The sequence below is a fragment of the Bacillus sp. 22-7 genome (genome assembly GCF_010628845.1).
Taxonomy (GTDB): Bacteria; Bacillota; Bacilli; order Bacillales; family Cytobacillaceae; genus Cytobacillus; species Cytobacillus firmus_B.
In genome coordinates this window covers 1-115,343 of record NZ_NJQY01000006.1, presented here as the reverse complement: position 1 = coordinate 115,343, position 115,343 = coordinate 1, and the positions used below count along the sequence as shown (strand labels likewise).

Genomic DNA, 115,343 nt, shown 5'->3' with positions numbered 1-115,343 from the left:
ATTTAAAAAGATCATTTTAATTTGGTGTTTTTTATATAATGCAGTGATATCGTCCGGATCAATTCCATCCTTATCTGTTTTTAAGTAATAGGTTTTGATGCCGGCAGATTTAAAGAGGGGGAGGCTATAGTGATAAGAAGGATCCTGGATCGCTACAGCATCACCCGGTTTCAGGAGACATTGAATCACAAGATGCAAGGCTTGCTGTGCCCCTGAGGTAATCAGGATAGAAGAAGATTCAGCCTCAATGTCCCGAAATGTTTTTACATGGGCAGCAAGAGTTTCTCTAAGAATTTCATTCCCTTGGGGATGGTCATATCCCAAAGGGCCAATAAAGGATCAGCTGGATGTAATTTCTCTTAGGGACGATAAGGGAAAAAGGTCTTGAGACAGTTCCCCGCTGGCTAAGTTAATCAGCTTGGTCCCAGTTAGTTCCCTATGGATTCTTTTTGTAACAGAGAAATTAGGCAAAAAGGGGCCCGCTTCAATGTATCTGTTCCAGCTTGGAATCCTTCTCTTTGTCATCCCCCAAATATCCTTGCTGATCGTTGTACCGCTTCCCTGATTGCGTTCGATGATTCCATTGGACTCCAGTTCATCATATGCCGCAACAACCGTGCTCCTGTTGATGTTAAACTGTTTGGCCAATCCTCTTTCAGAGGGAAGCGGCTTATCGGGGGAAAAGTGCCATCTGCAATCCCATTTTCAAGATAAAAAGCAAGCTGCTTATAAATAGGTGTTCTCGACTTTCTGTCAGGTATCCAATCCAATTGAAACAATCCTTTTCATAAAATAATGGCCTTTTTTGATATATAACACCTTTCTTTTAATGATGGATTGACTGGAGCTGCCAACTAGCTTTATCGAAAACACCATTATCCAAAAATTCTCGTCCAATGGGCAGACTGATGAGTTTTTGAGTGGAATTTTATGTTACTGGCTTTTAACCGGTGCAAGGTGAATTTTTCACTCTAATTCAGAAACTGTTCTTTCATTGAGAGGCTGAATTGACCTGCTATTATGAGGGAAAATAGAACCAAATGCATTAATTTGTTCTTTTGACAGCTCAATCGGCTGCTCTAAGACGAACCATTTTACTCCCTCAGAACAAGGCGGTGTTGTTAATGACCCGCTATAGCTGAAGAGTTTTCTCTCTTTTGGCAATAAGTTTTCAAGGTTTATAGACTTGTCCAAAATAACATCCTTTTCCGTTTTCTCTTTTGGAAGTGCGGCCCAGATTTCTTCAAGTACTTTATTTTCATTTCCAGTATGAATAAGAAATCCAAGAACAGCCAACTGTCCTTCTTTGTTTTGATGAACTAAATGTCCCTCCATTTCAAACTTATTTCCGTTAAGCTGGTGTTCACTGGGATTATGAAAGTGCATTTGCTTCAGTGTATACTCTTCATCATTTACTATTATGTTATTTCTGCCAGATGTATCATTAGCTTGTATAGTATGGCCATTGTTCATAAGTGTAAAAGCTGTAGGGCTATAGTTTATTTTAATATCACTTAATGCTTGATCGGTCTGTTCATTAGTTTGTTCAATGTCGATTGGTGACTGTTCTGTACCATCTGCGCACGCAGAAAATGCATCGATTTTTCCCCAATGTTCCGGACCGGTATCTCCATTGTAAGACCAATGAGTCTCACTTTTATCCGAATTCTTTTTCTCAGGTGAAGTTTGCGTAGCAGAAGTACAGGCAGTCATGAATAGTAAGACAGTTCCAAGAAATAATTTTGTAAATAAATTATTTTTCATATACTCTCCTTTCAAATTACAGGTCTTCGTCTAAAGGAAATTCTCCCCTTATTATTATTGTAAAATTTAGAATAAAATGGAACATGTCTTTTTACTTAATTTTTTCAGTATAAATTAAGTGAATAGTGAATAAGAATATGCCTGCTTGGTGCCTTTTTATATAATGTTAGTTGAATGATTCAATGATTATTGATATATATATAATTAGGTAGATAAGTAAGGCGGGATACTAACATATTGGTTTATGTTGTTCAACAATGCTATACTGAAAAATATCCATCGTTTAAGAAAAATATTTATTCTTATTAAATCATGCTACTTGTTTAATAAGTTTGAATAACATCTTGACCAATGATAAGGTAAATAATTATCTCCTGTGAGAAACGGTGGTTAAAAATATTTGAATACATATCGGGGGCTGGTGGAAACTGGCTGAGATTGCAACTATTCCGTTGCTGACCGTGATAACCTGTTGGATAATGCCAGCGTAGGGAATGTGATTAGGGGAACTATGAGCACTTTGCGCCTGCAGAGTGCTCTTTTTGTTTTCCTATAGTAAAGGGCCAGCAAATAAATATAGTAAGCTCTTATGTTCAGCTTTACATAATTTCAAAAAAGAGGGTATGACGAAATGAGAAATGAAATCGTAGACCGTGTTCTTCATTTTATGAGAAGTGAAGATTTTTCTGATGAAGCCTTTAATGACCTGGCATTAAATTTGTTTCGGTACCAATATTCGAATAACAAACCTTTTCAAATGTATTGTCGTCAGAAAGGGAAAACACCTAGGATGGTCAAAAGTTGGAAGGATATCCCTGCGGTGCCCATAAATGCATTCAAGGAGCTCACCCTAAGCTGTGAGGATACGGAAACTGCAGAGGATGTGTTTATGACAAGCGGAACAACGAAAGGGGTTAGAGGGAAGCATTACCACCCAACATTAGAGGTATACAATCAATCCATGTTAAAAAACTTTAAAGCTCGTTTTATGAAGGAGCATAAACAAATAAAAATGGGTATCCTATTTCCCGCTGAAAAGAATATGCCCAATTCTTCTCTGTCACATTATCTAGCATTGGCATATAAGGAATATGGGACACATGACAGCCAATATTTTGTCGATGGACGGGGCTTGAAGGTTGATTCCTTATTGCTCGCCTTAGAGCAAGCTGAGGAATTGGGTCAGTCAATAGCGCTTCTTGGTGCATCCTTTAGTTTTGTTCACTTGTTTGATGAGCTGCAAGCAAAGGGGAGATACTTCCGCCTTCCAGCTGGAAGTAGAATTCTAGATACTGGTGGCTTTAAGAATAAATCAAAGGAGCTGGATTTAGAGACGTTTTATACCCAGCTTTCGACATTGTTAGGGGTTGATAAGTCGGAATGTATCAATATGTATGGAATGACTGAATTGAGTACGCAATTTTATGATCATGGGAATAGTACAGTACCATCAGTAAAATCAGGTCCACATTGGATACGAACAAGGCTGATAAACCCATTAACAGGGGAAGAGGTTGTGAAGGGAGAAAAAGGAGTGCTGGTTCATTGTGATCTAGCAAACTTTAATTCAGTCACAACGATTTTAACGGAGGACCTCGGTGCAGAGAAAGAGGAAGGATTTATATTATTAGGGCGGGCACAAGGAGCAGAGGCAAAAGGATGCTCAATGGCTGTAGATGAATTCATACAGGCAGCAAAGGGGTCATTTCAATGATGGAAATCGCAGGCTATCTTCCAAGCACTCTCAAGGGGGAGCCAGAATATAAAACCTTAACCTTTGAAGGAAATGACAGGAAGCTAGACGTACAAGTTCCACTATTATCACAACAGCAGCTTGATCAGGTTATTAATGTGGTAAAAGCTTCAGCTGCCTCGGTACTTAAATCTTTGTCTGTGACAGAAATTATTGAAATCATTGATAGAGTTATTGAGCAATTGCTGGATCGATCTAACCCCTATCGGCAAAAGGCAGAAGAATTATTGCCAATTGTAACAGGTTATAACGAGGAAATAATTAGGCTTGGGTTAACAAATTATCTAAAAACTTTTCGCAAGCAAAATTTGCAGCGTTTTATTGCGGAGGATTTTGGAAACCCTTTGCTATTAGAAGACTTTCAGCCAAGAGTCAAAAAAGGATTTTCTAAGGCTGTAGGAGCAAATATTACGGTTCAAGTCTGGTCTGGGAATGTTCCTGCTCTTCCACTTTGGAGCCTCATATCAAGTTTAATCGTAAAATCTGGCACCATTGGCAAGCTGCCGAGTGCGGAACCCTTATTTGCAGGCTGGTTTGCAAAGATGATTGCCGAGGCTGAGCCAAAACTTGCAGATTGTTTAGCCGTCATTTGGTGGAAGGGCGGTGACGAAGAAAAGGAGAAGCGTGTATATCAGCATGCGGATATTGTTCTTGCTTATGGCGGCAATCAAGCACTGGATTCAATAAAAAGCCGTGTTCCCATTACCACCCGCTTCCTTCCATTTGGTCATAAAATTAGTTTTGGTATTGTTTCAAGGGTTAGCCTTGACTCTCGTAAAGTATGGAAAACAGTCCGGGATGCTGCATATGATGTAATTCGGTATGATCAACAAGGCTGTTACTCTCCGCATGTTTTTTATGTGCAAAATGGCGGGAATATTGAACCGAGAGAGTTTGCCAGATATTTAGCCCATGAATTAGAAAGCTTTGAAAAGAGGTACCCTCGCAGAAGTCTTTCATTAGAAGAAGCAGCAAAACTTGTTGAATGGAGACAAAAGGAAGAGTTCAGTTTATTTACTAACCAAGAAAAAGAAATCCTTGGTGAACAAAATAATTCCTGGGTGGTCGTTTTTGATAAAGCTGAAAATGAGTTAACACCAAGCTGTTTAAATCGAGTCATCAGAGTTGTTGAAGTGGACGAGTTAGTTGATATCCCGTCATATATCGAGAACTCAAGATCGTATCTGCAAACGGCTGGGATCGCAGCGTCACCAAAAGAACTCTTTGAAATCGCAGAGCTATTAGGAAGAGTGGGAGTAACACGTATAACAAGGTTGGGAAATATGACAGCCCCAGAAGCAGCATGGCATCATGATGGACGTTTTAATTTACTGGACTTAGTAAATATGGTGGATATTGAACACCTTGCGGAGGAATATTCAGAAAATCTTGCCTCTTATGTAGATTAGGAGATAATACTATGAGTTTTTTAATCATTGACAACGTAACCTATAGTTATGATGGAGAAAAAAATATAATAAATGATACATCGTGGGAGATTAAAAAGGGAGAATTTCACAGCCTATTAGGACGAAGCGGCTGCGGGAAGACAACTTTATTGAAAGTAGCAGCAGGACTTCTAGAGCCCACTACGGGGGCAGTTGCGTTAGGAAATAAGAAAATAACCGGACCTTCATCTGACATCGGCTTTGTTTTTCAGGCACCTACACTACTGGAGTGGAAGACGGTCCTTGAAAATATTCTTTTGCCCATTTCATTAAAAAGAAAGCGAACAGCGGAAGATTGCGAGAGAGCCAAGACATTATTAAGGATGATGAAGCTAACGGATTATGACGGCCATTATCCATCTGAACTATCAGGTGGCCAGCAAAGCCGTGTCGCTATAGCACGAGCCTTGATTAATCATCCTTCAATGTTATTTTTGGACGAGCCTTTTGCTGCACTTGATGCCATTACAAGGGAAGAGCTGCAGGATGATTTATTATCACTGTGTCATGATCAAAAAATGACAGTATTATTTATTACTCATGATATAACTGAGGCAGTGTATTTATCGGATCGGGTTGCAGTCATGAAGAACGGAGAAATTATTTTAGAATTAACCGTACCACTGCCAAAGCCGCGTCAAGCTTCTGATCGGTACAGTTCCTCGTTTAATGAGCATTGCTTAAAGATTCGAACTACCATGAATGGGTGGGAAGGATGAAAAACTACAGACTTTATTCATTCGTACTGTTCCTCTTGCTAATGATCATATGGGAGCTTATCGCAGGTACGATGTCAGAGCTTATTTTACCTGCTCCTTCAGTCGTCTTATCTGTACTTTGGGATGGAATGGTGTCCGGGTATCTCTTGCCGCATCTTTATAGGACATCCTTAGAAGTTATTTTAGGACTTTTCTTTGGAAGTCTAATAGGTTTAATAGCGGGTATGATCTTGGGAGAAATTGAATTCTTAAGAAGAATCATTCTTCCCTATGTCATTGCCAGTCAGGCTGTGCCAAAGCTTGCACTTGCCCCGTTATTTATCTTGTGGTTTGGCTTTGGGATGACATCAAAAGTAGTCATAACCGCCCTTATATGCTTCTTTCCGCTTCTGGAAAACACTATCGTGGCAATTAAGCAAACTGATTCAAATAAAAAAGAATTATTTCGAGTTTTAAATGCTACAAGATGGCAAACATTACTTCATCTAAAACTTCCCTCCGGGCTGCCTAGTATTTTGGCTGGATTTCGTGTCGCGGTAGTATTAGCGGTTGTTGGAGCCGTTGTTGGGGAGTTCATTGGAGGCAGTGAAGGATTAGGAGCCATGATTATTGCATCACAAGGGATGATGGATACACCCCTAATGTTTGCTGTCCTTATATTACTCACCCTGCTAGGGATGTTTTTTTATGAAGGTGTGCGACTGGTAGAGAAATGGCTTATAAAGCCCAAAAAGAAGGAGAAAATGAATAGAAAATGAAGACCATGATGAAGGCATTTATTATAGCAATTTTAACAATCTTAACAGCATGTAACCAAGATTCAACTAGTACAACACAAGAGAAAGCAACGCTGGAATTAATTCGAGTAGCAAGCTGGAGCAAACCGATTACAGAACAAACAAACCTGCTTGTAGAGGAGAAGAAAGGGTTTTTCAAAGAACAAGGATTAAACATGACCTTTATTCCTGGTGCAGGAGGGGGAGATGCAATTAAAAATATTCTCACAGGAAAAGCCGACATTGCTTTTACTGATCCAGGCTCATTATTTTTTGCCTTAGACAAAGGGGAAAAACTAAGAGTGATTTATAATATCTATCCTCAGAATGTGTTCAATATTGTTTCATTAAAAGATAAAGACATTACGAAGCCAGAAGACTTAAAAGGGAAAACGATTGGTGTTTACAGCCTTTCAAGTGGGACAAGACAAAATTTATTAGTTTTATTACATGAGGCAGGCTTAACAGAAGAAGACGTGAAGATTGTTGAAACAGGCATCTTAAACTTTGCTCCATTAATGCAAGGACAAGTGGACGCAACAGCTGCTACAGATACTGGTTTATTTAATGGCCAACAGAAGAGTCTGGGTGAAGTGAACGTCATGGAGGTTAAGAACTATCTAAACTTTCCAAGTGATGTATTTGTTGTAACAGAGGAAACATACCAGGAGAAAAAGGAGCTTTTACAAAGCTTTATCATTGGTTATAGAAATAGTGTTGAATGGATGATAAATAATCCGGATGAAGCAGCTTCTTTAGCGGCGGCCTATGCTATTGATGGGAAAAACGAAGCCAATAACCTGGAAATTATTAAGATTCGCAACGAATCAAGTGTATCGGCAACAACTGAGGAACGGGGCTTAGGCACTTTTGACATGGACATGTTACAAGCGGCAGCAGATACCTATAGAAGATTAGGATTGGTTGAAAACCCACTGAACATGAAGAATATTGTAACAGAGGAGCTTATTCCGAAAAAATAATAGGAGATATGGAATGAAATTTCAAAACAAAGTTGTGCTTGTCACAGGATCAAGTCGTGGAATCGGGGCATCCCTTGCAAAAGGTTTTGCCAAAGAAGGTGCTACTGTTGTCGTTAATTATGTAAAAAACCAATCAGCAGCTGAAGAGGTTGTTTCAGCTTGTATTGAACTTGGTGGAGATTCTTGGGCCATTCAAGCTGATGTAACGCAGGAGCACGCTGTAAAGGATATGGTTGATGAAATCTTATTAGAAACAGGAAAAATTGATGTGGTCGTAAATAACGCTTTTAGACCATACACTTTTAATCCAGATCAACGAAAATTAGCCTGGCAACTCACTTGGGAGGATTATCAGGAGCAAATGGATGGTACACTTCGTTCTACTCATTACCTTTGCCAGGCTGTTATTCCAGCTATGAAAAAGCGAGTTCAAGGAAGCATTATCAATATGGTTAGTAATTTAGTAGAAAGGCCGATTGTACCATACCCTGACTACACAACCGCTAAAAGTGCTGTTGTAGGTTATAGTAGAAATTTGGCTGCAGAACTGGGGTCTTTTGGAATTAGAGTCAACTGTGTAGCGCCAGGATTAGTCTATCCAACAGATGCAAGCCGTGATACAAAAGAGGAAGTAAAGGAGATGATTATTTCCCAAACACCATTAAGACGGCTTGCTTCACCAAGTGATATTGAGGGGCCGGTCTTATTTTTAGCTTCAGATTGGAGCAAATTTATGACAGGGCAGACACTTTATGTAGACGGTGGCCTTGTTATGCAGTAAAGAAAGTGGAAGGAGTTAGTTAAATTAGCTAAAGCATTTAGCTTATTAAGAAGTGGGTCATTTGGTAAGCAATAATGGCTTCAATAGTTCAATTTGCAATTTGGTTCTTTCTTTTACAAAAAGAAGATACAGGTAGGGTTAGTTCATTTTTATTCCAAGCACCATTTTTTGGCGTGCTTTCTGGTTGGCTCTTACCAATGGCCAATGAAAAATTAGATATATCAACTTTAATTGGAGGCAGTCACATTTTAGTAGGGATTTATTTGGTTAACAGACAAAAAATATGGAATAGAAAAACAATATTAGACGACGGTCTAAGCCGGGTTCCTCATTTTGGCCGCTTCCTCTACGCCAAATTCTGAGATGGCTCCTATTAATGGACCAATGTTAACAGGGCAAGTATGATTCCAACTAATACAACCCACCTTAATTTGAGTTTGTCTTTAAGATATGGAGTCAAAAATAAAATAGCAGTGATGTCAAACAGGCCTGAACATGAACAGAGTATTCCTTTAAATAAACCTTCAATGCCATTTTCATAGAGGGGAAACAGCAACTCGTAATTCTTGTTTGGAATATTCCCTACTGCGACAAAAAAGCCAAAGAATGAAACAATCGGAATGACAATCAAGGCAATGGCGCTAATCGTCCTGATTCCTTTGACAGATGCATAAAAACAAACAAGGGAGAAAAGAAAGACAATAATTAAATTCGGGACTTCAAAAGCGTAATTTCCTTTTGCCCAAAAAAAAGTGAATTTGAGGGTAATAAATGCTGATAACAGAAAATATAGTCCAAACAATAAAGCAATGATGGAAGTAATCCATGAAGGTAACCTTTTTCTTTTCAGTAAAGTGATCAGGTCATTTTGACGGTCCATTTTTTTATAGATGTAGAAAATAATCAGGCACCAAAGAATCATAGGCACTATACTAAAAAGAACACTTAACCAGGAATCCCTTTTTGCTGTTGAAAGCAGGATTGGAAGAATGAGCACATGCACAAGAAATCCTGTAGAAATGATTTGCAGAATATATATGTGCAAGGATTGAATTACTTTTTGATTCATTCGATCACCTTTGAATTCTTTAATGTCTGTTCTATAGTTTGAACTCCGCTTTGTTAATTTATGTACACTCTTTTTTGAAGACAGAGAAGATATACCGGCTAGAAAAATAATCAATTTCAAGGACTCCAGATACATGTATCTCTGTAACTATAAAGGGTTTTTAGAAAATACTAAGCCAGTGTGCACCTATTTGGAGCTGCAGCTCTCGATGCTGGCTTTGTCTGGTTCGTCACATTGGTCTGAACGATTTATCCGCTGATGGGATATCTTGGATTTAGGCTGATAGCGGCGAGTAAGAATGCGTGGTTTAGCATTAAGAGGAAGGCTATGGATGTCAAAACAACGATTCCTATTGAACAATAAGAGCAAGGAAGGTAAATGAACAGATTTAAGAAGCTCGATTCGCGGTGCGGAACTGCGAATCGAGCTTCTTTTTCTTGATTGATCCTTAAAAAATAATAATTTCTTAACATATTTTTTCTATATCCTTGTTTAACAACTATACACCTGTCCCTCCTTTTAAATAATCTATTATGAAGGAGGTGAGCTGTAATGTTAGGGGATGCGAAAGAGAATCAGTCAAGCTGTTCTTCTGGAAGAAAGCTTAAATCATTATTTCCACAAATAGAAATTGTGCCTAGAAGTAATCTGGTAGACACTCCAGACGACAACTGCGAGTATTATTGTATCGGCTATGTTTGTGTTAAAGTCTGCTATGGAGAATAACCAGCTTATTTTGACCATGAGTGTGTTTATGCGCTCAGGTGTACATAATAGTACTGTTCCTGGATTGATGATTTATAGCTTAACAGTCAGTTATTAGAATAACGCAAAAACCTATAGTATAGACACTATTTAACAGGCTGTTCTTTCCTTGAAAATTTTGCTTGGCAACCTAAATTTTCATCACAATAGCAAAGAAATAAAGAGAAAAAACCACTCGAAATGGTCTTCTAATCTCTCATTGCTCCTGCCTCTTTGGAAGTCATTGCACCTTGCCCCTGGCTTACATCTTTTTGGATTTCTTGTTTTACTTTTTGCGGATCAGTTCCGGCAGGTTTCGTCATTTTATTCTTCGCTTGTTGCTCCTGTTGCATACAGATCCCTCCTCAATTTTTTAACACAAACTTATAATTTACAATAAAACACTCATTTATCAGAGGATTTGAGAAAAAAGTGAGGAGAGCATTAAAGCCAAGAAGACCACTTTCTGCTTTAAGCATGAAAATCATGTATTAATGACTGTTGCGATAAGGGCACGATCATTTAAAAAGCTGCTATCATAAGCATTTATAGAATTACCACCTATAGAAAGAGAATATCGTAAACTCTCCTTAAGATGCCTGCGTTCCTTATCGTATGCTACAGGATTTATTCTATTTCTATTTCGTCATAGTAAAGATTCTTCCATTATTTAACTCGCACCAATCTAATCCGTCATATGTTTCCTTATTGCCATACTTATTAAAAAAAGCTTCCTTGTTATCGAATACTTCCATTAAGCCATTTTCCAGTAATGTGATCATTTGAAAAGTATTTAATTTAAAAACGCTGGAGACAGCTATTAATTCACCTATATGGACATTGTTGGCAACTTTTTTCAAAATTCACACTCCTTATTAGAAAAATTCTGCTCAGACACACCGTTCCTAATAGAAATATCCCGATACGTGCCTAACAATACATATATTTTTAATCTTAGCTGTACAGATGAATGTATGCGCCGACTCTACCAATACAAATTCAAAAGAAAAGAACTGACTGTTAGCTGACGAGTTTTCTCTGTTTAGAGATAATCGTTAGAAAACACTTTATTGTGTTATTATTTGGGTAAAGGATGCAGGCTTATACGAAGGTACTTGCAGCATTTGCTGATCATTCTGATTTAGTGACTGTATGGAACACTGCTAGAGAAGCGTTTGGACCATACCAGTACCTTAACTGGAGTCACCGTTTTGGGTTATGAAAATCAATTAGTTGAAATAAAAGCAGTCGCTGCAGTATCGAAAAAAGGCAGAGGGGGATAAATTTATGCAATTTATTATTACGGCTTATGACGGCACTGATGAGAAGGCCTTGGAAAGAAGATTACAGGCAAGGGAAGAACATCTGAGAGGTGTAGAGAAGAGATGTAAAGAAGGAGAGCATTTATATGCTGCAGCGATCCTTGATGATGAAGAAAAAATGATTGGCTCCATGATGGTGGTGGAGTATCCATCAAGAGAGGAACTGGACCTATGGCTTAATGAAGAACCTTATGTAACCGGAAAGGTATGGGAGAAAATTGAGGTTCATCCTTGTAAGGTGCCACCCATTTTTATGCAGCTGCATGGGGAAAGAAGCTCATAATACATCAATCTGAATTTGAAAACCGGTTAAACGATTGTTTTCTGCCGTCTGTATAAGTACTGGCGGCTTTTTAGTGTAAATGTAAATAACTGATGATCATCTTTTCCCTCTGGTGCTAATGTAGTTAATCCTGTGATTTATTTAAAGAACGATCGGTATTCTTATTTATTCTCCATATAAGATATTCGGTTTGTAACTTGGACCATACAAAGCCGCGGACCATTAAGGCGAAGTAGAGTTTCCTAACTTGTTTATTTTCTGATTTTCTTCCTGCAAATGCAGTAAGAAAGGCTGCCAGGACGTGCGCCAATACAGGGAGAAAATTTTTCATCTTTAACACTCATTTCTTTTTAATTATAATTCAGGAATTTATATATTCTTCCTTTAAACGCCCATGCAAAAACTTACTAGTGTTAATTAATCTTCCTGTTTAGCTAGACCAATATTCATCAGAGAACGTTCCCCGTTTTTCACCCGCTTTCGCAAGAGGAACCAGGTGATAGAGCTTAGGGAAATTAACACAATTTCCAATGTAAAGATAGATGGATAAGGACCCGGTAAATCAATTAAACTCGGGCTTTTCGGTTTGTGCCGCAAGTACCAATAATTTCAGTCTGGCTGGTTATTTACGAAAAAAATGATTGGCAAAAGTAAAGATCAATAGGTTCCTTGTCTTTTACAGAAAATAAGCTAAATTGGAACGAATGATTACTGCGGCTAAACCAACCCATGATTTTCCACCCCACTAATGAATAAGAGCAAACATAAGGGATGCTTATTCTATATGATTTATACACTTTTGGGCTCTAAATGGTTAAAGTCATAAAAAATTATTGCCCTTTGATTCTTATCAAGATTGGAAGTCCATTGAAATAGAATAAGATACATTTTTCTACCGATAATAAGGAATATTTTAAAAAAGAAAGAGGAGAGTATTCCATGCGAGATGTAACTTCTTCAAAACCGAAATCAGAGCCTAACGCTGTTCCTTTTGGGGTTAAGTTAACAGATAATGAAATTACAAATGGACTAGCATTTAAGCTCGTTACATCCTCTCAGCTTTGTGCAAAGAGAAAAGCAGATGCATTATGTAATGATGCAGTAAAAATGTGGATTGAATTCTTTCTTGAATGGGCTATGTTTGGTGGAACTCTAAAAACAATTATGCGAAAACGAGGGTGGATGAAGGTTCCGCCTTATTATTTTCCCCCTGGATTTATGAATAAGTAGAAAACGAACTCATATTTTTATTTTGGCTCTGTTAATCAAATGTAAATTAAGGGCCTTATAATAGGCCCTTAATTTTTTCATCTTCAACTAACGCTCCCCCCAATTGAAGATCACATCTATCTTTTTCCTAAAGAAAAACCATCAAACAACTTTCCCCCAAATGGCTGCAGGACATTATCAGCTAATTCTATAACTTGGCCTTTGTTGCCTGTCTTATAAAATATATCAAAAGCCTTTACAAATTGATTTGCGAACTCCTCATCATAATCTTTTAATGAACGATATACCCATTTAGATGCACCAATCCATTGACGGTTTGTTCTCAAAACGAATTCACTTAATAACTCAGCAAGTGTAGTGGCTATAAATAATTCTTCTGATCTATTAGAAGAACCTATAAAATCATCGAGTGCATCCGAAAGAAAATATCGCTTTGTATTTATCGTTTCTTCGGACCATTCTTGTGGACCGTTATGTAATAAATCATTTGCCTCTTTTCTTATAGACTCAATTACCCCATCATCTTTTAGGACGATCCCTTCTGAAACCATTCTTGGCATCGACGGTCTCGCTCTTTCATAATCCATTTTAAAAAATTGTTTATAAGAGGTTAAAGTATGTACAAACACTTCAATATACCAGCCATATTCTATTAATGACTCTCTGTAAGATGTTCTATTGTTTTTATCAAAAATAACAATATCAAGGTCAGACTTTTCTGTTGCTTCACCCCGTACAACACTTCCTGCTAATAAAGCTCCCTTACAATTCGGAAAATGGGCATTAACAAACTGGTGTGCTGCTTCGATAGGGGGTAATTTATTCAAATTTGTCACTGGTTTCACATCCGATTAATAAAATTTCATATACTTGTTCTATATTTTAGAGGAAAATACCTTTAAATTCTATGCCTTGCTTAACTATCCTGTCCTGTTGAAGAAGTGAAAATTAACTAAAACTTTATCAAAAAGTACTATTGGCATTTAAGAGTTTGTTAAAGTAAATGCATACTATTCCATCGTAAACACACCTAGGATACGGTAAGAAGAATTTTAGTTCCCTTTAAGCATTATATTGGAGAGTATGTATGGAACTGTCACATTCTTGAACACGAGGATCATGATATGATGAGACCGCTAATTATTACAGATAAGGATTGTGAGCAGGTAAATCTATTATAAAAAAATGGACCAAATTCGCCATAGACGAGTCAGAATTCAATAAAGCTATGTTCAAAAAAGCAGCCCTCAGGACGGATTTTTGCCTAGTGTATTTTAATGGTTATGTAAATAGATTATGATGTTTTTTAGTTGTTTGCTATTTTTCGGATACGATGATAGGTTCTCCAACAGAGTTTCAATCGTCATGGGAATGTATAGAAAAATCAAGCCTGTAATTGTGAACGTTGCTGCTGTGATTTTTAAGTTAATCTGCTAAAGTAATCAATGCGGAGGATACCTTTTTAAAAAAGATTTTGGTAAGGTACAGCGGCAGGTGAGATAGTTAGTCGTAACAGTGATCCCGGTAAGACTGTAATGAAAGCTGAAATATCGTGGAATAAATCTAATCTTACCAGCTGTACGATAGTTCCCACACGCACCTCTCTATAATTACTTCAACTATTCATATATAATATAAGCAATTCTAAATCCAAAAAGGTGAACATTTCATGAATACAACGATCAAAGATATAGCAAAGCTTGCCGGAGTTGCGAAGAGTACCGTTTCGAGGTATTTGAATGGCGGCCATGTAAGCGAACAGACAAAAGCCAAAATCAGAAAGGTGATTGAGGAAACGAAGTATGAACCTAATTCGTTTGCACAAAGCCTGAAGGCTAAGAAAACGAACTTTATCGGTGTCATTGCTCCTACGCTGGATTCTTATGTAACATCGACGGTGCTGATGTCAATTGATGAAGAGCTGAGAAAGCGGGAATATACCACCTTGATCATTAGTACAAGCAAGCATGTTGACCGTGAAATCGAAAGCCTGACCAACTTGTCCCGCCAAAAAGTGGACGGCATAATTCTGATTGCGACAGGCGTAACGGAAAAACATATCGAGACGATTAACTCCATTCAAATTCCGGTTCTGATCGTCGCCCAGGAGGTCGATCATTGCACCTGCATTATTAATGATGATTATCAGGCAGGGTTTAAAATGGGCCAGTATGTTGCACAAAAAGGGCATCGCGCTGTGGCATATATCGGAGTAGCGGAAAGTGATATAGCCGTAGGGCAGCGCCGGAAGCAGGGGATAATGGAGGGTTTAAAGTCTGCTGGAGTCTCTGATGTTAAAACCTTTGTATCCCAGTTTGATTTGCAGGATGCGGCCAGAGTTACACAGGAAGTGCTCGAGGAAAGCTCTCCGACAGCCATTATTTGTGCTACTGACACAATTGCATTTGGAGCGATGAAGACTATCACGAAACTGGGGAAAAAAGTGCCGGAGGATTTTTCAATCGCTGGGTTTGGCGGATACAACATCTCAGAAGTCATTCATCCTGCCCTAACGACCATTCGATTTAAAAATGAAGAGACAGGTGTCATGGCTGCCGAAACGATTATCAAATTGACAAATGGCGAAAAGGTCCCAAACTTGCAGGTCTCCGGTTTTGATTTTATTGAAGGTGAGAGCGTGAAAAGTATATAAAGCTGATAACGTTTTCAAAAATGGGTTGTTGAAAACTGAAAACTGTACTATAATCAAATTAATGGAACCGGTTCCCGCACGACGAACCCTTATATAGGGTGAGAAGCGGGTTGTTTTTTAAACTAAAAAGGAACCGGTTCCAAAAAGTTAATGAACAAACATGACTATTTTTTTATCCAGAAATGGAACCGGTTCCGTTTCTAGATAAAGGGGAGGAAATAGACAAATGGCAAACATAAAATCCAAATACCTGCCTACAGTCCAAGAATTACTAAAGTTAATTGGAGGGAAAGAAAACCTTCAGGGCGCAGCCCACTGTGCCACAAGGCTGCGGCTGGTTCTGAAAGATAATTCACTGGCAGACACGATGGCCATTGGAGAGCTTGATTTTGTGAAAGGTTCGTTCGTAGCTGGAGATCAGCTGCAGATTATCTTTGGGGCAGGTACAGTTAATGATGTATATGCTGTCTTCACAGAAGAAGCAGGCATTTCAGGAATGTCACTTGGCGACGTAAAAGAGCAATCTGCCCAGAAACAGAATGCTTTTCAAAAAGGGATCAAGGCTTTATCTGATGTGTTTGTTGAAATCATTCCAGGCTTATTAGCCGCTGCGCTTTTGATGGGGGTTACAGGACTTCTCAGCCAGGAAGGAATTTTCGGCGAACAGTCGGTGGTTGAAATGTATCCGGCCATTGCTGGCTTTAATCGCTTTATCAGTATCATGTCAACCGGGATCTTTACGATTCTGCCATTGCTTGTTGTGTATTCAGCGACAAAGCGTTTTGGCGGCAACCCGGTTCTAGGGTTAGTGCTTGGTGCGATTATGCTTCACCCCGATCTTGCAAACGCTTATTTAGTTGGAAACGGAACGGTCGAGCCGGAAGTCATCAGTTTATTCGGCTTAAAGGTTTCACTTGTTGCCTTCCAGGGCGGGATTATCATTGCATTGTTAATGGGACTTGTTGTGGCTAAGCTTGACCAATTTTTCAGCAGAAAAGTTCCGGATATTATCAAGCTTTTCCTTGCGCCTTTTCTAACGATTTTGGTTTCTGGTTTTCTATTATTCTCGGCTATTGGGCCATTTGGCCGTCTGTTATCAGATGGCATTACCGCGGGTTTGATGTGGAGTGTCGATAACTTAGGGATTGTCGGGTTCATGCTGTTTGCGGGAATCCAGCAGGTGATTGTTATTACCGGCCTTCATCACGTAATTGGAGCAGTTGAAGCACAGCTGATTGCTGACACAGGATCGAACTTCATTATGCCGCTGATGTCGGTTGCTTTAATGGGACAGGGTGGAGCAGTGCTTGGGTACACTTTGGCTCTATGGAAAAATGATAAAGCCAAACAGATTGGCATTTCAGCGTTTGGTTCGACTTTATTTGGAATCTCTGAACCTGCACTGTTTGGGGTTAACGTGAAATATAGATTTCCGCTCGTTATGGGCTGTATTGGCGGTGCCATTGGCGGAGCGTATGTATACATGACAGGAATTAAGGCATTAGGCTTTGGTGCGACTGCACTGCCTGGTTTCGCGATTGTGGCGGCACAAGGAAACGGACATATCAACTATATTATCGCCAATGTACTGGCCTTAGCAGTAGGAGCGATTCTGACGGTTGTGTACTTTAAAGTGAAAAAACCAAACTTAGATTAATAGAATGGGAGGGAGAAATTCCTCTCTTCTCTATTTTTACAGGAGAGGACTTAGTATGGAGAGATATACAGAAGAGAAGTATCGAACGTTATATGACGCAAAAGAGAATGAACTGGAGAGGCTCCGGGAAAAATCCGCAGAATCCGCATGGAAGCCGGCCTACCATATCCATCCGCAGTACGGTTTAATTAATGACCCTAATGGACTTGCTTATTTCAACGGAGAATTCCACGTGTTTTATCAGTGGTACCCGTTCGGTGCGATGCACGGCATGAAGCATTGGGCCCATGTGAAATCAGCGGACCTTGTGAACTGGGAGCGGCTTCCGGCTGCACTGGTGCCGGTGGAGGATTATGAGTCTCATGGTGCCTATTCCGGTGCTTCTCTTGAGGTGGACGGAATGCTCTATTTGTACTACACAGGCAATATCAAATACAGTGCAGAGGAAAGATCGGCGAATCAGTGCCTGGCGATCATGGACCAGGAAGGGAAAATTCAAAAATATGAAAACAACCCGATTATTGAAGGGGTTCCGCAGGGCTATACCGGGCATGTCCGCGATCCAAAGGTGTTTGAAAAGAACGGACGCTACTATATGCTGCTTGGTGCACAGCGTGAAAACCTGACTGGTGCCATCATTGTCTATGAATCTAATAATGCCATTGCCTGGTCCTTTAAAGGGGAGCTGGATCTGCAGATTGATTTTCCTGATTCGGTGTATATGCTGGAGTGTCCGGATTATTTTGAGCTAGGCGGCAAGGATGTGCTTATTTTCTCTCCGCAAGGGTTAAAGCCTGAAGGGCATGATTACCATAATCTATATAATGTCATGTATGCAGCGGGCCATTTGGATGTAGAAGCTCTTACATTTGAGCCTGAGCATTTCCAGGAGCTTGAAAAAGGATTTGATTTTTACGCTCCGCAAACCTTTGCCGGCAAACATAATGAGCGCCTGTTATTTTCTTGGGCCGGCATGGGTGAAATCGATTATCCGAGTGATAAAGAGGACTGGGCGCATTGCCTGTCCATTCCGCGTGAGCTGTCTCTTGTCGATGGGAAGCTTGCTCAAAGACCAGCAGAAATGCTGAAGCAGCTTCGCGTAAAGTCGGAAACGAGCAGCGTGACCATTGAGTCGGGAAGCCTGATGATTGATGAAGGAATCGGGCAGCACGAGCTCGAATTTAATTTTGATACAGTAGATGCTGATGTATTTGGGATTGAGCTGTTTGCTTCTGAAAAAGAGGGTTTAGTGCTCGAGTTTGACCGCAGCTCACAAGCTGTGAGTCTGAACCGGGAAAAATTTGCATCTTCATTTGGCGGGGAATACGGTTTTGTAAGGACCTCTGAACTGAAAATCGATTCTTCTGTAAGAGTTCAAGTGTTTGTTGACCACAGTATTGCTGAGATTTTTATCAATGATGGGGAAGCTGTGTTCACGGCAAGAGTGTTTCCTGAAAAAGGGTCTAACGGAATCAGATTGTTCAGTGACAAGAAAGTCAGCTGCACTTATACGAAGCATGAGTTAAAGCAAGGCATTACACGTTAAGGGTGAGAACATGACGAAATTATACTCGATTGGTGAAGTATTAATAGATTTTATCCCGCTCGAGAAGGGGGCTGCATTAAAAGATGTCACCGCTTTTGAGCGGGCCCCGGGCGGTGCACCGGCTAATGTTGCTGCGGCTGTGGCAAAGTTTGGACACAATGCATCGATGATTACAAAGCTCGGTTCTGATGCTTTTGGTGATTTTCTGATTGAACAGCTTCAAAACGCCGGGGTGGAGACAGACAAGATTCTCCGCACCAGCGAAGCGAACACAGGACTTGCGTTTGTATCGCTGAAAGAAAACGGTGAGCGTGATTTTTCTTTTTACCGGAAACCGTCTGCAGATCTGCTGTTTGAAGAATCGGAGCTGCAGGAAGAGTGGTTTGGTGAAGGAGATATCCTGCACTTCTGCTCGGTTGACCTGGTCGACAGCCCGATGAAAAAAGCCCATAAGAGAGCTTTGGAATTAATGAAGGAGAAGGGCGGCCTTGTCAGCTTTGATCCGAATGTCAGACTGCCGTTATGGGAGAGTCCAGAGGATTGCCGGGCTGCCATTCTCGAATTTTTGCCTCATGCTCATATTGTGAAGGTTTCGGATGAAGAACTGGAATTCATCACCGGAATCAGTGATGAGGATGAAGCAATTGCTTCTCTGTTCAAGGGAGATGTTCAGGCTGTGGTCTATACAAAGGGCGCTGATGGAGCCGAATTATATACACAAGCTGATAAATGGGAGTCTTCGGGATTCACAGTAGATGTCCAGGATACCACTGGTGCAGGAGATGCATTTATTGGCGGATTTTTATTCAAGCTTCTGGAAGTTAAAGCAAACCCTGAAAATGTGTTAAGCGTATTAAGAGAAAAGCATGCAGACATTTTGCTGTTTGCTAATGCAAGCGGAGCTCTCACTGCCGCCGGTAAGGGTGCGATTTCTGCTTTGCCGGATAAAGAGAAGGTTCTGGCACTTTCTAAGAAGGCAGTTAACATTGATGGTGATAATGCGCCTGGGATAGCAGAAAAATAAAAAATGAGTGGAAGCCGCTTGCTTCCACTCATTTTTTTCAAGCTTTTCAAAGCCCGGATTCGAGGACTCTATTTGCAGGATGGGCTGGTCTATTTGCAAGTTGGGCTGATCTATTTGCAGGATTAGCTGGTCTATTTGCAGGATTAGCTGGTCTATTTGCAGGTTTGTCGGGTCTATTTTGCAGGATGGGCTGGTCTATTTAGGTTTGACTGTCTATTGCAGGATGGGCTGATCTATTTGCAGCTTGGCTGGTCTATTTGCAGGATGGGCTGATCTATTTGCAGGTTTGCTGGTCTATTTGCAAGTTTCCTCATCTATTTGCAGCCATTAATTTTCCCTCCAAAACCATGAAGAAAGACTATCCATACATCTTAATGGCATGAAAAGCTTCCGCTGCTTTTTGCGCGAACGCTAAAGGAGGCTCAACTGATTGAAAGTGAATGTAAAGGATGTGGGGCTTAGCGAACAGCCAGTGGTTGTGCAGGGCACTAATGATGACTCCGTTTTTGACTAACATCTGTGTTAAAAGAGGAATTTCCTCTTCCAGAAGAACAGTTTCACCAAGGTTAAGTGCATTTCCTTGATGGTCCAAAGACTCAAACGAAAGCGCGGCCCCCAGTTCCCCTTTGCTTGGCCGTCCCTGAATGGCAACGTTTAGGTTCCGTTTTATCTCCACAGAGCATACTCCATTTTCAAGCGTCATTTTTCCCTTTAATATATGGGCGTACTGATGGCACAAAGTCTGGTATCCGTTCACGCTGAATGACCACCTTACCTTTTTATATAGAAACTATGAATATCTGCTTTTTTTATGACATAAAAGCTGGGTGGACTTCCTGAAAAATCATATTCAACTCCTGGAGAAATTAGGAATGAACAGCTCCATCTCTACAATATATTGATAAAGGGTGTTCCCGGGAGGTGGAATTTTATGAATATTATCGGAGAAAATGTAATTCGCAAGGAAGCAAACGACAAGGTGACGGGAAGGGCCAAGTATACGGCAGATGAACGTGGAGATCATGCGCTTCATGTGAAAATGGTCATCAGCAAGTATGCCCATGCCCGAATTGTTTCCATTGACCTTTCAAAAGCCAGAAAGGTTCCAGGAGTTAGAGCGATTATAATTGGGAGCAAAGATCTGCCTTTAACTGGTGAAGAAATCAGAGACCGGCCGCCCCTTGCGTTCGAAAAGGTCCGCTGCCACGGAGAGCCTGTCGCCCTGGTTGTCGCTGATCAGCCCTTCATTGCCCAACAAGCTGCCACTTTAATTGATGTTACATATGAGCTTCTCCCCGTTGTCCATTCTCCTTCCCAAGCCCTGAAAAAGAATGCCCCGCTATTGCATGAAAATTTAAGTTCATATGATAAGTTAGGTGCTGCATACCCAGTACCCAATTCGAATATTTCCCACATTACCAAAATCCGTAAAGGAAGTATAGAAGATGGCTGGATACAGAGTGAGGTCATAGTTGAGGAATCTTTCAGGTTTTCTCCTTCTGATCATGCAGCGATGGAGACACGAAGTGCTTCTGCAGAAATCAAGCCGGATGGGTATGTTCATATCATGAGTTCTTCTCAGGCACCCTTCATGGTCAAGAAATTGTTAAGTACCTTTCAGCTAGATACAGGCAAAGTCATCGTTGAGACCCCCTTTGTTGGCGGCGGATATGGAGGAAAGGCAGCCATTCAATGGGAAATTCTTGCCTTTATTGCATCTCGGGCAGTCGGAGGGAAGAAGGTGAAGCTTACCTACTCCAGAGAAGAAGATTTAATAACAGCACCATGCCATGTCGGTCTCGAGGCCAAAATCAAATTAGGCTGTACCAGGGAAGGAATTCTAAAAGCGGCAGAGATGATTTATCTTTTCGATGGAGGAGCTTATTCTGATAAAGCCATTGATGTCAGCCGTGCCGGAGGGGCAGACTGCACCGGGCCCTATCATATTGAACATGTGTGGTGCAATTCATTCTGTGTCTATACCAATCATCCATATGGCAGCCCTTACCGCGGATTTGGCCATTCCGAGGTGCTGTTTGCATTTGAGCGGACAATGGATATTCTTGCACGTAAGTTGCAGCTCGATCCGCTCAAATTCAGAGAAAGAAACGCCATATTGCCAGGGCATACAACACCGACACAGGTGCCATTAAATACTAGTAATCTCGGAAATTTGCCGGCATGCATCGAACGCCTGAAGGAGATTGTGAAGTGGGATGAGGGTGCAGTTCAGGTACTGGATAAGCGAAGGGTGCGTGTGAAGGGAATTTCCTGCAGCTGGAAGACCTCCACCATTGATACGAATGCAAGCTCCGGTGTTCTAGTAACCTTTAATTCTGACGGGAGCATGAATCTGATGTCCGGTGTGGTGGAAATCGGAACCGGCACCAAAACGGTCCTGGCGCAGATCCTGGCTGAGCGCATGAAAATGAACATGGATCAAATACATGTGAAAATGGAAATTGATACCCGTTCCACTCCGGAGCATTGGAAAACGGTCGCAAGCCGCGGAGTATTTATGGCCGGGAATGCTGTTTTGCGGGCAGCTGAAGATGTAATTCGGCAAATCAAAGCTGTTGCTTCATGTGTATTGCGTACTGCCCCAGAGGAGCTTGACGTGGCTAACGGAAGAGTGTTCCTTAGAGATGAACCTGAGACAGGACTAGATCTTAAGGACGTCGTTTACGGTTTTACTTTCCCGAATGGCAACACGATAGGGGGACAGATTATTGGGTATGGTTCCTACACTTTAAGGAGGATGACTTATCTGAATCCGGAAACCGGTGAGGGCAAGCCTGGTCCTGAGTGGACCGTCGCGGCACACCTTATAGAGGTAGAGTATGATAAACGGGATTATACTTATCGTCTAATAAAAGCGGTTTCTGTAGTGGATGTTGGAAAAGTTCTTCATCCTAAAATGGCGAAAGGGCAAGTAATGGGAGCTATGAGAATGGGGCTTGCCTATGCGGGGAGAGAAAGCTTCATCTTTGATGAACTGGGAAGAGTCATCAATCCGCAGCTGCGGACTTACAGGCCAATCCATTATGGGGAAAACCCCGAATATATTGCAGACTTCATTGAAACTCAGCAGAAGGATGCCCCTTATGGAGCAAGGGGTATTGGTGAACATGGCCTTCTGGGAATGCCCGGCGCGCTTGCTAATTGTTTAACCACTGCTTCAGGTATGGATTTAAATCAGCTGCCTTTAACTCCGGAATATATCTGGAAAGTAAAGGAGGCGAAACCGCTTTGATTCCTTTTGATTTTGAGTATTATAGACCAGAAGCCTTAAAAGAAGCGGCCAATTTATATAAGGAGCTGATTGAATCAGGGAAGGAACCTGTCATTTTTGCAGGAGGAACGGAAATCATTACACTTGGCCGGCTAAATGAGGTGAAAACAGGTGCCGTTATTGATATTAAAGGTATTCCTGAGTGCAATACTTTCGGTTTTAAAGGAGATCATTTGTTTACAGGAGCCTCCCTGCGCTTAACCGAAATAGAGGAAATCAATCTCTTCCCGCTCTTAAGCAAAACCGTGAGTGAAATAGCTGACCGGACAGCGAGAAATAAAATAACGGCAGGAGGAAATATCTGCGGGCAGACATTTTACCGTGAAGCCGTATTGCCATTCCTTTTAACCGACAGTGAAATGATGATAGCGCATAGTAGAGGCATTCGAAACGTTCCGATACATGATATTTTTAAAGGCCGTCTTATGTTAAAGCCCGGAGAATTCCTTGTGGGCATAAAAACACATAAAAAGTATCTTCATGTCCCGTTTGAAAGCATCAAAAGGAGGCGCCAGTGGGATACGGGCTATCCGCTGCTTACCGCTGCTGCTGTCAAGGCTGAAGGCAGGATCCGAATCGCAATCAGCGGCCTTACTGATTTTCCTTTCCGTGCTTTCCAGCTAGAAGAAGCTCTCGGGAGCAGGGGGGCTGGAATGGAAGAAAGATTGGCAGAGGCCGTCCGCAGCCTTAATGTGCAGGTTCTGGATGACTCCGAAGGTTCTTCGGAATACCGGTTATTTGTTCTGAGGAACATCCTTTCGGATATAGCTGAAAAATTAGGGGGAGAGACTGGTGAAGGAATCTAGCTCCTTGAACACAAATACTATATTGTCAGTAAATGGGGAGGAAAAAAGAGTTTCCTTTCGAAATGCAGAACTTCTGTTAGGAGTGCTGCGCAGCACGCTTGGTTTAACAGGCGCGAAACCAGGCTGCCTAAATGGAGACTGCGGTGCATGTACGGTCATTATTGACGGAATAGCCCAGAAGTCATGTCTGGTTCTGGCCATTGAAACAATCGGCAAAGACATCACCACCATTGAAGGGATACAGGAACCGATCCAGGGCGCCTTTATTGAACACTTTGCCTTTCAATGCGGATACTGCACTCCCGGCTTCATCATGAACTGCCATTCCCTATTGCTGAATCGCACCAATCCTTCTGATGAAGAAATAACCGAATGGCTGGAGTCGAATATTTGCAGGTGTACAGGATATCAGGAAATAAAGGAAGCTGTTAAAACAGCGATAGAGATTTCCAGAAAAAATAATTAATGTTTTATAGTGAGAATGAAAGCGTGCTAATGCCAGCTGTTTGTTATGAAACGATTACTACAGCTCCATTACTGAAGGCTAAAAAGAGAGCATTAAAAGTCACTAAGAATAACGATGCCTTTATCATCTATAAGATGTCTAAGACCAAAACAAGTTCAATGAAAGAATAAGGGGTTCCCTAAAAAAGAAGGGCACGCCTATTTTGTATGAACCTAAAACAAATTAATCTTATAAAAATTTATTCCGATATGGATAAAACTTACAATCAAACAAATAATAAAGTTTGGAGTTTACATAGTTGATTTGTGTAAACCATTTTTGAAAAAGGAGGAATTTCAAATGAAAAAATTAGCTGTCATTTCCATGGTTTTTATGATGGTGCTGTCCTTCTCTGGACTGGCATCAGCTGCAGAAAACACTGGTACTAAGAAAGACATCGTTGATACTGCTGTACAAGCTGGGGATTTTAAGATCCTGGCAGCTGCTTTGGAGAAAGCGGGACTGGTTGATACGCTTAAAGGTGAAGGGCCATTCACTGTATTTGCTCCAACAGATGCGGCTTTCAACAAGCTTCTGACGGAATTGAACATTACGGCAGAACAGTTATTGGCAAGAAAGGATCTGAAGGATATTTTGCTTTATCACGTTCTTCAGGGTAAAGTCGTGTCTTCAGATTTGAAAGATGGAATGAAGGCAAAAACACTCGCAGAAAAAGATGTGACAATCTCCCTTAACCCTGTTAAAGTCAATGATGCCACTGTGGTAACACCTGACATTGCTGCTTCCAATGGTGTAATCCATGTCATTGATCGCGTATTATTGCCGAAATAGATCTGAGAAGAGACTGAAATTCCCTCGGGGTTTCAGTCTTTTTTTTATGCTTTCTTTTCACGTAGTTTCAAGATGATCAAGCTGAGAACAGCCTGTCACAAAATGTTCGAAATTAGAGGAAAATTTGTTTTTTTTATATCTGTTTTTTTTTTAGAAAGGTTGAAAAGAGTGTTTCAAGAAGGTATTTGTGACATAAATCACAAATAAAAGTCACACGCAAGGTTCGAAAATTTAGCAGCGTATTTTATCTTGTCTTTCCGCTTCCGTCAATAGTATGAAAGCAGGCTGACTTATCAAAATCAGGCCTTAGAAAGAACGGAGCGAGTGTGATGGTGAAAAATGATTTTACAATAATCAGACAACATGCCTATAATGAATCTCGGGGTGAGAAATATGACAGATATTGGCGTATTAACCAGAATTATGGGTTCGGCATACAATCAATTTGGTAAAAAAGTACTGGCCACTCAGCTGCGATATGCGACTTTGGAAGCGATATTTGAAGTAGATGAGGAAGTTCAGAGAAAGCTGGATCCAAAAAGGCGGGTGGAGATTAGAGAGTTTATCATCCAATCGCTTGAAGAAGGCAGGGATTTTTACTTTTCCCCATTTGTGTTTTCGGCCAGAGGCGCGATTCGCCAAACGGAGGATGGATGGGAACTGACTCCCGGAAGCAAGCTTTATATCATCGATGGCCAGCATCGCAGCGCGAGTTTCTCATCTGCCATAAGCCATCTTAAATCCAGAAAAGAATCAGCGGAAGAAACAGGCAGGCTGGATGAGGCAATCAAACTGCAGACCTATATTGAAAGATTGAAAGAATATCCTGTTGCCATGCAGGTATTCCTGGATTTGACAACAACTCAGGAGAGGCAGCTTTTTACTGACATAAATACGGAAAGAAGAGATGCTCATATCGGGCAGGTTATGCTTTACGATCAGCGTGACCAATATACGGAGATGACAAGAACCGTTGCAGCAAAGCTTCAGCCTATCTTTGAAATAGAACAAAGCCTTTCCAGAATTTCCGTTCACAACTCCGCACTTACATCATTAGCCACCATGAAGAGATGCATCATTGCCTTATTTGAAGGCATTTTAACAGTAAAAAAAGGTACCCCGTATTATAGATGCAATCCGAAGGAAGCAGAAGAGATCGCAATCGAATTTTTTCAGATATGGCAGCAGATTTTCCCTAAGAGAAGCGCTAATAGACTTAAATTTGTAAGCGGTTACTCGGGTGTGCAAATAGCTCTTGCTTATTGTGCCAACCAGCTGACCAGGACTCATAACTTATCCTACAAAGAAGCTATACACGAACTCAAACACTTAAAATTTGAGTGCAGCTGGAAGCACGATGATCCTATGTTCCGGCACATGTTTGACAAGAAAAATTCGAAAATTAAAGGCCATTCTGCTACGAGGAAAATCCAGCAGACCTCATTGGAATTCAAAAAGAAAATTGTACAGGAAGGGCTGAAGCCGTGATTGTTCATGATATTTTCACTAAGCGGCAGACTTTTATAGCGCTGCCTGTTTCCGAACTGGTCAAAATGCATAAAGAAAAAAAGCTTATTCTGAGAGACACGAATCAGCTTCAGGTCAGACGGATTAAAAAGTATATCTTCTCGAATGCTGCAGGAGGAGAAATATATATGCCGCCGCTGGTTGCCGCAGCAGAAGAGGGGATGTTAGGAGGGCAACCGCCAGGCGGATTAAGAATTGTAGATGGGTCACACCGGATGAGAGCCATTCTTCAGCTTGAGGATCAAATTTTCATGAGTATGAAAAGTGAGAAGGATGAAGAAATTCGGAATGCTTATCATCTTCAATATCTGCTGGAGAAGACAGAGATCTCCATTCAGGTCCTTGAAGGACTTTCCAAAGATGAGGAAAACCAGCTTTTTATTGATTTAAACACAAAAGGGAAACAGGTGGCATTGTCCAAGCGAATCGCCTATGATTCGAGAGACCGTTTAAACGGGATGACGAACCGGATTCTCCAATCCAATGCCAAGCTGATAGAAGCAGGTGTGGAAACCGAAAAAAGAGCCATTATTCGGCCAGCTAATAAAAAATTCCTCTCACTTTCCCAGCTGCGCTTGCTTGTGGCCACTTTTTTGGCAGGCAAGCTGTTAAACAGATCGGATAATGGAAGGAGAATGCTGGGGGAGAGGATGAAGCTTATATGGATGTCGTAAATTCCTGGTTTGATAAACTTTTCTCCTTTGAATCTCCTGCAAGAATCGGAAACTATCACGAAACCATGCTGGCGAGCTTTCCGCTTATTCAGGCCATATCCATATACGCAATGAAAGACTGGGGATACCAATCACTGTCAGTCAAAAAACAAGGTCTGAGTGAACGAATGGATAGCCTAAAAGAAGTGAACTGGAGCAGCACGAATCCGGAGTGGAGAAGATTTGAGGGAGTTGCAAGAGGAGAATTCTTTTACCTTGATAAAAGCAAGAAAAATATAGAGGCGATTGCCTATTGGCTGGAGACGCAAAGGAGGTGAGCGTGATGTAACAGCATAAAAAACCCTCAGACGGGTCCGGGAAGACGATAGCCTGAGAGTCTAGTTGAGATGGAGTATACCAGCTCATAAGATAGTATACTCCTTAATTTACATTTTTTAAATAGTGAAATATAAGGGAGGATATTAATTACAATGAATGCATTACTAATACGGGAATATATAATCATACCGGAAACGAAATCAATTAGGGCCCATTATAACGAAGAAGGCGAATACTGCAGTTTGGTTTTGGAAGGGAATTATACGTTTATGGTAAAGAAGAGGCCGATTGAGATCATAGATGAAAGCATAAACTATTATGGCTTTGATCTGAATGGTGCATCGAGCGGTTCGAAAACCATACTTGGACCCTGCAGAGCTGCACCAGTAAGAATTCCGGGTGGAATGGACATGTATTGGTTTCCTCATACATCGCCTGGGCACGATGAATGTGTGTGGTTTGCGCTTCATCATGTAGATGCCATCATGCCTGAGGGCCATGATACCTCAAACGTTTATGTGAGCGGCGGGCATTGTTTTAAACTGAACGCTGCTGAAAAAGATGTTTCTATGCGATATGACCGGACAGAGAAGCTTGCATCAAGAATATCCAAGCGCAAGGTAAATAACTTCAGCTTTGTTATGGAAAGAACCACCGATACATACTCGGTTAAAAAAGGGAAGCGTAACTATATCATTGAAAGGAAGAAAAAGTAGCATCAGAGAGCGTCTTTTGTCAGCTTTGGGGTGCCTGTCCAGCATAGCAGTAATGGGGATAGGCACTTTCTAATATGGTAGATTGAAAAGCTAATAATAGCCATGCTAAGATCTCTTAGATGTTGTCTAATTCGATATAGTTCCTGATATAATGATACGAGAAGGAGGTGAGAAAGGTGGAAAAAGTACTGAATTTAATCCTAAACAAACTTGAATCATTAGATCATAAAGTGGGTTCCATGGATAAAAGGCTGGATACACTGGACCAAAAGGCCAGCTCGATGGATAAAAGGCTGGACGCTCTGGATCAAAAGGTCAGCTCGATGGATAAAAGACTGAACACTCTGGACCAAAAAGTAAACTCGATGGATAAGAGGCTGACAGCGGACCTAAAACGGCATGAGGACCTTATCCAGCAATTGATTCATAGTGTAGCTAACTCTAATGTTAAAATGAATGAAATGAATGAAAAATTGTCTGTTATTGATGTGAAAGCAGATCAGGCTATTGAACAAATTGCCGAGCTTAGAGAATCTGCGGCATCTAAGCATGATCTTGCTTATTATGATCAGAAGATTTCAGAGCACTCCCGGCAGATTTATAAGCTGAACAATCAGTAATCCTCCAAAAGAACACTTCGCATTATCTTCATCTTCACTATTGGATCCAAATCAGGCACCTGACCTCATGCATTGGACTGAGAGGACAGGTGTTTTCATTTTTCTGACCCACCCCACTGAAAATTTAACAGGGCAGCGTCGTACAATTAGGTAGAAAGAGGATGACATAACTCAGAGGGAGATATCATACATGAAAAACCTGACTATATTTACCGCCTCAGCTGTAAAGCCAAATATCATCGTGAATTCTGCTGATGATGCAGACCAAAATGAACCTCCGGCTGGCTGGAGCATTTCAGCCGAGAACCCTGAAGATATCATCAATGGATTCTCTCAATTAAAAATCATGAAAGAATACAAGCTAAGAGGCTATCAATATTTCAGCGGCAGAAACGGAAATGGAGTGGTGTGGGCGATTCCAGCAGCAGTGGAGCTTCCTGATCCTGATCTTTGCAGCCGGTTGGATGACTTTTTCCTCAGTCCGCCTAAACCTCAGTTCGCATTGGATGACTTTATGGGTGCGATTGATGGGGACAGGTCACCTTTATCTTATCTGCAGGCGGCGATTGCTTTGCATGAGCTTTATGAATTTGGGGCGATATGGCATGGCTGTTCATGGGGACAGGATCGGATTTTGCCTTATACGGATGATTACAGAGAAGAGATGCGTTCAGATATAGACGAGCGGAATCCGCGAATAGAAGACTACTTAAATTTTATTCACCCGTGGGATGAATTGAAGGAAATTCCAGATATCCTACATCCTCATTTTTTCTATAAAAATGGAAAACCGGTAATCATTTTTTATACGGTTAATGATATCGGCTATTACAAATTAAACCGGTACATCCATACCTTTGAAAACGAATCCTATATCCAGAAGGTAAAACGTGAAGAAATTGGGTCAGGTCCAGGGGGAATTATTTTCTGATTGAAATGAAACAAAGATGTCACGATTATAAGCCCCATTACCATGCAAATAATGTTAGAATCAACAGGGAGGACTAAGCGGCAGGCAAGGTTCTCTTTTCGTTTTGCAGAGAGTTCACCAGCATTGGGATTTTTCAGAAATCATTGAGTATCAACTCCTGTTATAATAGGTGTATAATGAGTTTTGGTGTTTAGAGAAAGAGAGAATAATTAAAAGGGGAAGAATTGATCATGAAAGAGGAAGAAACCCTGAAGACGCAGGGACGGCCTTTATCAAAGATCCTCGCACTGACAGTCAAAACAGGGATTATTAAATCCAATCTAATCCCGATGTTTGCAGGATTAACACTGGCCTTATATACGTATGACTTCGGCCTTCTGGAGAAGCTGCCAGAGATTCTTCTGGCCTTTATTGGCTCAAGCCTTGTAATGGGGGCAGCAGGGGCGTTTAATAATTTATATGACCGTGATATCGATTCGATCATGAAGCGGACTCAAAGCAGACCAACTGTTACAGGGGAAATCAAGCCAAAGCAGGTATTGTGGCTTGCAAGCCTCATGTCTGTGTTTGGAATTCTCGCTCTTGCCTTCACGACTCCGTTAGCGGGGCTGCTTGGATTTTTGGGGCTGTTTTTTTATGTGGTCCCTTACACGATGTGGAGCAAACGAAGAACCATTTATAACACGGAGGTCGGCAGCATTTCAGGTGCGATGCCGCCGCTTATCGGCTGGGCTGCCATCCATCCGGATATCACGCATCCTGCGATCCTCGGGCTGTTTATCATCACCATCATCTGGCAAATGCCGCACTTTTATGCGATTGCCATCCGGAAGCATGATGAATATAAAGCGGCGAATGTGCCGATGCTGCCTGTTGTTAAAGGCGTCAGAAGGACATATATCCAGACGAATGTTTATTTAGTTATTCTGATCGGCATCAGCTTTCTGTTAGGTTCTTTAAGCATTGGCCTTATGCTGGTTGCCCTTCTTTTGGGGATCATTTGGCTGGGCATAAGTGTCTATGGCTATAAACGGATGGATCCGGAGAAATGGGCGAAATCACTATTTATCTTTTCGCTTGTTCATATGACAGTACTGTTTTCAACGGTTATTATTTACTCGATTATGGGGATTATTTTTGATTTATAGGGTTATTGATTTTATGGGTAATATTATAAAAAATTGTCAATTGAATGGTATTTTAGAGTGCTGAAAGTGCGTTAATCCTTAAGATTAACGCTTTTTCTTGTGGTTTTATAAGGGTAGAAAGGGTTACTTATAAAGCAGGACTATCTTATGAAATCTAAGCTTAAGAAGGAATTGCACCCTTATTTTGACTGGGAAGGAAACTTCCAAATTATCCATTACTTAAATTAAGCGAAATACTAAAGATTTTAGGTTTAATACACCGGTGTACAATAGCTTAAATAATGGGGATTGTTTCCTCTAACTATATTTTCATAATGAAAGCGAATTTTTTTAGTCAATTCACCTTCAATCCCTTTTCCTATTTTCCTATGATCAATATTAATTATCGGCTTGATTTCTATTGCTGTGCCTGTAAAAAACACTTCATCAGCAGAGTATAATTCTGCTCTTGACAGACTCTGTTCAGAAACTGGGAGAAATAAGAGGTTTTTTGCAATTTGAATGACAGTATCACGCGTAATTCCTGCGAGTATATTATCGGATATTTGCGGGGTAATTAGCCTGTTATTTTTCACGATGAAAATATTTTCTCCTGGCCCCTCACTCACATTCCCTTCATCCGTTAAAAATATAGCTTCATCAAAACCATTTAAACTCGCCTCCGTAGTTGCTAATCCTGAATTTAAATAGTTTCCCGTTGATTTTGCCTGAGGCGGAATCATATTATTACCTGTACGGCTCCATGAAGAAACACAAACATTTAAGGCTGGCTTGGGTTTATACTCAAACGCTGTGCAATAAATAGTAACCCTATTAAAAGGATCTTTTAAATCAGGACGCAGCGTATTTGATCCCTTAAAGCACAAGGGCCGTATATATACATCCTCCCTGACATTATTTTGTCTTAATAATTGGATCGTCCATTGAATTAATTGTATTGGGGTATAAGGAATTTGTATATGTAGAGAACTTCCAGATTCATTGAACCGCTTATAATGGTCGTAGATTCGAAAAATGTATAATTGTTTTTGATATTCATTCCAGTAAGCCCTAATTCCCTCGAAGCATCCTAATCCATAATTTAGACCTTTATTTCTTATACTGACTGAAACGTTAAATTCATCTAGAATTTCCCCCTGATCAAAAACATACCTCATTTATTATCCCACCAATAATTATATATTTTATTCATTTGTATATTAGGTCAGTCAGAATTATTCCTAAATAAACCAATATGTAAAAGGGGATAAACAGAACCTATATCCAGAAGGAAGTTTATTTCATTATTATCATAGGGATAAGCTATTATTGAAGCTAATGTCCGTTTCCCAGATTTGTCAACAATGTTCCATTGAAAGTTATAACGGATCAAGCTTCAGTTCTTTCAGCAGCTCATGTTTCAATCTATTGGAGGGTGTGATTGGACATTCAGAATTGATATGGAAAGCTCTTGATTCTTTTGTATCATCCAGTTGTCAAGTCAATCATTGCTTCTGCTTTTGTTTAAGTCATCATTACGATGAAAATCAAAGCAAAACTGCACCAGATCACTTTACCTGGCAGACTTATTTACTTCTGATAATGTCAAAGTTCTGTAATCTTTCAATTATGCCTGTTCTCTATTTTTCGAGAACAGGCATACTGATTGGGGACATCACTTTATTGTATTCTGGATTTACGAAAGCCATCAAAGATACTCATTGCAGCATAAAAGATAAAGACGATCATGATGCCGCTAATCAGCCAGTTTTTAAATTGGGGGGCTGATATTGAAAATAAATCGGTCATGTATGCTATAAATTCTGCCTGGAGCAAATTCGGGTTCAGCAGGATGAAGATGAACACGATGGTGGCAAGCAGTTCAAGGATGGTATTGAAGATGGCCATTCTTTTCGTCCATTGGCCAATGATGAGTTTGTAGAGAGCGAGGCCCGCTTCTAGCGCAATGATGACCACAACGATTGGCCAGTATCCCAGCAGAACATCCTGGTTGACCGCGGGAATTTTAAACTCCAGTCCTTCACCTCCGCCTCTATAGACACCCATCAGCCGGTCGGCATAAAAGTAAAGGGTTGCCCAAATAGCAGTCCACATTAAGCTTCCGAACACCTCGAACTTGGAAATGGCTTTTTTCTTCGGAATATACGTAATGCTTTTCAAATCGTCCGGAGTCCACGGCTTTAAGCTGGGTGATAAAGGATGCTGCTCTTTTCCTTTATCCATCCTCTCAATAACGGCGAATACAATCGTCAGCCAGAAAAACACCTGCACAGCCACTTCCATGAGTCTCCAAATTCCGTAACCCATTAATTCGAGTATGGCATTGATGATGGTTTCGTCCCTGTTAAAATTAAAAATAAACTCCGCAGCAAGAGAAATCAATGAAATCGCTGCGGCAATCGGCAGGATCATTTTTAAAAGGGATACATATACATCGAAATAGCGCGGCCCGATCAGATGCATCGGCTGATCCCGGTATCCGGCGGCCAAGGCTGCAGGACTGCCCAATTTGCTGAGCACATCCTTAACATCTTCCTCATTGTAATCATCCGGAAGCATATCCCCGATCGTTGACTGCAGCTCGAGTGCGATATCCGCACGGCTCTTTTCAGGCAGCCTCCGGGTCACTTCCTGTATATATACTTCAATTAAATTCATCTTCCTCATCCCCCTTTAACAGCCCGAAAAGCTGTTTGGAATTCTTAATCCATTCTTCTCTCAGCTGCAGAAATGTCTCCAGACCCAGTTCGCTTAAAACATAATACTTGCGCGGCCGGCTCTCCGTATGATCCCAGCTGCTTGTGACAAGCTCTTGTTTTTCCAGACGCCGCAGCAATGGGTATAATGTGCTCTGATCAATATTGATGCCGGAGTCCTCCAATAACTGAACCAGTGAATACCCGTATTGCGGTGTCCGAAGCTGGCTCAGCACTGCCAGCGTCAATGTCCCTCTGCGCAGTTCAGTTGTTAACGAATTCAGCAGCGTGCTCATTCAATCACCTCGCTTGATATACTATATGTCATACACTATATGGTTTATACTATGTATCATACAGTATGAATGTGAAAATAATCAACTGCTTATTGTACATTTTTTGGCACTGTTTTGATAAGCAAATGTTCAGGACTACAACTTCCTTTTGTAATCCAGGTGGGCTATGTACTCATTTTTTAAACATCGGAACAATGGTCTGTCCAAATGAATTTTCAGAAATATGATAGTTATTAAGGAGGTGATTGTATGTTTAGTTTAGGAAAATGCTGGTGGTGTGAACTGCTGCCTTCAGCATGTTAGGGATGTGCCTGCAGTATTTTAAGGAATGCGAGAGAAGGGCAGGGGTTTTTGATTTTGCTGAAAGGTACTGCGGAATTTTTAGCTTTAGGTCCTGGTCAAAACCCTCAGCCCACTGAGTTTTCTTTTGTCCGGTTTAAAGAAGGGACGTGCTGTGCAATCTTTACCTTCTCCCAGCCGACGGATGCGGCACAAGTTCCGGCAGGAAGAGAATTCATCATTGATTGCCGAAGCATTGCTGCTCTTTCTCCATTGTCAACTCCTTGCTAAATTTAAGGTGTAAATTGTGATCATCAGTTTACCCTGTAATCTGCAAGTGGTCCACATTCTTTTTTCCAGGGGTGCATCAGCGTGAGAGTAAAAAAAACATTGGGTTATCCAATGTTTTTTTGCAATTTAACGCTGTTTATCCATCGCCAGCTTTAATCCGAAACCGATTAACACAACACCTGTAGCTTTATCCATAACTCTTTGAACCTTTGGGGACATTAGCCATTCCCGCAGATAATTGATGAAGAATACGTATAGGAAAAACCAGGATATGCTCATCAGTGTGTATATAATTCCCATAATGATCAGCTGCTGCTGCGCGTTTTCGCCTGCCTTCACAAATTGCGGCAGAAAGGTTAAGAAGAACATTGCAACTTTGGGATTGAGCACGTTTGAAAGGAGTCCCTGTTTAAAGGCAGACTTTTTCATATCTGATTTTACTTCAGTTTCTATCTCAGAATTCTTTTTCTTTTTCAAAGAGATGAATGATGATAACCCAAGGTAAATCAAATAAACCGCCCCGGCATATTTAATAACTTTAAATGCTGCAGCAGACTGCATTAAAACGGCTGATAGGCCAAAAGCAGCCGCAAAGGTATGCACTAAAGAACCTGCTGTAATCCCCAGCCCCATTTTATAGCCTTCTGTCCTTCCGTCTGAAATCGTCCTTTTTGTAATAAGGGCAGTATCGATTCCAGGGCTCATGACTACAAACAAAGAAAGAATTAAAAACGTAAAGAAATCATTCATTTTTACACTCCTTGCCCATGTGATAAAAGCGGATTAACAAATATTAAATATAATTTAACACATGGTAAATCTAATTTGTTCAAGAAATTAGAAAAGTTAGTGGGCTGGTCCTTACAGAAATTACTTGAACCTTATGTAACGTAATGTTTTATAGTGTTCTTAACAGTTAGAAAGAGGAAGGAAGCATGAAATAGAGAATATGATTGTTAAGACACTGATTTATGACAAACATGTCTTAGTTTTTATTGATAATACTGCTTTCAGAATGTTCATAGACTCACAATTTTTTATAAGGGGGAGAAGAGGGTAAAGGGATTCTTCATCTCCCTTGCACTGAACACACATTGAATCTTAACCGCTATTAATCTTCTGTAATCGTAATAATTACTTTTCCTTGAGCGTGACCTTCTTCAAAATATCTGAAAGCTTTGTCCACTTCACTTAATTTAAATGATCGATCAATGACCGGCTTTATTTTTCCGGCTTCAATAAGTTCGCTCATGTAAATCAGGTCTTCCTGATTTTGCCTCTGCAGCATGCTGCTCATTTTCTTATTCCCTGTGAATGAAATCCACGGCCCCATTACCATCGCCTGTGTGAATTGTGCTCCTGAACCTCCGGAAAGTACATAAGTTCCATTTGATTTTAAAGCCCGCTTATAAGCTGAAATGGGCTGATATCCGTTAACAGCCAGAATCAGGTCATACTTCTCTGTCCTTTTGGCGAAATCCTCCTTTTTATAATCGATGGCATGATCTGCTCCAATAGTACGCAAAATTTCTAAGTTCCTTGTACTGCATAAACCGGTAACCTCAGCACCGAATGATTTGGCGATTTGTACGGCGAAAGTTCCCACACCCCCTGACGCCCCATAAATCAAGACGTTCTGTCCTGCCTTAATGTTTCCTTTGTTCCTTAAGGCCTGAAGTGCTGTGACTCCCGCCATAGGAACTGCGGCTGCCTCCTTGAAAGTAAGATTGGCTGGTTTTATGGCCAGGGCCTTTTCAGGGACAGATACATATTCAGCAAAACCGCCCCAGCCGCAGCCTGAAAGGTCTCCGTACACATTATCGCCTGGCTGAAACTGTGTGACGTCTTTGCCGACTGCTTCCACCTGACCAGCGATGTCACCTCCTGGTACCGTGTGTTTTGGTTTGAGAAGACCGTAGGCAAAGCGTGCCAGGTATGGTTTTCCTTTTAAAAGAACAAGATTCTCATAATTCACAGATGCTGCGTGAACCTTGACGAGTACCTCTTGATCCCTGGGCACTGGTTTATCTAAATCTGTCAATCTAAGATTATCTGGCGATCCGTATTTTTGATACGCAATTGCTTTCAGAAAATATCCCTCCTAATTTTCCAGGTAACGCATAAGTTTAAAAGTATATCTTTTAATTCTATTCCGGGAAAAAATATTCAAGACTATAATCCTTCTTTTGCTGAAGAAGAAGGACTATATGGGATAATAAAGTCAGTTTTTTTAATGTTTAAAATATTCCTTTACAGGAATATTCCTTACGGTGTATATTATAAATAAGGAAAGTGAAAATTAAGGAATCGGGGGTGGGATCTGCATAGAAATGGAGAAAGTCATCAAAATCACGCTGGGAGATGATACAACATGAACGGGCAAATTTTCAGTGCACTGGCTGAGCCCAACCGCCTGGATATCATTGACCTGCTGCTGGAAGGAGCGCTTCCGGTAGGGGATATCGCAAAAAAACTTGAGTTGAACCAGCCTCAAACTTCCAAGCATCTTCGCGTTCTTTGTGACGCAGGCCTCGTCGAGGTTCAGCCGATCGCCAACCGCAGGATTTATAAAATCAGGCCTGAACCGTTTCAGGAACTGGATAGGTGGCTTGATTCCTATCGCCGATTATGGGAAGGCAGGATGGATAGGCTGGATGATTACCTTAACGTATTGCAGGGCAAAAAACCTTTGAATTGATGATTAAGCTCAGGTTAGGTCTGTCTCTAGAGTTGCAGACGGTTTTTCAAACGGTTTTTCAAATACAGCTTCTAATGGAGGAGTAACAATGTCAAATAATGCAATGCTTTCAAGAGTTGAAGATGAACGGGTGCTGGTATTGGAGCGCGTATTCGATGCACCGCGCGAGCTTGTCTTTAAAATGTTTAAAGAGCCGGAACACCTGAAACATTGGTGGGGTCCGAGAGGCTGGGAGCTCCCGGTTTGCAGCGTTGACTTCAGGCCTGGTGGAGTATGGCATTATTGCATGAAGTGTGTTGATCGGAATCAGGGACAATTCTATGGCATGGAATCCTGGGGCAAGGGGATATACAAGGAAATCAGCGAGCCGGAGAGCATCAGCTATACCGACTATTTTTCCGATGCTGAAGGGACTATTAACGAGGAAATGCCATCTACAGAAGTGACACTGGAATTTGTGGATGTGGACGGCAAAACAAAATTAATTAACCGTGGAAAATATGTATCCGCAGAGGCGCTCCAGTCCGTAATGGAAATGGGTATGCTGCAGGGCATTACAGATACTTGGAACCGTCTGGAAGAACATTTGAACGAGATCAAATAACATAATTGAACATTTAGAAGGCAAGATTGGCTGAAAATTTACATGGCGTTGATCCTAGAAGGATTAACGCTTATTTATGAATTACGCTTGTAAGTGCAACCGATAATCAAAGTTCCCTTTTGATGTGGATTTTTTTTATTCACTAAAGGGTGAGTAAAAAAATCGTCTTGACTATTTAGGAGGGAGGAACAATTGGTAATTCGAGATTGAGTCTTGATGAAGTCAATATATGATCTATTTGAAAACTAAAGACAAGGGCTTGTTTAGAATTATTTTTTATAACCTTTAGGTGTTGAAAACGATAAAGAATAGCGCGAAATGCAGCACGCTATTTATCTAAGATCAGATTTGATTTGGCATCGTTTCTATTTATGAGGCGTCCTCTAGATATAAATACTTCTTCTCGAAAACTGAAGTAAACGCCATCTGCATTGATAATTATATATTTTTGGTAGGTTTTGTACTATTTTCTTTTATTTTGGTTCCAAGTTATATCTTGGAAAATCTTTTTGTTTTTAAAAGGGCAAATATCCAGTGTAAGAGCTTATTTACACAAGCAATAACAGCTACTTTAAAAGGTTTTCCTTCTTCACTTTTTTTATCTTAGAACTCTCGTAATTTCTTATTTCGAGGAATAATCTCATCGCTTGTTTTGCTCTTACGACAGTCACGAATCGCACAACGAACAGCAATATATTAGGTGTGACAAAGCCTGCTAGACCTTCTTTTCGTGATTCGGTTTTGGGTGGCTGTAAACTTACTCTATTTCCCCAATTTCTGGAATGATCGTTGCAGAGATCTTTTCTCAGATACCTGAGATAGATTTGATAATATTATATTCTTCAACTTCTTTTGCGAGGGCATCTATCTCTGACTCTAACTTGGATAGGTGCTCTTTGTATTGAAGAATGATGGTTATATACATACCATGACTCAATAATATGACGCTGATACAAAGTCTTTTCAAACGGATTTCGGTTTGCGGCAGCTTTGAGTTGAATAGCTTTTTCATAATTACCTGATTCTACTCCTAAAAGTTGTCGCACGTACCTTTTAATAATCGTGAAATATCCGTATAGAATACGGTATATCAAAAAATATAATTAAGTTAGCATTTCTTATAACTTTTGCCTGCTCAGTGATGACTATGAACACCCTCGATAATCCATCTTTTCGTACTAACCTATTGATTTAAATATTTATCTCTGTCTTCATTAGTTCTTCTTAAAAAATATTCAATTTGCAAATAGTGTCACTAAATCTATTAATAGATATAAGTTGAGGAAGTATTGTTTAGATAATAGTTGCTTCTTTATAACTCGTGTATATTTCTATATTGCTTTGTCGGAAGGGTTTCCCCACATTTTAGCGAATTTTTATGTAGTTAAGCACTTTAAAGGAGGAATCTCTTTGGATCTTCGAACAGTATTTGAATATTCTATTGAAAGACATCCTCAAAAGGTTGCCATTATAGACGGGGATAGAAGGTATACATACCGGCAGCTGGGTTTAGAGGTTAACAGTGTAGCCTCTTCGTTACATAGACTCGGTGTTAATAAAAATGACCGAATAGCTGTGCTTTTGAAAAACCGTTTTGAAACAGTGGTTATATTCTGGGCCATTCAAAAACTTGGTGCTATATTTGCAGGAATAAATGTTAGACAATCCCAAGAAATCGTTCATTATTGTTTAAGTGATTTAGAGTCGAAATTTGTTATCTACGATGTTTCGACTGAGTATTTAATTAACAAAAAAAGGTTCATGGAAAGGCCAGTATTTATAAATATAGATGGAAATGGCGGGGATATTAATTATGAGGAACTAAAAAAACAAGAATTTTACGACTTTAATTCCAATCAAATCAATGAAAATGATTTAGCCGTCATCTTATATACCTCTGGTACAACAGGTAATCCAAAGGGTGTACCACGTTCACATCAAAATGAATATGCAGCTGCTTTTGCCCATATCTTCCAATGTCATTATGAGTGGCATGATTCCACATTAGGGGTAGTACCCCTGTATCACACAATGGGATTGCGCTCCCTGCTTAGTATGGTGCTGTTAAATGGTACCTTCATCATTCTTCGGGATTTCGACTCTTATGAGGCTATTCAATTAATAGAACAAGAAAACATAAATAGTCTATATCTGCTCCCTAATATGTATCATGATATGGCAACATTGCCTGAAGCGAATAAATCGAATTTTAATGAATTGCGTACTATTGTGTATGCAGGAGCTCCTATGACAAGCAAATTAATTGGCTTATGTATGGAAGTTTTCCGTCCCAAGTATTTTATTAACCACTATGGCAGTACAGAAATTTACACCTATTCCTATTGTGATCATATCTCGGAAAAGCCTGGATGTGTTGGGAAGCCAGGCATCCATCAAAATTTAAGGATTATAGAACCTGATATCAGCCGATCCAAGACACCTGCTGACACCGTTAAGGATGGAGAAATAGGTGAAATTATTGTTCATATCGGCTCCCCTGAATCGTTTAAAGGGTATTGGAATAAACCGGATCATACGAAAAGAAGTGTGATTCAAAATTGGTTTTACACAGGGGATTTAGGATACAAAGATGAAGATGGAGATATGTTTGTGGTAGGACGCCTGGATGAAATGATTCTTCACGCTGGAGATAATATATATCCTATAGAGGTCGAATCTATACTTTTAGAACATGAGAAGGTTCAGGAAGCTGTTGTGGTTGGGGAAGATGATGAACGCTGGGGACAAGTGGTGGTTGCATTTATCGTGCCAAGTGATCCATCTTTGACCGTTGATGAATTGGATTTATTTTGCAAAAGACACCCTAAATTATCAAACTATAAACGGCCGAGAAAATATATCTTTCAAGCATCCTTTCCAAAAACGGCTGTAGGAAAAATAATGCGTAAAAAAATTAAATCAAGTTATTAAAGATAGATGGGACTTTCAAATTTTTATCATAAAAGCAATATTTTAAACATGAAATAGGCAGGAGGCTTGAAATGCCCAATATGCTAATTGTAGATGATGAATACGAAAGCCGTTATGTCCTTCGTGAGTTTATAACTTCCAGTGAATATCATTATTTTTCTGTACATGAAGCAGAAACATATGAAAAAGGACTGTTAATGCTTAAACAGCTAAAGCCTTCCATCCTTATAGTTGAGATCTCCTTGCCGGGCAACAATGGTTTCGAACTGGGAAAAGAAGCAAAGCGGTGGGATCCGGAAATTTCTGTAATAATCTATACACAGCTAAAAATATTTGAATATGTCCAAAGTGCTATTAATCTAGGGTTTTCAGCATTTTTGCTAAAACCGGTGTCAAGAAGTGAAATCAAACAGGCTTTTGAGCGAATAATTGTCCATAGTCTTTCGACGGAGACAAACCGTTTTACAGGAAAGCGGGAAGATACCGCAAATGTCGATCTTGCCCATCCAATTGAATCATCTATTCAATATATTCAGAGTCATTTTAAAAACCCTATTACACTAAATCAGGTTGCGGATTCAGTCTATTTAAGCCCTTCCCATTTTAGCCGTTTATTCAAGGAAGAAATGGGTGTAACCTTTATCGAGTATTTAACTGCATATAGAATAGAGCAATCGAAGTCATTGCTCAAAATGACCTCTTTACCTATTGAGGTAATCGCCCATCAAATAGGCTTTACTAGTTCTGGGTATTTTGCAACGACCTTTAAAAAAAGCGAACGCTGTACACCATCTGAATATAGAAGTCTTTTTATAAATTAAATAAAGGATAATTAATATAAGGATAAGTCCCATTTCGGGATTTATCCTTTTTTAATAATATTTTAAAAGTTCAATTGCAAATATATTAAAACCTTAAAATTATGAATCTTTTTATAATTCAATTAACACATTCAAAGGAGCGAAGGAGCTTTGATTATAAGTGAACTTAAGAGATGCATTCGAAATAATGAAAAAGCAATCCTAGCAACTATCATTGATAAAAAGGGTTCTTCCTATCGCCAAGTTGGGGCAAAAAGCCTCATTTGCTCAGATGGAACTGCCTATGGTGTACTTAGCGGTGGGTGCATTGAGCAAGACTTGCTTGAACATGCAAGGGATGTATTTGAGACAGGTGAACCAAAACAGATTATTTATGACCTAAGGAATGATGATAATGTGCCATGGGGGTTAGGTGTTGGGTGTAATGGCGTCATAACCGTTTGGCTTTCGCTTATTGATCCTGTAAATAATAGAGAATCAGCTGTAAAGCAATTCAAAGTGTTAAAACAGCAATCTCTAAGTAAGGAACCATATTCAGTCTGTACAGTCATTAAATCAAGTAATCAGAATGCGCTTCTTCCAGGAACTATTCTGGAAAATATTGAGTTGCCCTTATTAAAGAGTATGTCAAGCGGGATTCTGGAGAATTATTCAATTGATATGGATGGAAAAAAGGAAAAGGTAACTTTATTTTTGGAAACGATTACACCGATGCCTCATATCATCATTTTCGGAGCAGGACCAGATGCATCATCGTTAATAGATCAATTAAAGTTTTTACATTGGAGAGTAACAATAGTGGATCATCGTCCAGGATATTTAAATAAGGATAACTTTCCTTACGCAGATGAATTGAACTTAGTGCCGCAGGGAGAGTTTCCGGAAGATTTAAATGCGAGTGAAAATTCTTATGCAATCATCATGACTCACCATTATGAACAAGACCTTTTGTATTTGAAGGGATTGCTCCAGCAGAATCTTAGCTATATAGGCCTATTGGGTCCGAAGAGAAGGTTCAATAATCTTAAAAAGGATCTTCAAGCACAAGGGTTCATGATACCTGCAAAAGCTGCTGAAAAAATATATTCACCTATAGGTCTTGATATAGGCTCTGAGACACCTGAGGAAATAGCACTGAGTATCGCAGCAGAAATTATGGCCCACAAAAATAAAACGAGCAGCCAATCGCTTAAATGGAAAAAGGATTCAATTCATCCTTTAAATCCCGCTTCATATGAAAGATTAAAAGAATTGGTTCAATAGTTGATGATGGAAATCTGGAACATTGTCTTAGCGGCTGGTCATTCTACCAGGATGAAAGGAACTCATAAGTTACTTAAAAAGTTTGAAGATGAAACAATCCTAAGATATACCGTCAATAAAATATCGGCTAACATGGCCAGTAAAACGATGGTTGTATTGAATAGGGATTTTCCTGAATTGGAAAGTGAAATTCGAGATTTGCCAGTATCTATTGTATGGAATCCTTGTCCGAAACTTGGAATTAGCAGTTCCCTTGCTGCAGCAATTGAAAGCTTGTCTCCTGAGTGTGAAGCTTTGTTGATAACACTGGCTGATCAGCCCGAAATAAAAGTAGAAGTAATGAACGAAGTAATTACAGAGTATCTCATATCAAAAAATCCCTTAATTATAACTTCATATAGAGGAAAAATCAGGCACCCCATTTTATTTGGCCAATTGTATTTCAATGAACTCTTGAACCTAAAGGGAGATCAGGGAGCAAAATTACTTATTAGTGCTAATAAAGAAAAGGCGCACATTTATTATGAGGATGAAGAAGCTCCGGAGGACATCGATACGATTGAAGATTATAGGAGACTATTAAAAAGGAGGAATGAAATTGACCTATGTAGGTAAGCCTGTGAAACGAATAGAGGATGCCAGGTTAGTGTCCGGAGAAGGAACATTCATTGATGATCTTTCTCCATTGCCAAATATCCGCTATGCTGCGATTCTTAGAAGCCCCCATGCACATGCCCGTATTAAAGCGATTCTTCCAGAAGAAGCGGCAAAAACGCCAGGTGTAATCGGAGTAGTAGTTGGAGAACATGTAAAAGCTTTAACCAATCCTTTTCCAGTCGGCGTAAAGGCACCAATAAAATACTACCCCATTGCAGTAGATAAGGTCCGGTTTGTGGGAGAAGCTGTTGCGGTTGTTGTGGCTAAAGATCGTTATATTGCAGAAGATGCTCTCGCAAAGATAAAAGTCGAGTACGAACCGCTGAATCCTGTGGTCCAAATTGAAGATGCGCTTTCGTCTGAGTCAGCCATTCTTCATGAAGAAGCAGGTACGAATATAGTTAATCATCGTCTATTCCAATACGGCAATGTCGAGGATTCATTTAAAAGTGCCGATTATATAATAAGTAAAAAGTTCACTTTTCCAAAGGTTAGTGCAACTCCTGTGGAAAATTACGGAGTAATCGCGAATTATACAAAAAGTGAAGGTGCGTATACCATTTGGTCAAACTTTCATGGACCTTTCACACTTCATTCCGTCATGACTGCTGCGCTAAAGGTGCCGAGCAACAGACTGAGGATTATTACGCCAAAGGATATAGGCGGAAGCTACGGGATCAAATCAGGTGTCTTTCCATACATGGTCTTAATGGGAGTAGTGTCAAGAATACTAGATGTACCCGTTAAATGGACGGAAGACAGACAAGAACACCTCATGGCAAGTTCCAGTGGTACAGATCGTGTAACGTGGATTGATGCAGCGGTAAAAAAAGATGGAACCATTCTTGGTTTGAAAATGAAATATGCGGATAGTGTTGGCGGATATATACGTGCGCCCGAACCTGCTTGTTTATATAGAACCCACTCAAATTCAACTGGAGCCTATCGAATTCAAAACGTTAAAATGGAAGCGATTGCAGTCGTTACGAATAAAAGTCCAACGGGGCTCATAAGAGGCTATGGCGGTCCCCAGCACTATTTTCCGCTGGAAAGAATGATGCAAATCATTTCAGCTGAATTGGATCTGGATGTGATTGAAGTCATAAAGAAAAATTTAATTACGAAAGAAGAATTTCCCTATCATACAGCTTCAGGCGGGATATACGATAGCGGGGATTATCATAAGGCATTGCACCTTGCGCTTGAATCGATTGATTACGATAGCTTTAAAGAGAAACAAAAAGCAGCCTGGAAACAAGGGAAATATCTGGGGTTAGGGTTTGCTTGCATCGTTGAGCCTTCCGGTTCGAATATGGGTTATGTGACCATTGCTTTGACGCCGGAAGAGAGAGCAAAATCATTGCCGAAATCAGGCTGTTCTGAAGGTGCAACGGTATCGATAGATCCAATGGGTGGAATCACAGTCCGGATCAGTACGGTACCAACTGGGCAGGGCCATGAAACAGTTACTTCCCAAATCGTTGCCGACGTTCTAGGTGTTGATCCTGCTTCTATCCGGGTCATTGCTGAATTGGATACGTTAACAAGCCCATGGTCAGTAGCATCAGGCAGTTACTCCAGCAGGTTTGCCCCTATCGGTTCAAGTGCCGTTTATCAAGCAGCGCAAAAAGTAAGATTGAAACTGTTAGAAATCGCCAAAAGCCAATTAGATACAACAGTGGACGAATTGGTCATGGCAGAAGGGAAGGTATTTGCAGAAAAAAATCCTTCTAAGAGTATCTCCATTAAAAGATTAGTAGGTTTGGCACATTGGAATCCGCATGGCCTTCCCGCTGGTATTGAACCAGGTATCCATGAATCTGCATTTTATACATTATCTGCAGCGGAGTCCCCAAATGAATTGGATCTTGTTAATGGATCCGTCACCTATGGATTTGTTTTTGACGCTGTTCAAGTGGAAGTGGACATTGATACCGGTGAAGTGAAGATTCTTGACTATACAACGATCCATGACGCTGGGAAACTATTAAATCCAAATATTGTGGAAGGTCAAATAATGGGTGGTTTAGCTCATGGACTAGGAGCCGCACTTTATGAAGAACTTGCCTATGACGAAAGGGGGCAGTTCCTGACTGGAAGTTTTATGGACTACTTATGTCCTACAGCTACAGAAATCCCAAATGTGACCATAAAGCATATTGAAACACCTTCCCCCCTAACCCCTCTTGGAGCTAAAGGGTTAGGAGAAGGAAATACAATGAGTGCTCCAGTTGTCATCGCAAATGCGGTTACGGATGCGTTAAAACCATTTAATATATCAATTGATCAACTTCCTATATCTCCAGATCGGATTTGGTCAAAAATTCATAATAAGAAAACGATACAAATCTAACTTAAGGAGGAATTGTCATGAATGGTGAAGGAAATATTCAGCTTAACGGAAATCTAGATAAAGTATTCTCGAGTTTATTAGATCCTGAAGTATTAAAAAACTGCATTATGGGATGCAAAGAACTATATAAACAAGAAACCAATGTGTATGTGGCGGACTTATCTGTTGGGGTTGCTGCAGTTAAAGGGAAATATGATGCAACCATTCGTCTTACGGACCTGGAGCCCCCTCATTCCTATAAGTTAATTGTTCATGGTGAAGGGGCACCAGGGTTTGTAGATGCCGAAGCAGCCATTCATTTGGTTTCGGTGGACGATGAAAATACAGAGCTTAGGTACACTTATGAGGCTGCTGTAGGTGGAAAAGTCGCTTCAATTGGCCAGCGTATGTTAGGTGGAGTAGCTAAACTGATTATTAAAGACTTTTTTAAAAAGATTAAAAGAGAGCTGGATAAAGTAAATATTGCTGACTAGGAAGGAGGACGCTTGTATGAAACCAGCAACATTTACGTACTGCAGTCCTTCAACTATAGAGGAAGCAGTGAAACTATTAGAGGAATATGGAGATACAGGGAAAATCATTGCTGGCGGGCAAAGTTTTATTCCCATCTTAAATATGAGGATGTCCGAACCGGAGTGTCTCATTGACATTAACCAAATTAATGAGTTAAACGGAGTCAGGGTAGAAGAAGGGGTTCTGAAAATTGGTGCTCTTACAAAGCAAAGGGAACTTGAACAGTCAGATGCCGTTAAAATCCATGTTCCTATACTCTCGGAAGCCACTCCATATATTGGTCATGTCCAAACGAGAAATAGAGGAACTGTTGGAGGAAGTGTTGCCCATGCAGATCCAAGCGCAGAGCTGCCCCTTTGCTTTTTAGCACTGGATGCTGAAATCGTTATCCAAAGTATAGATGGGACTAGGAAAATAAGTATAAATGATTTTTTTATTACCTATTTAACAACAGAGGTGATGCCGGAGGAAATATTAACTGAAATTCATGTTCCCTTATCTGAACATAATGGGTATGCCTTTGAGGAATTTAGCAGGAGACATGGTGACTTTGCCTTAGCAGCTGTTGCTTGCATTCTATCAGTTGATGAAATTGGAAAAATAGATAAAGTGAGACTTGTCTTAGGAGGGGTGGATGCAATTCCCCTTTTAGCAGAAGAAGCAATGGAATATTTGGCTGGAAAAAGTCTAACAGAGGATACACTTGAAAAAGCCGCAGAGCTGGCTGTGATGGATGCTGATCCTGATGGGGATTTACATGCTTCAAAAGAGTATAGAGTCCATATGGCTAAAGTTCTAACAAGAAAAGCATTGATAAAAGCATTTAACCGAGCTTTAGGAAAGGGGGTGTAACATGTCGAATCTCTCCATTGAACAGAAAATGAACGTTTCTTTATCAATTAATGGAAGGGAGGTGGAAGCAGAAGCTGAGCCTAGAAAACTATTAAGTGATTTTATAAGAGAAGATCTGGGTCTTACAGGTACACATGTTGGCTGTGAACATGGTGTTTGCGGTTCCTGCACGGTGCTTTATAATGGTGCAGCCGTAAGAAGCTGTTTAATGTTTGCAGTTCAGGCAAATGGATCATATATACAAACAATCGAGGGTTTAACAGAGAATGGAGAACAGCATGTTTTGCAGCAGACATTTACGGAGTGCCATGGACTTCAATGCGGCTTTTGTACACCGGGGATTTTAATGTCCTCATTAGAAATGCTGAATAGTGGCGAAGAACCCACAAAACAAGAGATTAAAGAGATGTTATCCGGCCATCTTTGCCGCTGTACTGGGTACACAGGAATTATTGAAGCTATTGAAAGAGCATGTGGGACAAATAAATGTAAAGAAGGTGACAATTAGTGGATCTTGGAAAGCTGTTTGATTTCGCAGTGAATCGATTTCCTGATAAAACAGCCATCGTTCAGGATGATAGACGGTTATCCTTTAAGGAATTTCAATTAGAAATTAATAAACTTGCATATTCATTGCAGAAGCTGGGGATCGAAAAAGGAGATCGTGTTGTTATTATTCTTAAGAACCGCTTGGAGATGGTCGCTATTTATTGGGCTGTTCAAAAAATCGGTGCCATTTTTACACCAATAAATTTTCGTCTTTCAACAGATGAAGTGGCATTTTGTGTAAATAATGCTGATGCGAAAGCGGTTATTTTTGAACCAAGCAGCCAGGATGCTGCATTAAACGCATCATATGCAAGTAAGCCTCTTTTTATAAGCGTTTTAGGTGCGGAAGGTGCAGAAATTACCTATAAAGAGCTATTAAATCATAACCAAGAGACGTTTCATCACCCCAATATCGACATGGATGATATTTGCTTAATGTTATACACTTCAGGAACTACAGGGAAACCAAAGGGTGTTCCCAGAAGCCACAAGAATGAATATAGCGCGGCTATCGCACACATTATTCAAAACCAATATGTACTCCATGAAAGCACTCTGGGTGTCATGCCGCTCTATCACACGATGGGGATGCGCTCGCTATTATCCATGGCATTTATCAATGGGAAAATGGTCATGATTCCTGATAATAATACAATGAAAATGTTAAAAGTAATGGAAGATGAAAAGATTAGCTGCGTTTATTTAGTTCCTACCATTATTCATGATCTGTTAAATCATAAAGATTTTAATAGGTATAATTTACGGAATGTTCGGAAAATAGGATACGCTGGAGCATCCATGACAACGGAGTTAACAGAAGACTGCTTTAGGAAATTAAAGCCTGATGTTTTCGTAAATCACTATGGCAGTACAGAGGTATATACTTTCAGCATTTGCAACTATTTAGATAAAAAGCCAGGCTGTGCGGGCAAAGCAGGTTTCCATCAGCAGCTAAAAATAGTTGAACCTGACCCTGAAGGAAGTTCAGGACCTGCTGATATTGTACCGCATGGAACTCCAGGAGAAATTATTGTAAATATTGACTCATTAGAAGCATTTAAGGGCTATTGGAAACGACCTGATGCAAACATCAAATCGATCAGAAACGGCTGGTATTTCACAGGAGATATGGGTGTTCTGGATGAAGATGGCGATCTTTATGTTGTTGGCCGCGTGGATGACATGATCATTTCTGGTGGAGAAAACATTCACCCTCTTGAGGTTGAAGATGTATTGTCTTCACATCCGGAAGTATTAGAGGCTGCAGTTGTCGGTTTACCTGATGAGCGTTTTGGAGAGAAGGTTGTCGCATTTATAGTCAGTAAAAGCCCAACTATTTCAACTGCAGAGCTGGATAACTATTGCAGGGAATCTGGCAGCCTGGCAAACTTTAAGCGGCCCAGGGATTACTGTTTTATAAAAGAGATACCTAAAAGCCCTGTCGGGAAGATATTAAGGAGAAAATTAAAAGAAAATTATTCATCCATAATACAAAAAGAGGAGAGTGTAGGTTAATGACAACAATTAATAACAAAGGTACTTATCAATGGGATCATATTTTAGTAGACAAGAACATTGAAGCAAAGACAGCCACTATTACATTAGATCGGCCAGAAAAAATGAACACGCTAAGTTTTATTGCACGCTCACATCTTAATCAAATTTTCACTGAATTAAATAATGATGAGGATGTAAGGGTGATTGTGATAAAGGGAGCGGGTGAAAAAGCCTTCAGTTCGGGCGGGAATATTGCAGAATTCATGGAGCAGCATCCATCTGTACTTTCAGAATTGCATGTAAATGTTGCTGCGCCAGAGCGTTCTCCCAAACCAGTTATTGCCCAATTGCAGGGGTATACATTTGGGGTAGGTCTTGAAATCGCAATGGCATGTGATTTTCGAGTGGCATCAGAAACCACGCAGTTGGCATTACCCGAGATCAATCTTGGCATGATTCCTGGCAGCGGCGGGTCACAGCGGATTGCAAAAATTGCCGGAGTCGGCCGTGCAAAGGATATGATCATGAGGGGAAGACGGATACCAGCACACGAAGCACATCAATGGGGCTTGTTAACAACTGTGACAAGTCAGGAGAATTTAGAAGTAGAGGTAAATAAATTGGTTAAAGATCTTGTCAGACTATCACCAATGACATTAAAAGTGTTAAAAAAGGTCATAAATAGTTCCCAGGATGCGCCTTTAAGTGTAGGGATGGAGATTGAAGGATTTGCATATGGAATGCTGCGATCTACTGAAGATTTTAATGAAGGTGTACAGTCGTTCGGAAATAAGGTGAAACCCAGTTTCAAAGGAATATAATCCTTTTTACTAGATAAATGGGAATGTTGAATAGGGAAATGGAGGGTATATATGAAATACTCAATGGGTGAAAGTTTGAGAATGCTGCCCAGGTATTTAAATATTAACACCTTTAGTGCTGGAACACTTGCGGCGATTTTTGGATGTACCGGACCAGCTTTAATTATCATTGGCGGTGCTGCTGATGGCGGATTATCAATTGAGCAGACTATTTCTTGGCTATTTGCAGTTTATTTTCTCGGAAGCTTGATTGGGGTTTATTTGGCATTAAAGTATCGTCAGCCTATTGCGGGAGCCTGGTCCATTCCAGGGGCTGTTTTAGTCGCAGGTGCCCTGCAGCATTACTCCCTTAGTGAAATTTCAGGAGCCTATTTAGTTTCCGGTATTCTCGTATTTATTCTGGGGATTTCAGGGCTCATAGGGAAAATAATGAAATGGATCCCAGTACCGATTGTTATGGCGATGATAGTAGGGGCAATGATCAAATTTGGCACTGGAATGATTACATCTCTTGAAGGGACTCCTCTAATAGTGGGGACAGCCATTTTGGTTTATTTATTTTCTTCACGTTATATAAAAAAAGTGCCTCCTATTTTAATGTCCTTTGTCGCTGGTGGAATTTTGGCAGCGATAATGGGAGAGTTTCAATCGACCAGTATGGAAGCAGGATTTACACTGCCGCAAGTATTACTGCCGACATTCAGTTTTGAATCAATCATATCAGTTTCAATACCCTTGACCCTATTGGTGATTGGGGCGGAGAATGCTCAAGCCATAGGCGTCTTGATGGCAGAGGGATATAAAGCCCCTATTAATTCAATGACGATCTGGAGCGGAATAGGGGGGATAGTTACATCTCTATTCGGCGGACATAATGCTAATATTGCAGGACCGATGACGGCGATCTGTTCATCTAGAGAATCTGGAGAAAATAAGGAAGGGCGCTATGCCTCTGTTATTGTAAATGCAGTAATATTTGGAGGCTTTGGCTTAATTGCAGGTTTAGCTGTCCCATTTGTGACTGCCTTACCAGGTGCGTTGATTTCAACTGTTGCGGGACTAGCAATGATCGGAGTACTGGTAAGTTCTCTTCAAGCATCCTTTTCTGAGAGGAAATTTCAAATTGGTGCATTTTTTTCATTAGTTATTGCGATGTCTGGAGTCTCTTTCTTTAGTATAAGTTCCCCTTTCTGGGCTCTTATTGGTGGAGTTATCGTTTCGTTAATCATTGAAAAAGGGGATTTTGATACCTTTAAAACTAAAATTAAAGCGGATGAAGGAAAAGAGAAATTTGAGAGCGCGGTGTAATTCTTAATTACTTTAAAAGGCTCTATCTCCCACACAAGGGAATGGAACAAAGATAAATAATTCGATTGGAGAAACCCGATTCCTTCATGAGGAGGAACCGGGTTTCTTTTTGTGGCTAGATTGTAAGCTGTGCAAATAGCACAGAAAAAATGCACATAGGATGGTTGCTTTTGCAGAGTGAGAGCTTTTGAGGAAGTATCCGATGAAATATGGAAGACTACTTCAAAACGATAATATTAGTTAAAAAAGTGCTCGTTTCCTATTTAGGGCGAGTACCTCTAACTTGAAAAGCAAGAAGCTGGATGATAATTCTCCAACTAAGAATGATGTGAAAGATGCCAAGGTCATAGCCCAGCTGGTCAAGGATGGAAGATACGCCGAACCAACAATACCGCAAGGTGTTTATGCAGAACTCCGTGTGGCAAAGAAAATACGCGATCTTTTAACTGAAGACCTACAAACGGTCCAAGGACAGGTGCACAACTGGATTGACCGGTATTTTCCGGAATTCCTCAAGGTTTTTAAGAAATGGGAAGGTAAGGCTGCTTTACAATTCTTAAAGCTCTATGCATTGCCACATGAAATAGCAGATTTACTTATCCATTTAAGAAAAACCGCAAAATGAAGTGTAGGTGCCAATAAGATTTGGAGTTAAGCAAGCAGCGAGTCAGCTCATCGGAATCCGTCAAGGCTCTGAGATGGCAAAAATGGAGCTGAAAACTCTTCTGTGTAAATATGATTAGATACAGAAGGAATTCGAAGAATTGAACGTACAAGAAGATTCCCTGCTTGATGAAATCCCGGGTGTAGCTCAAATGTTAACTGTCAAGGTGTTGGAAGAGATACTGTCGCTGGTTTCTTTGCGGAAGCGGGTGTCCAAAGTGGACTCCACTCACTCCCGTCAAATCTTTTAGCTGGCCGGCTTGAGCCTGAAGGAAATTACGAAAGAGGCCGTAAGAAGTTAAGGGCTTTGACTAGTTTAATATTAATCGTTGAGAACCGCACCATAAGTAAATGAGGCTTTTTAAAAAATATTGATTTGATTTTTTGATTAATCACAAGCGAGGTTGCCAAAGTAAAAACTGTGGTAGAATAAATTATCTTTAAAAAAGTATATAAGGTGTTTGATAAAATTGGAAATTAAACATTTGGAGTGTTTTATTGAAGTTACACGTACTGGCAATTTCACTAATGCAGCTGAAAATCTGTTCATTACGCAGCCTGCCCTCAGTAGAATTATCAAATCATTAGAGGTTGAACTTGGTACACAGCTATTTATTCGTACAAGAAAAAAGCTGATATTAACAGATGCAGGATTTATTCTAAAAAAACATGCATTAATAATTGAAAAGCAGTTGCAGCTATTGGATGCGGAACTTGGTAAGATGTTCATGCTAAAAAAGAGCCATGTCCGTATTGGGCTCCCTGCGATTACCAATTCGATTTTCTTCTCACAGCTGATTGCTTCGTTTCATGAAAAATATCCAGAGGTTACATTTCAATTGGAGGAGCATGGATCTAAGCCGATTGAAGAGAAGGTTATCAATGGCTTGCTAGATTTTGGGGTTGTCGTTCTTCCAGATAAAATTGATGATTTCGACTATTATATGTTTGTTAATGAGGAATTAAAACTAGTTGTACCCGCGTCTCATCGTCTTGCCGGGAAGCAGGAAGTGTCATTGGAAGAACTTAAAGAAGAGAGCTTTATTATGTTCAACCGGGATTTTGAGTTAAGAAACCTTGTCACTACTGCTTGCAGGGAAGCTGGTTTTCAACCGATAATTATTTCGGAAACATCACAATTAGATTTTATTCAAGAATTAGTTGCTTACAATATAGGTATTACATTGCTGCCTGAGAATACATGTTTAGAACTAGCTAGTGATTTTCGGACTATAACCGTAACCAATCCGACAATCGAATGGAATCTAGCGATGATCTGGAAAAAAGATGCATACTTATCACAGGTTGCGAAAGAATTTATCCGATTTGCCAAAGTAAAGCTGTCGACAGCTAATCATAAACATGATTCATAATCTAGAATAAGTCAAAAATTAGAAGGCTTCCCCTTGTTTAAGAGGGGAGGTTTTTTTAATTGTATAGGCTAAAGAGCGCTTACATACTGTTTTGTTATGAATTGTATATGGGATTGGCATTGTATCTTTCCACAATAGTCATATTATAATTGTCCTTGTGAAAAAGCTAATGCAAATGAGGCGAACGCTTCAATGTAATTTATATAGGGTGGTAGTCATTCATGGAAGCTAAAAAAGTTAAAGAAACGCGTGTTGTTCAAACGGATCAAGTACTCATTAATGATTTGAACAACTATCATACATTATTTGGTGGAGTTCTAATGAAGAAGATGGATGCTTGTGCGACGCTTTCCGCTCGCAGGCATTCACGGGTAAAGGAATGTGTTACTGCATCGACCGATTCAGTTAATTTCCTCGAACCGATTCGACAAAGTGATTCGGTCTGTATAGAATCATTTGTCAGCTACACAGGTAAAAAGTCAATGGAGATTTTCTGCAAAGTAATTGCCGAAAATCTTGAAACTGGAAACCGCAGAATCGCAGCTACTGCATTCTTAACTTTTGTACCTCTAGATCAAGATAAAAGACCGATAGAAGTGCCAACTGTTATTCCAGAAACAGATGAAGAAAAATTTCTCTATGAAACGGGAAAAGAACGTGAAAGAGTTCGCAAGCTAAAAAGACAAAAAAATAAAGAACTTGTGTCCAAACTTTCACTGGATAAACCATGGGACTAATACGAATCAAAAAGGAGAGATATTATGCTGACAACATCGAGTTACGACCAATTGAAAAATGCGCAAATGGCTATCGGAAAATTAAAAGACGCAAAACCATCTATTTATAGAAAATTTATAAATATCATTAAACTGACTCGTCAATTGCAGTTTGGATATCAATATATGGGCGCATTAATTATGGATGAAGACCCAGGTAAATTCAATTCGAAGTCAAAAGATGATTATGTATTGTCTGTCTATTATCGGGAAATCGAAAATTTAAAAACAGATAAAAAATTCCTTGATTTACAACAGTTACTCAAAACGTATAAACAGCTTAGCTATGCTAATATTAGCAAGTTGGCATTGGGGGAAAAACCAGAAGCATTAGTTGGTCCAACTATAGTCCGTTAATAGCGGAAGGGAACCTTTCGCTTAGAACTTTTATGTGAACCGTACTAAATTCATACAACATTAAACTTACCTAATCTATAGAAATTTTTTAGGAACAGTTTAACATTGGCCAATAAAACTGTTCCTAAAAATCTTTTTTGTGAAATGGTGCATGGAGTGCCGGTTAAAAACCTTCTGCCGCATCTAATTAACGACTGTAGAACTAAAAGATGCGGAAGGTTTAGTAAATATAATCATCCAATCGATTCATCAATAATTCAGGCTGACCCCGAGGTTCTTATGAACACTTACAGGGTCAGCTTTTTTATTTTCGGAGGAATTTTGGAAGTGATTTATTTCTAAATAAAGGTTAAATTAGTGGTCGGGATTTTCATGATCACTAACCATTCGAGGTTTTTAAGATAATGAATTATTTGGCTGGGTTTTATTAGCAAATAAAGTAAGAGTGAGTTTGGAAAAAATTAGTTGCTTCCGCCGTACTGGTTTCAATGTACTTTTTAGTAGAAACCCCCTCAATTTTTATCTTTCAGGAAGATTACTACTTACCGTGGGTAATTAAACCTTTTTGCTAATAATATTCTTCTCTACGGACACGATAAGACAAACGAAACTTTATAGATTGGTGGCCGTGAGAATGAAGGTATTATCTATGATTCAGCCTTGGGCAAGTCTTTTTGTCCTTCGAGAGAATGAATTTGAAACAAGGTCATGGAAAACAAATTATCGCGGGCCGCTGGCCATTCATACAAGTAAAAAAATAGATAAGGCTGTCTGCAGGCATGTGGCCATCCGTTCGCTGCTCGGTAAGCATGGATATACAGAAGAGACCCTTCCGACCGGAATGATCATTGCTGTAGGCCGACTTGAAAATTGTCTGAAGATAACTGAAAAAAATCAGACATCAGCAGTCCTGGAAAATGGACAAATCGTATCAGGAAATGATTATTTTTTAGGAGACTTTACTGTGGGAGGATATGCTTGGGAGGTTCAAGACATGAAGATCTTGAATGAACGTATCCCAGCAAAAGGCCAGCTTGGGTTATGGGAAACTGATTTATTATGAAAGGCGATGGAGGTAAGCAGTCTTTCACTTGTACATATGAATAACGGATTAATTTTTATACTGAGGTGACTTTAATCGAGAGGGAGATTTAGTGATCTTTGGATGTTACAAAGGCTTTTTCGCCGAGTGAAGCGAGAAAGTCCGTGGGAGGCATTATATCATCATGCATAAGATTTTCTATTCCTCAAAAGTTGACATCCTATTAGCTAGTATAACGAATAACAAATAAGAATTCAGCTTTCCGTTTACTGTTTTAGATGCAGTATTTTTTTGACATTATATGTACAAAATAATGTAGATGAAAATAAAAATGGTGGCTATTATGAAAACATTGTGGCTTTTTCTTATTTTAGCAATATTATCCTTTACTTCCTTATACATCTTGATGAAGAAAATGAACGTCACTAACATCTTGGGCTGTTATTTTTTCTCCAATATTCTTATTACAAATACAGGTCTAATCATTAATTTAAATTTAGAACTTACAAAGCAAGATCCAAGTCAGTTAATTTTTTGGACACAAAAAATTCCTGAGTTGTCACTCAAGCCAGCGTTACTTTTATGGGTTATTTATATTTTGTACTCTAAAAGAACTATTTTCAGTAAACTTATTCATCTCTTCATCTTCTTAACAGCACTCATTTCAATTGAAATATTTTTCGTTCATATTGGATATTTGGAATGGGTAAATTGGAATGTATTTTATTCATATTTGAGATACACTCTGATTATTTTTTTATTGGCTATTTACTCATTTTATTTAGAAAAACTTATTTACAGAGACAAAGAGGTGAATACGTCATGATGTTACCTCTTCCTGAGAAATTTGATTCAAATGAAATGTTTATTATCTTTTCCACAATTCTTACTTGGGCCCTCATGTTTATATTACCTAGACGATTGCCTGCTCCTACCATCACAATTATTTGGACATTTAATGTTTTTCTTGCTTTGTTAGCTGATATTACCCTTAGTGTAAAACCATATGAATTATACTTTACGATTGATCATAAAAAGCATGAATTATTTGATGTATTATTGCACTTTGTAACTTACCCTACTCTTTCTTACTTTGTCGTAAACTTCTATCAATATAAAAAACCAAAAGGCCTAAAGTATCTATTTTATATTATTTTTTGGGCTGGGGTAGCGATTGCTCTAGAATGGATTGCAGTAAGGTTTCAAGTTTTTACCTATACAGGCTGGAAATTGTATTTATCCTTTATCACTTATTTGGTTGTTTTTGCTGCTACCATTTGGCTTTCGAACTTTATTGAAAAGAAAGACCCTTACAAAAGGACTCCAACTAATTGACTCGATTAAAACACCATTAACTCCTTCTTTTGCTATGGCGATAGCAGTAGCTCGTCCAATACCTCTGCCTGCACCAGTAACTAAAGCAGTTTTGCCATTTAATGAATTCATTTTTTTTACTCCTATGAACTGGTTTTTATACAAATTAAAATAGAAAGACCGCAATCTTGCATAGATAGTTTGCGGTCTTTCATAGACAAACAACGTTTTATTCTAAATTGGCGTGTTTGCCATACATCTTATTTGTATCCAAGCCCTTTTTCTCCATGAACCTCAGAATAACAGCATCGCAGAATAGTAAGAGAGTTTGCTCGAATAATGAGCCCATAGGCTGAATGGTTTTATAATCACCTTCCGATTGATCCTTAGGTGAACCAGGTAACTTAATCTTTATATCCGCTATTTTTCCGATTGTGGATCCGGGGAAAATCGTTACGGCGGCAATCGTTCCACCTATACTTTTTGCTTTCTCTGACATGGAAACAAGGCTTTTCGTTTCTCCTGAACCTGAAGCGATGATCAAGATGTCATCTTTTTCAAAGTTAGGGGTCACCGTTTCGCCTGGTACATAAGCATCTATGCCCATATGCATCATTCGCATCGCAAATGACTTGGCCATAAATCCAGATCTGCCTGCGCCAGCTACAAACACTTTTTTTGCTTCAAGAATCCCATTAACCAATTTCTCAGCTTCTTCATCCGGAATGTGGTCAGTTGTTCTGATTAACTCTTTTAAGATCTTAGCTAAATATTGTGAAGTATGCATGCTTGATCTTACCCTTTTTTGATCATTTCTTGCATTGTTGCTGCTGCAGCTTTTGTATCAGCTTGACCTGTAATACCGCCGCCAACAATGACAAGGTCTGGATTTACTTTAATGACTTCTGGAAGTGTTTCTAATTTAATGCCGCCTGCGATTGCAGTTTTTGCATTTTTTACAACACTTTTAATCGTTTGCAGATCTTCAAAAGAGTTTTTTCCTACTGCTTGAAGGTCGTAGCCGGTGTGGACACAAATATAGTCTACACCCATTGCATCGACTTCTTTAGCACGGCCAGCTAGATCTTTTACAGCAATCATGTCAACAAGGATTTTTTTGCCTTGTTTTTTCGCTTCTTCTACAGCACCTTGAATAGACATATCTTCGGCTGTGCCTAGGATCGTAATAATATCAGCACCTGCTTCAGAGGCTTTCATTACTTCATAACCAGCAGCGTCCATGATTTTCAGGTCTGCTAAAACCTTTAAATTAGGGAATGCTTCTTTTACTGCCTTTACTGCATGGAGACCCTCGTTGATTACGACTGGGGTACCGATTTCTACGATATCGATATGTTCCCCCACTTCTTTAACAAGCTCAATTGCTTCTGGAATATTGACTAAATCTAAAGCTAATTGTAATTCCATATATGTTCACTCCTATTAATTTTATTCGGATTTTTCGTACAGTTATACTGTCTCCAAAATTAAATAGATCCTCTACAGGAATATTATCCTTTTGGAGTATTATCTGTACCAGCAGCCGGGATCGATGATGTTCCCAATCGCTGAACAATTGCAAGTATACAACCTATAACATTTTAGTGGAAGTACGCACTTTTATTTTACATAGTGCTAAAAAGTATACTATGGGGTATAATAACGATAGAGGTGAGTGAAATGTCACGAATGCAGGATAAGATCTAACTGTGAAAAGGAATTGACGCTATCAGTTATCGGTGGAAAGTGGAAAATGCTGATTTTATGGCATCTAGGGAAAGAAGGAACCAAGCGATTTGGTGAATTGAAGGCTCTCATGCCAGGAATCACGCAAAGGATGCTTGTGAACCAATTGCGTGAACTGGAAGAAGACTTGATAGTAGATCGGAAAGTGTACCCGGTTGTTCCTCCAAAAGTGGAATATACCCTTACTGAACAGGGGAGAAGCTTGATGCCGATTCTTGATGCTATGTATAAATGGGGTAAAAACTATATGGAGACTGCAGGGTTAAACCCAAAGAAAGAGTCAATTAATTAAAACTTGACTATATAAATCGAGGCAAATAGCACCACAATATAGAAAGGGGCAATGTGATATAGCATTGCCCCTTTTTCTTTGTTTGCCTTGTAAAAGGCTGACAAAACATATCTATTAGATTGTAAATGCCAATGGTAATGACATACCTTTATTAAACTATGACTAGTTGTTAATTTATTTTTTCTTTTTCAAGCATATCCTTAACTACATACTCGATGGTTACATTTCCTAAGACCTTTTCCATCGCTAATTGTGCAGCAGACAATATAGGAATGATCGTATTTTGAATGTTTCTGCCTACAGGACATTTAGGATTTGGACTTTCATGAACATTAAACAACTCATTATCCTGTACGACATTAACTGCCTTATATACATCTAGCAGAGTAATGTCAGATAAATTCCTTGCAAGCTTAGTTCCCGGAATACCAGGATGTACCTCTACTAACCCGGCTTTCTTTAGCATTCCAATAATTTTCCTGATAAGTGCTGGATTTGTGTTTACACTTTCTGCTAAATATTCAGATGAACTTACACCGTCTTTATTAAACTCTATAAGAGATAATATATGAACGCCTACAGCGAATCGGCTGCTAATGGACATTTATTCATCACCTTTCTTGCATCTTCATAAGGATAAATCCTTTCTTGTAATAAATGTGGTTACACTCTTAATATTATACCTTAAAAAATGACCATTTATAGTTATTGACAAAATCTTAAAATGTAATTATTATGATTACATGTAACTGAGGTGGTTACAGTTAATTTATTTGTATGTAACTGATGGATGTAACGATAAACAATTTTATTGGGAGGAATGGAAGATGAGATTGTTAGTAACTGGAGCTACAGGGAAATTGGGCACCAAAATTGTTGATGCATTGTTGAAAACTGTTCCAGCAAATCAACTTGCAGTTAGTGTTCGGAATCCGGAGAAGGCAGAAGGAATAAAAACTCGAGGGGTAGAAGTTCGCCAGGGAGATTTTGACCGTCCAGAAACTTTAGATACGGCTTTTAAAGGAATCGATCGCTTATTGATTATTTCTGCGGATGGAGACAATGAAACAAGAATTCGTCAGCACACAAATGCGGTTTCTGCAGCAGAGCGTGCCGGTGTTAAATTTATTGTATATACTAGCATTGCAGACGCCAGGGAAAGTAAGAACATGCTTGCTCCAACACATAAGGCAACGGAAGAAGCTATTTTGAAAACAGGAATTCCTTATTCTTTCTTGCGTAACAATTGGTACTTGGAGAATGAAAGTTCAAGCATTCAAGGTGTACTGGCAGGAGCACCATGGGTGACTTCTGCAGGAACTGGAAAAGTTGGCTGGGCACTGCAACAGGATTACGCAGAGGCGGCAGCAGCAGTATTAGCTGGTAACGGGCACGAAAACACTATCTATGAGCTCTCTGGCAAGTTATTTACACAGGAAGAGTTTGCCTCTGCACTTGGCGCTGTATTGGGTAAGGAAGTACCAGTACACCAGGTTGATGATGCTTCCTATGCTGAGGCAATAAAGGGTGCTGGCGTTCCAGAATTCCTCATTCCTTTTCTAGTTGGTATCCAGAAAGATATTCGAGAGGGTACACTTGAAATCGAGAGCAGCGATTTTGAAAAACTACTTGGACGTCCTGCTGCTCCACTTAGCGAAGGATTATCTCAAATCGTTCAAAGTATCCATTAAAGTGTATTTTGGGATTTTATTATAAACCCGTAAATAAAAATCGCCTTTTAATAAACAAAAAAACAACATAATTCAGAAAATAAGTAATAGGTCTGGTTTTTGCGTATAAAAATTAAATTAGCACCCAAAGAAGCAGTCCATTTCGCAACTGAATTGGTCTGCTTCTTTGGGTTAATGAGAAAAATTTTGAATAGGAATGGTATATTATGCGACCAACCTATTAATGTTTAAAAGGAGGTAATGATAAATCGTGAAACTGACTATAAAAAATTGGCTTTCTAATTTGCGATGGTACAATTTTAAGGCTATTATTGCGATTTTTGGATCAGCATTATCTTACATATTTTATAAAGATTATCCCAGCCTTGAATATCGGGAGTGGTATTTGTAAAAAAATTATATACTTTAATGCGAAGCTGGGAACTCAGATGATGTTGCTGTTTGATACCTGAATTTCTTAAACTTGTCATTTGCTCTGAAAGCATATGAAGTTCCGACAAGACTTTTTAAATTTTAAACAATCAATTCCATCATCTTTAGTTTAGAAAAATTTGTTAAAAAACATGCACTAGAAAAAATATAAATCATATATAGGTGATATCCCGTTTTAAATGGCTGAGGAGGATAACATGAAACCTATGCTGCCTATTGAAAAATATTTCGGTAAGTTAGAACTAGTTCATACATTTTATGAGGCTATGCCTACAGGTGTTAGTGTTTCGGAAACTGGTCGTATTTTCATTTGTTTTCCGAAATGGGGAGACGATGTTAAATTTACGGTTGCCGAAATTGTTGAGGGTGAATTGCAGCCTTATCCTAACTTACAAACCAATTTGGTTAACCCCGGGAATATCAGAATGACTTTCATCAGTGTCCAAAGTGTAGTTGCGGATGGAAGGGGAACGCTTTCGGTATTGGATACAGCGGCACCCAATTTTTCTGCACCAATTAAAGGTGCGGCAAAATTAGTCGCTGTTGATTTAAAAACCAATACAATTAGAAGGGTATATACCTTTACAGAGGATGTAGTCCTGCCAACAACTTATCTGAATGATGTCCGATTTGACTTTCGTGTTGGAAAAGCAGGTTATGCCTATATAACGGATTCATCTTCCAAAGGACCCGGAGCTATTATCGTTGTAGATTTAGAAAATGGAAACGCGTTTAGACGGTTAAATGGAGCAAATTCAACTTCACCCGATCACTATTTTTTACCGAAAGTAGAAGGTGAAATTTTAATGAACCGAAACAAAGATGGTTCCACATCTCCATTTAGATTGGCGTCTGACGGTATTGCGATTTCTCCCGATGGAAAGGTATTATTTTTTTGTCCACTTACAAGCCGTCATCTGTTCTCGATCCCAACAGAAGCCCTGAGAGACAGAAATATACCGGACATGGATTTACCTTATCAGGTGGAGTACTGGGGAGAAAAAGGTGCTTCTGATGGAATGATCACTGATGCAAAAGGAACCATTTATGCCGGAGACTATGAAAACAACAGTATTCGAAAGATATTGCCAAATGGCACAATGGAAACCATCGCACATGACCCGAGAATTTTATGGCCGGATACTTTTTCGATTGGTCCGGATCAATACTTATATGTCATTGTGAACCAATTACATCGGCAGGCAAGATTTCATTATGGAAAAGACCTGCGACAAAAACCTTATAGTTTAATTCGTATGAAAATTGGTGAATTTCCTGCTCCTGCCATTTAATAATAAATAAAATCGAATTTGTAATTGTGAAAAAATTGTGGTCACAAAAGGAGGAAGCTTATTATATTAAATCATTTTTGGTTTGTTAGGAACAGTTTAGGTTGTAATTCTAAACTGTTCCTATTTTATTTTTATAGAGAGGGTAAGTTCAATGCTGTATCGATATTATTTAAATCTAAATTGATTTGTTCGTTTGTATCCCAAGCATGATACCATCCTTTTTCTTCCATATATAAGGAAACTTGTTCATGCATATCAATAGCTTCCGTTAAATGGCGAGTGAGCATTTCTTTAATTTCGGGCGTTCCTGATTCTGTAACAGCCATGGCAAAATTTCTAACTCCACTCTTAGCTGCAATCAATAAATCCATTGCAACCACTTGATCCGAGAGTGCGTTCATGCCAGTTAAATTTTCAATGATTGGATTCATGTTCATTCACCTCCTAATTTACTGCTTAGCGTTGGAAAGGATAGAAGCATATTCTTGTAATTGTACCGTAGATAAATCAATGTCTTGCTGCATAATATCTTTTAATCGCTGATCTGTAACTAACGCTTTCATCGTTTTGGATTTAGTCAGACAATTAGTCTTAAATGCAGCCATCTCATGGACCTCAAGAACTTCATGCAAGGCGTAGTTCATTTTTTTATACCTCCTTCCTTAAGGTTTCAACACTACTTTAATACATTCGTCCATTTTTGTGTCAAAAATCTCATAGCCATGTTTTGCTTCACTAAGAGGAAGGACATGACTTACTACATCGCTCGGGTCAATCTTACCACTTGTTACCAATTCGAACATGTATGGCATATAGTGGATGACAGGAGCTTGACCGGAGCGGATATTGATATTTCGCTGCATAATATCTCCAAGAGGGAAACCATTATATCTGCCGCCGTAAACGCCCGTAACTTGAATTGTTCCGCCTTTACGCACTGCTTGTGAAGCCATTATAAATGCACTTAATGCTCCCCCTTGAAGTTTCATTCCGCTCGCAAGGAACTCCATATCAGTCATTTTACCGTCCATACCAACAGCGTCAATAACAACATCTGCCCCGCCTTTGGTAATTTCCTTAAGATAATTTCCTACATTCTCATGGTCCTCAAAGTTAACAATTTCTACTTTGTTGGTGCGCTTGGCGTGCTGCAGGCGATAATTGACGTAATCAACGGCAATTACTCGCTTTGCCCCTTTTAACCAGCAGAATTTTTGAGCAAAAAGACCAACTGGACCGCAGCCAAATACAATAACTGTATCTCCGGCCTTTACGCCTGCATTGTCAACACTCCAAAAACCAGTGGTCATAGCGTCAGCGATAACGGATAATTTTTCATCTGGTTCTTCACAGGTTTCTGGAATCTTAAAGTGAGTGAAATTGGCAAAGGGAACACGTAAATATTCAGCTTGCCCGCCTGGATAACCGCCAGTCGTTCCCGAGTATCCGAAATACGCACCCATATCACCATTATCATTAGAATTATCACATTGGCTTTCCAAATGGTTTTTACAATAAATGCATTCCCCGCAGGCAATGTTAAAAGGAATAATAACACGATCCCCTTTTTTTACTTTCGTAACATTTGGTCCAACCTCTTCAACAATTCCCATCGGTTCATGACCGATAATATAGTCTTCCTGCATATTTGGAATCATTCCATGGATTAAATGTAAATCAGACCCACATATAGCTGTACTCGTTACTTTAATAATCATGTCATCTGGTTTTTCAATCTTTGGATCTGGGACGTCTTTGACTACAACATTTTTAATACCTTGATATGTTACTGCCTTCATTGGTTACAGCCTCCAGTGTTAGTGATCATCAGGTGTCCGGTCAAACATACCTTTTCTATTGGTCTCAACGGGAAATAGATTCATTTTGCCAATCATCAATGTATTGTTGGCAGAGAGTTGATCTAGTTTATACTGTTCACTTAGTTCGTAAGGATGGAACCATTTTTTATTAATCATTAGTTCTGTAATTTCTTGGTGCATGGCAATCCCTTGCATTAACTGTTTTCGTAAGAGGTTTCTGACATCAGGTGATGCGGACTCCGTTAATGCTACAGCTATATTGCGGACACCTTCTTTGGCACGAAGAAGTAAATCCATCGCAAATGTGGTATCTGCCAGCTCTGGTACGTGTAGCGAGTTTATAGGGTCTAAATAGTCATTATTCAATGAATTTGCCTCCTTTTCAATTTACTATTGGTGTTGGCCGGTTTTGAGGAACAGGAGCTTCAAAAGGTGCGCGTTGATAAACTGCCTGTAATTCTCCAAGCGCTTGAATGGATTGTTCAACATCTTTTTGCATTAATGCTCTTAAATCATTATCAAATACCAGTCCTTGCATTAGTTTTGATTTCGCTAAGCAAAGGGTTTTAAAATTTATAACTTCATGTAGATCCAATGACTCATGATCAGCTAATTTTTGATTATCCATTTCTAATTAACCTCCTTATTCTTTAGTACAATCAATTGTATTGTTCCAAAATAGGAGGGAAACATTCTTTAATGTTTTTTAAAATTAATGGTTGGTTGGAATATTCATACAGTGGAGGAATTCATTTATTGTGATGGCTGAGGATGATTGTTGCGGCGGTCTTTTTTCTTGTATCTAAAAAAAAGTTCAACCAGAAATATCTGGTTGAACTTAAAATACGAAAGGAAGAAGAAATGCCTTATCCTTTTTACTCTCTTGTTGATTAAGAACCTCCATCTTAAGAAAAATCGTATTTATTATTGAAGAGACTCCTTATAACAGACATTGAAAATCTGACCAATAAGAAGGAAAAAGAAAGCGAATAGAAAGTGGTTTTCCAATTCCATCCCTTTTTATATTTAACAAGCTGTGTATTTCTTTCTAACCATAGCTCAGTAATAGTCATCGGTACACTGAAATACAGAACTTTTAAAAGGCAATGAAGGATGCGAGAATCCTTAGTCAGTTGATTATAAAAAACACAAGAAATTGGGAAAAGAATGTAATCAAAAACCAAACTTGTTTTAACTTGTTTTGGAAATCGGGTGGGATATTTAACGTAACCTTTATTTACAACTAGTTGATCTACCAATGATGCATAATAACTTTTTATAAAGAAAACAAGGAGCCAGTCCTTTGCAAGAGGTTTTTTAATTAAGTAAATAAAGGAACTAATACCAAAGAGATAAAGGAATTTTATAAGATTTTTTTCAAATTTTCTACCCAGGTATAGCACCTCCATAATATAGGTTATCTCTGATGCAGGTAGTTATACTTAGGACATTTACGCACAGGTTTGTTTAAGTGAGAATGTTCACAACTAGGAAACAACCGCTTACGCTTAGTCAACCTAATTTTATTATGTAACATATGAAAGCAATGCAGACAAAATAGGCTTAGCTAATTTTCTTTTTTTTTAAAAATTTATTGTAGTATTTTTTCTTTAATACGGTCTTTGAATGCAGGAGGACTAAATCAGGGTGAGGAAAAAATTACACGATGATCAGGAACCGTTCAGATTTCGTTGTAAAGTTCCTTTCCATCTCAGGAAAGGTCTGTTGGATCACTTTATGCAACCGGTTACGTATTGCAGAAACATCATCCAGTTAACTATAAAACGGGATAATGACATCAATTGTAGAAAGAGTTCTTCTATGCCTTTACGGTTTAACCTGTTAGTGGAATAATGAGTACGTAAAGAATCACATTGCAGCTTTGTTTCTAGGGGATTTAACGAACAGTAGGAAAAACCATCTTCATTCATGAAAGATCCAGTTGCCTGGAGTAAACCCCTGTTGATTTAAAAACAATATAGGGTTGCTCGCCATAACTCTCTGTTAAATTTTCAATTCTATGCATCAAAGATATAGTCTGGTCTTGAATGATAAGTTTCACCTTCAAAGATGCACTACTTTAAAGCACTGTAAATCACCGTGTATCTTTTTCCAATACCAACATCAAAAGCAATAACATGTTTCAATTTATCCCTCCTAAGTGTGTTGAAGTTCTCTCACTACTCTTTTCGATTCCCAATTCTTATACAAGATCTCAAGGATCCAACATAATCAAACCTGATTTAAATATGGTAATCGAAGAAGGTAAGTATTTGCTACTGATTCTTATTCCCGAAGCGGTTTCGACCCCTAATCTTTATTTATACTAAATAAAAAAATGGTAGTGCCAACCAATGCTTGGTCTTCACTACTAATCTTAGTATGTTTTTTAGATTTCTTATTAAACATACAGAGAAGGTTAAAGAAGCAAGTTTTTAATTTTTTTATTACGTAGTAGGCAATTAATGCGTAGTAAAGAAAGGTGATTAATCCGTAAAAAAAAGCGATGAAAACATCGCCTATTTAAGAATCTTTATTTGAACGTTCCTTATGATAAATATAATCAACCCGTTCTTTAGTTTTCATAAGTAGTGAAACTAAAATTGCAGTGTAAATAGATGTTAAAAGAATTGCAATTATTCCTACACCAGCCAGATTATTATTACCATACATTAATATCACCGCCTTTTTATTTTAATGCTGCAACAATATTTTGCTCTTGGTACTAACTTTTATTCAAAAGAATCAATTGTCGCAGTTTTAGTAAATCTACAATAAAAGAGTATCTATGCTAAATGGTGAGCTTTTAAAAAGTATTTTTACAGAACTTAGTAATACCCGTTGTTCATTAACTTATTTACAAGATTCGATGTAACCATGCCTAATATTCAAAGGTAAGGAAAACTTTAAAAAAAATCGAAAGTGATGGATGGAATTCCGATATAATGTTGAGGTTTTTGAATTTACAGATAATCCGGATATGGGTGAGATTTTAAAAAAATTACCATGTCGGGGCAGAGTTAGCCATTGGTTCTGTAGGTATGGACAGGAATAAATCACCTTTGGAGATTCTTGAACAAAAATTAAAGTTGCCAATAGTTGCTCCCATAAACACCTATTACTCGTAACTTGGGTAGCAATAGTATGGTGGTCTAAGTGAGATTTCCTCCGGTTCAATAAAAAAGGGTAGTTATATCTATATTGATCAGCTGGAGCCCACACTGTATACAACAATGAATATTAGAAAGTAGGGTTAAACAGATGACATTCGGTTGGAATTTAGTAAACCAGAATTTAGAATCCATGTGCAAATGTTTCCTTGTGAAAAGCTATTTACTAACTAGCGCGTTACTTAGTATACTGAGTATATTCCAAAATAAAAAGTACACACTTTTATCCCATATAGTGATAAAAAGTATACTATTGGATAAAATAAGGGGGGAGGTGAAGTGAGTGCCAAATTTAGGAGAAAAAATTTTCAACTGTGAAAAAGAATTAACACTTTCAGTAATTGGCGGTAAATGGAAATTGTTGATTTTATGGCATCTAGGCAAAGAAGGAACGAAACGATTTGGTGAATTAAAATCCCTTATGCCGGGTATTACCCAAAGAATGCTTGTTAATCAATTACGCGAACTTGAAGATCATTTAATAGTACATCGTGAAGTTTACCCTGTAGTTCCACCGAAAGTTGAATATTCATTGACTGAGCATGGAAAAAGACTTTTACCGATTATAGATGCTATGTATGAATGGGGAAAAGATTATATTGAAAATGTATTGGAAAAGGAGACTGAGGATCGATCAGCTGTTAAGTAGAAAAAAGTGTATTTGGAAAACGAAATCGGAAGCATTCAAGGTGCCATTGCAGGAGCTCCATGGGTAACTTCTGCTGGACAAGGTAAAGTAGGCTGGGCACTGCAACAAGATTACGCAGATGCAGCGGCAGCAGTTCTTCTTGGAAACGGTCACGAAAATACTGTATATGAACTTTCTGGTCCTCTTTTAACTCAAGAGGAATTGGCATCTGCTCTTGGAAATGTATTGGGTAAAGAAATACCTGTCCAGCAAGTTAGTGACGAAAAATATGCAGAGATCATGAAAGGCTTAGGTTTTCCTGATTTTTTTCTTCCGATTGTAGTAGGAATTCAAGAAAGCATTAGGAACGGTTCATTAGAAGTTAAAAGCAATGATTTTGAGAAAGTTCTTGGTCGTCCAGTTACTCCGATTAACGAAGCACTGAACCAACTTGTTAATGCAATTTCATAAATAAAATAAAATGAACTAAAAAGAACCGACATAAAGTTGGTTCTTTTTGCAGAATATGCACTTGCTCAATGATAATTTTTAGAGCAATCTATTATGCGACTTCTCTAACTATAGAAGTTTTTATTTTTGACAAAGGGTATTATTAAAATAAAGGTTTGTTAAGAAATGCACTTAAACAAACGGGTTCTTATGTTCAAGATCAGCTGCTTATCAGGCAGCTTTTTTCTTGTGTGCCAGGCATGGCAACTTCCTAGGTGGTGAAAGTCCGCTGTGGGGGTACACATTAGCCAACCACTAAGGAAGCGCAAGGTACTTATCGTGAGATAAGGGCTGGAGGGAGCGTGGAATAAAATCTTGGCTCGATTTAGAAATCTGATACTAAGGCTTTATAAAGGGATAAGGCTCCAAGACAAGTCAAAGTCCAAAAGATGTGCGTAACTTTATAGAGTGAATCAGGCGAGTAAAAGAGGAAAGATAGATGTCTTACCCTGGGAGGTGTTGCGGATGTATGCAAGTACTGTCGAAAAAGGTTAGTCGCAAGAAGTCAGCAGTAGCCATAGTAGTGAAATTTATTCATGAAGGGCTGAACAATTTATAGTGTTTCAACACCACGAATGGGTAAGTGACGTACTCCGAATGTATTAATGGTGAAAGTATGAGCGTATCTCAAAGGCTAACCAAAATGGAGCTATGACTTATTTTTATCCAACGTTTCGGTGAACCGTACCACAAATAGTGTTAAAGCAAAGAGTTGAAGTTGTGCTTGATAAAGAGAGAAAAAATCATTAAATATATCTAAATTACTTTATGGAAGTGCACATGAATATAAAAACTCTCCTGTCGGTAAGGGAAACAAAAAGGAATTACCGATTCCATTTGAATGGTAATTCTTTCAGTTTGTCTACAAAAGATAGCCTTTTTTGTGTTTTTTCTTAAGAATTAGCTTAATTTATATACTCGCAACCGTGCTGCCATCTACCCGATGGTTTACACCATTAATAAAGGAAGCCTGTTCAGAAGCAAGAAGAATGTATTTAATGGGTTCAATTATTTAGTGCAAAAGGAAAACAAGATTTTTATAAGAAATTAGGTTTTGAAACCCGAGATTCTGAAGCCCTCGTATGTCCTTGTTTTTATATTTTATTAAGGCACTAATTGGTCGCCGCTTATGAGGTTTTATCAATGTGTATCAAGTCCTTTAGTAATTTAAGCCTAACTAAAAAAGTTAAGAGTAAACAGTTAAAAGCTTTCTTAATTGAAGCGGATAAGAGATTAAAAAGGGTATATTTTTTACACGATGCTGGTAGGGACATAAACTTCACTGCCACCTAAAAACTTTATAAAAGAAAGTTAAGAGGGATGAAAATGGAGCATATTGTAATTACTGCTGTTTTAAAACCAAAAGAATGCCTGCAGGGGCAACTATTATCAGAACTCAAAAAGGTACAAGCGGCATCAAGGGAAGAGGCAGGTTGTATAAAGTATGACTTGCACCAATCTGAAGACCAAACTTTCGTTTTATATGAAGTGTGGAAGGATGAGGAAGCGCTGGAATACCATATTCAGTCGGCTCATTATCAGGAATACAGGAACAATATTGCAGACCTTGTATCAAATAGAAAAGTGTATAAGCTAAAAATAATGGAATAGATGGAGTGGCGGAACCGTGGAAAAAACCTGTTATTTGCAGGTTTTTTAGTGGTCTTTTTTAAGATGAAGCTTTTCGCCGTATCTCCTTCGAAACAAATCATTTGATTTGAAAGGACCAGATGGCTAATATATTAATATCGTGAATTACCGATTTGGCATGATGCTTTCAGATCATCTATCCAGCTTTCATTGGGATAGTGATAATCGATATAGAAAGAGGCAAATGACATTGAAGCAGGAATTGGAACGCTTAAATGATGAACAAGCCGTTGAAATTTTTAAGGCATTGTCGAACCAGACGAGGGTGAGCATTCTTCAAATGTTAAAAGATCCCTACAGTCATTTTTCACCGCAAGCCCATATTATTGTTGATGAAGGATTTGAAGGCGGGGTTTGCGTAGGGGATATCCGAAGCAAGGCGGGGATTTCGCAATCCACTACTTCACAGTATTTATCGATTCTGCTGCAAAGCGGACTTGTTGAAATAAAGCGAATCGGACAATGGACGTATTATCGCCGTAATGAGGAGACGATTAAAAAGTTCGAAAAATACATTGGTACAAAAATTTAAGGAGAATTGAAGTGAGTTTATTACAGCATCGAGCATATAACAGGTTGTACCAGAAGGATAAAATGACGCTTGGCTTCGCGATTCCAACGGCAAGAATGTCCAAATATCCGATTATGGAAAATCAGCTGTCGCTTGCCCGCAAAATTGAAGACCATGGTTTCGCGGCATTGTGGCTTCGGGACGTTACGATTCAGAATTTGAATATTGATGATAATGGTCAAATGTATGATGTATGGATTTATTTGACCTATCTTGCGGCCCATACCAAGGATATTGCACTTGGGACGGCTAGTGTGGCCCTCCCTCTGCGCCATCCTGTCAGAGTTGCAAAGGAAGCATCATCTATTGACCGGTTGTTTCCCGAACGGCTGATCATGGGAGTGGCTTCAGGAGACCGGGATAAAGATTTCACAGCTTTGGGAATATCCAAGCTTGAAAGTAGAGGGCTGTTTAAAAAGAATTATGCATTCCTTGAACGGCTGTTAAAGGAGGACAATCCGACAATCAACAGCGATTTAGGCGTCATCGATGGAACGGATATGAGAATGATCCCCAAGCCTTTTTCTTCGATTCCGACCATGGTGACAGGATTCAGCAATCAATCGATTGAATGGATCGCCCAGAATGGGGACGGCTGGATCCAGTACCCGAGGATTATCCCACAACAAACTCAATTGATTAACGAGTATCGCGAGTTGTCGGAAATTCACGCCCCAGGAGTGTTCAAACCTTTCACTCAGACTTTATTTATCGATTTATCGGAAAATCCCGATGCGCCTCCTGTTCCGATTCCGTTAGGATTTCATGTAGGGCGCAAACAGTTATTAGAAATTCTATATCAATTTCAATCCATTGGTGTCAATCACCTGGCATTTGTATTGTATTTTTCAAAGCGCCCTCCCGAGGAAGTCATACAGGAGCTTGGAGAGTTTGTGCGGCCTTACTTTCCGACTCATGAAATTCCAGTATAAGATTAGTTTTTAAAAAAATTAGATAAGGGAAGAAGATGAACTTATGTCTAAACATGCAAATAAACTAAACGAAATTCCATTCTCGGTGCTTGATCTTTCTCCGATAACAGCCGGGAGTACTCCAGCCGACTCTTTCCGCAATACATTGGAACTCGCACAGCTTGCTGAAAAACTTGATTACAACCGTTTTTGGCTCGCTGAACATCATAATATGCCGTTTATCGCCAGTTCCGCCACTTCTGTGGTGATGTCCCATGTGGCAGCCGGTACATCAAAAATCCGGATTGGTTCAGGAGGAATCATGCTGCCCAATCATGCACCGCTCGTCATCGCTGAGCAGTTTGGCACTCTTGAATCCTTATATCCTGGGCGAATTGACCTTGGTCTGGGGCGGGCACCCGGTACAGATCAGGGGACCGCTCGTGCACTGAGACGCGACTTGGGTAGTACCGGAGATGACTTTCCTGAGCAATTAGCGGAACTCCGCGGTTACTTTGATCCATCCTTGGCCCAAGGAAACCCTATAAAAGCGATTCCAGGTGAAGGACTGAATATTCCAATCTGGCTGCTGGGTTCAAGCGGCTTCAGTGCGCAGCTGGCCGGAGAACTGGGTTTGCCATTCGCGTTTGCCGCCCATTTCTCGCCACTTAACACTCGGGGTGCTCTACAGATCTATCGCAAGGCGTTTAAGCCTTCGAATGTTCTCGATAAGCCGTATGCGATGGTGGCATTGAATATCATTGCAGCAGAGACGGATAAAGAGGCAAAGCGCCTTTTTACAACAATACAGCAGCAATTTTTGAATCTGATGAGCGGCAGCCTTACACCGCTTCAACCACCGGTAGATGACATATCCGAAGTGGTCAGCAGCTACCAATTAAAGGCTCTCGAGCAGCAATTAGGCTCATCGATTGTTGGCAGCCAGCAGACGATAAAGGACAAGCTGCATACATTTTTGGAGGAGAACCAGGTTGATGAAATCATGGCCATTGCCCAAGTTTTTGACCACAAAGCCCGCCTCCGTTCGTATGAAATTCTGGCAGAGATTACAAAAAGCGAAATGTAAAAAGGTGGATATCAGCAAGGAAACCTTCTCTGATGATTTTTATAAGGCAATGAATTTGCATGGAACCGTGAGATCAGGTTATGTGGTTGTTTATAGGATTCCTCAATTAAAAAGATAAAAGTTGTTAGAATAGGAGACAATGATATGAACTGCAAAATTAACCGAAATGCTGCTAAAGTGCTGAAACAAATGTTGAACAGTGAAGAGGCTGAAGGGAAAATGGTTCGGCTATACGTTACACTAGACCATGGGAACCATGCCCATTATGATATAAAGCTTGATACTCCTACAGAACACGATGAAATTGTGAAAACAGACAAAGACATTGATGTTTTACTTGATAAAAGAGAACCGTTTTTAGATGGGGTCTGGATCAAGTATTTCTATGTGCCGCAAGCAGGATTTGAGATCACGAACTCTTCCAAGGGGCATCACCATCATTAAACAACTGAATAGTATCGTTTTAGAAATAAATTTCACAATGAATGATCAATACAAAAAAGGTTTTAAGAAGAAAGGGTTTTACTATGTCATTAAATGGTAAACGAGTAGTTGTTTTAGGGGGTACTTCTGGTATTGGTTTAGCAACTGCCAAAGCGTTTCTAGATCAATCTGCTCAAGTGATCATTGCCAGCCGTTCTGTTTCCAAATTAAATGAAGCAAAACAAGTTCTTGGTGGCAGTGCAGAAGCAATTGAAATCGATTTTCGAAGCGAAGAAAAAGCAGCAGAATTTTTCAGTAAGGTTGGAAAATTTGACCACCTTGTGGTAACAGCAGGAGAAGGTGCAATGGGGCACTTTAGCGAACTGCCTGTGGCAAGTGCTAAAGAGGCGTTTGATAGTAAGTTCTGGGGGCAATATATTACTGTCCGTTCAGCACTTCCATATTTAAGCAATGAGAGCTCAATCACCTTAACCTCTGGTGTATATGGCGTTCGTCCACCTCAAGGCGCTACTACGTTAGCGGCAATCAATTCAGCCATTGAAGGATTGGTTCGAGGACTTTCCGTAGACCTAGCCCCTATTAGGGTAAACGTGGTTTCACCTGGAATTGTAGACACTCCTATCTATGCTGGAATGTCAGATGATCAGAGGCAAGCACTGTTCAACGGCATTGCACAACAGCTCCCTGTTGGACGGATTGCAAAGCCGGAAGACATAGCTGAAACCTATGTATACCTTGCTAAAAATGGTTTTACTACTGGGACGGCTGTTCTTATTGATGGTGGAGCTCACTTAGTATAATGGCCTACATGGATGTTGAACCGAAGCTTACCACCCTACCAAGCAGCAGTTCTAACTAAAATAGAAATAAGGTAAGAATTGAGTGATTTACTGGTGGCAATACTGCAAAAGAGTATTGCCGCCTTTTTGTTCATTAGGTACATAAAAAGATACAAAAGGAATTGTTGATTTTAAATGAGTGTACAGTACAGGACGAAAATAAATTAACAAAAATAAAAAGCTCCCTTGAAAGTCGTGTAGTTACATTGCCTGATGGAACGTCTCTACCAAGAATAGGACAAGGAACTTTGTGCATGGGAGAAAATCCTCAAATGAGAGAAAGGGAAATCAGCTGGACAGGAGCAAATCATAATCGTTTTTATGTTAGTTCTAAAATTGGCTGCAAACGTTAATTCAGATGCTCTTATTCTCCGTCCTTGGAGAGCCAGTGGAAGTTTGAATCACTTTATCGAAACTCCCATGTTTCTCCTGGACTAATAAACCCACAGCATCCATCACGATAGAAAAATTTATCAAGAACCAGGCACTACAAAAAATTTTCATCATATATAGGTGATATCCGTTCGGATTTGATGAGGAGGATATTATGCAACCTATGTTACCTATGGAAAAATATTTTGGGCAGTTTGAACTGGTGCATGCTTTTTATGGGGCTATGCCTACAGGTGTCAGCGTTTCCGAAACCGGTCGTATTTTTGTTTGCTTTCCGAAATGGGGAGACGACGTTCAATTTACTGTGGCGGAAATTGTTGAGGGTGAATTGCAGCCTTATCCTAATTTAGAAACCAATTTGGTTAATACTGGGAATATTGCGATGTCTTTCGTCAGTGTCCAAAGTATCGTTGCTGATGGAAGAGGAACACTTTGGGTACTAGATACAGGGGCACCAAATTTTTCTGAGCCTATTCAAGGGGGAGCAAAATTAGTTGCTGTTGATTTAAGCACGAATACAATAAGGAGAGTATATACCTTTACAGAAGATGTTGTCTTGCCAACAACTTATCTGAATGATGTCCGTTTGGATTTTCGGATTGGAAGAGCAGGATATGCATATATAACGGATTCTTCTTCCAGAGGGCCAGGGGCTATTATCGTCGTAGATTTAGAAAATGGGAACGCGTTTAGACGGTTAAATGGGGCAATATCAACTTCACCTGATCCCTATTTTTTACCGAAAGTAGAAGGTGAAATTTTGATGAATCGAAACCCGGACGGCTCGACTTTCCCATTTAGATTGGCTTCCGATAGTTTAGCGATTTCTCCTGATGGAAAGGTTTTATTTTATGCTCCGCTAACCAGCCGTCAGCTGTTCTCGATCTCAACAGAAGCCCTAAGAGACAGAAGGATACAGGACATGAATTTATCCCAATATGTGCAGTATTGGGGGGAAAAAGGTGCGTCTGATGGAATGATCACCAGCGCAAAAGGAACCGTTTATGCAGGAGACTATGAAAACAACAGTATCCGGAAGATATTGCCGAATGGCGCAATGGAAACCATCGCACATGACCCGAGAATTTTATGGCCGGATACTTTTTCGATTGGTTCCGATCAATACTTATATGTCATTGTGAATCAATTACATCGGCAGGCGAGATTTCATTATGGAAGAGACCTGCGGGAAAAACCATATAGTTTACTTCGTATGAGAATTGATGAATTCCCTGCTCCTACCTTTTCATAATAATCTTAAACGAAGGTAGCTATCCCTCATCAGGGAGCTGCCTTTTAAGCAGACTAAGTTTGATTAAGTAAAGTTGGTCTATAAAGAGTGGGATCTTATGTGTAAAGGAGCGGTAGGATGTCTGAAAAAATAAAGAAGCTAGATGGTTTGGGTGATCCATCTTATCGTGAAATTTCTTCTAATACGCCTATATATAGGCTAGGTCATTTTTGTATGAATGGGGTAAAAACTATATGGAGAATGTGATGGATACTCTTGCCGATAAAAGTGCGTCTATTCAATAGCAATCGTTCTAAAAAGAGGAGGGGGTTAAAAACCACAAGTAGACTCTTAATAAGTCAAGACTTGTGGTCTTTTTATTTGTAATGATCCAGTGCATAAAGCAAATATAGGAGTACAATCTGGAAAAAGGTGAATAATATTCCTGTGTTGTAAAGGATTTTAGCTGAACTGTTTTATAGTAAGGAATCAAGAATAATACATATTTAAAGGTGAGATGATGAAAAAATTTGTTGAGTATGTTTTTTTAACTTTGGGGGCGTCAATCGTTGCTATGGGATTAGAAACGATGTTAGCACCAAACGGGCTAGTAGATGGTGGTGTAACAGCGTTATCGATTATGGCCAATGCTTTATGGGAAATCCCAATTTATGTTGTATTTTTGGGCTTAAATATTCCTATCTTAATTTTTACAGCTAAAGAAGTGGGTAAAACCTTTGTCATTAGAACTCTATATGCAAATATCATTACTACCGTTGGTTTAGTACTATTTAAATCAATTCCTCCAATTACGCAATCTGAAGTATTAATTGTGTTATACGGTGGGGTAATCTTAGGAGTTGGGATAGGAATCGTTGTAAAGTTTGGCGGTGCAATAGATGGAACTGAAATGCTGGCGATTTGGTTCAACCAACACTTTCGATATCCGATTGCCTCATTTTTATTAGTCGTGAATGCTTTCATATTTACGATTGCAGCGTTTGTCTATTCATTGGAACAGGCCATGCTTTCTCTTGCGGTTTTTTATATAGTGACGAAAATGATTAATTATGTTTTAGATGGTCTAAATCATGGGAAATCTGTCATGATCATTTCAGAAAAACCGGATGAAGTAGGAGATAGTATTATCAATCAATTAAATATCAGCATCACATTTTTATATGGAGAAGGCGGTTTTTTAGGGGAAAGAAAGAAGGTTATTTATTGTATTACAAACAGGTTTGTTTTTTCCAAATTAAAAAGTGTCGTTTTAGCAGCAGATCCATCAGCTATTATGGAGGCATCCTATGTTTGTGAAACAGCTGGAATAGATAGGTCGCTAATATTACCGAAAGCCAACCCTTCTAGCAATAAATCGTAATATTTGCTTCCATTAGTTAGCATCCTGTTTGATGCTAGAGAATAGAAAGTTCGTATATTACCTGGTATAATCTAATTCGCAAAGGTTTGATAAATGTCTTTGTAAATGACAAGGTCCAAGAGTCGACATTAAGAATAAATATAAAAAATATAACACCAAGTCTTGAACCCAAGGATACTCCCTTATCATGAGTTGTTAAAACTATTATTTAAATCATGACTCAAAGGCAATTTTGAAAGATCCTTGTACATTTACGGGGATTTTTCTGTTTTAAATCCCCTGATGGAAAAAATCGAATAACTCTCAATAGTGTATAGAAGTATACTAAGTATATTTTTGTTTACTATATAACATAAAAGTGCGTACTTTTAATTGTCTGTTGTAGATATTATACTAATATCAACACCGCAACCAATTCTTCTAAATCGGCGATTGTTAAGGTCAAAAGAGAGATATACCATTAGACATTTAAGAGGGAATGAATAATTCTCCTTTGTATTTTGTAAATAAAATCAAATTTATGATAAATCATTTTTTTTATTTTAACTGTAATAATATAAATTACAGTTTTTAGATGGAAGTTATAGATCCTATTCAATATAAATCGTCAATTAATGAACACAGAAAGGAATGAAAAGATTATGTTAAGGCCAAAAGCAAGGCATCGAAAAGTTTGCGAAAACCGCTCAGTCATTCGTTCATGGCACATGGACTTAACAGATCGTGCATTTTCTAAAGATGCCAACTTAGAACAAATCAAAGGAACCATGCATTCTTCAGGAGAAGGAAATTGGAAAGTGGAAACGGCTTTAGATTTGCAGGCAGCCATTCCTGTGATTGCCATGTCTCTTTTGATGCGCTATCGCTCCTTAGATCATGACACCTTTACCGGGAAAGTGGTCGCTGCCCTTCGGAACGAGTTTGGTGGACATGAAGTCAAAAAAGCAATTCCTAATATTGAGTGGATTTTGTAAACAAGCCACTTAACATATCAAAACAATCCGCAAAGTGAAAAAGGGAGTGAAATCATGAATGTAATGGATGCAAAAATTATTAGTACCCAATATGGTTTGGAGACCTATTTAGACGTTGTAAAAGGTGTGGATGTAAGAGATCTTCATTATCCTACAGAGACAGAACTGTTTTATGAAATCACAGTAGGGATAGAGTATTTTCTATTAAAGGAAGGAAGTTATTATGACAGTAGAAAGAATTATTTTCGTATCCGTATGGATTCCGATTTCGGTTCCGTAACGCTCGTAGAAACAAAAACGGAAAGTTTATTTGCTGTCAAAAATGAAGGCGAGAGAGACACAACAAAGGAACTGGTTGGAGAATGGCTCATAAAGACCCATGCTTTCAAACAAGTTATCAATGAACTGATTGTTCAAAAGAGAATGGAAAACGTTCAAACAGAGGGAGATATTCAAGTAGTACTAGGAACTATAAGATTCCTAGAGAAATTACTCGAGATCAAAACAGAAGACATTTTAAGTACCAATGTTGAGAGAGACCTTGAGTATGTTCATTAGTAACTTTTAAGATGATGGGAAACATTTATGTCGTATTCTATTTTAGAAAAATGAATAAGGGAACCTTAAAGTTGTTGAGGTTTCCCTAAACAATTCCGTATGGGACAGCCCTCTATCTGCCATATGTTATTGACTATAACAAAAAGGCGGAAAAAGTAGAGGATATTAAAACATCGCGGCTAACAACGGAGATGAAGATAATCAGAGCATGGCACAGAAATGAATATTTTTACTTATGCTTTGTCAATGAAAGGAGGTGAATGAGCATGAGTAAAAAAATCGCTACACTTATAACAAACTTATTTGAAGATGTGGAGTACACTGAACCAGCACAAGCCTTTAAAGAAGCTGGTCATGAAGTTATCACGATTGACAAACAATCAGGTAACCAAGTAACTGGTAAAAAAGGCACAACCGTAAAAATTGATAAATCCATTGATGAAGTTCATCCTGCAGACTTTGATGCGTTGCTAATCCCTGGTGGATTCTCTCCCGATTTATTGCGTGAAGACGATCATTTTGGTGAATTTGCAAAAGCATTTATCCAAGATGGAAAACCTGTTTTTGCCATTTGTCATGGACCACAAGTGTTAATCGATACAGACCTTTTAAAAGGTGTCGACATCACTGGCTATAAATCCATTCGCAACGATTTGAAAAATGCTGGTGCAAATTATAAAGACGAAGAAGTTGTCATCAGCAAAAATATTGTAACAAGTCGAGAACCAAAAGATATTCCAGCATTTAATCGTGAATCACTAAAACTTTTAGCTAAATAATAATGCTGTTGTAAAAACGTAAATATTTCTAACTTGCGGATTCTTTTATCAGAATCCGCAAGTTGGTTTAACAAATATATGAATAAAGGGGGTTATGACGTTGTCATTAAAAGGAAAAAGAGTGGTTGTTTTAGGAGGTACATCTGGTATTGGTTTAGCCGCTGCTAAGGCGTTTCTCGATGAATCCACTCAAGTCATTATTGCTAGCCGTTCTGCTTCAAAATTATCTGACGCAAAAGTGAAGCTTGATGGTAACGTAGAGGGCTATGAAATCGACTTTCGCAGCGAGGAAAATGCTGCAGACTTTTTCAAGAAGGTTGGGAAATTTGATCACCTGGTGGTTACGGCAGGTGAAGGCGCAATGGGTCACTTTAGCGAACTGCCTGTTGCATCCGTAAGAGAGGCTTTTGATAGCAAGTTCTGGGGGCAGTATATTTCGGTTCGTGCTGCTCTTCCATACTTGAATAATGAAAGTTCTATTACATTAACTTCTGGTTTATATGGTGTGCGTCCTCCTCAAGGTGCAACGACTCTAGCTTCCATTAATTCAGCAATCGATGGATTAGTACGAGGACTTTCAGTAGACCTGGCACCTATCAGAGTAAACGTGGTATCACCTGGTATCGTTGACACTCCTCTTTACGGCGGAATGCCAGAAGATCAAAGACAAGATATGTACCATGGGGTTGCTAAGCAATTACCTGTCGGACGTGTAGCTCAACCTAAAGATATAGCTGAAACCTATGTTTACCTGGCGAAAAATGGGTTTACAACTGGCACATCAGTTCTTATCGATGGAGGAGCCCATCTGATCTAATACATTGATATCAAAGTCGATTGATAAATTGATTTAGAATAGAAGTGGTGAGGATGACTCAAAGTGTCAGATACTTATAGGCCATCCTCACTTCTTTGTTTTTTTGCATAGTCGGAAGCAGAAATGGCCATATCATCCAACAGAGAATGATTTTGTTGGTTGCGGAAATTCTATGTATATAAATACTTATACGAAGAGTGGTTAAATTTTATTTCTATGATACCCAAATACATAAAAGAAAGGGTCGAGCCTAATGGATGAAAAGAAAAGAGCTGAAATTAAAAATGCATTAGCCAAACACGTGGTAATCCTGCCTGACGGCACTTCTTTACCTAGTTTAGGACAAGGAACATGGTACATGGGGGAAAATCCCCAAGTGAGAGACAAAGAAATAAAAGCCTTGCAGCTCGGCTTAGAATTGGGTATGAAACTTATTGACACTGCTGAAATGTACGGAAATGGCGACTCTGAACGCTTAGTTGGCGAAGCTATTAAAGGACGCAGAAATGATGTCTTTTTAGTCTCAAAAGTGTATCCCCATCATGCAGGTTTAGATATGATTTCAAAAGCATGTGAAAACAGCTTAAAACGACTCGGAACAGACCACTTGGACTTATATCTTCTCCACTGGAGAGGACGTGTCCCTTTAGAGGAAACAATTGAAGGAATGGAAAAACTACGTGAAGAAGGGAAAATTTTAAGATGGGGCGTCTCTAATTTTGACAAGGTTGATATGGAAGAGCTATGGAACACTACGAATGGAAAAAATTGTGTGACGAACCAAGTGCTATACCATTTAGGTTCAAGAGGAATCGACTTCGATCTCTTACCATGGCAGCGTGAACATAACATGCCAATCATGGCCTACAGTCCCCTTGCTCAAGGAGGCTCTTTAAGAAGACAGCTTTTAAACGATCCAGCTATTCATGATATTGCTTACAAATACAATGTCCAACCATTACAAATCGTTCTTGCTTGGACCATCCGTTCGAATAACGTCATCGCTATTCCAAAAGCGGTTCAACTTGAACATGTTTTAGCAAATGCTGAAGCAGCAACCATTGAGTTTACTGAAGAAGATCTCAGTAGAATTGATCAAGTATTTCCTAAACCTACTAGGAAAATGCCATTGGATATTATTTGACACTTGTTGGAGTTGCTGACAATCTAATAGGAATTTTAAAAAAACTGTGTAGACTTTATTCCATACAGTTTTTTTATCGGGGCAATTTAATATCCTTACCGAATTATTCTCGCATCAAAAGCCTATTTAGTTAGTTTTTGTTTAATGTTAATCGTTAAAAAGAGAAAAGGGACATACAAATATATAAAATAGAAGCCGACAGATGAGTATAAATCAGCTAATCGTTCTATCTGTTTATGGCTCTCTAATACATTAGAGAACAAAAAGAATAAAAAGAGGCAAATGAATAAGCTGATACGTTGTTTGATTTTTACTAACTTTTTGAGTCCGCGGCAGACTGCCCATAGATGCTGGCTAATATGAGGCAAAACGACAAGGAACCATAAGGAAACGACAATATATTCAACTCTTTCTATGAAAGGCATTTCCGCAATTTTAAGTAAAGTTAAGGTCGGCCAAATGGTTTGTTTGAGATGCTCTGCATTAAAGAAAAGAAAAGTAATGATTGTTATGGAAAGGTATAGGAAGATTGTAAACAAAACCCCGAAATGAGCCCATTTTTTTGATTTTTCAGGATTCTTGATAAATGGATAGAACATGAGTAGAGTCTCAAAGCCAAGAAACTGAAACACCATCTTTTTAGATGATCCTAATATTTCATTAACCGAGTGATTAAAAAGAGGCAGTAAATGATTGAATTGGGAAAATTCTAAGGAAAAGAATAAAAGGGGAAACAGAAAAACAAAAGGTATAACTGTTCCCCAGAAACACACCCCGGTAATCACACGAAACCCACCGGAAACAATGTAATAAAGAAGGAATAGAAAAATCACGCTTATTTGCCATGTCTTCATTAAAGGAAACATCCAAACTTGAACAACCTCAATATAAACACGGAAAACAATCAATCCCGCTACAAGAAAATAGATGATGATAAAAACGTTTAATAACCCGCCAATCCATTTCCCAAAGCAAAATTGATGGATATAAATGATATCGTTATTAGCAATTGTAAGAATGCGATATATCATCCAAACTAAAACATGAATGCTTATACCGGTTAATAGGACGGAAATCCATGCATCGTAACCGGCACTCTTTATAATATCTCTTTGAAAACTCATGATTCCCACACCAATAATATTAGAGTAAATCAGAAAGAAAACGAAAAAAGGAGATACTAAAAATCGTTCATCGGTTAAAGTGTGCACCTTATTCCCCTCCTCTTCAAAAATGAAATCCTTACTCCCCGACACCTGTTTGTATAATATTCACCTTTGTATTGACTGTAGTTTTGAGATTTGGATACATATCCTGAAACCGGCTATAATTCCACTTTCTTGATTTTGCTCTAACCATGTCTCCAAAACCAATTGGATCTACTTGGTATTCTTGAAACAACGAGATTAATTGCTGGACTTCTTCTTTAAAGTGTTTATTCATAAGATTTTCCATTTTCAAGATATCTTTTTTTGCGGTTACATTAAGCCAAGGCGGGACATCTTTTATCTGAGTATTCATCGTTAAATCGATAGATATGTTTGGAACTTGATCGATTTGACTAATTGTATAATGAGCTTTTGCATCCAGATTTTTTAATGAAATAAAACCATCCTTTTTATTTTCATTGATTTTGATGTGATAGCGTCCATTTTTGGCTCCGTCAATTAGCATTTTTACAATAAATGACTGGTTTAAATTAATATGATTTATATACTTGCCATTCTTAAATAAAGCTAACCCATTAATATGGGCTAATCCCTCCTCTATGGTAAAGTAAGGCAAATATGGATCTCTGCCTTTGTTGTAAAAATTTTCCAAAAATAAGTGTAAATTCATTTTGGGCAAATTTCCATCCTGTATATTCTGATTAATTTTATCGCTTAAATGGAAAGGAAGGTTTGTATTTTTACCTGATATTAATATATTTTCTGCTGTATGTTCGGCTATCCCCAGCTGCATTCTACTTCCCACAATCGGATCCCGGTTAAGGCTTTCTATAACCGGATTCAACCCTTGTTCCGCAAACATCTTGCCGAACAAAACTAAACGTAATTGGCCTATTTCGATTGGATGCGCAGCCTTTGTATTCAATCTAGGGAGGATATCATCATACGAAGCAGATTTTGTCGTCAAGATATTTAATTTGGTTTGTCCTTTTTCTGTGAACGTTGGATAGATAGCCGTTCCCTTGATTTCGTCCTCATGCTGATCATAACCAATCGATTCGATAATCTGAACTTGATCAATAGTCCTTTCATTCTCGCACCCAGTTAGGAAGACAATGAAGCTAATCGCAAAGAAAAAACGTGAGTTCATACCACACCTCGTCTATTATTTTCTGATTAATCATCAAAATCGTTTTTCTTTTTGATCTGGTCACTTGGATGATATCTCCAAAGTGATCGAGGACGTAAATAACTTGGTCTTTTTGATGTGGCACTATAGGACGAACGGATAAAGCTATCCGCAAAATCTTTACGCCTAAATGGATATAAGGGAACGGTATAGGGTGTACCTAAGGATTCTAAACGTGTCAGATGAACGATTAAAAAGCTTATTCCTAAAACAATCCCTAATCCGCCCCAAATGGATGCTAGTATAATCAAAGGAAAACGTAAAAAGCGTATGGTGTTCGACATTTTATAAATCGGTGTAGTAAAAGAAGCCAAAGCAGATAAGGCAACAATAATAAGCAGCACATTGCTTGTAAGTGCTGCTTCAACGGAGGCCTGGCCTATTACGATGCCACCTACGATTCCCAGCGTTTGTCCCACCTTAGTAGGTAACCGTGCTCCAGCTTCACGTAAAAGTTCAATCGTCAATTCCAAAAAAAGTACTTCTATTACCGGTGTAAACGGAACGTTATGACGTGAAAAGCTAAGGGGACCGAGTAACACTTTGGGAATCATTTCATAGTGATATGTCAAAACAGCTATGTAGATAGAGGTTGCAAAAACTGAGAAAAGCACACTAAAGATACGTATCAAACGAAAAAAAGACGCAATAATCCAAGGTAAATAGTAATCTTCAGGCGAAACAAAAAAATCAAGTAATGTGGAGGGGCCCGTAACGGCATAAGCCGACCCATTACTAAAAACAGCTACTTGTCCGCTAATCAAAGCAAAAACCGTTCTATCAATACGTTCCGTGGATAGAAGTAGCGGAAAAGGTGTTAAGGAATTATCGGTTATGATTTGATGAAGCTGAGAGGAATCAAAAACCACATCAAAATCGATATTTTGTAATCGTTGAGTCATCGTTTGAATATGCTGCTCATTTGTAATCCCTTCAATATAAGCGATGATAACTTTAGTATGTGACATAGACCCTATGTGAATGTCTTTGATAATTAAATTAGGTGTATTGATTTGCTGCCTTAGTAAATGTATATTGATATCGACATTTTCAACAAATCCAATTTGAGGTCCTATGACGCTGAACTCATTTTCAACGTTATTTTGCTCACGCAGCCCAACTTTTTCATTGGATAAATTAATTAAAGCACACTTAAAATCATTTTCTTTTAGTTGCAGAATAGCATACCCTTTAAGGAATTTCGATTCGATCACTTCGATATTTTCTGTAATCAAAATATCATCAATGGGAATCGTATTCTTAATATCCTCAATGTTTTTTATGTGACCAATATCAAAAGAGGATTCTTGGAAAATGGATAATACTTTGCACTGAAATTGTTCTCGATCAATTAGTGTGTTGTAGTAAGAAAGGATGAAATGTCCTGCTTTATTTATAAGTGAAAGTTGCCCAAAATCACTGGATTTTTTTGCTTTATTAAAAAAATGGTTAATATCTTGAGGAGCTATTGCTTTTTTCTCATTTTTATTTTTTAAGAACAGTTGTTTAAAGGACATATAATCACCTCAATCACTTAGAGCCATTCATGGTTATCTATATTATGGTGAAATTTATATTCAAATATGCTTTTTGCCAGAAAAGTATTACAGAGGGTACTGTAAAAAAGTCCCTTTCATTTGGGATGAAACGATGAATCATTGACATGATTTATTAAAAGGGCCTTAATATAAAATTGGAACTAATAAAATAGGAATAGGGGAGGAAGATGTTAAAAGATTGGGTGAACCTTTTTTCACTACCAAACATAATGGAAATGGATTAGGCCTTATGGTCAGCTATCAAGGAACCTCTTTTATCATCACATTTAAAAACAAAAAAAGAAGTTAACCAGTTAATTGTTGATTTAGAGAAAGTAATGTCCTTGTATCACTGATACGTATATTTTGTACGAACTAAAGAAGCAGACCCCACTGGATCTGCTTCGTTTTATGATGGATTTGTTGACCATAATCCAGCTGTTTTAACGAATACCCTTGGATTAAATTTTAAACTAGCCACGACTAATTCTGCAAGGTCTTCTGGGTGCATCACGTTTTCTTCATTGCCTTTAACAAGATTTGTATCAATGGCTAAATCTGTAACGACCGTACTTGGTGTTAAAGCAGTAACACGGACATTATGTTTTCTTACTTCTAGCATAAGTGATTCTGTTAGCCCTAAAACAGCGAATTTAGAAGCACTGTAAGCACTTGTAACAGGAGCACCTTTTTGGCCAGCAGATGAAGAGATATTGATGATATCTCCTGATTTTCTTTCGATCATTCCTGGTAATACTGCTCTTGTTACATTATACACACCCATTAAATTGACTTGGATGATTTTTTCCCATTCTTCTGGTGTTAGATCAAGGAACCCGCCAAATTTAGCAACACCAGCATTGTTGATTAGGATATCAATTGGGCCTAAGTCTGATTTGATATGTTCAACAGCATGGATAACGGATTCAAGATCGGTCACATCTGCTGCTGATGCAGAAACCTTTACATCAAATTGTGCTAGTTCAGCAGCTACCTTTTCTAGATTAGACATATTTAAGCCGATTAGGCCTAAATGAACGCCTTCTTTTGCTAAGGCGATAGCAGTAGCACGTCCAATGCCTCTTCCTGCGCCAGTAACTATTGCAGTTTTTCCATTTAAAGAAATCATTTTATCACTCCTAAAATTATTACAAATTGAAGTAGTTCATTTAACAGAAAGACCACAATCTTGCATGGAAACAGCTTGCGGTCTTTCCTTTTTAGAACTCGAGGAATAATGTTTATTCTAAGTTGGCGTGTCTACCGTACATTTTATTGGTATCCAAACCTTTTTTCTCCATGAACCGAAGAATCACTGCGTCGTAAAATAGTAAAAGTGTTTGCTCAAATAATGAGCCCATTGGTTGAATCGTCTTAAAATCACTCTCCGACTGATCTTTAGGTGAACCAGGCAACTTAATTGTAATTTCCGCTAATTGTCCAATAGTGGACTCAGGGAAAATGGTTACAGCTGCAATCGTCCCACCGATGCTTTTTGCTTTCTCAGCCATGGAAACTAAACCTTTCGTTTCTCCTGAACCTGATCCAATGATTAAGATGTCATCTTTTTCAAAGTTAGGGGTTACTGTTTCGCCAATCACATAGGCATCTATCCCCATGTGCATCATTCGCATGGCAAATGATTTGGCCATAAATCCAGATCTGCCTGCGCCTGCAACAAAGATTTTTTTTGATTCAAGAATCCCATTAACTAATTTTTCAGCTTCATCATTCGAAATTAAATCTGCGGAGCGATTTAACTCTTTTATGATTTTAGCTAGGTATTGAGTTGTATTCATGATCTGAATTACCCTTGATTAATCATTTGTTGCATTTTGGCAGCAGCAGCTTTTTTATCAGCTTGTCCAGTAATCCCGCCACCTACAATGACAAGGTCTGGTTTGACTTTGATGACTTCAGGAAGTGTGTCTAACTTAATACCACCTGCGATTGCAGTTTTAGCATTTTTTACGACACCTTTGATGGTTTGTAAATCTTCAAAAGAGTTCTTTCCAACTGCTTGAAGATCGTAGCCAGTATGAACACAAATATAATCAACGCCCATAGCGTCCACTTCTTTTGCACGTCCAGCAAGGTCTTTTACAGCAATCATATCAACAAGGATTTTTTTACCTTGTTTTTTCGCTTCTTCAACAGCACCTTTGATTGACATATCTTCAGAAGTTCCAAGAATTGTGACGATATCTGCACCTGCTTCAGAAGCTTTCATTACTTCATAACCAGCTGCATCCATGATTTTTAGGTCTGCTAATACCTTTAAGTTAGGGAAAGCTTTTTTAACTGCTTTTACAGCATGAAGACCTTCATTAATTACAACCGGTGTACCGATTTCAACGATATCAATGTGCTCCTCCACTTCTTTAACTAACTCAATTGCTTCTGGGATATTGACTAAATCTAATGCTAATTGTAATTCCATCTATATTCACTCCTATAATTTTTTTATTGTTGTACAGTGATAATTTCTCCAAAGGGTAATAATACTTTTACAGTAATATTATCCTTAAATTGCATTATCCGTACCTGCCAGCAATAAGGGATATCATGTCCTCTCGCTGAACAATTGCAAGTATATAACGTATGATTAAACATTAAAAGTACGCACTTTTATTTTACATAGTGTTAAAAAGTATACTATAAGACAAACCTCTTATGATAATTGCCCAAATTGTCATTGTTGATGTTGTTTATAAAAATCGCCAAATGGGCTGGTAGATGATGGGGTAACTGCCTTTTCAATTATGGCAAATGCCATGTGGGGATTACCAATATTTGCACTTTTTTTAGGTTTAAATATCCCTATCTTACTCTTTACAGCTAAAGATGTCGGAAAAACTTTTATGATTAGAACCTTGTATGCAAACATCATTACTTCTTTTGGATTAGTTCTTTTTGAATCCACAATCGGATGTGTTAATTGTTATTTACGATGGAGTAATTTAGGTGCAGGGGTAGGAATTGTTGTAAAAAGCGGAGGGGCCATCGATGGAATTGAAATGCTGGCTATATGGTTTAACCGGCACCATTGAATACCGATTGGCACATTCTTATTAGCTGTTAATGTTGTAATTATTAATATTGCCGCTTTTGTCTTTTCACTAGAAAAAGCCATGCTGTCACTTGCCGTGTATTATTTTGTTGCAAAAATGATTAATTATGTTTTGATGGATTTAATCATGGGAAATCTGTCATGATCATTAAGAAAAACCGGATGAAATTTGTGAAAGGATAATCAAAGAATTAAATATGAGTATTACCTGTTTATATGGTGAAGGTGGATTTTTAAGTAAAAAGATGAAAATAATCTATTGTATAACCAATCCATTTATTTATTCGAAATTAAAAAGGGTTATATTTTCAGTCGATACTAATGCAATTATGGAGGCTTCTTATGTTTGTGAGACATCCGGTTTAGATAGCTCGCTTATTACGCCAAAAGCTTCAACACATAAAGAATACTGTACTCAACAAATTTTTATCACTTATATTTTTGTGGCCAGGGAGAGGATGCTCACCCTGGCTTTTTAATTTATTTAACACAAAAATAGATGAGTTTATTTCTTACAGTATACATTTTGTTATTATGTTATTTTTTTAACACTATTTAAATAAAAAGTGCGTACTTCCATTTAAAAAATGTAGGTATTATACTTACATCTTGTTGCAACATTGGATTCACGAAATACTGTGGTTATTGATCAGTCATCTGACCTTCCGCATTCAGCTTACTATATTGAAAGGGTGAATAGTATGTTCGGGTTACAAGCAAAGCATCACAAAGTTTGTTCAAGATGCCTAACCTTCACATCGAATAATGGTTATTGTCCAAAATGTGGTCATTCGCATTTTAGGGACATCATTATTACGGTCCAAGCAGGTTCACATAATAAGATGGCTAAGCCAGGGATTGGCTAACAAGAGTTATAGTAGCTTTTTAAGAAAGGCATAAGTGGAATTTTTAATTTAGGAGGTATGTAAAATGGAGGCAATGACATTTGTCTTATTTGGGGCGACAGGGGACTTAGCAAAAAGAAAAATCTTCCCGGCTCTATATAATTTATTTTTGGATCAAAAATTACCTCTGCCTATCTCAATTATTGGGGTGGGCAGAGGAGAATTATCAGATACTGATTTCCAAAACCATGTGGAAGATTCCTTAAAAACATTTTCTAGACGATCGCTAAATGACGATTCAAACTTTGAAGTTTTTATCCGTGCCTTTCGGTATAGCCAGGTAGATGCTATCAAGGCTGAAGGATATAAAGGATTACTTGAACTCGTTAAACAACGTGAAGAAGAATTGAATATTCCAGAAAATCGTATGTTCTACCTCTCTGTTGCTCCAGAGTTTTTTAATGTGATTGCTTTCAACATTAAAGAGAGTGGTCTAGGTTCTACTAAAGGTTGGAAACGTCTAATTATCGAAAAACCGTTTGGACATGACTTAAAATCAGCTCAAGAATTAAACGATAAACTAAGTACAGCTTTTGATGAAGAAGAAATTTTTCGCATCGACCACTATCTTGGAAAGCCGATGGTACAAAACCTGGAAGCGTTAGGATTTGCAAATCCAGTGCTTCAAGCATTATGGAACAACCAATACATTGCAAATGTGCAAATTACTGCAAGCGAAACTGTTGGGGTTGAAGAGAGAGCTGGTTATTATGATCAAGCTGGGGCTATTCGCGACATGTTTCAAAATCATATGCTGCAAATGTTGATGATGACAGCAATGCAGCTGCCAAAACAAATTAGTGCAGAAGAGATCCGCAATGAAAAGAGAAAAGTAATAGAATCACTTCGTCCATTAAAGAAAGAGGATGTGGTGAATTATGTGATTCGAGGTCAATATGGTCCTGGTGAAATCCAAGGTAAACCAGTTGTTGGGTATACAGGAGAACCTGAAGTTGCTCCTTCTTCTTTAAATGACACATTTGTGGCTGCCCGTCTATGTGTGGATAATGATTTTTGGAGAGGGGTTCCTTTCTATCTCCGTACAGGAAAAAGAATGACAGAGAAATCCACCCGAATTGTAATTGAATTCAAAAATACTTTAAAGGATTTGTATAGGACTCAAGAAGAAACTGCGCCAAATCTTTTGGTGATTGAAATCAATCCAAACGAAAGTGTTTCATTACAATTAAATAGTAAAAACCCATTAAACAATGGAAAAATCGAACCAGTCAATGTTGATTTTTCTGCTAAGCAAGCAGATGTTCCTGAAGCGTATGAGCTTTTAATTTACGATGCAATGCGTGGCGACTCAACATTCTTTGCACATTGGAAAGAAGTGGAGCTGTCCTGGAAATGGGTACAGCCTATCTTAGAGGCTTTTGAGGAAAATACCATTCCCCTTCAATTATATCCATCCGGGTCAATGGGACCAGATGCTTCCCATCAATTATTGGCAGAGGAAGGATATAAATGGTGGTAGTAATAAAAGATGAGAAGATTTTTTAGATTATTAAGGAGGAAATGAACATGAAAGTTGGATTAATTGGTTTAGGAAAAATGGGATTAAACTTAGGTCAAAATTTACTTGATAACAAGCACGAAGTAGTAGCTTTCGATGTAAATGGAGGTGCCGTTGAAGAAATGAAGAAATACGGTGCTCAAGGTACATCTGATTTAAAAGAACTTGTTGAATCATTAGAAAAACCAAGAGTTGTATGGATTATGGTTCCGCATGCTGTGGTAGATACAGTAATTGATGAAATGACACCATTATTAGGCACTGGAGATATCGTAATTGAAGCTGGAAATTCTCACTATAAGGAATCCATTCGCCGATATAACCAGCTAAAGGAAACAGGAATTCACTTTATGGATGCCGGTACTTCTGGTGGAATGGAAGGTGCTCGTAATGGAGCATGTTATATGATTGGTGGAGACCCTGAAGCATGGAGCATCGTGGAACCTATTTTCAAGGACACAGCTGTCGAAAACGGATTTATCTATGCTGGTAAAGCAGGGAGCGGTCATTTCTTAAAAATGGTTCACAATGGAATTGAATACGGTATGATGGCTGCGATTGGTGAAGGATTCGAGGTATTAGAAAAAAGCAAGTTCGATTTTGACTACGAAAAAGTGGCTAGAGTGTGGAATAACGGCTCAGTTATTCGTTCATGGCTCATGGAGTTGACTGAACGTGCATTTTCAAAAGATGCAAAGCTAGATGAAATTAAAGGGATTATGCACTCTTCTGGTGAAGGGAAATGGACAGTTGAAACAGCTTTAGATTTACAAGCAGCCACTCCTGTTATCGCAATGTCTCTTTTGATGCGTTACCGTTCATTAGACAGCGATACTTTTACAGGTAAAGTGGTAGCTGCATTAAGAAACGAATTTGGTGGACATGTTGTTGAAAAAAACTAACAGAATTACATCTGTCACATTAATAGAAAAAGAGTCAATAAAAATAGGTGAAGAAAAATAGCTCATTATTTGTGAAATGGTAATGAAAACAATGAATATGATGGTAGAAAAGGATGTGAAGTTCATGAATATTTTGGATGCAAAAATGATAAATACTCAGTATGGAATAGAAACTTATCTAGATCTATTGAAAAATGTTGAAGTGAAAGACATTCAATATGTTACAGAGACAGCTTCTTTTTACGAAATCACTATAGGTGTAGAGTATTTTCGGTTAAGAAATAAAAATTATTATAATGGTGAAAAGAGATATTTTAAGATGCGAATGAATTCTGATTTAAATGCTATTACTATAATAGAAACAAAAAGAGAAAGTTTATTTGCTGTGAAAAATGAATTTGAAAGATCTGCAACAAAGGAACTGATTGGAGAGTGGCTAATAAAAAGCAATGCTTTCAGAAAAGTTCTTAATGATTTGATAGCTGATAAGAAAATGGAAAACATTAAAACGGAGGAAAATATAATAGGAACAATAAGGTTCCTGGAGAAATTACTTGAAATCACAACAGAAGACATTATAAGTGCTCGTGTTGAGAGATCTCACCAGTTTCAGAAATAACCATTAAAATGATAGAAAATTTATTTGGAGTATATTTTTTAGAAAAGTTAAATAGGGGATCTAAAACGGTATGAATTCCCTATTTAACTTCTGCTTCTATTTCTGTAATGTATCTTCCTATCAAGAAAATATGATTAACTTTTCCAATCATATAAGATTCCCTAATAAACATGAGTAAGAAAACGATAAAATGTTTATCTTGCCAGGAACATTTAACAAATAAAATTAATGTAAATGGTTATCCTAATCTGTAATAGCTAGGAGGGATGATAAAATGGAACAAGTTAATCACCATACAAAAATTAATGCATCAGAAAATGCTGTCATTTGGTCACAATATGTTAATGACAGTTTGTCGCGATGTATTCTTCGCTATATGTTACATGATGTAAAGGATGAAGATATTCGCGATTTACTGGCATTTGCCTTAGAATTATCAGAAACTCATATAGATAAAACGAAGCAATTCTTAACCTTGGAAAATCTTCCAATTCCAATAGGCTTTACAGACGAAGATGTCACAGTAGACGCTCCTAGTTTATTTACTGATACATTTAAGATTGTTTATTTACATATTATGACAATTCACGGTTTGACGAGATATGCTGGTGCCACTAGTGTTTGTATACGAGAGGATGTCAGAAAATACTTTATTGAATGTACTTCGCAATCATTGGATCTATATGATAGGGTAACTAGTGTTTCCTTAAATAAGGGGATTATTAACAAACCTCCTGCTTTAAACAATCAACAAAAGATTGATTTTGTTAGGAAACAAAATTATTTAACTGGTTGGTTTGGGAAACGTAGACCTATTAACGCAATTGAAATCAGTGGTGTGCATCTTAATATGCAGAAAACAATGATGAAAATGGTATTGGAGTTAGGATTCAGTCAAGTTTGTCAATCTAAAGAGGTACGAGATTATATGGAACGTGCTCGTAAGCTTTGTAGTAAACACTTTGATATTCTAAGTACAATGTTAAAAGAGGAGAATCTTCATGTTCCAAAGTTATTTGAAACAGAAGTAACAGATTCAACAGTTCCACCCTTTTCAGATAAACTTATGCTATTTCATATAGCGACACTGCTTTCCGCAGCAATTGCTTATTATAGTGAGGCATTAACAATGGGACAAAGAAGAGACTTAGCGGCAAATTACGCACGAATGAACACCGAAATTGCCTTAATTGCTGAAGATGGTTTAAATTTATTAATAGAAAAGGGATGGATGGAACAACCTCCATCTGCCACTGATCACGAAAATTTGGCAAAGAATTAGATCAATGATAATTATGGTTTATGAAAAAGAAAGACCTAGTTATGATGGGTGTCAAAATGGTTGATAAAAAAATAGTCGGTGAAAATGCAGCAGAGTTTGTTAAGGATGGCATAGTTGTGGGGCTAGGTATGGGTTCTAGACTAACCTAGATAAATGAGACACTATAAAGCACCTGCGAAATGGTACACTTAATTAAAGTGTAAATTCGAAGGTGTTTTTGCATTGGCAAAAATGTATATTCAATAGAACAGTTGTTAAAGATAAAATGAGTGGTCAGTTTACCAATCAGGAAATTATGGAGAAGTATGGGATCAAAAATGTGTCACAAATCAAAACATGAATGAAATGGTCCGTGAGAATGAAGTACACAGATTTAACCAACCGATCGGCAAGCAATATACTTATGGGCACGGTCCAGAAAACCAGAGTGATGAGGAAAGAAAAGAACGGCAGCTTACTTAATAGAAAAGAGGGTTTTAAGCTTTTTTTCTGACATGTAATCCGATTGGTATTTATGTTTAAATTTTAAATTGAAGTACACAAGATAAATATCAATAAATATGGGAAGGCAACAATAATAGTAACTTAATTAAATGGTGCACTACTTAATTGCAGGCTGCCAGCTCAAAGTGATTTTTGGACTAAAGGCTAGTTAATTAAATTTAATGCATGCAAAAAAGACATCCTCGTGATAGGATGTCTTTCTTAATCTTTTATTAAGATGAGAGTATAGATTTCTCGTCTATTCTTATGCTATCTCCCATTGTAGTAGGCATTACCATTTCAGGGTGACAGTCACCTGATGTTCATTTTTTATTTTCAATGTTATAATTTTGTTTTGAGTCGCAAAAATGGTGGGAAATGCCTTTCTTTTTAGCTCAATTAGTTTTTATTTGAGCAGTGTGAAAATTTCCTAGTTACATTTGCGGGGTCTTTCAATTGCCTGTACCGGCTTGTTGAACTTCGTATCCTAATCTACTTGATACCTTAGAAGCCGTTTCAAGTAAATTCTTAACTAACTCTTTTTCATTGGACCTAATTCGAACAGTAGGTGCACAAATACTGATAGCAGCCTTGATTAACCCATGATTAGAAAAAACAGGAGCAGCAAGACATGAAATTCCGCTTTCAAAGGTTTCATAAGATAGATAGTAGCCATTCTTTCGAATTTTTGCTAATTCTAATCGGAATATATCAGGATCAATGGTAGTGTGTATAGTGTACGGTTCTAATTTTGTCGTTGAAAGATATTGTTCTACTTTGGCTTCCTCACTAAAGGCCAATAAAACCTTTCCAAGTGCCGTTGAATACAGTGGTGATGTTAATGATAAGTGAAATTGTAACCGTAAGTTTGATTCATTTGCCATAATTCGTTCTAGTAGGACAACGACATTAGAATCCATCATTCCTAAATGCACTAGTTCATTTGTGTCTTTGGACAATTCTACAAGTAAAGGGAAGGCAACTTTGCGGATATCCAAACGCTTTTCGAATGCATTTCCTAATTCAAGACAAGTCAAACCTAATTCATATTTTCCTGTCTCTGGATTCTGAACAATAAAACGTTTTTCCTTTAGGTTTTCAAGTATTTTTAACAAGTAGCTTTTTCTAATACCTAAAAATTCAGACATCTCCGCTAAAGTAAATTCACTTTTTGTCTTAAAAGCAAGTAGAGTGTCTAAAGCATGAGCGACGTTTCCATAAGAAGTTGAAGCCTTTTTTTGAGTCGCCGATTGATTTTTACCTTGCTCTCCTTCTAATTGGAAAATATAAAACACCCCTTTTTCTGCTAGTCTTTTTCTTAGTGAACGACGTTTACTAAAAATAGTATACAATGAAATGTCTGAAGTTTCAATATATTTTTATTGCAGCTGTGCCAGCATAGTATTTTTGGTAAGAAACTTACCAAACCTGGACATATGAAGTTGTTTAGGAATCTAAAAAGTTTAAGGTATCTTTAAATTGAGTGCAGAAAGGGAGGTTTTGATATGAATAATTTTGAACAAGAATATCTTTCAACAGTAATTAAACAGTTTAAACATTTTAAAGAGAGAGCAGAAAAAGTGTTTAAGCATCTTTTGGAAGAAGAGTGCATTGAAATCCAATAAAAGAGTCGAATAATATTAAGGAATAAAACATTAAGCGGTGATGTATGAGTTCGTTCCAGATGGGCTGCTTTTTCGAGTGATGAAGAGAAGACGTTTAGAGTTAGAGGCAAAAATATTAAAAATAAATAGCTTTTTTTACACCGCTCGATATTCGAATTGGTGTTTTTTTCATTGAACTAATATTAATTAATCATTGAATGTTGTGTGGGAAATTTTGAACATGCCAACCAAAAAAAATATATTGATTTTTCAAACTATTTGCAATAAAATTTTTTAGTGAATCAAATTCACTAAAAAAGGAAGGAGAGAGTTATAATTTTGGAATGACGAGATTAAAAAGCAATTAAATGAAATAAATCCCAAAATATTTCGGGAGCTTCAATCTTGCTGTTGATATAATACTTGCCTTTTAAATTACATAAGAAGGGCCTACTGGATCTTAAAAGATGTAGGTTATTGAGGCTTTATTTCCAAGTTGTTGAAATATTGTCCGTAAAAATATATTGAATATTCATATTATTTGTTATAAAATCATTTTAGTGAATCCCGTTTACTAAATATAAACCTTAAGAGGAGGAGTTATCAAATTAGAAATTCAATTATTCCATATTGGAAAGATTAACTGTTAAAAATGTAAGAAACATAAGTTAAGAACTTTATTACAGTATTAGTTTTGACCTGTCTTGAATTAGGAAAGGATTCGAATTGAAATTCGAAAGGTGTCCGTACGTATCTAAATCGCAGAATTTAATATGACTTGGAACTGTTGTTGAACCTTTGGTGATGAAATCTTAGATGAGTTAATCACCGCAGGAAAATGGAAGCGTATACAATTCGCGCAGCTCTTTATCCGAATACTCGACTAGTGCTAGCCTAAAAAAGCTGAAAGGAATACTATCAATCTTCTGGGATAGCGATTATTCCGTTTCTAGATAACCTAAAACAAGTGTAAAACCAGATATTAATTGAAGGAGTGAAAAAGAATGGAAGTAACCCAAGCTAAGCAACCGAAACAAAAAACAAAACGCACTATTATTGACTGCGACATACATAATTATACGTCGCTTGATGACATTAAAAAGTATTTGCCTCGAGTCTATCGCGAACAGATAGATTTGTGGGGGTGGCGGCTTCCTGGTTCTTTGTATTTAAATGGCGGGACTAATGTCGGTCAGCGGGTCGACTCAATTCCCCCTGACGGAGGCTTCCCTGGCAGCAACTTGGATTTCATGAGATCGCAGTATTTAGATCCTTTTAATGTCGAGTACGGCATTTTAACCGGAAGTGATTATTCGTGTCAAGCATCACCTGATGTGGATTATGCCGCAGCAATCAGCTCAGCGATTAATGAATATACTTTGGAGCAGTGGGTAGCAAAAGATAGTAGGTTGAAGGGCTCCGTGTTTATTCCAAAGCAGGATCCGGCATTGTCTGCCAAAGAGATTCACCGTGTCGGTTCACATCCGGATATGGTGCAAGTCATCGTGGCGAGCGGAGCAGAAAAGCCCTATGGAAACAGATATTATCATCCGATTTACGAGGCTTGTGTCGAAAACAATCTGCCTTTTACTATCCATGTTCTTATGGAAGGGGTAGGCATGAATCCGCCTACGACAGGCGCTGGTTATGTTTCCTATTATCCGGAATACCGGGCAACCAGACCGCAAGTAATGGCGGCGCACCTAGCGAGCTTTATTTATGAAGGAGTCTTCGAAAAATTCCCTACTTTGAAGGTCGTCCTCCAGGAGGCTGGTGTTTTTTGGCTGGCACCTTATCTATGGAAGATGGATGAGGATTGGAAAGCACTGCGGTTCCAAACACCGTGGGTGAAAAAATTGCCAAGTGAATACTTCCGCAGCAACATTAAAGTGTCTTCACAACCACTTGAGCCGGCGCCAAATCCTGAAATGTTCCGGCAAATGATGAAGGCGGTCTATGCCGAGGAGACCCTATTGTATTGCAGTGATTACCCGCATTGGGATTTCGATTCTCCTACGTTGACATTTCCTAAACTTGAAGATGAATTATGGGAGCGAATCTTTTATAAAAATGCAGCAGAATTATACGGACTGCCAGAAAGAAAATCAACAAAGGGGGAGATAGAGCGATGACCCATTTTTTAGTTGGGAAGGCATCAGAGATTCCTGAAGGGGAAAAGAAAATCATTTCAGTGAATGGGCGCAGCATCGGCGTTTATAATATTGGAGGGGAATTTTATGCAATCCGAAATACCTGTCCACATCAGGGAGCTGCTCTTTGTGAAGGGATTACGACAGCGTTTATTAACTCTTCCGGACCAGGAAATTTTGTTCACGAACGTGAAGGTGAGATTGTACGTTGCCCTTGGCATCAATGGGAATTCGACATTAAGACGGGATGCATGGTCGTGGATCCGAAGAAGAGAACAAAGAGCTATGAAGTAACAGTAGAACGGTTCGATATCTCCATTGAAGAAAAAAATATTTACGTCCATGTTTAGAATTATACGTATTAAGCCAGGCTTAATTTTTGACTTTATTCGTAAGATCATGAAATCGTGCTCAGGCTTACGACTTTCACACCTTTCCTCAAATAATTAATAAATATAGAATCACTTAGTTTATTTATGATACTCCGGAATCAAAACGTTACTTAATTAATGCCTGTTTCATATTTAAACAGTATAGGAGACTATCACATATAACTTAATTCAACAGCCTTTAACTTAGAGTTAATCTGATAGTTCTGATTAAATTGTTTAGGGTGCCTATCAATTCAGAGTATATTAGAACGAAGTAATTTCTCCAAGCTTGGAAGTTGGTTTGGTTTTAGTGGTGCTATGCAGCTTTTCCTTAAAAAACTCTAATTGATAGGCATAATTAATCTTTAGTTAAAACTAAAGGAGGTTTATTATATGACTTTTAACATTTTATTTGCATTAGTAATCATGCCTGTTTCCATTATTACCTTAGCTTTCGTTTGTTACAGTATTCAAACGAAAAAAGATGAACAGCGCGAAATGGTTGATCAAGATAACCAAAAACTTCTTCAAAACTTTCAGGAAGAAAGTCAAATCGGAGGTGCCAAATGAGCAGCCATCCTATAACAATCGGAGTAGTGGTTTTTTACCTAATTTCACTGTTAGTAATTGGATATTTGAGTTCCCAAAAGGCAAAAGGCGGATTAAATGACTTCTTTCTTGCAGGTCGAAACCTTGGTAAATGGACGGTTGCTTTAAGTGCTGTTAGTTCAGGGCGTAGCGGCTGGTTGATACTAGGTCTAACTGGTATAGCCTATGCTAGTGGCTTAGATGCAGTTTGGGCTGTTGCAGGTTATATTACGGTTGAAGTCTTTATGTTTTTCTTTGTCGCCCGCCGTTTTCGAAAGTACAGTGAAAAACACGATAGTATAACAGTTCCTGATATTCTTGCGAGTCGTTATGGCGACAAAAATAATCTTTTGCGTATCACGAGCTCACTAATCATTATTTTCTTTATGATTGCTTATGTAGGATCTCAAGTTGTCGCTGGTGGTACAGCATTTTCTTCTAGTCTGGGGGTTTCTAACGGTACTGGAATGGGGTTAACCGCCGCAATTCTCTTAGTTTATGTGATGTTAGGCGGATTTCATGCTGTAAGTAAAACCGACGTGCTGCAAGCCTTTTTTATGTTTGGTGCATTAGTTATACTACCGATTTTGGCCATTATTAACCTGGGCGGATTTGGTCCAATTCTTGAAACCATGCATTCACAAGGAGGAGGATTTACAAGTCCATTCGCCTTTGCCTTTGGTGCCATTGGAGGTCTGGTTGGAATTGGGTTCGGCAGTCCAGGAAACCCTCATATCCTTGTTCGTTATATGTCTTTGAAAAACATAAAAGAAATGAAACAAGCAGCACTGATCGCTTCTGTTTGGAATGTGATTATGGGTTGGGGAGGGATTATGATCGGATTAGCTGGTCGTGCGATGTTCCCGGATATTAGCATGCTCCCAGGGGAAAATCGGGAAACTATTTTTACAACTTTAGGTAATGAAATTCTCGATCCGTTTACAATGGGAATTCTGCTTGTTGCAATGCTAGCGGCCATTATGTCCTCTGCCGATAGCCAGTTGCTCGTTGGCTCTAGTGCGATTGTACGTGATATTTATGATCGCATCATTGCTAAAGGAAAAGTAATTCCTCAGAAAAAACTTATCTTATACAGCCGTATATCCACTGTAATAATGATGATCTTAGCTGTTGCATTAGCGATTACAGCCCAGGAATTTGTCTTTTGGATGGTGCTTTTTGCCTTTGGAGGCTTAGGCGCATGCTTCGGACCAGCACTCCTCCTTTCTTTCTACTGGAAAGGAACAACAAAACAAGGCATCTTTTGGGGAATGATTATTGGTTTACTTACGGTTATTTTGGTTAAGAAGCAGCCGGAGTGGACATTCACTTTTTTACCTGATATGAAAGCTTTGTCTGGCAAACTGCTTTTTGGTATCACTTATGAGGCAGTACCAGGGTTTATAATGGCTTTAATTATTACAGTTATGGTTAGTAAATTCACACAAAAACCGGATAATGCTGAAGAAGTCATTAATGATTTAGCTTCTTAAATTTATTGTTTTCTTGTGATTTTTTTATTGATTAGTGTAATCAATTTATTTCGAGTGTAAGCTTTTTTATCAATAAAAAACAGTTGTAAAGGCAATCCATAAAACTGAACAGAAGTATTAGATTTAATGGTTGAGAGATGTTGATAGCATTTTAGAATCACTTCTCTTAACTTTCTGTTTCTATTGTTTTTCCGTTTTCTATTTACTGATTAACCTTGAAACTGATTAACATTGAAAAATCTATTAGATATCATAGTAAAAGAAAGGGAGTGAGGATTTGTCCTCTATTTATTTGCCGGTAGATATTAAATATGGTTTAGGTTCTCGAATGAGTATTGGTAGTGAATTCAATTCACTAAAGTGCGAGAAGATTATGATTGTTTGTGATAAAGGAATTGTTAACTCTGGAATTTTAGACGATATTTATCAAAGCTTAAGGGAGTCAGATGTATCTCATGCATTGTTTGATAAAGTAATACCAGACCCTGATATTAATTGCGTCCACCAAGCAAGGGACTTTTATGTTAAGGAAAAATGTAATGGAATCTTAGCGGTTGGTGGAGGCAGTTCAATTGATACTGCAAAGGGTGCAGGTATTCTTATAACTAATACTGAGCCTTTGATGAGTTTAGGGGGGTTAAACAAGATTACTGCTCCCATTCCCCCTTTGGTTGCTATGCCAACCACGTGCGGAACTGGCTCTGAAGTAACTAATGTGACCGTTATAACAGATGAAAATCATTATAAAGTTCCATTTGTTTCGTCCAAATTAATGCCAAAAATCGCTATTCTTGATCCGGAACTGCTTTTCAGTTTACCATCCCATTTAGTAGCATCAACTGGAATCGATGCCTTAACCCATGCCGTTGAAGCATTAACCAATAAGAATCAAAACTGGTATGCAGATGCGTGTGCCTTAAAAGCTATTCGTATGATAGGTAAAAATATTCGTGAAGCTACGGTCAATAGAAATGAAACAGCTCTTGGCGAAATGTTATATGCAAGTGCACTTGCAGGAATTTCATTTACTCTTTCCCGTCTGGGATTGATCCATGCTATGTCACACCCTGTAAGTGGATTTGCTGGTGTTCCACATGGGTTAGCCAATGCCATATTACTTCCCTATGTCTTAAGTTTTAATCTTGTTGGTAATCCCGAATCTCATGCACTTTTTGCCAAAGAATTAGGAGTCCCTGATCAAGGAAGTGTTATTGAGACAGCTGAAGCAGGAATACTTGAAGTGATTAACTTGAATCACTTATTAGGCATCCCGAAATCCTTTAAAGAAATAGGGGTAGATGAGGGTTTAATTCCCCAAATGGTAGAGGATACGTTTAAGAGCCCAAATATTGCTATTAATGCACGTGAAGTGACTAAGCAAGATGTTGAAAAAATATATTATGCTTCTTTTTCTGGTGAAACTCCTTTCAGCTTCACCTCTAGTTTAACTAAGATCTAATTTATAAAAAAGAACGGACAATTCTGTAATATCTATATAATTTACTTTTTTTGAAAAGAAAATTAATACTAATAAAATTATTCAAGGAAAGTGAGTGGTTTATTTAATGACGATTAAAACAAAAACCAAAACTGAAACTTATTTGAACTATATTAATGGCGGTTGGGTTACTGGCACAAATAAAGAGGTATATGGAAGTATTAATCCTGCAAATAAATATGATATTGTAGGCTATGTTCAAAAATCAACAAAAGAAGATTTAGATAAAGCTGTGGCAGCTGCAAAATCAGCACAAGCTGGGTGGAAAAAATTATCTGGTGCAGCCCGTGGAGACTTCCTATACCAAGTTGCTAATATTATAGAAGAAAACCTTGAAGATATTGCAGAAACAATGACTAAAGAAATGGGTAAAACGCTTTCGGAAGCTAAAGGAGAGACGGCTCGCGGGGTAGCAATTCTACGTTACTATGCTGGTGAAGGAATGCGAAAAGTTGGTGACGTTATTCCTTCAAGTGATAGTGAAGCATTAATGTTTACAACACGTGCTCCACTAGGGGTTGTTGGTGTCATTACACCTTGGAACTTCCCAGTAGCGATTCCAATTTGGAAAATGGCACCTGCGCTTGTTTACGGAAATACTGTTGTATTAAAGCCAGCTGGAGAAACTTCGGTCACAGCAGCAAAAATCATCAAGTGCTTCGATAAAGCGGGACTTCCTGAAGGTGTCGTGAACATGGTTACAGGTTCAGGATCTGTTATTGGGCAAGGTATTATTGATCATCCTGACATCGACGGAATTACTTTTACAGGTTCTGATACTGTAGGTAAACGAGTAGGTCAAGGGGCATTAACCCGTGGGGCTAAATATCAATTGGAAATGGGGGGGAAAAACCCTGTAATCGTTGCCAACGATGCGGATATTGATTTAGCAGTTGAGGCTACAATTAGTGGTGGTCTCCGCTCTACTGGCCAAAAGTGTACAGCTACAAGCCGGGTTATAGTCCAAAGTAAAGTCTATGAATCATTTAAAGAAAAATTAGTAGAGAAAGTAAAAGAAATTAAGATTGGGTATGGTCTTCATAATGAATCGTGGATGGGTCCTTGTGTAAGTGAAGACCAATTAAAGACAGTGCTTTCTTATATTGAAAAAGGAAAAGCAGAAGGAGCAACTCTGCTTTATGGTGGTAAAAAGCATGAAGAAAAAGGATTAGAGAACGGTTTTTATGTACAACCAACTGTATTTGAAAACGTATCAAATAATATGACCATCTTCAAAGAAGAGATCTTTGGTCCAGTGTTAGCTTTAATTCAAGTGGACACAGTTGAAGAGGCACTTGAAGTAGCGAACGACTCTAACTATGGTTTAAGTGCATCTATTTTTACAACGAATGTCGGAAGCATGCTTTCATTTATTAATGACATGGAAGCAGGACTTGTTCGGATCAATGCAGAAAGTGCTGGGGTTGAACTTCAAGCTCCTTTTGGAGGAATGAAACAATCAAGTTCTCATTCACGTGAGCAAGGTCAATCGGCAATTGAATTCTTTACTTCTATTAAAACAGTTTTTGTAAAAGGCTAATATAGAAATTGAAACTACAGAGGAGCTGATAGATCTTCCATTTGAAAAGAAAGTTCCTCTGTGATGATTAAATGCCAAAATAATCCGTTAACATGAGAACATATAAACTTTTTCGGAGAATATTACTATATTCCTTAGAATTTGAATTTTATACATTCTCTGCCTCCACTTCGCATATGTAACCTTGGTTTTACTGCTTTGAGTAGAATATTCAAAAAAAAGGCATCTGTCACTCGATGTAATAAAGCATTGCCGTAAAATTATATGCAAAATTTTTGTTCAAGAGGAATTGTATAAGACAATCATAGGACCAAGAGTTTCTGAAACGGATGGGGTCGGCCACATTAATAATACCACTGTACCCATTTGGTTTGAAGCTGGGCGAAATAAGCTCTTAATGCTATTTACACTCGATGATTCTTTTAAGAAATGGAAGATGTGGTCATTCTAAATGAATGTTGAATATATAAGCCAAATCTATTTTGGCACTGACGCGTAAGTTAAAACAGGAAGGACTGATCGAATATGGATTTAGGTTTACTAAACAAATCAGTTTTAGTGTTAGCATCGAGCAAAGGTCTAGGAAAAGCAATCGCAACAGAGTACGCTGCACAAGGAGCACGTGTGATGATCGCAAGTCGAAATCTAGATGTATTGGTACAAACAGCAAAAGAGATTCAAGAATTAACAGGAAACGAGGTCAATTTCTGTTCAGTAGATGTCTCAAAAAGAGAAGATATTGTGAGACTTGTTCAACAAACTGTTGAACAATATGGGACAATTGATGTGTTAATCAATAATGCAGGAGGCCCGCCTCCGGGTGTTTTCGATGACTTTGATGATGAGAGTTGGCAACAAGCATTTGAATTAAACTTATTAAGTTTTATACGAACGATTCGTGAGGTTCTCCCGTTTATGAAACAACAAGGAAGTGGACGTATTATTAATATTGCCTCGTCTTCAATCAAACAGCCCATTGATAATTTAATCTTATCTAATACGTTTCGTAATGGCATCATCGGTTTAGCTAAAACTCTTTCTTCGGAGCTAGCGAAGGATAACATCCTTATTAACACAATCGGTCCGGGTCAAATTAAAACAGATCGAGCGGTTGAGTTTGACATGGCTAAAGCGCAACAACTAGATGTCACCCTCGAAGAAATTCAACTAACAAAAGAACGTCAAATCCCTCTTGGTCGATACGGAACACCTGAAGAATTTGCAAATGTTGCAGTCTTTCTAGGCTCATTTGCCAATACTTACGTAACAGGTCAAGGTTTACTAGTTGACGGAGGAATGGTAAAAGCTCTTTAAGCGTGCCTGTCTCCCTGAATTTATCCAAGGTTATAGTGTAGTAGTAGAGTACATTCTGTATGTTCACGAACAAAGTAGCGCGCTTCCTTCTTATCACTTATTGAACCTAGGTTTAGACCAAAAGAAGAAAATAGTTATAGATAAAAGTTAATATTTTTAGAAATAGAAATGACTAGCTTAAAATAAAAAAGATTGTTAGTTTGGCAGCTTAATATTAAGTTGCTTTTTTTAGATTAAACAGTCCGTCTCATGTGTGAATGGAGTTTGTACAAATTAGAATTAAAAATTTTATTTTTTTAAGAGGAAGCATTGGAAAAGGATGCAAAGCCGTTAGTTCGAGATGCTATATAAATGAAAAATGCATACCTCATTGGTGGTTAAAAGTTGATTTTACATGTAATTTCCCTTCATTACAAAACACTACAGCTGATGAATTGTCTCCTGTAATGCAATGAATTTTCCAAAAAAGCAAAGACGTCCTAAAGAGGCGTCTTTTTAATTCAATAATACCGTAAATTCTCACTACCTTGGAAGAGTCCCATGGCGAAAGTAAAGCAGAAGAGATGGTTGCCAATCTTATTGGAAATACAAACATTTAAAAGAACAGTTGATCTTATTAGTAGGTTGCATAGGAACAAGACGACCAAGTCACAGCAGATTTTGGAATGGGGCTTACCGTAAAACTTGATAACCACATTTGGATGCTTAACGCGTATTTAGGAGAATAACTAATACTGAAAAAAAAAGAGCAAATGAGAATCACTGGCTCTTTTCCTATTTTGAAAGTAAATATAAATATTAAGAAAGGACGAACCTGGTTGTGAACACTTGTTATTAAGAGCAACCTTTGGTCGACCTTCAAGCGAGGGAAATAATTACTGTTCAATATTTAACTCTTTTAATTTTTATTGGAACGTTAATGGCCGAATTATTCATGGATGGGAAAACATCTATTTCAATAGAACGTTATTCAATTAGTAGATTCGGATAAATATTTTTATGGAATCTCTCTATGCTGTATTAATTCTTTAAAAAACTTAAGGGGTACGTTGATCGAGAAAGGATGAACGCACCTTTTGTCGAATCTATTCTTTAAGGCCAAGATGGTTAAAGACTAGAGAATTCTATATTAATGAAAGATGAGTAAACAATGGTTTACTAATTTTAAACGAAAGGGAATAATTCAGATGCTAATTTTCACCTAAAATCAATGAAGCTGAAAAAAGGAGGTAAATAATGCAACTTTCAACAAAAAATACAAAAGGTGCTCATATACTTTATTGCACTAAAGAGATGGAGAAATATGTTGAAAATGCCCTCTCTTATTATCCAAGGTATCGAACAAGGAAACCATATATTATTTATAGAAAATGATAGAGTGTATACTTTAATACATAAGAAAATTAAAACCTTATTAACTAGGGATCAAGTAGCTAAATTCCATTATATAAATAACTTTGATTACTATTGTTCCCAAGGCAGATTTTATCCACCTACCATTGTGGAATATTTTTCTGTGGCTATAAAACCTTTTTTCGAAAAAAAGATTCCTGTTCGAATATGGGGTCATGTAGAATGGGGAAATCCCACTATAGTGGAATTTGAGAATATCGAGTTAATTTTTCTTGACTTCATAAACTGTAAATATTAAAATTACAGTTATTCCTTTTGAAAAGGAAGCAATCAATTTGAAAAGTTGCTTTTAAAATAGTTTAGTTTGTTTAGGACATTTACCAGACCATTGCTTCGGGATGTCTATACTGTAAACTATTTTATTACAGTACGTTTTATAAAAAAGAAACTGTAGCAAGGGGGTAATTTTGTATTTTTTATAAACATTAAAAAATACTTTTATTAAAATTATAAGAATGAATTGGAGGATTTAATAATGGCTATCTCACACGTAACAGATCAAACATTTAGCAATGAAATTAAAGAGGGATTAGTTTTAGTGGATTTTTGGGCACCATGGTGTGGTCCTTGTAAAATGATTGCACCTGTATTGGAGGAAATCGATGGTGAAATGGGTGACAAAGTTAGAATTATCAAGCTTAATGTAGATGAATACGCAGGAACAGCAGGAAAATTTGGAGTCATGAGCATTCCAACGTTGATTCTTTTCAAAGACGGAGTGGCTGTAGATAAGGTTATCGGGTTCTATCCAAAAGAAGCTTTGACAGAAATAATTTCAAAGCATATGTAAAAAAGACTTTTTAGAAAGAGGATGAATCTATATCTGAGCATACAAAAAAGTATTTGATATACAGTTCTCATTGCTAGACCTTTCACCGATTGCACGTTGGAAGTTCTTCTTCTGCTGATGCATTTCGCAATACACTAGAACTTACACAGCTCGCTGAAATTTCAGCTGAAATTGTTAACAGCCACAGGTGAAAATACGAATATATGAAAAAGTGTTATCAACAAATCTTTTTCTTTTTGAGGAGGAAAAAATAATGAGTAAAAAAGCACTCTTAATTATACCGCCAGAACGTTTTAATGAAAATGAGTTATTCAAACCAAAAGAAGAGCTTGAAAATGCAGGAGTCGAAGTAACCATTGCTAGCACCGTGGCAGGTGAAATTACTGGTGACTATGATGGGAAAGCAACTGCTTCGGTTATCTTATCAGACGTATCGCCCACAGAATTTGATGTTGTTTCGGTAATTGGGGGATCTGGTACAAATGATCATCTATGGGGAAATCAAGAATTACAAGGCTTTTTGAAGCAAGCTTACAATGAGAAAGTTCTTGTAACAGGAATTTGTGCAGGGGCTGTTACAGTTGCTAAAACTGGTTTGCTTTCTGGAAGAGAAGCAACTTGCTATCCACTAGATGTTCAAAAGAACGAATTGATAGCTGTTGACGTTAAATATGTTGAACAACATGTTGTTGCCCATGATGATATTATTACTGGCGATGGTCCACAAGGTGCGGAAGAATTTGGAAAATCCCTTGTTAAAGCATTACGTTAGTTCTACATTTTAGTTGGTTAGAGTGTGGTTCGGAAGTACATTTCGAACCCGCCGCTTCCATTAAAATAAGCATTTTTTGTGAGAATAATAAGTTTTTGCGATTCAAGGAGGGTTTTTAGTTTGGGCAAAAAAATTGCTGCACTTATCACCAATTTATTTGAGGACGTTGAATTTACAGAACCTGAAGAAGCATTCAAAGAAGCTGGTCATCAAGTGATTACAATTGATAAACAATGCAGAAAATGAAGTAACTGGTAAAAAAGGAGCAACCGTAAAAATTGATAAAGCCATAGAAGAAGTTAATCCTGCAGACTTTGATGCTTTGCTTATTCCAGGTGGTTTCTCCCCTGATTTACTACGTGAAGATGACCGCTTTGGTCAATTCGCAAAAGAATTTATCCAAGAAGGCAAACCTGTTTTTGCCATTTGCCATGGACCACAAGTATTGATCGATACAGACCTATTAAAAGGCGTCGACATAACTGGTTTCAAATCTATTCGTAATGATTTAAAAAACGCAGGGGCTAACTACAAAGATGAAGAAGTTGTTGTAAGCAATAATATTGTGACTAGCCGTTTTCCAGATGATATCCCGGCATTCAATCGTGAAGCGCTAAAACTATTAGCAAAATAAAATAATGAAGCGTTGGTTTATATTATTTTCACTAAAAAATAGTATGTAATATTGTTTTCAGATACAACCTAAAAAGAATTTTTTAAGGGGGGTTCATACGATGTCATTAAAAGGAAAACGTGTGGTCGTAATAGGAGGTACTTCTGGTATCGGATTATCTGCAGCAAAGGCATTTCTTGATGAATCTGCTCAAGTCATTATTGCAAGTCGTTCTGATGCAAAACTATCGGAGGCAAAGAATGTACTTGGTGGTATTGTGGAAGCATACAATATTGATTTTCGCAGTGAAGAAAAACTAGCTGACTTTTTTAAAATGGTAGGGAATTTTGATCACCTTGTCGTTACGGCAGGTGAAGGTGCAATGGGTCATTTTAGTGACTTACCTGTTGCGGATGTTAGAGAAGCGTTTGATAGTAAGTTTTGGGGGCAATACTTAACCGTTCATGCTGCCATTCCGTACTTAAATGATGCCAGTTCTATCACATTGACCTCAGGTGTTTATGGAATCCGTCCACCACAGGGGGCAACTACACTTGCTTCGATCAATTCAGCGATCGATGGATTGGTTAGGGGGCTTTCAGTAGACCTGGCCCCTATACGGGTAAATGTTGTTTCACCTGGTATCGTAGACACCCCACTCTACGGAGGGATGCCTGACGAGCAAAGACAAAATTTATACAGCAAAATTGCACAGCAGCTACCTGTTAATCGCGTGGCACAGCCTGAAGACATTGCTGAGGCCTACGTGTACTTAGTGAAAAATGGTTTTACAACTGGTACTGTTCTTCTTATTGATGGCGGGGCTCACTTGGTGTAAGTGAGCATTATAATGTTATTTTTGTGGCTATACTACAACAATGTATAGCCACATTTATTTTTTAAATAATAATCCAAGAATTGCAGTTCAAGAAAAACAAGGTGAGATATGAAAAAAGGCATGAAAAGAAGCTTAATGTATCAAGTAAATCCGGAAACAGCCGAGTTCAAGGAGCCTCCAATGCTCTCTAAAGGTTCATTCAGTTTTTTTAAAATAAAACTAAAACCGAATTCTTACGAGCGGTCAAACGGCTTTATTCATCCAAAAATTGCTTTAGTGTATTTTACCGTGTTTTTCTGCAGAGTCTTCTTGTCTATTGAGACCGAAAGTGAATGTTCGTATAAGGAATGAATGAAAATCCAAATCCAAATAATCTCTCAAACACTTGAATAGCGGCGGAGGCAACGATTATATCATTCGAAACGGTACTGCCACTTACACCCACTGCTCCAACAATTCTCCCATCGATCACAAATGGGATTCCGCCACCAATGATAACCAGACGTCCTTGGTTAGTCGTGTTTATGCCATACAATTCCTCGTTAGGGACACTTAATCTGGCTAACTTTTCCGTAGACATCTTCATGGCTACGGCGGTCCATGCCTTATTTTGGGCGATATCAATACTTGCGATTGGGCCTTCATCCATTCTGTGACAGGCGATTAAATTCCCGCCTTCATCTGTAATAGCTATAACCTCTGATATACCTAGTTCTCTTGCTTTCCGTTCTGCACCTTTAATCAGTTTTTTGGCAACATCCAGCGTTATTTCCCTCAATTCATTACTCTCCTTTAAGACTATTTCCATGAATTTTGATTTTATTATAGCCTATGTGCTAACACGATAGTTGTTAGTTCGAAATATCCTTCACACATGAAAGAGTTCCTAATTTTATTAACTCATCCGGACCATTTGCAAACAAAGCGCCATTAATTTATCTGAAATCAAAAATACCTGTATTAGAGATTTCTCCATAATACAGGCTCTTCAACGTCAGCTTGTGAATCTTTTGAACTTCTGCAAATAGGAGTATGCCCAGATTGACTTTTGATTATCCCTTAACTGTCCTAAAAAATAAAAACTTGCTAAATGATAGGGTAATTAAAACCATAGCGAGGGTTTGTATAGAATGGCGGTCTCCATCCTATTTCCGGCATTGGCCAGGAATGATTGATATAATCCATCCTTACTTTTTCATCGGAATAGTTTACCAGCAATAATTTTACTTCCGGATTAAATTCGAATCGCAAAATAGCAGCCTCCTTGATATTTTATCTTACGTTTTACCTTATTCAAAGCCCATCAATGGGGAGCAAGTCTTTATTTCCTAAATAGTCTGGAACAGTTGCCCTTAAAATGATTTGTGGAATGGAAACAGGCACTTCACTTTTCTGCCCATCATACAGTAAACAGAACGTTTACTATCAGGAGGTTTGCCATGAGTCAGGAAAATAAAGATCGCCAAATGCCACAGATGGATCAAATGCAAGATATGCAGCAAGCGAATCAGATGCCGTATTACCAGATGCCTCAAATGCCTCAATATCACATGTCACAAATGGATCAGTATCCAGGGGGCAACGTGATGGGCCAATATCAAAAAAATCATGTAAAGGGTACGAAGAATCAAATGAAGCTGCAGCAGATCCAACAGCTGCAACAAGCGTTTGATGCAAACAAAGTGGAACACCCATACCCGATGTACCCTAACTATGGGAAAATAACCAGGTATGAGGAAATTCCGTTGAATTTACCGGAACAGCGCCAGCTCTTTCACCCAGGTGTAGAAGGGTTAATGGTGCCCCGGCCGATCATTGAAAACCCAAATTACAAAGGCAGCGGAAAATTAAAAGGAAAGGTCGCGCTTATTACAGGTGGTGACAGCGGAATTGGGGCGGCTGTCGCAATTGCATTTGCCAAAGAAGGCGCGGACGTAGCCATCGCTTATTTAAATGAACATGAGGATGCAAACCGAACCAGAACGAGGATCGAACAACTCGGTCAGCGTTGTTTGTTAATGCCGGGTGACTTGCGGGATAAACAGCAATGTGTCGCAATCGTAGAGCAAACCATAAGGACGTTTGGCCGTTTGGATGTCCTCTGCAACCATGTAGGGATCCAGTTCCAGCAAAAGAGCCTAACGGACATTACGGACCAGCAATTCGATGATACATTTAAGGTGAATATCTATTCCCACTTCTATACAACCAGAGCAGCACTTCCATACATGAAACCTGGAAGTTCAATCATCCAAACTTCTTCTGTTGTGACTTATGTTGGAGAAAAACAAATGATTGATTACACTGCCACAAAGGGGGCTAACGTGGGATTCACGCGCGCTTTGGCGAAAAATGTGGTAAATAGAGGGATCCGGGTTAATGCTGTAGCACCTGGGCGGATTTGGACACCTCTTATCGCAGCTAGCTTCTCATCAGACCAGGTTGCTGTATATGGTGCCTTTAACCCGATGCAACGGGTAGCCCATCCATTTGAACTTGCCCCAACATATGTGTATTTAGCTTCTGATGATTCTCGTTTCGTTACAGGCCAAGTGCTTCATGTTGACGGTGGGGAATCTACTCATTCATAATCAGCAGATTAAATGGGATGAAATGAAAAAGAGGCTGCACTTAAATGGTAAGGTTCCGAGGTCTAAGAGTTGGATACCTCGTTTTTTATAAGGTTCTAACTCTTCTTTATAAAACATCTCACAAAGGTGATAGGCATCAATTGCATCTGTTTTTACCTTAGGCAGACTTAAACTTTTGGCACGATGAGAGATAAGAGAATTAACACATCCAGGCCAATGACTGGATTCATGCTTTTCTCCTCCTAAAACTCAATTTGTAGGTATCCCCTAATGCTTCCTGTAATGTCATAGGTTCGCTTGTTAAACTGGATAGTTGTCCCATCTAGCCTGAAACATGTTTACGTGCTACCCTGACTACCGTTATATATTAAGACCCAACATAAAAGGTCAACCAGAATTATCTGGCTAACCTTATATTACGAACGGGTGCAAGAGTTGAAGATTCAGTGTGGATCGGCAGATCTTTTTTTCTTCTTCGACTAAACCAGCTAATAGTTTGTCAATATTTTTCAAAAAAAAACTTAAAATATCTCATGCTATACTAAAAATGTGCATGCCAAATAACCTTCCATTATCTGTTTTTGGAAGGTTTTGTGATATTTAGTTTAATTTGGTTTTAAGCTATATCTTGGAAAGTTGTTTTGCTTTTTAAAAGGGCAAATATCCAGGGTAGGAGCTTAATTACACAAGCAATTACAGCTACCTTAAAAGGTTTTCCTTCTTCACGTTTTTTATCAAAGAACTCTCGTAATTTCTTATTTCGAGGAATAATTTCATCGCTTTTTTTACTCTTGCGACAGTCACGAATTGCACAGTGAACAGCCATATATAAGGCATGACGAAGCCTGCTGGATCCTCTTTTCGTGATTCGGTTTCTGGCGGCTGTATACTTACCAGATTCGAATACACTAGGATTAACTCCAGCGAAAGCTACAAGCTTTTTAGGATCATTAAATCGATCTATCTCCCCAATTTCTGAAATGATCGTTGCAGCGATCTTTTCACCGACACCAGGGATAGATTTGATAATATTATATTCTTCCTGTAGCGAGGGCATCTATCTCTGACTCAAACTTGGATAGGTGCTCTTTGTATTGAAGAATAATGTTTATATACATACCAAGACTCAAAATATGACTCTCGAAATGGATTCTGTAATTACTGGAATGGAGCCTACAGGGCATTATTGGCTTATTTTAGCTCATATTTTAAAAGAGGAACAGATTAAGTTCGTAACAGTTAACCCCTTACATGTAAAGAATAGTAAGGAGTTAGACGATAACTCTCCGACTAGCGGAACTACGTGTGGCTAAGAAATTACGCGATTTATTAAATGTAGACTTACAAATTGTCCAGGGACAGTTACACAACTGGATTGATCGATACTTTCCAGAGTTGTTTTACCGTTTTTAAAAGTTGGGAAGGAAAGGCAGCTCTTCATTTATTAAAGCTTGAAGCATTACCGGATGAATTGGTGAGATATACAGACGTAGAATTACTAGAATACCTTAGGCAAGCAGTGAAACGTAGTATAGGCATAAAGAAGATTCAGGCCTTAAAGGAAGCAGCCAATCGGTCGATTGGCATTCGTCAGGGCGCAAAGATGGCTAAATTGGAATTAAGAGCGTTAATAAAAAAGTATGAACTCATTCAAGCCAAGTTCGAAGAGCTTGACCATACTCTAGATACACTCCTTCAGGATATTCCAGGCTTTGATTAAATGTTAGACATAACAGGAATTGGACGCGATACTGTGGCGGGTTTTTTCGCTGAAGTAGGAGATTTAAGGGAGTATAATCATCCTCGTCAAATAACCAAGCTGGCAGGACTCAGCTTAAAAGAAAATACATCAGGAAAGCGTAAAGGAAGAACGAAAATTACGAAACGGGGTCGATAGTGGGAAGGGCAAAAAAAGGTGCTGCTAAGAGGCTTGAGACTTTCCAGAAACTCGGAGTATCTGAAGGTTTGCCGTTCCAATTGACCTTCGAAAACGACATCACCAACGTGACAGAATCCTCATATTCCGACAGGCTGATTCTCTTTAAAACGATTGTACTAGTGCAAATTTCGATAGCTCGGTATGGAAACGCGCTGAGTTCTGTGATGAGAAGGGACCTAAACGCCCTATATGCCCGGCTCTTAGTAGAGAGCGGGACCTTTGTTGACGATGCAATGAATGTGATGATAGACAAAAAATGGATGGATCAGCCGCCTTATTGCGATGTGACAAAAAATGAAGAGCAGAGGCAATGAAACACTGTATTTTCGTGACAGTAGTTTCCTAGTCCTTATTGTACTAAAAGGGCTGATTAGCGATTGGAGGTATGAAGGTTTATATAAAGGTATGTATTTAGTACGTAAAAAATATACATAAAAAATGCCTATGTTAAAAAGGAGCTGTCAAAAGGCGACTTTTACTTATCTTACAAAAGGCGCAGGTTTATTTAAGAAGGATATTAAGTAAATATAGAGAAGAATACAGGTATTTCAATTGTTGTACAGAAAGTCTTTTGATAAAGGAGTGGTTAGTTGAAAATAGGAACAAATAAACCCTAGTAATTGCACAAGAAATCCCAAACAACCCTATAAGATAACAGGGATTTCGACCATAAAAAGAATAAATACTTAGAAGAAAAGTAATATAACAGAACAGGAGTCAACTTTAACTATGTTTAAGGTAATGAATGAACACTCAATTGATAATTTTGAACTGGATTAGCTTAATCCTGAACAATGATTTGGCTATAGAACTAAAGGGTGCAGGAGCAACAGTCCAGGCTGTCAATTCAGCAGCTTTTTTCTTATTATGCTACGGGGCAGGTGAGCGGAGGAAGAAGTTTCTTAATAGCAACTGCTGTGACATTCATAAAGACGGGTTTCCCCGTCTATTTGTTTTGAATATCAAGCTTATCTGTATGAAAGTAGTATAGTTAGTAGGCGATACCTACACGTGATTTTATATACTCGCTTGTTTTTATCTGACTGAATGCAAATTCTGCTGTATCCGGTACGGATATTTCAACTCCATCCTCCGGCAAAAAACTTCGCTCTATACGATAGTTACCTATCCTTTCTCTATCCGGCAAGTAGGTAGGACAGACAATCGTCCATTCGAGGGTTGATTGTTTGAGTATATCATAAACTTTATGATGTTCTTTGGCTGCCCAGGTTGACTTACGCTTTGATTCACCTGATTGATAACGCAGAGTATTTGGCGTGGTCCTACTTTGCAGGATTCCTGCAGTTCCTATAGTTATTATTCGTTTTATACCTTCCTTTTCCATTGCTTCTATAATAAGTGTCATACTTTCAGATAGAGTGGTAGTTCCATCAGTATTGAGTGCACTAATAACTATGTCACTACCCTGCATTGCACGAACGATATCATCCTTATTCAAAACATTCCCTTGTATAATGGTTAAATTGTCATTATTGATTTGAATCTTCTCGGGAGTACGAACTAATACACTAACATTATGTTTGTCATGAAGCGCATACGTAACTATTTGACTTCCAACTCGTCCAGTTGCACCTAAGATTAAAATATTCATAAGAATGAGCTCCTTTTGCATGTACTAATATTTTACTATTAAATTGCTTGGTTGTCTTTTAAACTAACGAGGGCTAAGGTGGAGGATCAAGGTTTGCTTCGGCAGCCTTTTCGTATTCGACTTATGGGGCAGCATTCCTGTAATGA

The 115,343-nt window shown here is 38.5% G+C and carries 106 protein-coding genes and 15 pseudogenes (1 of these 121 running past the window's edge); 85 read left to right on the top strand and 36 right to left on the bottom strand.

Features of this window, described 5'->3' with window-relative positions:
- Both CE058_RS04490 and CE058_RS04485 read right to left on the bottom strand, forming a co-directional pair.
- Window positions 1-770 (bottom strand): annotated as a pseudogene (locus CE058_RS04490) (aminotransferase-like domain-containing protein); it reaches 660 nt to the left of the window's first position.
- Between the two features lie 196 nt (window positions 771-966).
- Complete coding sequence (locus CE058_RS04485) at window positions 967-1,764, bottom strand: carbonic anhydrase (RefSeq protein ID WP_163140548.1); 798 nt, start codon at window positions 1,762-1,764, stop codon at window positions 967-969.
- A 631-nt stretch (window positions 1,765-2,395) separates the two neighbouring features.
- On the opposite strand from CE058_RS04485, the gene CE058_RS04480 reads away from it, so the two are divergent.
- From CE058_RS04480 to CE058_RS04450, 7 genes are all read left to right on the top strand, one after another.
- The gene (locus tag CE058_RS04480; RefSeq protein WP_163140547.1) at window positions 2,396-3,478 is read left to right on the top strand and encodes a LuxE/PaaK family acyltransferase; all 1,083 of its coding nucleotides are present in this window, start codon (window positions 2,396-2,398) and stop codon (window positions 3,476-3,478) included.
- Window positions 3,475-4,926, top strand: coding sequence for an acyl-CoA reductase (locus tag CE058_RS04475; RefSeq protein ID WP_163140545.1), 1,452 nt, complete (start codon window positions 3,475-3,477; stop codon window positions 4,924-4,926). The genes CE058_RS04480 and CE058_RS04475 overlap by 4 nt, the downstream gene beginning before the upstream one ends.
- A gap of 11 nt (window positions 4,927-4,937) precedes the next feature.
- A complete protein-coding gene (locus CE058_RS04470) occupies window positions 4,938-5,684 on the top strand; it encodes an ABC transporter ATP-binding protein (protein WP_163140543.1) in 747 nt (248 codons plus the stop codon).
- A complete protein-coding gene (locus CE058_RS04465) occupies window positions 5,681-6,442 on the top strand; it encodes an ABC transporter permease (RefSeq protein ID WP_163140541.1) in 762 nt (253 codons plus the stop codon). The genes CE058_RS04470 and CE058_RS04465 overlap by 4 nt, the downstream gene beginning before the upstream one ends.
- Window positions 6,439-7,443, top strand: coding sequence for an ABC transporter substrate-binding protein (locus CE058_RS04460; protein ID WP_163140539.1), 1,005 nt, complete (start codon window positions 6,439-6,441; stop codon window positions 7,441-7,443). The genes CE058_RS04465 and CE058_RS04460 overlap by 4 nt, the downstream gene beginning before the upstream one ends.
- A 13-nt stretch (window positions 7,444-7,456) precedes the next feature.
- Window positions 7,457-8,224 carry an SDR family oxidoreductase gene (locus CE058_RS04455; RefSeq protein ID WP_163140537.1) on the top strand — a complete coding sequence of 256 codons (768 nt, stop codon included), beginning with the start codon at window positions 7,457-7,459 and terminating at the stop codon, window positions 8,222-8,224.
- 74 nt (window positions 8,225-8,298) lie between these two features.
- Window positions 8,299-8,586, top strand: coding sequence for an EamA family transporter (locus CE058_RS04450; RefSeq protein WP_163140535.1), 288 nt, complete (start codon window positions 8,299-8,301; stop codon window positions 8,584-8,586).
- A gap of 11 nt (window positions 8,587-8,597) precedes the next feature.
- Here the strand turns inward: CE058_RS04450 and CE058_RS04445 are convergent, their stop codons facing one another.
- The 3 genes from CE058_RS04445 to CE058_RS04440 all read right to left on the bottom strand — a co-directional run bounded on the left by CE058_RS04445 (window position 8,598) and on the right by CE058_RS04440 (window position 10,897).
- Window positions 8,598-9,293: a GerAB/ArcD/ProY family transporter gene (locus CE058_RS04445; protein WP_163140533.1), complete on the bottom strand. Its 696-nt coding sequence runs from the start codon at window positions 9,291-9,293 to the stop codon at window positions 8,598-8,600.
- 953 nt (window positions 9,294-10,246) lie between these two features.
- A complete protein-coding gene (locus tag CE058_RS24685; RefSeq protein ID WP_204260514.1) occupies window positions 10,247-10,390 on the bottom strand; it encodes a hypothetical protein in 144 nt (47 codons plus the stop codon).
- Window positions 10,391-10,675: 285 nt separating this feature from the next.
- Complete coding sequence (locus CE058_RS04440; protein ID WP_163140531.1) at window positions 10,676-10,897, bottom strand: hypothetical protein; 222 nt, start codon at window positions 10,895-10,897, stop codon at window positions 10,676-10,678.
- Window positions 10,898-11,324: 427 nt separating this feature from the next.
- On the opposite strand from CE058_RS04440, the gene CE058_RS04435 reads away from it, so the two are divergent.
- Together CE058_RS04435 and CE058_RS04430 are read left to right on the top strand one after the other, a co-directional pair.
- The gene (locus tag CE058_RS04435) at window positions 11,325-11,642 is read left to right on the top strand and encodes a YciI family protein (protein WP_163140529.1); all 318 of its coding nucleotides are present in this window, start codon (window positions 11,325-11,327) and stop codon (window positions 11,640-11,642) included.
- Window positions 11,643-12,581: 939 nt separating this feature from the next.
- Complete coding sequence (locus CE058_RS04430; RefSeq protein ID WP_163140527.1) at window positions 12,582-12,872, top strand: hypothetical protein; 291 nt, start codon at window positions 12,582-12,584, stop codon at window positions 12,870-12,872.
- A 116-nt stretch (window positions 12,873-12,988) separates the two neighbouring features.
- Here CE058_RS04430 and CE058_RS04425 read toward each other — a convergent pair whose 3' ends face one another.
- A complete protein-coding gene (locus CE058_RS04425; protein WP_457990177.1) occupies window positions 12,989-13,699 on the bottom strand; it encodes a nucleotidyltransferase domain-containing protein in 711 nt (236 codons plus the stop codon).
- A gap of 240 nt (window positions 13,700-13,939) precedes the next feature.
- Between CE058_RS04425 and CE058_RS04420 the strand changes: the two are divergent.
- The 5 genes and pseudogenes from CE058_RS04420 to CE058_RS04400 form a co-directional block, all read left to right on the top strand.
- A pseudogene (locus CE058_RS04420) lies at window positions 13,940-14,053 on the top strand (multicopper oxidase domain-containing protein); the annotation flags it as partial.
- A gap of 488 nt (window positions 14,054-14,541) precedes the next feature.
- Entirely contained in the window at window positions 14,542-15,525 is a 984-nt protein-coding gene (locus CE058_RS04415; RefSeq protein ID WP_163140523.1) for a LacI family DNA-binding transcriptional regulator, read from the top strand.
- A gap of 226 nt (window positions 15,526-15,751) precedes the next feature.
- Window positions 15,752-17,182 carry a PTS transporter subunit EIIC gene (locus CE058_RS04410; RefSeq protein ID WP_163140521.1) on the top strand — a complete coding sequence of 477 codons (1,431 nt, stop codon included), beginning with the start codon at window positions 15,752-15,754 and terminating at the stop codon, window positions 17,180-17,182.
- 55 nt (window positions 17,183-17,237) lie between these two features.
- On the top strand, window positions 17,238-18,728 hold the full coding sequence (locus tag CE058_RS04405) for a glycoside hydrolase family 32 protein (RefSeq protein WP_163140519.1): 1,491 nt from the start codon (window positions 17,238-17,240) through the stop codon (window positions 18,726-18,728).
- A gap of 10 nt (window positions 18,729-18,738) precedes the next feature.
- Complete coding sequence (locus CE058_RS04400) at window positions 18,739-19,752, top strand: carbohydrate kinase family protein (protein ID WP_163140517.1); 1,014 nt, start codon at window positions 18,739-18,741, stop codon at window positions 19,750-19,752.
- Between the two features lie 358 nt (window positions 19,753-20,110).
- Here the strand turns inward: CE058_RS04400 and CE058_RS04395 are convergent, their stop codons facing one another.
- Window positions 20,111-20,509, bottom strand: coding sequence for a DUF1259 domain-containing protein (locus CE058_RS04395; protein WP_163140515.1), 399 nt, complete (start codon window positions 20,507-20,509; stop codon window positions 20,111-20,113).
- Window positions 20,510-20,683: 174 nt separating this feature from the next.
- Here CE058_RS04395 and CE058_RS04390 point away from each other — a divergent pair, with 174 nt between their 5' ends.
- The 11 genes from CE058_RS04390 to cyoE all read left to right on the top strand — a co-directional run bounded on the left by CE058_RS04390 (window position 20,684) and on the right by cyoE (window position 31,081).
- Window positions 20,684-23,005, top strand: a complete 2,322-nt coding sequence (locus tag CE058_RS04390) for a xanthine dehydrogenase family protein molybdopterin-binding subunit (RefSeq protein WP_163140513.1) — start codon at window positions 20,684-20,686, stop codon at window positions 23,003-23,005.
- Window positions 23,002-23,850, top strand: a complete 849-nt coding sequence (locus CE058_RS04385) for an FAD binding domain-containing protein (RefSeq protein ID WP_163140511.1) — start codon at window positions 23,002-23,004, stop codon at window positions 23,848-23,850. The genes CE058_RS04390 and CE058_RS04385 overlap by 4 nt, the downstream gene beginning before the upstream one ends.
- Window positions 23,837-24,316 carry a (2Fe-2S)-binding protein gene (locus CE058_RS04380; RefSeq protein WP_286167867.1) on the top strand — a complete coding sequence of 160 codons (480 nt, stop codon included), beginning with the start codon at window positions 23,837-23,839 and terminating at the stop codon, window positions 24,314-24,316. Before CE058_RS04385 ends, CE058_RS04380 begins: the two co-directional genes overlap by 14 nt.
- 339 nt (window positions 24,317-24,655) lie before the next feature.
- Window positions 24,656-25,147 carry a fasciclin domain-containing protein gene (locus tag CE058_RS04375; protein ID WP_163140509.1) on the top strand — a complete coding sequence of 164 codons (492 nt, stop codon included), beginning with the start codon at window positions 24,656-24,658 and terminating at the stop codon, window positions 25,145-25,147.
- 393 nt (window positions 25,148-25,540) lie between these two features.
- The gene (locus tag CE058_RS04370; RefSeq protein ID WP_163140507.1) at window positions 25,541-26,635 is read left to right on the top strand and encodes a DNA sulfur modification protein DndB; all 1,095 of its coding nucleotides are present in this window, start codon (window positions 25,541-25,543) and stop codon (window positions 26,633-26,635) included.
- Entirely contained in the window at window positions 26,632-27,348 is a 717-nt protein-coding gene (locus CE058_RS04365) for a DNA sulfur modification protein DndB (RefSeq protein WP_163140505.1), read from the top strand. Before CE058_RS04370 ends, CE058_RS04365 begins: the two co-directional genes overlap by 4 nt.
- The gene (locus CE058_RS04360; RefSeq protein ID WP_163140503.1) at window positions 27,336-27,665 is read left to right on the top strand and encodes a hypothetical protein; all 330 of its coding nucleotides are present in this window, start codon (window positions 27,336-27,338) and stop codon (window positions 27,663-27,665) included. Before CE058_RS04365 ends, CE058_RS04360 begins: the two co-directional genes overlap by 13 nt.
- Window positions 27,666-27,818: 153 nt before the next feature.
- Window positions 27,819-28,382, top strand: coding sequence for a competence protein ComK (locus tag CE058_RS04355; RefSeq protein WP_163140501.1), 564 nt, complete (start codon window positions 27,819-27,821; stop codon window positions 28,380-28,382).
- Window positions 28,383-28,558: 176 nt separating this feature from the next.
- Window positions 28,559-29,002, top strand: a complete 444-nt coding sequence (locus tag CE058_RS04350) for a hypothetical protein (RefSeq protein WP_163140499.1) — start codon at window positions 28,559-28,561, stop codon at window positions 29,000-29,002.
- A gap of 190 nt (window positions 29,003-29,192) precedes the next feature.
- On the top strand, window positions 29,193-29,933 hold the full coding sequence (locus tag CE058_RS04345; protein ID WP_163140497.1) for a hypothetical protein: 741 nt from the start codon (window positions 29,193-29,195) through the stop codon (window positions 29,931-29,933).
- 230 nt (window positions 29,934-30,163) lie between these two features.
- A complete protein-coding gene (gene cyoE / locus CE058_RS04340; protein WP_163140495.1) occupies window positions 30,164-31,081 on the top strand; it encodes a heme o synthase in 918 nt (305 codons plus the stop codon).
- Between the two features lie 251 nt (window positions 31,082-31,332).
- On the opposite strand, the gene CE058_RS04335 is transcribed toward cyoE, so the two are convergent.
- The 3 genes from CE058_RS04335 to CE058_RS04325 form a co-directional block, all read right to left on the bottom strand.
- Entirely contained in the window at window positions 31,333-32,238 is a 906-nt protein-coding gene (locus tag CE058_RS04335; protein ID WP_163140493.1) for a branched-chain amino acid transaminase, read from the bottom strand.
- 502 nt (window positions 32,239-32,740) lie between these two features.
- Window positions 32,741-33,739: an HAAS signaling domain-containing protein gene (locus CE058_RS04330; RefSeq protein WP_163140491.1), complete on the bottom strand. Its 999-nt coding sequence runs from the start codon at window positions 33,737-33,739 to the stop codon at window positions 32,741-32,743.
- Complete coding sequence (locus CE058_RS04325) at window positions 33,726-34,073, bottom strand: PadR family transcriptional regulator (protein WP_019382190.1); 348 nt, start codon at window positions 34,071-34,073, stop codon at window positions 33,726-33,728. The genes CE058_RS04330 and CE058_RS04325 overlap by 14 nt, the downstream gene beginning before the upstream one ends.
- A 357-nt stretch (window positions 34,074-34,430) precedes the next feature.
- Here CE058_RS04325 and CE058_RS04320 point away from each other — a divergent pair, with 357 nt between their 5' ends.
- Window positions 34,431-34,643 carry a hypothetical protein gene (locus CE058_RS04320; RefSeq protein ID WP_163140489.1) on the top strand — a complete coding sequence of 71 codons (213 nt, stop codon included), beginning with the start codon at window positions 34,431-34,433 and terminating at the stop codon, window positions 34,641-34,643.
- A 126-nt stretch (window positions 34,644-34,769) separates the two neighbouring features.
- On the opposite strand, the gene CE058_RS04315 is transcribed toward CE058_RS04320, so the two are convergent.
- Together CE058_RS04315 and CE058_RS04310 are read right to left on the bottom strand one after the other, a co-directional pair.
- The gene (locus tag CE058_RS04315; RefSeq protein ID WP_163140487.1) at window positions 34,770-35,393 is read right to left on the bottom strand and encodes a LysE family translocator; all 624 of its coding nucleotides are present in this window, start codon (window positions 35,391-35,393) and stop codon (window positions 34,770-34,772) included.
- A gap of 361 nt (window positions 35,394-35,754) precedes the next feature.
- Window positions 35,755-36,732 carry an NAD(P)-dependent alcohol dehydrogenase gene (locus CE058_RS04310; RefSeq protein WP_163141114.1) on the bottom strand — a complete coding sequence of 326 codons (978 nt, stop codon included), beginning with the start codon at window positions 36,730-36,732 and terminating at the stop codon, window positions 35,755-35,757.
- A 282-nt stretch (window positions 36,733-37,014) separates the two neighbouring features.
- Here CE058_RS04310 and CE058_RS04305 point away from each other — a divergent pair, with 282 nt between their 5' ends.
- Window positions 37,015-37,341: an ArsR/SmtB family transcription factor gene (locus CE058_RS04305; RefSeq protein ID WP_048008571.1), complete on the top strand. Its 327-nt coding sequence runs from the start codon at window positions 37,015-37,017 to the stop codon at window positions 37,339-37,341.
- 88 nt (window positions 37,342-37,429) lie between these two features.
- Window positions 37,430-37,945: an SRPBCC domain-containing protein gene (locus CE058_RS04300; RefSeq protein WP_163140485.1), complete on the top strand. Its 516-nt coding sequence runs from the start codon at window positions 37,430-37,432 to the stop codon at window positions 37,943-37,945.
- Window positions 37,946-38,408: 463 nt separating this feature from the next.
- Here the strand turns inward: CE058_RS04300 and CE058_RS04295 are convergent.
- A pseudogene (locus CE058_RS04295) lies at window positions 38,409-38,955 on the bottom strand (transposase); the annotation flags it as partial.
- 400 nt (window positions 38,956-39,355) lie between these two features.
- Between CE058_RS04295 and CE058_RS04290 the strand changes: the two are divergent.
- The 17 genes and pseudogenes from CE058_RS04290 (at window position 39,356) to CE058_RS04210 (ending at window position 57,056) form a co-directional block, all read left to right on the top strand.
- Window positions 39,356-40,876 carry a class I adenylate-forming enzyme family protein gene (locus CE058_RS04290; RefSeq protein WP_163140483.1) on the top strand — a complete coding sequence of 507 codons (1,521 nt, stop codon included), beginning with the start codon at window positions 39,356-39,358 and terminating at the stop codon, window positions 40,874-40,876.
- Between the two features lie 71 nt (window positions 40,877-40,947).
- Window positions 40,948-41,697, top strand: coding sequence for a response regulator transcription factor (locus CE058_RS04285; protein ID WP_048008574.1), 750 nt, complete (start codon window positions 40,948-40,950; stop codon window positions 41,695-41,697).
- 150 nt (window positions 41,698-41,847) lie between these two features.
- Complete coding sequence (locus CE058_RS04280; RefSeq protein WP_163140481.1) at window positions 41,848-42,960, top strand: XdhC family protein; 1,113 nt, start codon at window positions 41,848-41,850, stop codon at window positions 42,958-42,960.
- Between the two features lie 3 nt (window positions 42,961-42,963).
- Window positions 42,964-43,575 carry a nucleotidyltransferase family protein gene (locus tag CE058_RS04275; RefSeq protein ID WP_163140479.1) on the top strand — a complete coding sequence of 204 codons (612 nt, stop codon included), beginning with the start codon at window positions 42,964-42,966 and terminating at the stop codon, window positions 43,573-43,575.
- Window positions 43,559-45,970: a xanthine dehydrogenase family protein molybdopterin-binding subunit gene (locus CE058_RS04270; RefSeq protein WP_286167862.1), complete on the top strand. Its 2,412-nt coding sequence runs from the start codon at window positions 43,559-43,561 to the stop codon at window positions 45,968-45,970. The genes CE058_RS04275 and CE058_RS04270 overlap by 17 nt, the downstream gene beginning before the upstream one ends.
- A 17-nt stretch (window positions 45,971-45,987) precedes the next feature.
- A complete protein-coding gene (locus CE058_RS04265; RefSeq protein ID WP_026584369.1) occupies window positions 45,988-46,443 on the top strand; it encodes an SRPBCC family protein in 456 nt (151 codons plus the stop codon).
- Window positions 46,444-46,459: 16 nt separating this feature from the next.
- Window positions 46,460-47,335 (top strand): FAD binding domain-containing protein, encoded by an 876-nt coding sequence (locus tag CE058_RS04260; RefSeq protein ID WP_163140475.1) that lies wholly within the window; start codon window positions 46,460-46,462, stop codon window positions 47,333-47,335.
- A gap of 1 nt (window position 47,336) precedes the next feature.
- Window positions 47,337-47,843: a (2Fe-2S)-binding protein gene (locus CE058_RS04255; protein WP_048008580.1), complete on the top strand. Its 507-nt coding sequence runs from the start codon at window positions 47,337-47,339 to the stop codon at window positions 47,841-47,843.
- Window positions 47,843-49,399, top strand: a complete 1,557-nt coding sequence (locus CE058_RS04250) for a class I adenylate-forming enzyme family protein (protein WP_163140473.1) — start codon at window positions 47,843-47,845, stop codon at window positions 49,397-49,399. Before CE058_RS04255 ends, CE058_RS04250 begins: the two co-directional genes overlap by 1 nt.
- The gene (locus CE058_RS04245) at window positions 49,399-50,202 is read left to right on the top strand and encodes an enoyl-CoA hydratase/isomerase family protein (protein WP_048008582.1); all 804 of its coding nucleotides are present in this window, start codon (window positions 49,399-49,401) and stop codon (window positions 50,200-50,202) included. Before CE058_RS04250 ends, CE058_RS04245 begins: the two co-directional genes overlap by 1 nt.
- 51 nt (window positions 50,203-50,253) lie before the next feature.
- Window positions 50,254-51,510: a benzoate/H(+) symporter BenE family transporter gene (locus CE058_RS04240; protein WP_163140471.1), complete on the top strand. Its 1,257-nt coding sequence runs from the start codon at window positions 50,254-50,256 to the stop codon at window positions 51,508-51,510.
- Window positions 51,511-51,796: 286 nt separating this feature from the next.
- Window positions 51,797-52,384: pseudogene (locus tag CE058_RS04235) on the top strand (IS110 family transposase); the annotation flags it as partial.
- 259 nt (window positions 52,385-52,643) lie between these two features.
- Window positions 52,644-53,546 (top strand): LysR family transcriptional regulator, encoded by a 903-nt coding sequence (locus CE058_RS04230; protein WP_163140469.1) that lies wholly within the window; start codon window positions 52,644-52,646, stop codon window positions 53,544-53,546.
- A 221-nt stretch (window positions 53,547-53,767) separates the two neighbouring features.
- Window positions 53,768-54,283 carry an acyl-CoA thioesterase gene (locus CE058_RS04225; protein WP_163140467.1) on the top strand — a complete coding sequence of 172 codons (516 nt, stop codon included), beginning with the start codon at window positions 53,768-53,770 and terminating at the stop codon, window positions 54,281-54,283.
- A 24-nt stretch (window positions 54,284-54,307) separates the two neighbouring features.
- Entirely contained in the window at window positions 54,308-54,679 is a 372-nt protein-coding gene (locus CE058_RS04220; protein ID WP_048008585.1) for a hypothetical protein, read from the top strand.
- A gap of 634 nt (window positions 54,680-55,313) precedes the next feature.
- Complete coding sequence (locus CE058_RS04215; protein WP_019382159.1) at window positions 55,314-55,742, top strand: ASCH domain-containing protein; 429 nt, start codon at window positions 55,314-55,316, stop codon at window positions 55,740-55,742.
- Between the two features lie 681 nt (window positions 55,743-56,423).
- On the top strand, window positions 56,424-57,056 hold the full coding sequence (locus CE058_RS04210; protein WP_286167858.1) for a CBO0543 family protein: 633 nt from the start codon (window positions 56,424-56,426) through the stop codon (window positions 57,054-57,056).
- A gap of 3 nt (window positions 57,057-57,059) precedes the next feature.
- Here CE058_RS04210 and CE058_RS04205 read toward each other — a convergent pair.
- From CE058_RS04205 to hxlA (CE058_RS04195), 3 genes and pseudogenes are all read right to left on the bottom strand, one after another.
- Window positions 57,060-57,167: pseudogene (locus CE058_RS04205) on the bottom strand (short chain dehydrogenase); the annotation flags it as partial.
- A gap of 97 nt (window positions 57,168-57,264) precedes the next feature.
- Window positions 57,265-57,822, bottom strand: a complete 558-nt coding sequence (hxlB, locus tag CE058_RS04200) for a 6-phospho-3-hexuloisomerase (RefSeq protein ID WP_163140465.1) — start codon at window positions 57,820-57,822, stop codon at window positions 57,265-57,267.
- Window positions 57,823-57,830: 8 nt separating this feature from the next.
- Window positions 57,831-58,463: a 3-hexulose-6-phosphate synthase gene (gene hxlA, locus CE058_RS04195; protein ID WP_076258578.1), complete on the bottom strand. Its 633-nt coding sequence runs from the start codon at window positions 58,461-58,463 to the stop codon at window positions 57,831-57,833.
- A 252-nt stretch (window positions 58,464-58,715) separates the two neighbouring features.
- On the opposite strand from hxlA (CE058_RS04195), the pseudogene hxlR reads away from it, so the two are divergent.
- A pseudogene (hxlR, locus tag CE058_RS04190) lies at window positions 58,716-59,073 on the top strand (transcriptional activator HxlR).
- Between the two features lie 169 nt (window positions 59,074-59,242).
- Here the strand turns inward: hxlR and CE058_RS04185 are convergent.
- A complete protein-coding gene (locus CE058_RS04185; RefSeq protein WP_048008591.1) occupies window positions 59,243-59,677 on the bottom strand; it encodes an Rrf2 family transcriptional regulator in 435 nt (144 codons plus the stop codon).
- 223 nt (window positions 59,678-59,900) lie between these two features.
- On the opposite strand from CE058_RS04185, the gene CE058_RS04180 reads away from it, so the two are divergent.
- Together CE058_RS04180 and CE058_RS04175 are read left to right on the top strand one after the other, a co-directional pair.
- Window positions 59,901-60,764: an SDR family oxidoreductase gene (locus CE058_RS04180; RefSeq protein ID WP_163140463.1), complete on the top strand. Its 864-nt coding sequence runs from the start codon at window positions 59,901-59,903 to the stop codon at window positions 60,762-60,764.
- A 629-nt stretch (window positions 60,765-61,393) separates the two neighbouring features.
- On the top strand, window positions 61,394-62,488 hold the full coding sequence (locus CE058_RS04175) for an L-dopachrome tautomerase-related protein (RefSeq protein WP_163140461.1): 1,095 nt from the start codon (window positions 61,394-61,396) through the stop codon (window positions 62,486-62,488).
- A gap of 131 nt (window positions 62,489-62,619) precedes the next feature.
- Here the strand turns inward: CE058_RS04175 and CE058_RS04170 are convergent, their stop codons facing one another.
- From CE058_RS04170 to CE058_RS24680, 7 genes are all read right to left on the bottom strand, one after another.
- Window positions 62,620-62,919, bottom strand: coding sequence for a spore coat protein (locus CE058_RS04170; protein WP_048008595.1), 300 nt, complete (start codon window positions 62,917-62,919; stop codon window positions 62,620-62,622).
- 18 nt (window positions 62,920-62,937) lie between these two features.
- Window positions 62,938-63,132: a hypothetical protein gene (locus CE058_RS04165; protein WP_048008596.1), complete on the bottom strand. Its 195-nt coding sequence runs from the start codon at window positions 63,130-63,132 to the stop codon at window positions 62,938-62,940.
- Between the two features lie 18 nt (window positions 63,133-63,150).
- A complete protein-coding gene (locus CE058_RS04160; protein ID WP_163140460.1) occupies window positions 63,151-64,287 on the bottom strand; it encodes a zinc-dependent alcohol dehydrogenase in 1,137 nt (378 codons plus the stop codon).
- Window positions 64,288-64,305: 18 nt separating this feature from the next.
- Window positions 64,306-64,674: a spore coat protein gene (locus tag CE058_RS04155; RefSeq protein WP_163140457.1), complete on the bottom strand. Its 369-nt coding sequence runs from the start codon at window positions 64,672-64,674 to the stop codon at window positions 64,306-64,308.
- Window positions 64,675-64,690: 16 nt separating this feature from the next.
- Window positions 64,691-64,936: a hypothetical protein gene (locus CE058_RS04150; RefSeq protein WP_048008599.1), complete on the bottom strand. Its 246-nt coding sequence runs from the start codon at window positions 64,934-64,936 to the stop codon at window positions 64,691-64,693.
- A 277-nt stretch (window positions 64,937-65,213) separates the two neighbouring features.
- Window positions 65,214-65,717, bottom strand: a complete 504-nt coding sequence (locus tag CE058_RS24985) for a CBO0543 family protein (RefSeq protein WP_286167856.1) — start codon at window positions 65,715-65,717, stop codon at window positions 65,214-65,216.
- A gap of 1,114 nt (window positions 65,718-66,831) precedes the next feature.
- The gene (locus CE058_RS24680; protein ID WP_204260512.1) at window positions 66,832-66,981 is read right to left on the bottom strand and encodes a hypothetical protein; all 150 of its coding nucleotides are present in this window, start codon (window positions 66,979-66,981) and stop codon (window positions 66,832-66,834) included.
- A gap of 271 nt (window positions 66,982-67,252) precedes the next feature.
- On the opposite strand from CE058_RS24680, the pseudogene CE058_RS24980 reads away from it, so the two are divergent.
- The 16 genes and pseudogenes from CE058_RS24980 to CE058_RS04075 form a co-directional block, all read left to right on the top strand.
- Window positions 67,253-67,400 (top strand): annotated as a pseudogene (locus tag CE058_RS24980) (glutathione-dependent formaldehyde dehydrogenase); the annotation flags it as partial.
- A 361-nt stretch (window positions 67,401-67,761) separates the two neighbouring features.
- On the top strand, window positions 67,762-68,127 hold the full coding sequence (locus tag CE058_RS04145) for a winged helix-turn-helix transcriptional regulator (protein ID WP_163140455.1): 366 nt from the start codon (window positions 67,762-67,764) through the stop codon (window positions 68,125-68,127).
- 9 nt (window positions 68,128-68,136) lie between these two features.
- Window positions 68,137-68,577 (top strand): annotated as a pseudogene (locus CE058_RS04140) (Rossmann-fold NAD(P)-binding domain-containing protein); the annotation flags it as partial.
- 1,365 nt (window positions 68,578-69,942) lie between these two features.
- On the top strand, window positions 69,943-70,227 hold the full coding sequence (locus tag CE058_RS04135; RefSeq protein ID WP_163140453.1) for a putative quinol monooxygenase: 285 nt from the start codon (window positions 69,943-69,945) through the stop codon (window positions 70,225-70,227).
- Window positions 70,228-70,546: 319 nt separating this feature from the next.
- Window positions 70,547-70,798 carry an ArsR/SmtB family transcription factor gene (locus CE058_RS04130; protein WP_413227232.1) on the top strand — a complete coding sequence of 84 codons (252 nt, stop codon included), beginning with the start codon at window positions 70,547-70,549 and terminating at the stop codon, window positions 70,796-70,798.
- 11 nt (window positions 70,799-70,809) lie between these two features.
- A complete protein-coding gene (locus tag CE058_RS04125) occupies window positions 70,810-71,769 on the top strand; it encodes a TIGR03571 family LLM class oxidoreductase (protein ID WP_163140449.1) in 960 nt (319 codons plus the stop codon).
- A gap of 43 nt (window positions 71,770-71,812) precedes the next feature.
- Entirely contained in the window at window positions 71,813-72,835 is a 1,023-nt protein-coding gene (locus tag CE058_RS04120; RefSeq protein WP_163140447.1) for an LLM class flavin-dependent oxidoreductase, read from the top strand.
- Window positions 72,836-72,979: 144 nt separating this feature from the next.
- The gene (locus tag CE058_RS04115; protein ID WP_163140446.1) at window positions 72,980-73,279 is read left to right on the top strand and encodes an iron-sulfur cluster assembly accessory protein; all 300 of its coding nucleotides are present in this window, start codon (window positions 72,980-72,982) and stop codon (window positions 73,277-73,279) included.
- A gap of 83 nt (window positions 73,280-73,362) precedes the next feature.
- Window positions 73,363-74,079, top strand: coding sequence for an SDR family oxidoreductase (locus tag CE058_RS04110; RefSeq protein WP_163140444.1), 717 nt, complete (start codon window positions 73,363-73,365; stop codon window positions 74,077-74,079).
- A 586-nt stretch (window positions 74,080-74,665) separates the two neighbouring features.
- On the top strand, window positions 74,666-75,763 hold the full coding sequence (locus CE058_RS04105; RefSeq protein ID WP_163140441.1) for an L-dopachrome tautomerase-related protein: 1,098 nt from the start codon (window positions 74,666-74,668) through the stop codon (window positions 75,761-75,763).
- 499 nt (window positions 75,764-76,262) lie between these two features.
- The gene (locus CE058_RS04100; protein WP_163140439.1) at window positions 76,263-77,123 is read left to right on the top strand and encodes a YitT family protein; all 861 of its coding nucleotides are present in this window, start codon (window positions 76,263-76,265) and stop codon (window positions 77,121-77,123) included.
- A 680-nt stretch (window positions 77,124-77,803) separates the two neighbouring features.
- Window positions 77,804-78,097 (top strand): annotated as a pseudogene (locus CE058_RS04095) (phosphogluconate dehydrogenase (NAD(+)-dependent, decarboxylating)); the annotation flags it as partial.
- Window positions 78,098-78,151: 54 nt separating this feature from the next.
- Window positions 78,152-78,655 (top strand): hypothetical protein, encoded by a 504-nt coding sequence (locus tag CE058_RS04090; protein ID WP_163140437.1) that lies wholly within the window; start codon window positions 78,152-78,154, stop codon window positions 78,653-78,655.
- A 266-nt stretch (window positions 78,656-78,921) separates the two neighbouring features.
- Complete coding sequence (locus CE058_RS04085) at window positions 78,922-79,434, top strand: type 1 glutamine amidotransferase domain-containing protein (protein ID WP_163140435.1); 513 nt, start codon at window positions 78,922-78,924, stop codon at window positions 79,432-79,434.
- 100 nt (window positions 79,435-79,534) lie between these two features.
- Complete coding sequence (locus tag CE058_RS04080) at window positions 79,535-80,251, top strand: SDR family oxidoreductase (RefSeq protein WP_163140433.1); 717 nt, start codon at window positions 79,535-79,537, stop codon at window positions 80,249-80,251.
- 253 nt (window positions 80,252-80,504) lie between these two features.
- A complete protein-coding gene (locus tag CE058_RS04075; protein ID WP_163140431.1) occupies window positions 80,505-81,395 on the top strand; it encodes an aldo/keto reductase in 891 nt (296 codons plus the stop codon).
- Window positions 81,396-81,517: 122 nt separating this feature from the next.
- Here CE058_RS04075 and CE058_RS04070 read toward each other — a convergent pair whose 3' ends face one another.
- The 6 genes from CE058_RS04070 to hxlA (CE058_RS04045) form a co-directional block, all read right to left on the bottom strand.
- Window positions 81,518-82,606: a GerAB/ArcD/ProY family transporter gene (locus tag CE058_RS04070; protein ID WP_163140430.1), complete on the bottom strand. Its 1,089-nt coding sequence runs from the start codon at window positions 82,604-82,606 to the stop codon at window positions 81,518-81,520.
- A 31-nt stretch (window positions 82,607-82,637) separates the two neighbouring features.
- A complete protein-coding gene (locus CE058_RS04065; protein WP_163140428.1) occupies window positions 82,638-83,714 on the bottom strand; it encodes a Ger(x)C family spore germination protein in 1,077 nt (358 codons plus the stop codon).
- A gap of 26 nt (window positions 83,715-83,740) precedes the next feature.
- Window positions 83,741-85,270 carry a spore germination protein gene (locus CE058_RS04060; protein ID WP_163140426.1) on the bottom strand — a complete coding sequence of 510 codons (1,530 nt, stop codon included), beginning with the start codon at window positions 85,268-85,270 and terminating at the stop codon, window positions 83,741-83,743.
- A gap of 430 nt (window positions 85,271-85,700) precedes the next feature.
- Window positions 85,701-86,420 carry a 3-ketoacyl-ACP reductase gene (locus tag CE058_RS04055; protein ID WP_163140423.1) on the bottom strand — a complete coding sequence of 240 codons (720 nt, stop codon included), beginning with the start codon at window positions 86,418-86,420 and terminating at the stop codon, window positions 85,701-85,703.
- Between the two features lie 112 nt (window positions 86,421-86,532).
- Window positions 86,533-87,090 (bottom strand): 6-phospho-3-hexuloisomerase, encoded by a 558-nt coding sequence (hxlB, locus tag CE058_RS04050; protein ID WP_163140421.1) that lies wholly within the window; start codon window positions 87,088-87,090, stop codon window positions 86,533-86,535.
- An 8-nt stretch (window positions 87,091-87,098) separates the two neighbouring features.
- The gene (gene hxlA, locus CE058_RS04045; RefSeq protein WP_163140419.1) at window positions 87,099-87,731 is read right to left on the bottom strand and encodes a 3-hexulose-6-phosphate synthase; all 633 of its coding nucleotides are present in this window, start codon (window positions 87,729-87,731) and stop codon (window positions 87,099-87,101) included.
- Between the two features lie 322 nt (window positions 87,732-88,053).
- Between hxlA (CE058_RS04045) and CE058_RS24975 the strand changes: the two are divergent.
- The 6 genes and pseudogenes from CE058_RS24975 (at window position 88,054) to CE058_RS04020 (ending at window position 93,588) form a co-directional block, all read left to right on the top strand.
- Window positions 88,054-88,506, top strand: a pseudogene (locus tag CE058_RS24975) (YitT family protein).
- Between the two features lie 52 nt (window positions 88,507-88,558).
- Window positions 88,559-88,840 (top strand): DUF2179 domain-containing protein, encoded by a 282-nt coding sequence (locus tag CE058_RS24970; protein ID WP_353618125.1) that lies wholly within the window; start codon window positions 88,559-88,561, stop codon window positions 88,838-88,840.
- A 451-nt stretch (window positions 88,841-89,291) separates the two neighbouring features.
- Window positions 89,292-90,746, top strand: coding sequence for a glucose-6-phosphate dehydrogenase (gene zwf, locus CE058_RS04035; protein ID WP_163140417.1), 1,455 nt, complete (start codon window positions 89,292-89,294; stop codon window positions 90,744-90,746).
- Window positions 90,747-90,793: 47 nt separating this feature from the next.
- Entirely contained in the window at window positions 90,794-91,687 is an 894-nt protein-coding gene (gene gnd, locus CE058_RS04030) for a phosphogluconate dehydrogenase (NAD(+)-dependent, decarboxylating) (protein WP_163140415.1), read from the top strand.
- A gap of 124 nt (window positions 91,688-91,811) precedes the next feature.
- Window positions 91,812-92,306, top strand: coding sequence for a hypothetical protein (locus CE058_RS04025; protein WP_163140413.1), 495 nt, complete (start codon window positions 91,812-91,814; stop codon window positions 92,304-92,306).
- A 274-nt stretch (window positions 92,307-92,580) separates the two neighbouring features.
- Window positions 92,581-93,588, top strand: a complete 1,008-nt coding sequence (locus tag CE058_RS04020) for a DUF3231 family protein (protein ID WP_163140411.1) — start codon at window positions 92,581-92,583, stop codon at window positions 93,586-93,588.
- 935 nt (window positions 93,589-94,523) lie between these two features.
- Here the strand turns inward: CE058_RS04020 and CE058_RS04015 are convergent.
- Entirely contained in the window at window positions 94,524-95,423 is a 900-nt protein-coding gene (locus CE058_RS04015) for an IclR family transcriptional regulator (RefSeq protein WP_286167855.1), read from the bottom strand.
- A 1,256-nt stretch (window positions 95,424-96,679) separates the two neighbouring features.
- Here CE058_RS04015 and CE058_RS04010 point away from each other — a divergent pair.
- From CE058_RS04010 to CE058_RS03960, 12 genes and pseudogenes are all read left to right on the top strand, one after another.
- A complete protein-coding gene (locus CE058_RS04010; RefSeq protein WP_163140409.1) occupies window positions 96,680-97,807 on the top strand; it encodes an amidohydrolase family protein in 1,128 nt (375 codons plus the stop codon).
- Window positions 97,804-98,175, top strand: a complete 372-nt coding sequence (locus tag CE058_RS04005) for a Rieske (2Fe-2S) protein (RefSeq protein WP_163140407.1) — start codon at window positions 97,804-97,806, stop codon at window positions 98,173-98,175. Before CE058_RS04010 ends, CE058_RS04005 begins: the two co-directional genes overlap by 4 nt.
- 414 nt (window positions 98,176-98,589) lie before the next feature.
- The gene (locus CE058_RS04000) at window positions 98,590-98,766 is read left to right on the top strand and encodes a hypothetical protein (RefSeq protein ID WP_163140405.1); all 177 of its coding nucleotides are present in this window, start codon (window positions 98,590-98,592) and stop codon (window positions 98,764-98,766) included.
- Window positions 98,763-100,277 carry a sodium/proline symporter gene (locus CE058_RS03995; RefSeq protein WP_163140403.1) on the top strand — a complete coding sequence of 505 codons (1,515 nt, stop codon included), beginning with the start codon at window positions 98,763-98,765 and terminating at the stop codon, window positions 100,275-100,277. The genes CE058_RS04000 and CE058_RS03995 overlap by 4 nt, the downstream gene beginning before the upstream one ends.
- 277 nt (window positions 100,278-100,554) lie before the next feature.
- Window positions 100,555-101,736, top strand: coding sequence for an iron-containing alcohol dehydrogenase family protein (locus CE058_RS03990; protein ID WP_163140401.1), 1,182 nt, complete (start codon window positions 100,555-100,557; stop codon window positions 101,734-101,736).
- A gap of 106 nt (window positions 101,737-101,842) precedes the next feature.
- A complete protein-coding gene (gucD, locus tag CE058_RS03985) occupies window positions 101,843-103,315 on the top strand; it encodes an alpha-ketoglutaric semialdehyde dehydrogenase GucD (RefSeq protein WP_163140399.1) in 1,473 nt (490 codons plus the stop codon).
- Window positions 103,316-103,604: 289 nt separating this feature from the next.
- A pseudogene (locus tag CE058_RS25310) lies at window positions 103,605-103,763 on the top strand (hotdog family protein); the annotation flags it as partial.
- Window positions 103,764-103,840: 77 nt separating this feature from the next.
- Window positions 103,841-104,629: an SDR family oxidoreductase gene (locus CE058_RS03980; RefSeq protein ID WP_163140397.1), complete on the top strand. Its 789-nt coding sequence runs from the start codon at window positions 103,841-103,843 to the stop codon at window positions 104,627-104,629.
- Between the two features lie 1,888 nt (window positions 104,630-106,517).
- A complete protein-coding gene (gene trxA / locus CE058_RS03975) occupies window positions 106,518-106,832 on the top strand; it encodes a thioredoxin (RefSeq protein ID WP_163140395.1) in 315 nt (104 codons plus the stop codon).
- 253 nt (window positions 106,833-107,085) lie between these two features.
- Entirely contained in the window at window positions 107,086-107,604 is a 519-nt protein-coding gene (locus CE058_RS03970; protein ID WP_163140393.1) for a DJ-1/PfpI family protein, read from the top strand.
- A gap of 120 nt (window positions 107,605-107,724) precedes the next feature.
- Window positions 107,725-108,238: pseudogene (locus tag CE058_RS03965) on the top strand (type 1 glutamine amidotransferase domain-containing protein).
- A gap of 100 nt (window positions 108,239-108,338) precedes the next feature.
- Window positions 108,339-109,055, top strand: coding sequence for an SDR family oxidoreductase (locus CE058_RS03960; protein WP_163140391.1), 717 nt, complete (start codon window positions 108,339-108,341; stop codon window positions 109,053-109,055).
- A 313-nt stretch (window positions 109,056-109,368) separates the two neighbouring features.
- On the opposite strand, the gene CE058_RS03955 is transcribed toward CE058_RS03960, so the two are convergent.
- Both CE058_RS03955 and CE058_RS24675 read right to left on the bottom strand, forming a co-directional pair.
- Window positions 109,369-109,833, bottom strand: coding sequence for a GlcG/HbpS family heme-binding protein (locus CE058_RS03955; protein WP_163140389.1), 465 nt, complete (start codon window positions 109,831-109,833; stop codon window positions 109,369-109,371).
- Window positions 109,834-110,141: 308 nt separating this feature from the next.
- Window positions 110,142-110,306, bottom strand: coding sequence for a hypothetical protein (locus CE058_RS24675; protein ID WP_204260511.1), 165 nt, complete (start codon window positions 110,304-110,306; stop codon window positions 110,142-110,144).
- Between the two features lie 335 nt (window positions 110,307-110,641).
- On the opposite strand from CE058_RS24675, the gene CE058_RS03950 reads away from it, so the two are divergent.
- Complete coding sequence (locus CE058_RS03950; protein WP_163141103.1) at window positions 110,642-111,646, top strand: SDR family oxidoreductase; 1,005 nt, start codon at window positions 110,642-110,644, stop codon at window positions 111,644-111,646.
- Window positions 111,647-111,694: 48 nt separating this feature from the next.
- Here the strand turns inward: CE058_RS03950 and CE058_RS03945 are convergent.
- Window positions 111,695-111,850, bottom strand: a pseudogene (locus CE058_RS03945) (IS110 family transposase); the annotation flags it as partial.
- Between the two features lie 412 nt (window positions 111,851-112,262).
- Window positions 112,263-112,791, bottom strand: a pseudogene (locus CE058_RS03940) (transposase); the annotation flags it as partial.
- Between CE058_RS03940 and CE058_RS25305 the strand changes: the two are divergent.
- Window positions 112,792-113,540 (top strand): annotated as a pseudogene (locus tag CE058_RS25305) (transposase); the annotation flags it as partial.
- A gap of 2 nt (window positions 113,541-113,542) precedes the next feature.
- Window positions 113,543-113,899: a DUF3231 family protein gene (locus CE058_RS03930; protein WP_163140387.1), complete on the top strand. Its 357-nt coding sequence runs from the start codon at window positions 113,543-113,545 to the stop codon at window positions 113,897-113,899.
- Window positions 113,900-114,576: 677 nt separating this feature from the next.
- On the opposite strand, the gene CE058_RS03925 is transcribed toward CE058_RS03930, so the two are convergent.
- The gene (locus tag CE058_RS03925; RefSeq protein WP_163140385.1) at window positions 114,577-115,197 is read right to left on the bottom strand and encodes an NAD(P)-dependent oxidoreductase; all 621 of its coding nucleotides are present in this window, start codon (window positions 115,195-115,197) and stop codon (window positions 114,577-114,579) included.
- Between the last annotated feature and the right edge of the window lie 146 nt (window positions 115,198-115,343).

Bases quoted from the DNA above. Each gene is read 5' to 3' on its own strand.
- CE058_RS04105 (WP_163140441.1), top strand. From the start codon at position 74,666: ATGCAACCTATGTTACCTATGGAAAAATATTTTGGGCAGTTTGAACTG.
- CE058_RS04060 (WP_163140426.1), bottom strand. From the start codon at position 85,270: ATGTCCTTTAAACAACTGTTCTTAAAAAATAAAAATGAGAAAAAAGCA.
- CE058_RS04120 (WP_163140447.1), top strand. From the start codon at position 71,813: ATGTCTAAACATGCAAATAAACTAAACGAAATTCCATTCTCGGTGCTT.
- cyoE (WP_163140495.1), top strand. From the start codon at position 30,164: ATGAAAGAGGAAGAAACCCTGAAGACGCAGGGACGGCCTTTATCAAAG.
- CE058_RS04410 (WP_163140521.1), top strand. From the start codon at position 15,752: ATGGCAAACATAAAATCCAAATACCTGCCTACAGTCCAAGAATTACTA.
- CE058_RS04065 (WP_163140428.1), bottom strand. From the start codon at position 83,714: ATGAACTCACGTTTTTTCTTTGCGATTAGCTTCATTGTCTTCCTAACT.
- CE058_RS04355 (WP_163140501.1), top strand. From the start codon at position 27,819: ATGAATGCATTACTAATACGGGAATATATAATCATACCGGAAACGAAA.
- CE058_RS04330 (WP_163140491.1), bottom strand. From the start codon at position 33,739: ATGAATTTAATTGAAGTATATATACAGGAAGTGACCCGGAGGCTGCCT.
- CE058_RS04265 (WP_026584369.1), top strand. From the start codon at position 45,988: ATGAATGGTGAAGGAAATATTCAGCTTAACGGAAATCTAGATAAAGTA.
- CE058_RS04100 (WP_163140439.1), top strand. From the start codon at position 76,263: ATGAAAAAATTTGTTGAGTATGTTTTTTTAACTTTGGGGGCGTCAATC.
- CE058_RS04370 (WP_163140507.1), top strand. From the start codon at position 25,541: ATGACAGATATTGGCGTATTAACCAGAATTATGGGTTCGGCATACAAT.
- CE058_RS04215 (WP_019382159.1), top strand. From the start codon at position 55,314: ATGAAGGTATTATCTATGATTCAGCCTTGGGCAAGTCTTTTTGTCCTT.
- CE058_RS04160 (WP_163140460.1), bottom strand. From the start codon at position 64,287: ATGAAGGCAGTAACATATCAAGGTATTAAAAATGTTGTAGTCAAAGAC.
- CE058_RS04460 (WP_163140539.1), top strand. From the start codon at position 6,439: ATGAAGACCATGATGAAGGCATTTATTATAGCAATTTTAACAATCTTA.
- CE058_RS04300 (WP_163140485.1), top strand. From the start codon at position 37,430: ATGTCAAATAATGCAATGCTTTCAAGAGTTGAAGATGAACGGGTGCTG.
- CE058_RS04085 (WP_163140435.1), top strand. From the start codon at position 78,922: ATGAGTAAAAAAATCGCTACACTTATAACAAACTTATTTGAAGATGTG.
- gnd (WP_163140415.1), top strand. From the start codon at position 90,794: ATGAAAGTTGGATTAATTGGTTTAGGAAAAATGGGATTAAACTTAGGT.
- CE058_RS04480 (WP_163140547.1), top strand. From the start codon at position 2,396: ATGAGAAATGAAATCGTAGACCGTGTTCTTCATTTTATGAGAAGTGAA.
- CE058_RS04175 (WP_163140461.1), top strand. From the start codon at position 61,394: ATGAAACCTATGCTGCCTATTGAAAAATATTTCGGTAAGTTAGAACTA.
- CE058_RS04180 (WP_163140463.1), top strand. From the start codon at position 59,901: ATGAGATTGTTAGTAACTGGAGCTACAGGGAAATTGGGCACCAAAATT.
- CE058_RS04220 (WP_048008585.1), top strand. From the start codon at position 54,308: ATGCTGACAACATCGAGTTACGACCAATTGAAAAATGCGCAAATGGCT.
- CE058_RS04450 (WP_163140535.1), top strand. From the start codon at position 8,299: ATGGCTTCAATAGTTCAATTTGCAATTTGGTTCTTTCTTTTACAAAAA.
- CE058_RS04275 (WP_163140479.1), top strand. From the start codon at position 42,964: ATGATGGAAATCTGGAACATTGTCTTAGCGGCTGGTCATTCTACCAGG.
- CE058_RS04375 (WP_163140509.1), top strand. From the start codon at position 24,656: ATGAAAAAATTAGCTGTCATTTCCATGGTTTTTATGATGGTGCTGTCC.
- CE058_RS04390 (WP_163140513.1), top strand. From the start codon at position 20,684: ATGAATATTATCGGAGAAAATGTAATTCGCAAGGAAGCAAACGACAAG.
- CE058_RS04435 (WP_163140529.1), top strand. From the start codon at position 11,325: ATGCAATTTATTATTACGGCTTATGACGGCACTGATGAGAAGGCCTTG.
- gucD (WP_163140399.1), top strand. From the start codon at position 101,843: ATGACGATTAAAACAAAAACCAAAACTGAAACTTATTTGAACTATATT.
- CE058_RS04000 (WP_163140405.1), top strand. From the start codon at position 98,590: ATGACTTTTAACATTTTATTTGCATTAGTAATCATGCCTGTTTCCATT.
- CE058_RS04485 (WP_163140548.1), bottom strand. From the start codon at position 1,764: ATGAAAAATAATTTATTTACAAAATTATTTCTTGGAACTGTCTTACTA.
- CE058_RS04430 (WP_163140527.1), top strand. From the start codon at position 12,582: ATGCGAGATGTAACTTCTTCAAAACCGAAATCAGAGCCTAACGCTGTT.
- CE058_RS04345 (WP_163140497.1), top strand. From the start codon at position 29,193: ATGAAAAACCTGACTATATTTACCGCCTCAGCTGTAAAGCCAAATATC.
- CE058_RS24985 (WP_286167856.1), bottom strand. From the start codon at position 65,717: ATGGAGGTGCTATACCTGGGTAGAAAATTTGAAAAAAATCTTATAAAA.
- CE058_RS04110 (WP_163140444.1), top strand. From the start codon at position 73,363: ATGTCATTAAATGGTAAACGAGTAGTTGTTTTAGGGGGTACTTCTGGT.
- hxlB (WP_163140465.1), bottom strand. From the start codon at position 57,822: ATGCATACTTCACAATATTTAGCTAAGATCTTAAAAGAGTTAATCAGA.
- CE058_RS04470 (WP_163140543.1), top strand. From the start codon at position 4,938: ATGAGTTTTTTAATCATTGACAACGTAACCTATAGTTATGATGGAGAA.
- CE058_RS04465 (WP_163140541.1), top strand. From the start codon at position 5,681: ATGAAAAACTACAGACTTTATTCATTCGTACTGTTCCTCTTGCTAATG.
- CE058_RS04325 (WP_019382190.1), bottom strand. From the start codon at position 34,073: ATGAGCACGCTGCTGAATTCGTTAACAACTGAACTGCGCAGAGGGACA.
- CE058_RS04115 (WP_163140446.1), top strand. From the start codon at position 72,980: ATGAACTGCAAAATTAACCGAAATGCTGCTAAAGTGCTGAAACAAATG.
- CE058_RS04455 (WP_163140537.1), top strand. From the start codon at position 7,457: ATGAAATTTCAAAACAAAGTTGTGCTTGTCACAGGATCAAGTCGTGGA.
- CE058_RS04245 (WP_048008582.1), top strand. From the start codon at position 49,399: ATGACAACAATTAATAACAAAGGTACTTATCAATGGGATCATATTTTA.
- CE058_RS04415 (WP_163140523.1), top strand. From the start codon at position 14,542: ATGAATACAACGATCAAAGATATAGCAAAGCTTGCCGGAGTTGCGAAG.
- CE058_RS04185 (WP_048008591.1), bottom strand. From the start codon at position 59,677: ATGTCCATTAGCAGCCGATTCGCTGTAGGCGTTCATATATTATCTCTT.
- hxlA (WP_076258578.1), bottom strand. From the start codon at position 58,463: ATGGAATTACAATTAGCTTTAGATTTAGTCAATATTCCAGAAGCAATT.
- CE058_RS04240 (WP_163140471.1), top strand. From the start codon at position 50,254: ATGAAATACTCAATGGGTGAAAGTTTGAGAATGCTGCCCAGGTATTTA.
- hxlA (WP_163140419.1), bottom strand. From the start codon at position 87,731: ATGGAATTACAATTAGCATTAGATTTAGTCAATATCCCAGAAGCAATT.
- CE058_RS03995 (WP_163140403.1), top strand. From the start codon at position 98,763: ATGAGCAGCCATCCTATAACAATCGGAGTAGTGGTTTTTTACCTAATT.
- CE058_RS04260 (WP_163140475.1), top strand. From the start codon at position 46,460: ATGAAACCAGCAACATTTACGTACTGCAGTCCTTCAACTATAGAGGAA.
- zwf (WP_163140417.1), top strand. From the start codon at position 89,292: ATGGAGGCAATGACATTTGTCTTATTTGGGGCGACAGGGGACTTAGCA.
- CE058_RS04055 (WP_163140423.1), bottom strand. From the start codon at position 86,420: ATGATTTCTTTAAATGGAAAAACTGCAATAGTTACTGGCGCAGGAAGA.
- CE058_RS04010 (WP_163140409.1), top strand. From the start codon at position 96,680: ATGGAAGTAACCCAAGCTAAGCAACCGAAACAAAAAACAAAACGCACT.
- CE058_RS04165 (WP_048008596.1), bottom strand. From the start codon at position 63,132: ATGAACTACGCCTTGCATGAAGTTCTTGAGGTCCATGAGATGGCTGCA.
- CE058_RS04020 (WP_163140411.1), top strand. From the start codon at position 92,581: ATGGAACAAGTTAATCACCATACAAAAATTAATGCATCAGAAAATGCT.
- CE058_RS04405 (WP_163140519.1), top strand. From the start codon at position 17,238: ATGGAGAGATATACAGAAGAGAAGTATCGAACGTTATATGACGCAAAA.
- CE058_RS04150 (WP_048008599.1), bottom strand. From the start codon at position 64,936: ATGGATAATCAAAAATTAGCTGATCATGAGTCATTGGATCTACATGAA.
- CE058_RS04335 (WP_163140493.1), bottom strand. From the start codon at position 32,238: ATGAGGTATGTTTTTGATCAGGGGGAAATTCTAGATGAATTTAACGTT.
- CE058_RS04210 (WP_286167858.1), top strand. From the start codon at position 56,424: ATGGGTAAATTGGAATGTATTTTATTCATATTTGAGATACACTCTGAT.
- CE058_RS04130 (WP_413227232.1), top strand. From the start codon at position 70,547: ATGTTAAAAGATCCCTACAGTCATTTTTCACCGCAAGCCCATATTATT.
- CE058_RS04445 (WP_163140533.1), bottom strand. From the start codon at position 9,293: ATGAATCAAAAAGTAATTCAATCCTTGCACATATATATTCTGCAAATC.
- CE058_RS03950 (WP_163141103.1), top strand. From the start codon at position 110,642: ATGGGCCAATATCAAAAAAATCATGTAAAGGGTACGAAGAATCAAATG.
- CE058_RS04285 (WP_048008574.1), top strand. From the start codon at position 40,948: ATGCCCAATATGCTAATTGTAGATGATGAATACGAAAGCCGTTATGTC.
- CE058_RS04135 (WP_163140453.1), top strand. From the start codon at position 69,943: ATGGAGCATATTGTAATTACTGCTGTTTTAAAACCAAAAGAATGCCTG.
- CE058_RS04170 (WP_048008595.1), bottom strand. From the start codon at position 62,919: ATGAATCCAATCATTGAAAATTTAACTGGCATGAACGCACTCTCGGAT.
- hxlB (WP_163140421.1), bottom strand. From the start codon at position 87,090: ATGAATACAACTCAATACCTAGCTAAAATCATAAAAGAGTTAAATCGC.
- CE058_RS04225 (WP_163140467.1), top strand. From the start codon at position 53,768: ATGGAAGCTAAAAAAGTTAAAGAAACGCGTGTTGTTCAAACGGATCAA.
- CE058_RS04400 (WP_163140517.1), top strand. From the start codon at position 18,739: ATGACGAAATTATACTCGATTGGTGAAGTATTAATAGATTTTATCCCG.
- CE058_RS03980 (WP_163140397.1), top strand. From the start codon at position 103,841: ATGGATTTAGGTTTACTAAACAAATCAGTTTTAGTGTTAGCATCGAGC.
- CE058_RS04305 (WP_048008571.1), top strand. From the start codon at position 37,015: ATGAACGGGCAAATTTTCAGTGCACTGGCTGAGCCCAACCGCCTGGAT.
- CE058_RS24680 (WP_204260512.1), bottom strand. From the start codon at position 66,981: ATGTATGGTAATAATAATCTGGCTGGTGTAGGAATAATTGCAATTCTT.
- CE058_RS04005 (WP_163140407.1), top strand. From the start codon at position 97,804: ATGACCCATTTTTTAGTTGGGAAGGCATCAGAGATTCCTGAAGGGGAA.
- CE058_RS04475 (WP_163140545.1), top strand. From the start codon at position 3,475: ATGATGGAAATCGCAGGCTATCTTCCAAGCACTCTCAAGGGGGAGCCA.
- CE058_RS03960 (WP_163140391.1), top strand. From the start codon at position 108,339: ATGTCATTAAAAGGAAAACGTGTGGTCGTAATAGGAGGTACTTCTGGT.
- CE058_RS24685 (WP_204260514.1), bottom strand. From the start codon at position 10,390: ATGCAACAGGAGCAACAAGCGAAGAATAAAATGACGAAACCTGCCGGA.
- CE058_RS03925 (WP_163140385.1), bottom strand. From the start codon at position 115,197: ATGAATATTTTAATCTTAGGTGCAACTGGACGAGTTGGAAGTCAAATA.
- CE058_RS04090 (WP_163140437.1), top strand. From the start codon at position 78,152: ATGAATGTAATGGATGCAAAAATTATTAGTACCCAATATGGTTTGGAG.
- CE058_RS24970 (WP_353618125.1), top strand. From the start codon at position 88,559: ATGAGTATTACCTGTTTATATGGTGAAGGTGGATTTTTAAGTAAAAAG.
- CE058_RS04315 (WP_163140487.1), bottom strand. From the start codon at position 35,393: ATGAATGATTTCTTTACGTTTTTAATTCTTTCTTTGTTTGTAGTCATG.
- trxA (WP_163140395.1), top strand. From the start codon at position 106,518: ATGGCTATCTCACACGTAACAGATCAAACATTTAGCAATGAAATTAAA.
- CE058_RS04075 (WP_163140431.1), top strand. From the start codon at position 80,505: ATGGATGAAAAGAAAAGAGCTGAAATTAAAAATGCATTAGCCAAACAC.
- CE058_RS04255 (WP_048008580.1), top strand. From the start codon at position 47,337: ATGTCGAATCTCTCCATTGAACAGAAAATGAACGTTTCTTTATCAATT.
- CE058_RS04360 (WP_163140503.1), top strand. From the start codon at position 27,336: ATGGATGTCGTAAATTCCTGGTTTGATAAACTTTTCTCCTTTGAATCT.
- CE058_RS03970 (WP_163140393.1), top strand. From the start codon at position 107,086: ATGAGTAAAAAAGCACTCTTAATTATACCGCCAGAACGTTTTAATGAA.
- CE058_RS04025 (WP_163140413.1), top strand. From the start codon at position 91,812: ATGAATATTTTGGATGCAAAAATGATAAATACTCAGTATGGAATAGAA.